This window comes from Enterococcus sp. DIV0240d (assembly GCF_051711245.1).
GTDB classification, from domain to species: domain Bacteria; phylum Bacillota; class Bacilli; order Lactobacillales; family Enterococcaceae; genus Enterococcus_D; species Enterococcus_D casseliflavus.
In genome coordinates this window covers 880,001-995,343 of record NZ_JBIOMG010000001.1, presented here as the reverse complement: position 1 = coordinate 995,343, position 115,343 = coordinate 880,001, and the positions used below count along the sequence as shown (strand labels likewise).

The following is a 115,343-nucleotide window of genomic DNA, read 5'->3' as shown; positions in this document are numbered from 1 at the left end:
AAAGTGTCTAAACTAAACCAAGAAAGGGGTTCTCTCAATGGCTACATTACAGGAAAAACACGTAAAATTCAACTCTAAAATGGTGGTGTCAAACACCGGTGGTAATCTTTCGTCAGATGCCGGTCTCATCTTGGTGAAGGAATTCATGAATTCGCTTGGATTTTATTCGTTCGCGAAGCAATTCCTCCACTTCAATGAGGACCGTATTTATTGGACTCATGACAACATCTCCCTGCTCGAACAGCTGCTCTTCCGGTTGATTGCCGGATATTCCGCAGATTCATCCGCCAATCTCTTGAAGGAAGATCCTATTTTTCGGTTGGTTTTGGATAAGGAAGCCATCGCCTCCCAGGCCTCGCTATCCCGCTTCTGGGATCGGATCAGCGAGGAGAACATTGCACAGTTCCAGGAACTGAACCAAACCATGCTGGACAAGGTCCGCATGGAACGGAACAATACCCAAATGATCATCGATTTAGATTCCACACATTCGGATACGTTCGGGAATCAAGAAAAGACTGAGTACAATGCCCATTACGGCACACAGGGCTATCATCCGTTGGTAGCCTTCGATGGCCTTACGGGAGACTTTCTGAAAGCAGAACTTCGTTCTGGAAATGTGTATACGTCAAAAGGTGTAAAAGATTTTCTGGCAACGATGCTCACACATTACCGTCAAGTCCTTCCCTGCACTGATATTTTGGTCCGGGGAGACAGCGGCTTTGCGACGCCCGAGGTCTATGATACGTGTGAATCCAACGAAAGTTTCTATGTCATCCGCCTGAAATCAAATAAAGTCGTGGAAAAACTAGCGGAAACCTTTGTCCTGGTTGGGGACGACCATCCCTGGGAGGAAAGGGAAGTCCACTACTATTCCGCGTTCTATCAAGCCAATAGCTGGTCCCAAAAACGTCGAATCTGTATCAAATCGACTCGGGAATCGAATCAGCTGGTGTTCAGTCACGAGTACGTGGTCACTAATTTTCACGAGGAACTATCCGCGAAAACTATCTTCCAGATTTACCATAAACGCGGCACCATGGAGAACTTCATCAAGGAAGCAAAAAATGGGTTCTATTTCGACAAGACGGATAGCTCAAGCTTCTTGGAAAATCATGCACGGATAATGGTAAGCCTGTTGGCTTACAACCTGGTCAACTTCATGAAGACCATATGTCTACCTGAAAAGGAAGCGACATTCCAAGTCGACACATTGCGGCTCCGCCTGTTCAAGGTCGCGGGTAAATTAGTCCGCAGTGGCCGTAGATTGCTTTTACGGATGAGCTCCTCCCATGTCTATCAAGACTTGTTTTATCAGTTACTGGACAAAATCCAGCAACTCAGTTGGCAAGTGTAAAATAGCAATCAGCTTTTAAAAAGACATGGAATCACTAAGGGATTCGTGCGCCCAAAAACAGCTCCAGATTCCCTATCTTCGTTAAAAAAACAAAAGGAAATCTGTTTTCGCAAGTACAAACCGGTTGAAAAAAGAAAACTCAACTCAAATCGATGTATAAACGTTATTTTCCCAAAAAAATTAGATCTATGAATTATTCAGGATCATTTTTATTATTGAAAAACGTATTAATTTTGCTTCAAACACTATTTTCATGACACTTAGTATTTACCTAAAGAAACAATATCCGTTTTTATCTCACTGTGTAAATTGATTCATTCTCATGATATTGTAATCTCTTTCATTAATTTAAATTTAGCGTTATAATATAAAAAAAGGAGATTAAACTATGACGAAAATATGTTTCATGCTAACTTCCAATTCTGGTATAGGAACGACTACAATATTTGCTACCCACGCTAAACGTAATATAGATGATTTATTAGCTTATTTTTCTAATTATTATAATGTAACAGCAAATTACCCAGAAGATAAAGATACTGTCGATATACTTGTTATCCCAGATTCCTTTGGCGCATTCATTAATGAACGTAATCTACCTGTTATTAAGGTACCTACAATTTTATTTTTAGAGAGAAACTTTGAGAAAATCAAGGTTTATATTGATAATTATTTTTTGGAAATTTCAAAAAACAAAATTCAGATAGACAAAATATAATTCATTATTTAACAGTAACTCTATTTCATGTCTCAGCATTTTCCATTGTTCACTCAGTTTCTTCATGCGCATGAAAGGTATTTCAAGTACCTGATGGATTAAGAATACCGAGGAAATGGTTTGTTAAATTACGGAACAATGGTGGTACTTAGGCCTTTTTTAAGAAAGAAAAGCGATCTTTTTTGCCCTCCACGTTCCAGCCGCCTCCACCACTTAGGAGGGCAAAAAAATAGACGTGCAAGGCACATCTGTAGAGCAAAAGGTTGATATTTCACTGAAATCTTGCTATACTAATTATGTAAAGAGGAGTTGCGCTAACAACTCCCCTACAGCACCATTTAAGACGGTAGCGACATTAGTTATATATAAAAAGGTTCTATAATATTTAGTGTTGGTGGAAAATCTACGGATTTTCTACTGACACTTTTTTTGTAAAAAAAGATAGAAAAAGAGATAGCCTAACTGGTAGAATTTAGTCGTCTAAAACAAAACCAAACCAAGAAAGGATATCTCCATGGATCATTGTACTAGAAAATTGTTAGGTTTAACAGATGAAAATTTATTCTTCGAAGAAGAATGGTTAGAGACTATAGAAGAAGAAGGGTTTCGCACCAATCTTATCCATGCCAAACTTAGCTATATACCAAGCCATTGCCGTAAATGTGGCATCAAAAATGAAGGACAAATCATCAAGAATGGCTCACACAAAACAAAAGTCCAACTTTTGCCTTATCGAGCAACAAAAACAGAATTACGCTTGGTACGTACACGCTTTTACTGTAAAGAATGTCAGTCGACATTCAATGCTCAGACAAACTTGGTGGATGAAAACTGCTATCTTTCAAAAGAATTAAAGGTTCAAATCGCCTTGGAGCTGGCCAAGAATACAACAAGAAAAGAAATTGCCGATCGCTATTTTGTCTCTGACATAACCGTTCTGCGTGTCCTACACACCTGTTTAAAAACGTATCATCCCCGTTTTGATACATTACCTTCGGTCCTTTGTTTTGATGAGTTCAAATCAATGAAGTCCTGCAGCGGAAAAATGAGTTTTGTCTTTATGAATGGGCAGACCCAACAATTGATCGGTGTATTGGAGAATCGTCGCCTGGCATTTTTAAAACCATATTTCCTTAAATTCACCCGAAAAGCACGAGCGAACGTGAAATACGTCGTGATGGATATGAATGCCTCTTATTTTGAACTTGTAAAGGCGGTCTTCCCAAACGCAAAAATCGTGACCAATCGCTTTCACATAGTCCAACAAATCACTCGTGCGTTAAACCAGTTGCGAATTAAAACAATGAACAGCTTTCAAAAAACGGAACCGACAAAGTATCGACGATTGAAGCGATTCTGGAAATTGCTCCTTAAGCATGCCTATGATCTGGATAGTTCCAATTATCAATATGATCGATCCTTTCGTAGACCAATGACGCAAAAAGCGATCGTCGATGAACTTTTGAGTTATGACGAGCAATTAACAAGGGCTTACGAGACTTGTCAGCTCCTCCTCTATCACTTTAAACACAAGGACAGCCAAAGCTTTTTCGATACGATCAACAGCTTAGATCAACGCCTCCCACAATGGTTTTGTAAGAAGCTGACGTTTTTAAATAAATACAAATTAGGGATTCAATATGCTTTAAAAACTAGGTATAGTAATGGTGCATTAGAAGGAACAAATAACAAGATAAAAGTGATAAAACGAGTAGCCTACGGCTATCGAAATTTCCACAACTTTCGAGCAAGAATTTATCTCATTCAAGGCTTAATCTTCCAAGTAAAACAAAAACCAGTTAAGCGCTCTGCCTAACTGGTTATGACTAAATTTTCAGTTGTATCTTTCTCTACCAACACTAAATGTCGAAGAGCCTATAAAAAATAACCGCTGACTCGCTAAAGTAGACGGTTATTTTTTTTTGTCATTTTTCACTGCTGTTAGGATGCCAAAGATGATCGTTGCGATTAAAGAACCGAAACTAATCATTAGCCCTAATGCTTCAGCTACAGACAAAAGGCTTCTCCTTTCTAAAGAGTGAACACTTACTTTCATAAGCATCACCACCTTCCAAAAGATAGCCACCGTCACAAACTTTACTGTACTAATATTATACCATAACCCACGCTAAAAACCTAGATTTATCGGCTCTTTGTCAATAAGGACTGATGAGTTGTGCAAAATCAAATCTGGGTCAGAATGAACCTCATTCTGGCTCAGATTTTTTGTTATCTCACTTTGATTAATTGATTGATCAAAAAGATTCTAATTCTCATGTTCTCGAATGATTTAAATCCGTAGGATACTCGTTTCATTGTCTTTATGTGGGTATTCTTCGCTTCTATTTTTCCATTGGAATAAGGATAGATCATTGCGTTGGTGATGCCTTCTTCATGGGTAAGAAGGTTTTGAAGCTTTTCCCGAAAGCTGTCATCTAACGTTTCGGGAAGTTCTGCCAATAAGGAGAAAAATAAGTCAGGGTCTTTGTCTCGAAAGGCTTCAACTAATTCATGAAAAAAGGGATACGCCTCCTTTAGGGGCGGAGAAAACTCAAGCAATCGATCAATCATCATTGCTTCAGTAAGAAATGGGTATTTTGGTGCTCGGAAACTTTTCCATGTTTTGTATTCATAATGGTTGATGTTTGCACGATTTTTTAGCAAAAAGCGCCAGTTCTTTTTCAGTTTTTCTGCCTGGCTTTTCTGTCCGGCTTTACGAAGTTCATTCATTTCACGGATACGCAACTCATTGAACGCTTGATTCATGTGTTTGACAATATGAAACCGATCAATCACTACTTTCGCATTTGGCAGAACACGTTTGGTGAGCTGAAAGTAGGCGGCGTTCATGTCTGTCACCAAGAATTCTACTTCTTCCGGATTGGTACAACCTAAGAAATAGCTTGTTAATCGGGGTAATTTACGCGTAGGCAAAACATCTATTAATTTTCCTGTTTCGCCATCTGCGCAAATAAAGCTCATTTTATCTTCTATGGAAGCATGCGAACGAAATTCATCAACCATCAATACTCTTGGGAGAATCTTCTTAGATTGCTTTGGTAAATAGCTTTTAAACTCTTTCAATGTACGAATAACGGTGGTCAAAGATACCTGACAGCTTTTCGCAATAAAAGATAAAGATACTTTTTCAGTCAGTAAAGAAGCAATTTTATATCTAACATGATTTGCGATTGAATGTCTGGGTTGGACAAAATAACTTTGAGCAGTCCAATGGGTGCGACAGTTTTTACAGGTATAGCGCTGCTTTTTTAGGCGCATAATCAAAGGCATATGATTGTATTGTTCAAAACGGACAATCGTTTCCTTCTTCCCATTTTTCACTATAATTGCTTTTCCGTTTCCATCTACCACAGTAGAACCACAACTTCTACAAGCACGAGGAGTAGGCGAGAGAACAGCATCGACGACCAACGTCTTTTTCTTCTGAAGGGTCTCGTAAGAGACCTCTGTAATCATCAAATCTTTCTCTATTATTCTCAGCATTTTTTTGATAGAATCATTCATATAGCATATCGTCCTCTCAGTTGTTTATTTTGTGGTGATTTAATCATACTAGAGAACGATATGTTTTTTAATACCTAAAATGAAAATGGGGCTGAAGAATCAATTCTGATTCATCAGTCCCATAAATTATAGAGCCGATTTATCAAGGTTTTTAGCGTTTTTTTCTCGACATTATTCAAGCAAAAAGCTTGTTCCTTCAGTCGCTCCAGCCACCACCACCGCTCCTTCAGAAACCGTGTTGTTGACACAACCCGAAGTGATCGATAGAAAAAAACACCAGGATCAGGCAGAGATCTCTTGTTCTTTTAAAGCCAAAATAGACAAAGCATTCGCAAACTGTAGTAAGCCTGATTGAGAATCATCGACGATCACATTTTTCTGATAATGGATCCGATCGCTCACATGATTGATTGATAATCCGTAGACAAAACGCATCAAAAAAATCTTTCGTCTCCGATCGGTGATTTCTGGTTTATATGGATGGCTAATGGTCGTCAGACCCAAAGAAAACAAGTGGTGAAAATAAAGAAACTCTTACTATTGACTCCGTCCCCGACGTCTAAACGAAACGCATCGACGATTTCTCCATCTTTAATTTCCTGAAAGTAAAATTTATAATACACACTTTCCATTGGTCGATCTAAACGTTTTATTTCTTCGATCAAAGGTTGTGAAACGATCTCTCCTTCAAAATTACGAATGCTTTCCGACCCCTCGTTAAATTCAACTCGATAGAAATGGTTCAAGGCAGCTTCTTGATCTTTTGTAGCGTTGAGTACCTCTGTAGTGTCACCCGTTAGTTCGTTTAAAATATCAGAAATGACCGACTGTTCTGCTTCCGTTTTTGCGGCATACCGTTGAGAAGATTCGAATGTTCCCGACTCCGTTAATTCAACGGCCAGTTTTCTATATTCAGTGACCATATTTTTTCTTGTGTTTCCTTTTGCATGATTTCGATTTGCGCTTTTGATAAATTCGAATAATCAGCAAGACGTTTGTTGATCTCACCTAGCGATACTCTTTCTTCAGCTGTCAATTTTGATTGAGCGAGTAACGCATTTTTTCGATCCATATAATCCAAATAGCCTTCAAATGATTGAGTCGGATCGTCATTTGTCATGGCCGTTTCAAAATCAGAAAGATCTTTTTCTTGATACACTTTCTTATCTTCTCGATCCATATATATTACATACTCAGAATCAAACGAAAGGACAAAAAAGCTCATTAAGTTGATATAAGAGCCAGCAGATTGTGCCATGTGATCACCTCATTCATTTAAATGCCATCAGATTCAAATGCACGATACAAAAGTGCATTATTCGTGTCGATGTATTGTTGTAAAATATGTTTAAAATCATCCAAACTATCTTTAAGCATATCGAATTCTCTATTTTGAGATAAAAATTTTTTCATATCATCTTCAATAATCATGTTAATTAATTGATTCCTTGAAACTTTTTTTCCTGACCGTTCGGACAATTCTTTTGCTCTTCTAGTAAGATACGTTAATGTCTCATCATGCTCGAATCGAACAACAATTTCTTTCATAGTTTCCTCCTTCAGTAAGTTCTTAATCGGAGCTTAGATCCTTGATTATAGATTGAAAGTTCGGTGAAACAGCTCCAAATAAAGAAAGAGCATAAGGTAGATACCCCCACCTTCTAGTTAGAAGGTGGAAAATAGGCTGTGCCTATTGGGTTTTAAGAGATTTCAAAGTGATATCATTGCGGCTTTTTTAGTGGCACCCAGATACCACTACCGATGGCACCTAGGTGGTACTTTTTGTAAAAAGTGCCACCTAGGTGCCACCATCAACCCTCAATTATTTTGGTAAATATTGGGAAACAATATCATTAAAATCACGTTCTTTTTTGACATCTTCTTGAACAGATTTGACCTTTTTCTTTTCTTCTTTCTTTGATTCGTCCTTCCTGTTTTTAAAGCGATAGTTCTTATTTCGAACAACTTTCTTACTCATTGTGACTGCTTCTTGATAAACATCAGAAGAAAAAAAGTCTTGTATTTTGGTATGATCTTGCTCCAATTTTGCATTGGTCATAATCTCTAATAAAGACAAAGAATCCAATACTTTTTTTTCAAAATTTATTTCTTTTCTCACCCGATTAAGTAATTCAAGCAGCGCATATCGAATCATCGGACTGTCTTTAATATCCTCGTCAACGGGCAAATAGGTTTTTAATTCTTTCAAAGCATCTTCATGTTCCGTGTCTAAAAATACCGGAGTTCGTTTCTTTGACATGTTATCTCACACACCTTTTTTGAGTTCGTCAATTTTCGATTCAATCAACTGAATCGTCTTTTCGATATCAGAAATTTTGGTTTGATTATCTGAAATGTTCCCTTTAAATGATTCAATCGTATTCTCCAAAGTGGTGATTGAATCTTCCGTTTTTGCTAACTGCTCTCCGACTTGATATTCTTTTTCTTCAGTGAAAGAAGCAATTTTTTCTCGTGCATTTTTTATTTCTTCGACAAGAGATTTGTTCTCTTCCTCAATCATTCTCGGATATAATGAATTTTTAGAATTTGATAATTTCATGAATTTATAAAGAAACTAGACTTTTTGAACCGATCCCCAAAAGTTAGATTCTTAGTCTAACTTATAGGAATCATTTTTTTTATGATAAAATTTAGTTGTGATTTTAAGAAAATAAATGGACAAAATTATCGTAACGATAACTCTTAAATAACAATGAAATGAAAGAAAAGACGAGAATCTTCCAGTACTTCGAGAATCTTGTCTTTTCTTGTTGAATATAAAAAACCGAAAATAGATATATTTTAAAGGCTCTTGTCAATAAATCTAATGGTAATAAGTCAAGTTGAAGATTGAAAATATTTTTATTGTGTAACCTGTTTTGAAGCGCACTTAACTAGCTCCGTCTAAAATCAAATTTTTTACAGGGGATTTCAAAGGTTTGCGTCAATAACAGAATGTTATTTACCTATTACTCTCCTTGGCAACGCGTAGAGTCGATGGTTACGTAGTAGCGTATCCACAAGACGCGTAACTTAAGACGATTGCTCGTTTGTGTTTATATTTGGGACCTCTTTACATTTGCTTTGATAAAAAACTTTATATTCAGGAAGATACTTTTTTATAGAGTTGGTAGCTTTAACTAAGTAGTATCCAAAATAGCGATTCCCTTGTTTTGTCAGTGGTGTATTTTATGACTGACAGTTACCAGATTGTTTGACTTTCGAATATAAGCCTGCATATTTTGCCAATTTTGTTTGATTTTCCAATCGTTCAATTTGACCGATTTCAACGATTAATTAAGTGGAGTACACCTTTCCAATACCTGGAACACCGGGCAAATATTGATATTCTCGAATGCCGACAAATAATTGCTTGATTGCTTTTCCAAGTCTTTGATGTTCTTTTCAAGCGCACGAATTTCACGTACAAGAACACTTAGAACGGCATTGATGGATTCTTGTGCAAGTCTACCTAAACGATAACTCATGGTAATTGCACGTTGAATGATTTGGCAATTTTTTCTGGATCTTTAAAGCAACCTTTTCCTTCTTCTTGTAGTAAGTCACAGAACGCCTCTAAGGCTTCTTTAGCTATAGTCGCAGCATCCGCAATATTTCCATAGTTAATGCAATTCCTTTTACGGTATCTTCACCCATGACAACCATTCTAAAAATTTTCGCTAACTCGTCCATTCCAGCTGGAAAAGAATCCCAAAAATCAATATCATAATTACCATTTTAATGATTTGTATTCAAAAATCAGATGAATTGTTTGACGTGGCAATTAATAATAATACTTTAGCAATCAACAAGATGATTGACGGTATGTGGTTAAAGAAGAAAAATAGCTAGGAGATTTTTGAGAGATGACTGGTAAATTTAAAGATGAATTATTAACTGTTGTTGCAGATAATGATTTAAAAAATATTATTCAGTTAAGAAGATACTTTGAAAATCATAGTGATGAATTTACGTTCAAAAATATCACTCGTTTTCATCAAACCATTAATAATAATGTCGATGTTTTTGGTCTATATTTTGAGGGTAATCTTCAAAATTAAATGCACTTAAATATAAAAGCCCCCTGACGAAAGTCGAAGGGGGTTTTTATTTTGGTTTGAGGTTTGCATACCTACCGAAAAGGTAGAGTAGCAAAACGTCAAACAGGTATCAGCTAAATGCCACCATAAGGGTGCGCTGATACTCGGCTCAAAAGAGCCGACAGAGCCGTCTGCAAGACCCCTCGGAGAGCCCACACTTTACCTTGTAAAGTATAGTGGGTTATACTTTACAAGGAAGTAGTCACCGAATTCCAGTTAGAAATTACTTTGTAACTACGTTTTGAGGAGGAGTAAAATGCTTTCCTACGTTCGACATTACCCATTAGCGATAGCTAAATTAATGTGTCTGTGCTCTCCTAAAATCTGCTGATTTATTACTGACTAATACTGGAGGTTTTTTTATGGGACAGACAATCATATCTGCTATTGGTGTTTATATTTCCACCAGTATCGATTATTTAATTATTTTAATTATTTTATTTGCACAGCTATCACAGAATAAACAGAAATGGCATATTTATGCGGGGCAATATCTAGGAACTGGCTTACTTGTAGGGGCGAGTTTAGTTGCTGCTTATGTCGTCAATTTCGTGCCTGAAGCATGGATGGTTGGATTGCTTGGTTTAATCCCTATCTATTTAGGGATTCGCTTTGCAATTGTTGGAGAAGGTGAGGAAGAAGAAGAGGAAGAAATTATTGAAAGATTAGAACAAAGCAAGGCAAATCAACTGTTTTGGACAGTCACATTGCTGACAATTGCGTCTGGCGGAGATAATTTAGGTATCTATATACCTTATTTTGCTTCGTTAGATTGGTCACAGACCCTCGTGGCGTTGCTTGTGTTTGCAATCGGCATAATTATCTTTTGCGAGCTTAGTCGGGTGCTATCTTCTATTCCGTTAATATCCGAGACAATTGAAAAATACGAGCGAATCATTGTGCCCTTAGTATTCATTCCACTTGGACTATACATCATGTATGAAAGTGGCACGATTGAGACTTTTCTGAACTTTATTTTATAGATAAAAAAGCCCCTTAAATGGGGCTTTCAGACTGTAGACAAAGTACTAGTTTTTAGTGCTTTGTCTTTTTTTATCCGTTAAAATAAGAGTATCAATTGGAGGTGTATCCAGATGCTCTCAAAACAAGATATGAGTAAACGCGCACAAATCGGTTTCTTTTCTCTTGAAGACTTGGTCCCACAGGACCATTTATTGCGGCAAATAGATCAATGTATTGATTTCTCCTTTATTTATGAATTGGTTAAAGAGAAATACGATGAAATCCAAGGACGTCCTAGCTTGGATCCTATTCTTCTAATTAAATTACCAATGATTCAATATCTATTTGGTATTAAAAGTATGAGACAAACAATAAAAGAAATAGAAGTGAATATCGCTTATCGCTGGTTTTTAGGTTTGAGTTTAGAAGATCCTGTTCCTCATTTTTCAACATTTGGTAAAAATAGTGTTGCTGACCAATACTATTTGACACAGAACCATTTAACTTAACTTGATGCAAATAATAACTTATCTAAATCAAATATCTCAACATATTTTTGAGTATGCTGTTTAATTAAACCTCTCTCTTCCAATGATGAGAACTTACGACTTATTGTTTCTGGGGTTGTACCCAAGTACGAGGCTAGATCTTTTTTCGACATTGGTAAAGTCACATAAGTATGGTTTTCTTCATCTTCAACGTATTCTGATAGAAAATCAATAATACGAGACTCTACTTGCTCCATACCAACCTGCATCGTTTGCTTTTCTGATACCTGTAAACGTTTCGTAACATCTGATAGTATTCTTCTCATAATTTCTGGGTAAGCGCCTAAATAGTCATCCATATCCTTTTTATGAATTCTACATATGCTCACTTCTGATATTGCTTCAGCATAATTAGAATGGTAACTTTCAGTTTGAAAAATAGCCACTTCTCCCATAAAATCACCAGGATTTAATATGCGTACAGTTTGTTCACGACCAGATTCATTTAAGTTATAAACACGTACACGCCCATTATTTATAATATAAAGTGTGTCATCTTTATCACCATTTCCAAATAACAACGCATTCTTTGCATAATGTACTTCTTGCGCTGATTGCGCAATTAAACTCATTTGTTCTTCATTTAGGTGATTAAAAATCGGAACTAAACGTATACAATCTATATGACTATGGTGGTGATGGTGTGCCATACAGCTTTCCTCCTAATTAATCGTTATCTATATAGTCATCATCTTCTAACGCATCCTTGTTAACAAAGGCTTGAAGTTGCCAAATATTTATATCTAAGTAATCTTTATAACTAATTAGTAAATCTTCTAATGCATCACCTGCTTCTTCTTGTGCTAAACGCATTGCACGAACGGTAAATTCACGATTAGTCCTAAAATCTTCTACTAACTGTATGACCATTTCTTCAGCAGAATAATATTTTTCAGACGGATCTTCAGAAATTATTGTAAATTCCTGAAATTCAGTAGTTGTTGAAGCTGGCTTAAATCCTGAAGCTAGTAAACGTTCTGCAATCTTATCAAACCATGTCTCATTCTCATTGTATAAATTCTCAAAAACACTATGTAATGAATAGAAATTTGTGCCTTTCACATACCAATGATATTGATGTAATTTTACATGTAAGGTATGGATATTAGCAAGTATATGATCTGTGACAGCTACAGCATTAATCTTAGTATGATGAATGTGTTCTTTATATGCTTTTTCAGCAGCTAATTTTTCTTGTCTTTCATTTGCTGTTGTCATTTTATACACCTTCCTTTACTTTTGAACTAATAACTGAATATCCTAGGTTTTCAATAGCTCTTTCAATTGTACTCAAATTGACTTGTTCTTCATCAAAATCTACTTTTACCTTACTTGCATTGAACAGTACTTTTACAGAATCTTTTTCTACACCAGCTGTCTGTTTTAAACCACTTTCAATTTTTTGTAAACACGATGGACAAGTTAATGTTTCTAATTTTAATGTTGCTTTAGTCATATCTATCACTACTTTAAATAAATTATACAGGACATTTCTTTTAAGATAATTGACATAGATCAATTATCTTAATTGATATCTTCTTAATCTCATTGCATTTAAAATAACTACTAAAATACTTGCCTCATGAACTAACATACCTATCGACATAGACATCCATTCACTAAATATTAAACTAACCAATAATATTATCACCACACCAACAGCAATTAGAATATTTTGTCTCATATTCGCATATGTCCCTTTAGCTAAACCTAAAGCATGGGGGAGACGATTAAAATTGGGATTCATTAGAACAATATCTGAACTTTCAATAGCCACATCTGTCCCATTTCCCATAGCAATCCCTACTTCTGCAGTAGCTAGAGAAGGGCTATCGTTCACACCATCACCAATAAAAGCAATAATTTCACCAGTAGACTGTCTTTCTTTTAGAAACGCTTGCTTGTCCTCAGGTAACATATCGCCATGAGCCTCGGTTAATCCTAGCTCCTTTTTAACTAAATTAACTGTGCCTTGATTATCCCCTGATAATACAGTGAGATTTTTAACACCAAGTGATTTTAATTTTTGTAGGTCTTGTTTAACACCTGCTCGAACTTGGTCACGGATTCCCATTAAAATAATTAACTTACGATCAACTGCCGTTAATACAATACTCTTCTTTTTTTTTTCAAGAACTCAAAAAAGCGGAAAATCCCAGATTTAAAAATCTGAGTTTCCGCTTTTGTCATTTCAAGGATGGACTATTGTCTCAGCCTCTTCTAATTTATTCTTAAGATATTTTTACTTTCTCTGCAGGTGCTGATACTTCTTTTTGTTCTTTTCGACCTTTCAACTTATACTTCATTAATCTCATGCCATTGAAAATTACCACCAAGATACTACCTTCATGAACCAACATTCCGATAGACATATTCATCCATTCGCTGAAGAAGACGCTGGTCAACAAGACCAACACTACTCCAATTGAAATCACGATATTTTGTTTCATATTATTTGCGGTGGCTTTTACTAATCCTAATGCGTGAGGCAAGTTGCTGAAGTTCGAGTTCATTAAAACGACATCGGATGTTTCAATCGCTACGTCCGTTCCGCTTCCCATTGCGATTCCAATGTCTGCTAAAGCTAAGGACGGACTATCGTTAACGCCATCTCCAACAAAGGCTACAATTTGACCACGTTGTTGAAGTTTTCCGATATAAGCCGATTTGTCTTCCGGCAACATGTGGCCGTGAGCTTCGGTCAAACCAAGTTCGCCGGCGACCACATCAACGGTTCCTTGGTTATCTCCTGAAAGAACGACTAGATTTTTCACGCCCAAGTCTTTTAATTCCTGCAAATTAGCTTTCACACCCGGACGGACTTGATCGCGAATGCCCATCAGTACTTTTAATTCACCGTCGACCGCTGTCAAAACGAGAGAGTTCCCTTGTTGTTCAAACCGTTTGACATCTTTTTGCACTTTTTTGCTGAGAGTGACATTTTCTTTTTCCATCAAGGCCACATTCCCAACAGCCACTCTATGTCCAGCTACACTTGAAACGATTCCGCCGCCTTTCACGACTTCAGTTCCTTCAACAGGATAAAAATTTGTTTCTCCAATTTGATTTAAGACCGCTTTTGCTAATGGATGATCTGATTCCCGTTCCACACTGGCCAGATAGCCAAGCGTTTCAGCAGAATCTTTTTCATACAGTTCAGTCGCTGCAACGGTTGGGTTTCCGACAGTTAAAGTACCTGTCTTATCAAATACAATTGTATCCACATTGCTGAAGTCTTGAATGACTTCACTCCCTTTTAAAAGAACACCGTTACGAGCACCATTCCCGATACCGGCAACGTTTGAGACAGGCACTCCGATAACTAATGCGCCTGGGCAACCTAGAACCAAGATGGTGATTGCTAACTCAATATTTTGACTGAACGCCCATACAACAATTGCCAGAACCAAGACAGCTGGTGTGTAGTATTTAGAAAAGCGATCAATGAACCGTTCCGCTTCGGATTTAGAATCTTGTGCTTCTTCCACGAGTTCAATAATTTTTCCAAATGTGGTGTCCTCACCAACTCGGTCAGCTCTGATTTGAATCGTTCCGTTTTCTAAAATGGTTCCTGCAAAAACTTCTGCATCAGCTAGCTTGTTGACCGGAACAGCTTCCCCTGTAATGCTAGCTTCATTGATATGCCCTTCGCCCGTAAGGACTGTGCCATCCACTGGAACTTTCGCACCCGTTTTAACGAGCAAGATATCCCCTTCATCTACATCATCCACTTCTACTTCTTCAAATTCGCCATTATCCATTTGTTTCAAGGCGCTTTCGGGTGCCATTTCAGTCAATTCTTTGATAGCAGATCGCGTTTGGTTCAATGTTCGTTGTTCCAAGTAGTGTCCGAATAAGAATAAGAACGTGACAATAGCCGATTCTTCATAATTTTGAATAAAAAGCGCACCAATCGCTGCAATACTGACTAAGACATCAATACTGATGACTTTGACTTTCATTGCTTGAAACGCTTGAATGGCAATTGGCGTAATCCCAAAGACAGAGGCGATGATCAAAGACCACTCTGAAAGTCCTACGTTTTCTAAAACAAAGTGACTGAAGAAACCGAGTGCGATTAACAATCCACTGATGACGGTGATAACATTTTTCTTGCTTAATATATATTGTTGCATGCTTTTTCCCTCCAAATTTAATTTCTCTTTTATTGATAAACACAGTATAAGATAATTGCCTAAGTAATTAATTGACTGACATCAAGTTTTGAAAAAATACGTGTCCCTTCTCACTATTTTTTTGATCTAACAGCCTCAATGACACTTATTCCTCTTTACAGTTATAACGATACCCTCTTTTTATCGAATAAAAATTTACGGCTATCAAGTTTAGAAAGTTCTCTTTTATCGTTTCTAAGCACCTCGAATCGGATTGCAACAAAAAAGCAATCCCGGAAAAATAGCTTTTCTTCCAGAATTGCCTAGTTCATTTAATCTGTTAAGCGGCCTTGACTTTTGCTTTAAGGACCGGATAGCCTACGTTTTCGATAGCTTTTTGAATCTCTTCAATCGAAGTGACAGCTGAATCAAAATTGGTTTTGACTTTGCTGGAGTTGAATAATACTTTAATGCTGTCTTTATCAATACCGTTAACTGATTTCAAGGCACCTTCAATTTTTTGCATACAACTTGGACAAGACAACGTTTCTAATTGCAATATAGCTTTTTCCATAATTCCTATCTCCTTTATGTGTTTTTATTTTATCCGCAGCAGATTAATGAACACTGCCTTTTCCTCTTTACAACTGTAGTATAGCTCACTTTTAGCAAACGAAAATTGACGCATATCAAGTTTTGCACTTCTTTTTATCTTTTTGCTCAATTCACCATCTTAATAGTCTTTTTCTGCCCCTTATTGCCATCAGAATAATAATAAATTGGTGGATAGTCTTGTCTGCGTATAAACCATACTACAATCGCGCCAATAAACAGGGCCAGAGACAAGGCTTGCGAAACGCGGATCCACTCGCCAATCCATAAACTGTCCGTTCGCATACCTTCAATGAAGAACCGACCCACTGAGTACCACAAAACGTAACTCAAAGCGACTTCTCCTTGACGCAAAAGCTGTTTTCGGTTCCGTATAGTGACGATGAGGACAAAGCCCAACAAACTCCACAATGACTCGTATAAAAAAGTCGGATGGTAGTAGGTACCATTGATATTCATTTGTTCAATGATAAATTCAGGTAAATAAAGATTTTCCAAGAATTGACGAGTAACCGGTCCACCATGAGCTTCCTGATTCATAAAATTGCCCCAACGACCAATGGACTGGGCTAACAATACATTGGGCGCTAAAATATCAAGAACGAGTGCCAAAGAAGTACCTTTTTTCTTTGCATACCAATATAGCGTACCCCCTCCTGCAATCAATCCCCCATAAATCGCAATGCCGCCATTCCAAATCGCAAGGATTTGTCCTGGATTTTGCAGATAATAACCAAGTTCAAATAACACATAATAAAGCCGAGCGCCGAGGAGTCCAATCGGAATTGCCCATAAGGCCATATCGATAATGGTATCCTCTTCCAGTCCTTTTTTCTTTGCTTCCTTGGTGCTCAACTGGAGAGCCGCTAATATGCCCGCTGCAATAATGACTCCATACCAATGAATCACAACAGAACCAATCTCCACCGCATGGGGATTCAAAACGCCTAATACGAATTCCATTCTATTTGCTCCATTTCTTCAACTTTTCGCGTCATTCTAGTCATGGTGATGCTGAACAAGATTCCGGCTAAGCTCCATGGAAACCAAACAGTGAATACACTTTTATCTCCCTGGTCACTCGCTTCGTAATACGCCACTTTTCCGTGTCCGATTACGCCGGCTCCTTTTACAACTTCCTCTTCTTTTTCCATAGCTAACCTATCTGCCTCAACAACGTTAGACGTTTTTGCTTCGCCGCCAATCGTGTTCTTGGTGAAAGGGACGACAAAGAATGCACCCGCTGCTGACAACGTGATGGCAACTATCACCCAAAAATAATGCACATTCACCCCTACTTATTTTTACGTTTTGTTCGACAACCCTATCTTAAAGAAAAATAAAACAAAAAAACTTGAGGGTTATCATGTTTGTGCTTTTATTTTTCCAATGAATGAAGGTCGTTCTGTCTTAAAAAAGCCAAAAACGGACAGATGGAAGCAAAAGCACTGAGTTCTGTCCCGTTGTTAATGAAGAGCGACAGAACACCAATGTGTAGAAAAAAGTGTGTCCGATTATTCGCTGTAAAGCAATAAATCATCTAAATCCTGAATCTTGATCCTTTTCCCAGACAGCTGTTGAATCAATCCCTCGTCCTCCAATTCTCCAAATTTGCGACTGATGGTCTCAGGTGTCGTTCCTAAATAGGAAGCAATGTCCTTTTTTTCCATCGGCAGGGTGATGGTGGGAGAGTTGCCCATTTCAGGTTCCACATTTTCTGCCAAAAACAAAACTAAACGGGTAATGACACTCTCCAAGGCTACTTGTGTCGTTTGACGTTCTGAACTTTCTAACCGTTTAGACATTTCCGCCAATAGTTTTAAAGAAATAGCTGGGTATTGTTCCAGAAAATCTTGGACATCTTTTTGCTGAATCATACAGACAACGGTATCTCGGGTTGCTTCGGCATATTCCTCGTGTACTGCATCCGGGTTGAACAAGGTCCATTCTCCGGTGAAATCACCAGGGTTCAAGATCCGCACTAGCTGCTCTTTGCCAGAGTCTGCCAATCGATAAATACGGATTTTCCCACGATTGATAATATATAAAGTATCCTCTTTTTCTTGTGAACGAAACAGAAACTCTCCTTTTTGATACTGTTTCGTGTGGGCTTTTTCAGCAATGTAATTCATCGCGCTATCCTCTAAGTGATTGAATATTGGAACCAAGCGGATACAGGCTGCGTGGTCGCCAATTTCATGATGGGTATGTTTAGTCAATTCATTCTCCCCCTTTATTTATTTTGTTTATATTCGCTGCTTTTATTATATAAGTCTCTTACTACAAAAAAATTGATGCACATCAAGAAAATGGAAAAAGGACTGGAAAGAATTCCAATCCCTAAATCAGCTTCTACTTTTACCTTAATCTTCATCCTCATCAAGAGCGTCATCATCTTCTAATGCTTCTTTACCAATGAACGCTTGCAGCATCCAAATGTTCTTGTCTAAGTCATTTTTAAAAGCAATCAATGTATCTTCTAAAGCATCGTCACCCTCGTCTTGAGCTAAACGAATCGCGCGAATAGTTAGGTCACGAGTGCTTCTGAAGTCCTCGATAATATTTTCAACCATGTCTTCTGCTTTAGCGTATTTATTAACTGCATCTTCCGAAAGCATCGAATATTTTTCAAATTCAACAGTTGTCGAAGCAGGTTTATGCCCAGAAGTAATTAGACGCTCCGCAAGTTTGTCGAACCATTTTTCATTTTCGTTATACAACTCTTCAAATTTTTCATGCAACGTAAAGAAATTGGCTCCTTTTACATACCAGTGATATTGGTGCAGTTTCACATGTAATGTATGCATGTTGCCTAAAAGATGATCCGCAATGGCCGCTGCATTAATTTTCGTATGATGAACATGTTCCTTGTGTTCTTGTTCTTCTTGCAATCTTTCTTGGGGTGTTCTTTCTTGAGTAGCTTTATTTTCAGTCATGATTTATTCCTCCTATAATTTTGGTTTGTTTAAAATAGCTTTCTTTGATTCCTCCTTTTTCTTTACTGAATTTAGTATAGGATAGATTTCCGTTAAAAAAATTGACGCTCATCAAGAAAAGTATTTCTTAATAGACGCCAGGCTTCTCTATTAAATTCAACTGAAATAATCAAAGGAATGAAGTCGTTCCCTCCAAACAAAAATTTCATTAAAGTAGGGCCTAAAAAAAGAATAGCAACTATACTTTGTCAAGAGACCTGACTGCTATTTTTTTGCTTGTTATTCTTCAATTACCAAATGTCTTGCCTTGCAGTATATTTAATGCTCTTTCTCACTAGTGTTGCATGCAACACTAGTGAGAAAGAGTATTAATAAGATTAACCTAGAAGAATAACTTTACTTTATTTATGTCATACCATAAATAAAAATTGAAAAGAATTTTTTATTTATTTTTAGTAGATCGATTAATAGGAGTTTTAGCTTGGGAGCGTCAATAATTTTGTGTAAATGGTTCTTTCCTACTGTAGATTGTTTCTAATTCTCCATCGGTTGACTCAGCATTTGTTCGAGCTCGCCTTCGGCCTGTTGGAAACCTTTATGACTGCGACCTAGGAATTTTTGGTTGTGAGTATCAAAAGACGAGACTAAGAAACGTTCCATCGACTCTTCATTTTGGAACTGTTCCTTGCGGTGGCTGTATTTCTTGATTTGCTTATTAAAGGATTCAATCAATCCAGTTGCTGCACTATATAAAAAATTTCATCATAGTTTCGCCCTAGTCGTTCCAAAGATTCGATGACAAAAATATCCTTCTTCCTTAAAAAATGAAGTTCTTTTTGCAATTATTCTCGTGAGGTCTTCTTTTAACTACATAAAATTGTAACCACTGGTTTTAAGAGTAGTGTATCATCCCAAATCATATAATTAATTGACTGCGATTGTTATAAAACTCACGGTAAGCCATATAACTAGCAATAAACGAAGAAATCGCAGTAACTGAAATCAACATAAACATCACAACAATTTGGTAACGAATCGCTTGAACAGGATCAATTCCCGCAAAAATCAACCCTGACATCATACCTGGTAGGCTGACAAGTCCAACCGTTTTTGTTCGGTCAATAGAAGGAGCCATGCCCGTTTTGACGCTTTCTCTTACAATACTCATGGACGCTTGTTTTTTATTGGCTCCCAATGCCAATTTTTCCAATACCTGTTGGCGTTGGTCCGTAAATTTTGAATTCAAAGACCGATAGGTCACTCCAATCGCAGTCATGGCGTTGCTGGCAATCATGCCTGTAATTGGAACGATTTGGGAAGGGGACCAGTCAATGACTCCTGAAAAAACAAGAATGAGTAAGGACAAGGCTGTTCCTACTCCAATAGCCGTCGTTGAAATTTTAAAAGAGCGGTTGATCCCCTCACTACGTGTATGGGCGTTATAAGAAGCGTTGAACACAATGAACAAAACCATCGCTAAAGTGAGAAAGTTGTTATCCACTCGTAATACGTAGCTCAATACATATCCAATAAGGAATAATTGAACGACAGCGCGAATTCCCGCAATAAAAATGTCGTTTCCTAATCCCAATTTCTCTTTGTAATCAATCAACAAGGCAACTATCAAGAGGACAGAGGATAAAAGCAAAGAAAGATTACTGATTTCCAAATTGTTTGTCATTTCGATTCCTCCATTTTTCCACCTTTGATAGTAATCAGACGAGAAGCTTGGTCGATTTCTTCCTGGTTGTGAGTGACGGCCAACACCGTAGTTTGTTGGTCTTTCATCATGTCTCGGACTAAATCAAGGACAATCGCTCTGTTTTCTTGGTCCAATGAACTGGTAACTTCATCCAGGAGCAACACTTTCGGTTGATACATCAAATTTCGGACCAATGCAACCCGTTGTTTTTCCCCTCCTGATAGTTCCTTGACCTCTTTCGATAAGTAAGTTTCAGGTATTTGAACTCGTTCTAACAATTTTTTTGCACGTTCCCGATCAAATCCTTCTTCTCTTATGCGGGCAGGAAAAGACAAGTTCTCTTGAACTGTCTCATCGAATAGAGAAGCGTTTTGAAAGAAATAAGAGACTTCTTTTCTATACTCCACAGGATCGATTTTTTGCAGATCCGTACCTCGATAATAAATTTTTCCGGAAGTTGGGGAAAGCAGCGTACCAATTAATTTCAAAAGGGTACTTTTTCCACTTCCAGAAGGACCAGAAAAAACAATCACTTCCCCTTTGTTTACTGTAAAAGAGATATCTTGAAGGATTTGGTTTCCGTTTGCCTGAAAACCAACCTTCTCTAATTGAAACAATGAATCACTCATACCACTTCTCTCCTTTATAAAAAAGCCCTGCACCAGTGGACCATCCATACGGGTGCAGGGCTTTTGTTTCATCCTAGTGTACCTCAGTGTTCGTTTGGATCGTTTTTGGCGTCTTCATGAGTAGGGTGAACCGTTCCTTCAAGGTGATCTGGACCAGCATAAATGGTATACAGTCTGAGCGGCTTATCACCGGTGTTTTCGATGTTGTGCCACATGTCCGCCGGAACAAATACGGCGTCATCATCCATCACTTTTTGTTGAACATGTAAGTTATCTTTAGAAGGCCCCATTTTACACACGCCTTCTCCTTCTTCAATACGGATAAATTGGTCAATGCCTTCGTGCACTTCCAAACCGATGTCATCGCCCGGTTGAATGGACATTACGGTGACTTGCAGTTTACTGCCTGTCCAAATGGTCGTCCGGTAATTATCATTTCCTGTGGTGGCGTCTTCAATATTAATGATATACGGCTTCTTCCCATGATCCTTGTAGTCTATTTCCATCTTCCATTCCTCCTAGTCTTTTTACTAAAACAATGATACCTACTTCTTATTTATAATAATTCTAATTAATGGTACCACATCTAAAATTCTATGCAAAAAATTGGCTTTTTGGAGAGCGATTCTAAACAAAGACCATATAACGCGCAATTACAATTGGTACCCCTTAATCCTCAGCACATAAAGGAAAAAATATGGAATCAAAAAATAACCGATATGTACTCTGGTTATGACTTGAATCAGGGAGAATTTCAGAGACGACACATCATACTTTTTTAGTTTGCACTTGTAAACTAACTAGCGTATATTAAGTTTATGCTCACTATCAAGCGTTGTCAATCCTTTAGACTCTTATCAATTTCGAAAGAAAGTAGCAAGGTTATTGATTGTGACTGTAAAAGTGGGGTGTTCCTATAAGCACATTAAACTATCTTCTCTAATTTATCATGCTATTTAAATTCTGTTTTTTCATGAGAATTTTTGTCCAAAACTTGTTAAAATGATTTTAAAAAATACTTACATACACAATCCCCAAAAAACACTAATGTCATTTCAGTCAAAAAAGATACCGCAGAAAATTTCCACCTGAGATTCAATACGATATTACTCTCTTGACAGCCAGCTTAATTCCTTAGTTGAATAGATTATTAAAGTGCACAAAAAAACAATGCGGCGTTTGTTATATTTTCTGGTATAAGCGACGGTGCTATAAACTTTTTTGCAGATTAAAAATCATATGAATTTAACTCCAGTAATAAGAGTTTAAGTGCCAATGCATGTTTGATTTCTTCGTTGCGTTGGTAAATCAAGAACAAAGTCGGGGTTTGGACGCGTCCAACGCTAAACACGCCTCTCATGCCGTTTTTCTGCATATAAAGCGTGTAAAGACGGGTGAGATTGATTCCTACCAGCCAATCAGCGATTTGTCGGGTTTCTGCTTCTTTGTAAGTGGAATAAAACGCCTGTCCGTCCTTCAGATTTTGAAATCCTTTTTTGATTTCGCTAGTTTCAAGCGAGTTGATCCATAAACGTTTAATGGTTTTCCGGCTATTTCCCGAAAGGTTGATAATCAAGCGGGCGATTGCTTCACCTTCTCGGTCGCTGTCGGTCGCAATCACGATTGTTTCCGCTTCATCTAAATGCTTTTTGACGATCTTGTATATATTGATGTAAGAATAGACACTGTTACGATAAAATACTTTGTAAAAATATACCCTACTTCCCCGATACTCATAACCATTCCTTCTCTTCTAGTACATTTGGTGTTCATTTTGATGATGCTCTTCTACTTCGGCTCATGTTTAGCAGCTTATTGATTTTTGCTTTATTGCTTCAGCCAACCTTTATTTACGGCATCATCTATAAGTTTTCTAACATAGTCCCAAACTTCTGGCATAATTTCTTTGATGACCTCGTTTCGTTTTAATTCGCGTTCAACATCAATGTTATTTTCTAACCAGGTATTCCCGTCACAGTAGTATATCTGCAAGACAGGCTGTAACCTATCGATTGCCGCTGCATATTTTGCTTCTACGGTTGCCATCTCCTCAAACTCTTCCCACAAATCCATAAATTCATCATATTGTTCTCTCGGTAATGTAGAAAATAAACTTGTAGCTGCTTCCCGTTCTCGCTGTACTTTATCCAGGTACCCAGCTTCATCATAACAATAGGTATCACCTGCTTCGATTTCTACCATATCATGAATAATTAACATTTTGAGTACTCGCAACAAATCCACTTGCCCTTCGGTTGCGACATGTTCTGCAAGCAATAGTGCACATAATGTCAAATGCCAGGTGTGCTCTGCATCATTTTCCCGTTGGTTTCTATCATAGATCAGTGTCGATTGTCTAAGGATGGCTTTAAGCTTGTCAGCTTCGACAATAAACTGGATCCTCTTTTCTATTGCATTCATCTGTGACCTCCAATTATTTGTTGAATGAATTTATATCAAAGGTACAGCTTTTTTCCACAATGCCTCCAAAGTTGCATAAAAAAACTGCAGCCTTTTCTTTTGGTAAAACAATTACTCCTGCACAAACCTTAATGAAAGGCTCCTTTCAAACTTCCTATAACACTTTTTCCTCACGAATGATCTTTGTTGTTACTTCAACTACTCCACGGAAAAATGCAATGAATGGGGCGTAGGCGCGATCAATGTCAGCCCACATCTTTCTTTAAAATAGGTTTTGCTATCTTGTTTCGCCACTTGCAAAATTTCTGCCTCAGCAAAAGGGACCACATTGTCACTCCCCCGCAATTCACTGCATTCCAAAATAATCAAAATCTCTGCTTCTAATGTATTGATTCTCGCATACTGTTCAAAAAAGTTTTCGTGATTGATTTCTTGGATCGCTCGTTTGATTTCGAAGCAATTGGCAAGAATCTTTTCTTTGAGTTCTGGAAACTCTTCCTTGAAAAAAAGCCGCTCCGTTTCTTCCATGTAGAAGTTTAAATATTCTTCCATTGAATGGATCTTAAATGCTGACTCCATCTTTAGTCCTCCTGTTCTATTGATTGGTGAATCTTATGTAAAATCCTGTTTATGTGTTTATCGTTGGAACGAATACGTCGATGCGTACTCTATGGAAATATTGAAAGGAAATCGACCTTTAGGCTGAAATCACTAGCATTACGTTAAATAGAGGATTCGAACACTCTTTCTTACCTTCGCTTTTTCGTAAAACGTTTCTGTTGACCGAGATCTTTATGCCTGCATTATTACATGTTTTTTAGGAAAGGAGACGCCAATCATTTGTTTGTTAGAAGCAAATAAAGTCCTGTTAGATACCTTCGGGTTGGATCGTATCAATTTTAGTTTCATAAAAGTAAACAAGCCCAATAGCCGATTGAGCGATTGACAAACTACATAGGAAATCTGAGAAACGCTGTGCAAAACTTTTCGCTTCCTACTAAAAAAAGGGAGGATTCTCTGGTTTTGAGAATCCTCCTTTTTTTCATACTGTGAAATCCACAGTTTTACGTATGTTTTTGACTAAACTCATTCTGGAACTTTTCAACTGCTTCAATCAGTTCAAGCCAGCGATCCCCCGTTGGAAAACTATTCCATTTAAAAAATTGGACGTTGGGATTTTGGTCAATAAAAGCTTGCCGATTGACGGGATAATCTGTCACGACAAAATCGGGATTTTCGGAAACAAATGAAAGTGTGTACCCAAACCAGCGCTTCAATCGTTCCTTTTGTCTGATTTCTTGGATTTTTCCGAATTTTGATTCGTGAAAAATACGAACCGTAGAACGATCAATTTTCGCTACCAGAGAAAGAAGCATACTATATTGAAAAAGCAAGCGATTGTTCGCTTCATACATGGTTGAAAAAATTGGTGATTGTTGCGCTAACGATTCGTACATCTCCTGAACAAACGGAAAAATCTTAGAAAAGACACGGCGATAATCTTTGTCCGTGGTGCTTTTTCCAAAGGCATCGATCTTATTTTTCGATGCAAAAAGAAGCGAAACCGAATGAATATTCAAGGCATTGACCAACAGATAATCAATATTGCTTTCAGAAACGAGAAAAACTTTCTGAGCGTTTTCCGCAAATAGCCTTGCTGCAGCGATTGCTCGTGGAGAAAAATGATCCCCAATTGTTAACTGACTAGGAATCTCTTCAGGTAAGTACGTCATCATGACAGAAAACATATAATACAAGAAGAGAAATTCTGTTTCTGGAAGCCCATTTAGAATCAAATTGTTTCTTAGCAATGGCTTGATCAGCTCTTCTTTAAATTCTTCAAAGGAAATCGTCAGATGCCTCATCTCCCTCATCTCTTGAGGAATCTCTTTTACAGGAAAGCCTCTTTTAAAACGATAAATACTTAACGCCAACAATTGAACAAATTTCTCCTGATCAATCCCGCGATAAAAACTGGGATAACTTGTCAACTTTTTCTTCAATGTACTGACACTTTGTTTCGTCAATCCACTATAACGCACGTTCGTTGCATCATAGATCTGCCAATACATGATGTGGAAAAAATGCCGAATGCGGTATTCTTCGCCCACAAAAAGCGGTTTTCTTTTTAGGTTCAATCGAATGTGATAATTTTCAAGAATCGTTTCTACTTCCTTTAGTTTTCTTTGAACCGTGCGATTGCTGACATAATGTTGTTGGGCGGTTTCTTCCAGCGACACATACTTATCACTAAAGAGTCTGTCTAAAATTTGAAATGGCATGCTTTCTTCTAGCATGACCGAATAAAGCTTAGACAAAAGAAAATTCGGCGCAAAATAAAGCGTCATCTCTCTACCTTCATGCAACGCAATCTCAAAATAAGGATACGCCGTTTGCAAATCGAGTGCTCGCTCAAAAACTAAGACGATTCGTCGTTTTGATAAGTTTGTCTTTTCAGCAAGAACATTTAGTTTTTCACGCTCCACAGCCTGCTCAAAAAAATGCGCAAACAATTCATAAACATCTTGGTCTAATTTAGTTAAAAGAAATTTATACATAATAATACCTCTTAACTTTATTTTTAAGGTAATTATACTCCTTTCACGATCTATTTTCATTCAGTGTGTATTCATTGACTACTTATTTCATTTTATAAGAAGCTGTCTCTGAAACTATCACCTTCTGAATCATTTAGGATAAGCAAAATCATGGCTACAACTACTTAGAACTACGAGTTACTACGTCTGGAGAACATTGCTCTTTCTAACAGCTAGTTTAAGACGACAAAACAGTCCAAAGCGCTATTTATCAAAAAATTATTTTATAATAATAAAAGTAAAAAACCGTATATTTTGCTACGATAATAAGAGAGTCGGTTTTTAGGAGTATTTACAATCGAAGAGTTAGGTAGCCTTTGAGCATTTCAACAATTCCAAAAGCTTTTACTTTCTATCAATTACGCTTATATAAAGTTGAAAATTAGTACAGTTATTTTTAAAGTATCTTCGCCATAATCAAGCTAACTTCTTACATTAATTAAAAAGAATGGGGGGACAGGTGTTCATGCTTCGCTGAATGAACTGAAATCAATGAAAATATCAAAAAAAATAGTATGGTCAAGTGTTGCTAGTATTCTCGTTCCAATTTTAATAAGTCTCGCTGTCTTTGTCTCCCCTAGTAATAAACCTGGGATCGTTGTCTCAAATGACTTTGGAAAGATCACAGTTCCGTTGCGAATAAGTAGAATCTATTTAACTCAAACAAACACTGTCTTCTATCAGCCTGAAATACGCTCAGCCAAAACAGTTCTGGAGGAGGCGAATTTATTAGGAGAAAGCACACTTTCGATAAAAATCGGTGAGGAAGAAAAAGAAATTGTTTCTTATATTGATGCCAATGTTAAGAACTTCTCTCTAGAACTAAACGTGGAAGACTATGACAAAACAACAGGAAAATTAGTCTTGACTATTGCCTATCGTGATGGCTTGAATGATGAATTCAAGAACGTAACATTCGAAAGATAACTGATAAAAACCTATATTCTCGCTCATATTTAAATAGGGTTAAACAAAGAGTATCCAGAAAACAATCAATTCTGGATACTCTTTCCTCTCTATTGAAAAGCTTTTAATTTTCAGTTTTTCTTTTTCGTCTCAAAATTACTACGAAAGAAAACAGAACAGTGATGACTCCCAAAAAGCCCATGATTCGTTGACCTGTAAGTTGTTCTCCTGTTGCAGGCAACTTATTTTTTGATTTGGTTTGTGTGTTTGTTTGCTTGCTGTTATTTCCTGAGCTATTCCCGTTCTCTTCGTCCGGCGTCTTGTTTTCTGATTCTGGTGTATCTTTTCCTGAATCTTCTCCCGGTTCATTCTCTTTATCAGCACTGTAAACATAAATAACTTCTTGGACGGCATCACTGAAGGTACCTTTTGCATTTTTAGGCGTCTTTGAAACCCGCCAGCCAGATATTTCTTTGGCGTTGCTTTCATAAGACAAGCCAACTTTTCCATTAAGGATCGTTGGTTCAGCTAATTGATTTCCTTCCATGTCTTCATATCTTACGATAACCAGTGCTGCATCACTACGTTCATAAACATAGGTAACTTCTTGCGCATTTTCACTATAAGTCCCATTAGCGTTAGTTGGCATTTGGGAAACGTACCAGCCTGGGATGGCTTTAGCTTTACTTGTATAAGGTAAACCTATTTTGCCACTCAATACCATCGGTGCAGATAGTTGATTCCCTTCTGTATCTTCATACTTGACCGTCACTGGCGCTGCATCACTACGTTCATAGACATAAATGACTTCTTGTGCCGTTTCGCTAAATGTACCTGTAGCATTGCTTGGCGTTTGAGCTACAAACCAGCCTGGGATCGCTTTGGCTTCACTTTCATATGGCAACCCTATTTTGCCATTCATTACGGTTGGTGCTGCCAATTCATTGCCTTCTGTATCTTCATACTTCACAGTAACTGGCGCTGCATCACTACGCTCATAGACATAAACGACTTCTTGTACCGTTTCGCTGTAAGTCCCGTTAGCGTTAGTTGGTGTTTGAGAAACGTACCAGCCATTGATTGCTTTAGCTTCACTTGTATATGGCAGACATATTTTGCCACTTAATACCGTCGGTGCAGATAGTTGATTCCCTTCTGTATCTTCATACTTGACAGTAACTGGCGCTGCATCGCTACGTTCATAGACATAAACGACTTCTTGCGCGACATCACTGAAGGTCCCTATCCTATCCCCTTGGATCTCTTTCAGTGTATAGCCTGAGATATCCTTTTCTTCCGTAGTAAAGGGGTCGCCTACATACCCTGATAAAGTGACATTTGGTGCAAGCGTCTGTCCGTTTTCGTCAAGATACTTGACCGTAACATCTTCTGCAGTATTCACATACTTCACAGGTACTTGATAATTCACTAAATATTGAATGGTACCTGTACTAGCAGCTCTCTCGGTGGATAAACGATTAGGAACCAGAGAAGTGATTGACAAATAGTCAACATTGGCGGGAATATTTTTAAATTGAATCCCTTCTTCAGTCAGTTCAAACCCATCATTTTCATATAAGGGAAAGATATAGCCATTTTTATCTATCCCCCGAATCGAATAAGAATACTTTTTGTTGGACAAAGAAGAGAGCAACGCATTTCCTTGGGTATCAACCATCATACGGTCTTTATAAAGAACATCAGATTGGCCATCTTTTACTAGCATTGGCTCTAATAGTATTTTCTCCTGAGTCATAATAGATAGTTGGGAATTTTGATGGTGTTCTGGAGATAGCTCTAACTTAGAAAAATCCGTCATGCTACTTGCATAGACCGTCAGATAATCTGTTACCCATCCACTAAGATATTGACCAACCCCAATTAATTCTTGGGCTGTCAAATAGGCATCATAATTTCCTATGTGGATATTTGAAAAAGATCCTTTTGGAAGAACGTGTGCTAGTACATTAGGACGGGTAAACAATGTTGCATTTTCCGCCATAGTGATTTGGGGAACATTCGTAGCAATAATAGACGTCGTGTATAACGCTTGCAAGTTGCTAGCGTATTCTAAACCAGTAAAATCGACTACTGTGTCTTTGACTAAAGAAGAAAAATCTAACTGTTTTAGATTCACCATATCTTCTTGAGTGATCGTATCAACTGTTTTGTTTAGCCCTTTCGCTACCTCATTTTGCAAATTCTTATCCGGCATCCAAGCGTCTAATGAAACGCTTCGATTAGAGAATGCCTCTTTCATTTCCGCTGATGATTCAGTTGCCGAGCTAGCTGTGTCTTTACTTGAATCAGGGAGGTTTTTTTCTGTACTTTCCGTCGAGCCACTTTTCTCATCATCATTAACCACTTCTTGCGATTCTGAGTTACTTGTGGTGTCACCGTTGATTTCTTCTTTTATACGAGAAGAATCGACTGTTTCAGTAGTCTCCTCCACTTTTTCTAATGTTCCTAATGTCGTGATTTCTTTGTTTGATGGAATGGTTTCCTGTTCCTCAGCCATAACTTGTGCCAAAGGTGCCAACACAGGCTGACTTAACAAGATCGCCAATGACAAATAGCCCCAAAATTTCCTTTTCATAACATTCTCCTTTTATATTCGTTTAAATACGATACGCTTTCCTATCTTTCACCTATCGACAAACTTCCCCTTCTGATGATGGTGACGACTTGTTAATTACAATCTTTAGACACAGGATACCCCTGTTCATTTTGATAGTATTACATGGTTCATCATTCTGAACACGTCAACATTTGTATCAGAAATGACCAAACTTGTCAGGTTTTAACAAACAGGTTATTCAAGCAAACAGATCGCTCACTTCACCTGCTCCTTCATGCTCCAAGCTTGGCCTCAGTTAGCGTTATAATCACTGATTTAAATTGTTTTTTTTAATTTACACACAAAAAAAGAGACACATAACATGCATCTCTTTGGGCGGCCCATTGTAAGTTCAGCCTATTATTGATTTTTTACTAGTTATCCCGATACTCGATCGTCAATCCTTTTAAAAAGTTGCGGGCATATTTGTCTAAACATGGTTTGTAATTGCGATGGCCTTCTTTTCGTAAAATGGCGCCTAATTCACCTTTTGAAACTTTAACTCCCGCTTGCTCGAAAATGTCCAGCATTTCATCTGTTGTTAGGGAAAGGGCGATTTTTATTTTCTTCAGCATCAAATTATTTACATTGCCATTGTTCAACTCTAGGACAGGTTCTGCAGCATCTGGCTTTGTTCCTCGTTGCGAGCGAATCAAACCATTTAAGAAACGCTCAAAGGCTTCATTGGTACACTCAATCTCGTAGGTCTCAGGATCTTTTTTCTTCAATAATTGTCTTACTTCTTCTTTTGTGAAAGAAGCGCCGCCAAGTTCAAAAATTTTCACCATGTCGGTATCCTTGATATCCAAAGCATAGCGTAAACGCGTCAAGCGATCATTGTGATTCATTCTATACACCATCCATTTCTTAGGTTGATTATAACAAATAAACCTAGACGAGTAATCCCGTTTTCGCTTTTTTACTCTAAGAACCCATTTGTTTTCGTTCAAATGTATATCGCTTCTCTCATTCTACTTCCTCCGCTATACTTGATTTAGGGAGTAAATTTATTCTAACAAAACAATAAACGAAAAAAAGCATCTGTTCCGATGATGTTTTGGATTGCTTTATTGTTTTTATTTTGTACACAAAAAGGAGAGGAAAGAAATGAAGAAATACGGGAAATTTTTGGTAATGATTGGGGTATCGACGGTGATTATGTTTTGTATGATGTATTTCAATGTCTACGCCCTCGATCATATCTTTTTCAGCCAAACCCGCCTATTTATGGCACTAATGATGGGCGCGATGATGGCGATCATCATGCTGTTATTTATGTGGAAGATGTATGACAACAAGAAAATGAATATCGGAATTTTAGTTGTCAGTGTTGTACTCTTTTTTGGTTCACTGTTTATGGTCAGAAGCCAAACCGCCGTGGGAGATACGGCCTGGATGAAAGCCATGATTCCCCATCATTCGATTGCGATTCTAACCAGTAAAAATGCCGATTTGTCTGATCCAAGAGTAAAAGAACTTGCAGAAAAAATCATTGACGCACAGGAAAAAGAAATCAAAGAAATGAAAGAATTGATCGAAGAGTTGGAAAACAAATAGCCAGTTTGTGTGCTCACTCAAAGTACCAGCAGATCAACTTTATCGCCACGGTTGCGAAGCCCTTCAAACAATGGCTGAAGGGCTTCTTTTTTTATCGTCAGTTGCTTTCTTTCTACTGAAAACCCCTGACCGTTATTGCATCCGTTCTTGTTTGACTTTCTTATCCACAACATGACGCTTGGCAAGCTCTTGGCGAATAGCCGCTAAATCAATCCCCATTTCTGCCATTAAAACCAATGTATGATACGCCAAATCAGCAATCTCATAAACGGTTTCTTGGCGGTCTTCCTTCATCGCCCCAATCACGACCTCGGTTGCTTCCTCGCCGATTTTTTTTAAGATTTTCTCACTGCCTTTTTCAAACAAGTAGCTGGTATAGCTGCCTTCTTGCGGCGTATCTTTACGACCTTTTATCAGCTCATACAACGCATCGATGGTCGGAGAGGATTCTGTACCATAAAGCACCTCTGTAAAGCAGCTTTCTGTGCCTGTATGGCAAGCAGGTCCGTCTTTTTTTACTTTGGCGACTAAAGCATCTTGATCGCAATCTGCGGTCAATGATACTAAATGCTGGTAATTGCCGCTGGTTTCTCCTTTGCGCCACAATTCTTGGCGACTGCGGGAATAAAAGGTCATCAATCGGTCTTTCAAGGTCAAGGTCAAACTTTCTTGGTTCATATAAGCCAAGGTCAAAACTTCATTCGTTTCCACATCCTGCACGATCACTGGAACCAATCCTTGTTCATCAAATCGTACTTGCACCATGTTATCCACTCCTTCTATTGCCTATCAAAACGCCAACGCTATACGATTCGTACGGGAATATCGACGGCCTGTAATTGTTTTTTCAGTTCTGGGATTTTTACCTCGCCATAGTGAAAAATCGAGGCCGCCAACCCTGCTTCAATATTTGGCAATTGAAACAGCTCGATAAAATCGGCACTTTTGCCAGCACCACCCGATGCGACGATCGGTAATTTGGTGATTTCGCTGACAGCTTTCAGCAAGTCTAAATCAAACCCCTGCTTCACGCCATCGGTATCCATGCTGTTGATGACTAGTTCACCAGCACCTAACTGCTCAGCTTGGCGAATCCACGCCAATGCTTCTAAGCCTGTATCTTCCCGTCCGCCTTTGGCAAACACATGCCAGTTCTCACCGACACGGCGAACATCAACGGATAAAACAACGCACTGGCTGCCATAGCGTTTCGCGCCTTCTGCAATCAACTCTGGTCTGCGAAGTGCCCCCGAATTGACGCTGACTTTGTCGGCGCCACAGTTTAAGACTCGTTCAAAATCTGCTACTTGATTGATGCCACCGCCCACCGTCAAAGGAATAAACACTTCTGACGCCACGCGCTGCAAAATGTCCGTGAATAAGCCGCGTTCTTCTGCAGAAGCAGTAATGTCATAAAAAACCAGCTCATCGGCGCCTTGTTCATTGTAAAAGCGCGCCAAAGTCACTGGATCATTGACATCTTTTAAGCCAGCAAAATTGACCCCTTTCACGACTCGCCCATCTCGCACATCAAGGCAAGGAATGATTCGTTTGGCGATCATGCTTCTGCCTCCCCTGCTGCTAAGACATCCGCCAATTGGAGACTGCCGTTATATAAGGATTTCCCAACGATCACGCCAGAGATGCCCAACTGTTTTAATCCTTTAATATCTGCCAATGAAGCCACGCCGCCAGAAGCCACGATGTCGCAATCCAATTGATTGAGTTTTTCGTATAGCGGCAGATTGATGCCTTCTCCTGTACCGTCACGTGAGATTTCGGTAAAGATGATCGTTTGCGCGCCCCATTCCACCAATTGTTGGCAAAAAGTAAACGCGTCTGTTGCCGTTTTCTCGAGCCAGCCTTCCACGGCCACTTTTTCTTCCTTGGCATCGACCCCAATCGCGATCTTATTGCCGTATTTCTTAAGCATCGCTTTTGTGAATGCTGGGTCTTTCTGGGCAATCGTGCCGAGGATCACCCGATGAACGCCTGCTGCCAAACAATGCTGGATCGTTTCTTCCTCACGAATCCCGCCGCCAACTTCGACAAACAGATTGGTTTGCTGGACGATTTTTTTTGCGACATCAAAGTAATGGAGTTTGCCAGCTTTGGCACCATCTAAGTCGACGAGGTGCAGATAGTTGGCACCTTCTTCTTCAAATGAACGAGCAAATGCCACTGGATCATCCCCAAACACTTCTTTTTGCTCATAGTCTCCTTGGTACAAACGGACCACTTTTTGATCTAACAGATCAATTGCTGGAAAAATTTTCATAGCGGCACCTCCGTAAATGCTTTTAAAATCTTCAACCCGACAGCCCCACTTTTTTCTGGGTGGAACTGAGTACCGAAGACATTGTCTTTTTGCACGATACCGGGAATTGCTAGACCATAGTCACTGTCTGCTATGACATACTCTTGGCAATCAGTAGCAAAATAACTGTGGACATAGTAGACAAAGTCTTGTTCCCCTAGCCCGCTGACTAGAGGACTTTCCTTTCTGACAGTCAGCCGATTCCAACCAATCTGCGGCACTTTCAGATTCAGTTTGGCTTCTTCAAAGGCGCTTTGCATGGAAACGATCCGTCCTGGAATCAAACCGAGCCCCGCATGTGTGCCAAACTCCTCACTACTATCAAACAACAGCTGCATCCCTAAACAAATGCCTAAAAAGGGTTTGCCAGCTGCTGCCAATTCTTGGATCGGTTCGATCAGCGACAACTCTGCCAACTTTTGGCGGGCATCGCCAAAAGCGCCTACGCCAGGTAAAAGAATGCGGTCGGCAGCTTTTAATTCTGCTAGTGAACGCGTGATTTGGCAGTCAACACCCAAATAATCCAGCGAACGAGACAAGCTGAACAAATTGCCGACCCCATAGTCGATGATTGCTAACATAATACGCCCCTTTCCTTATCTCATCCATCTGTGTGGAAGATACGTAATCATTTTTCCCTCATGAATCACTGGATCGTCCCTTTGGTTGAAGGGATCTCATCTGGGGCTGCTTGATTGATCGCTACTGCTTCACCTAAGGCACGCCCAAAGCCTTTAAAACAAGTTTCCACAATGTGGTGGCTGTTTTTCCCAGCGATTTGATGGAGATGGATCGTAGCACCTAATTCACGGGCAAAAGCAATGAAAAATTCTTCAACCAATTCTGTATCAAACTGCTGCCCGATTTTTTCGCTCGGTATCGCCAACTCTACGACTGCCATGCCACGACCGCTAATATCGATCGCTGTCATGACTAAGGCTTCGTCCATCGGCAGCAGCATACTGCCATAGCGTTTGATGCCTCGTCGCTCCCCAAGACTTTCTGAAAACGCTCGGCCAATGGCGATGGCTACGTCTTCTGTTGTGTGATGGGCATCTACTTCTGTATCACCATCACAGACCAACGTCAAATCAAAGCGACCGTGGCGGACAAATAATTCCAGCATGTGGTCTAAAAACCCCACACCAGTCTTGATTGATTGCTGACCAGTACCATCGATCGTCAACTGCAGGTGGATCTTGGTTTCAGTCGTATTGCGGGTAACTTCTGCTTTTCTCATTCCTTCACCTCTTCTATGATCGTTGTTAACACCGTCATCAATCGTTCCATCTGGGCCCTCGTTCCTACCGTGATCCGTAAATACTCTTTGATGCGGGGCTGATTAAACCAGCGGACGAAGATTTTCTGCTCTTTCAGTGCCTGATACAACTCTTCACCAGCAATCGCAGGGTGCCTTGCAAACAAAAAATTTCCTTGGCTGTCGGTCTGCTCAAAGCCGAGTTTCGCTAGGGCTTGCTTGCTCCACTCACGCACGTGGATCGTTGCTTGGATCTTCTCATCGACATACGCTTGTTCTTGCAAAACGGCTGCACCAGCGGCTTGGGTCAAACTATTGACATTGTAAGGATTCAAGCTAAATTTCAACCGATTCAAGTCTTGGATCAGTCCTTCATTGGCAACCGCAAAGCCTAGGCGTGCCCCTGCCAGCTGCCGAGATTTCGAAAACGTCCCCACGACCAAGAGATTTGGGTATTGATCGATCAAAGAAACCATTGAAGAGCCGCCAAAATCGATATAGGCCTCATCGACAATCACTAAGCGATCGGGATGCCGTTTTAGAAAGGCACAAATTTCGCTTTGTTCTTGATAAACCCCAGTCGGCGCATTGGGATTGGCAAAAATAACGGTCCCTTTGAGCGAATCGTAGTCCGTTAACGCAATCGAGAAATCTTCTTGCAGCGGAACAACGGTGGCAGCGACTTGGTACAAGGCACCATACACTTGATAAAACCCATAGGTCACATCGGGAAAGGCGATGCCGTTTTCCGTGAAGCCTTGAAAGAGATAGGACAAGACTTCGTCACTGCCATTACCGAGAAACAGCTGGGCTGGTTTAACGCCAAGATAGGCAGCCAGAGGGGTTGTCACCTCTTCAGCAGCAATATCCGAGTAACGATTCAGCTTGTGGGCGGCATCGGCAACCGCCGCTTGAACACTTGGCGCTGGCGGATAAGGACTTTCATTGGTGTTCAGTTTAATAACGGCTTGCTCGTCTACTTGTTCCCCTGGTGTATAAGGAGTCAGCTTGTGATACTTTTGATGTAAAAAGGTCATTTTTCTCCCTCTCTTCGTACATTGATCGAACGGGCATGGCCGATCAAGTCTTCGGTTTCTGCGAACAACGCTACGGCTGGACCAGCCGCCTTCATGGCTGCTTCTGGGTAATACAAGTAGCTGCTTTTCTTAATAAAATCATCCACTGATAACGGCGAGTAAAAACGGGCGGTCCCTTCTGTTGGTAGGGTATGATTTGGTCCAGCAAAATAATCTCCCAGCACTTCTGGTGTATGATGTCCTAAAAAAACACTACCCGCATTTTCTACTTGTCCCAACAAAGCAAAAGGATCTGCCACTGCTAATTCAAGGTGTTCTGGGGCGATTTGATTGGCAATGGTAAGTGCTTCAGTCAAATCATTGACCAGAATCAGCTTTCCGCTAGATTCAAGCGCTGCAGCAGCAATGTCTTTGCGGGGCAGTTGCTTCAGTTGCAAGTCAAGCTCTACTTGGACTTGTTCAATCAAGGCTGCTTCTGTTGTGACTAAGATGGCTTGCGCTAAGATATCATGCTCGGCTTGTGCCAAAAGATCCGCTGCCAGCCAGCGCGGATTTGCGCTGGCATCGGCGATGATCAGCACATCGCTGGGCCCTGCGATCATATCGATATCAACTTCGCCGTACACCATTTTTTTCGCTGTGGCGACATAAATATTTCCTGGTCCCACGATTTTGTCGACTTTGGGAATCGTTTCTGTCCCATAAGCCAATGCCGCTACGCCATGGGCACCACCGACTTTGTAGATTTCATCCACTCCAGCAACGGAAGCTGCCGCTAAGATAGCAGCTGGAACTTTTCCTTGGCTGTCCGTCGGTGTGATCATAACGATTTTTTTGACCCCGGCGATTTTTGCGGGCAGGACATCCATCAAAACCGTACTAGGATAAGCTGCTGTTCCGCCAGGAACGTAGACCCCGACTTTTGCTAGTGGCAAGACCCGCTGTCCCATCACAACGCCATTTTCCTTCGTCAAGACAAAGCCTTGCTGGACTTGCTTTTGATGAAATGCCAAAATGTTTTCCTTCGCCTGTTCCATCACCTCAAGCAGCTCAGGGGAGACGGCTTGGACAGCCGTTTCAACCTCCTCAAGACTGACGGTTAAGGAAGACAAGGTCACTTGATCGATTTCTTCAATTAATTGAAACAACGCCTGATCTCCTTGCTGCTGAACACGGGCAATGATTTGGGCGACAATGGTTGAAACATCCTTCGTTTCCGACTGTTTCCTTGCCACAATCGTTTCGATCGTATCTTTTTGGGTCGAAAAAATTCTCATAATTGCTCCCTCACCTTCTCAATCACTGTTTGAATGCGTTCTTGCTTGAAACGCCACGTGGCGTGGTTGATCACTAAACGCGCTGAAGACGGCGCGATGTCTTGGATCACTTCTAAATCATTTTCTTTTAGTGTCGTCCCCGTTTCGACGATGTCAACGATCACATCGGATAGACCTAACAAAGGAGCCAATTCAATGGATCCATGCAGTTGGATCAATTCCACCGAGCGACCTAACCCTTGATAAAACTGACGGGTGATCTGCGGATATTTTGTGGAGACCCGCAGCGGGAGGGAGAAATCTTCCTCGAAATCCGTACGCGCCGCTACTGCCAAACGGCAGACCCCCATATGCAAATCAAGAAATTCGATGACTTCTGCCTTGCTTTCCATTAAAATATCTTTGCCTACGACACCGATATCCGCCACTCCGTGCTCCACATAGATCGCCACATCGCTAGGCTTGACTAAGAAAAAGCGCAGCTTGTTTTCTTCATCACAAAAAATTAGTTGGCGATTGTCTTTGAAGACGCCTTGCGCAGCGACTCCAGCTTTCGTGAATAAATCGTAGACGGCATCCCCCATGCGGCCTTTAGGTAGCGCAATGTTCAAATAGCCTGAACTTTCGTTGTCAGTCGGCACCTTTTGCCCTACATGGTTGAGCTTCATACCAAACCCGATCGCCCCTTGCTCTTTGCCTTGCCGACTCATCAAGCGATCATAACGGCCGCCATATAAAATCGTCTCTCTTGCTTCTTCGATGAATCCTTGAAACAGCAAGCCACTGTAATAATCGGCATCATTTAAAATTGAAAAATCCAGCCTTATCCGAATGGAAGCTGACAGTTGTTCTTTTTGCAATGCTTGATACAGTTGTTTTAGTTCTGCTAAACCAGCTTGTGCTTGGGGATACTCTGCCAGCAGCTCTTTGGCCTTTTGATACTTGGTTTCAAAATCACCTGACAAACGTACCAGTTTCGCCAATTTTTCAGCTTCTGTTGCTGACAAGCCAGCTTTTTCAGTCAGTGCATCCATGCCATGGGAACTCTTGTCCCGCAGGCAGTGCAGTACCTTTTGTCGATCCGCTTCGGGGAAGCGTTGGCAGATGCCATCCAAAATCCCCATATGAGACAGATCCAAGGTCCCTTTTCCCACCTGAGCCAAACTTTCCCAAGCCAGTTTTACAACCTCCAGTTGATCTTCCCATGTGATTTGGTCAATGAGCTCCAAACCGATTTGATCGATCTTTTGGTATTCCCCTGCTTGACGATCCTGTCGATAGACATCCTCCACATAATACACTCTGCGCGCTTCTCCAGAAGGTGTATTTTTGGCAATCGACAAGGTGACATCGGGTTTTAGCGCCATCGTCCTGCCATCCGTGCCTGTAAACGTGATGATGGAAGAACCACGCAAGAACTGATCATTTTGCTGATAGTTGCGATACTCTTCAAAATTGTTCGAGTGATAAGGTGAAAAATGATGCTGCGTATACAATTTTCTTAATTTCAGTTCGACTTGTTCGGCTGGTTTTAATACATTCCATAACTCTTCCACACTTATCACTCCTATTTCATGCCACCGATTCGGCTTTCTCACTGTTAAAGGCTCGCTTTATCATCGATTCACCATCAGTTTTTCTAATAATACTAATGGTTTTGCCATAAATAAGCAATGGTATTTTTCGAAATATTCTGGAATTTTTAGTCGATTTCAAGAGAACATAGCGATGTCGTTTCTTTGTTGACGATTATTCCATCGAATCTGGAAGTCAGTTTTCCTTTCTTAATGAAGTAACTTAGTACTTGTGCATCCTCCATCACTTAGTTGCTCAACCATAAAAAAGTCCGAAATATACGACCATCTTGTTTCAGAAACTCGTTATCGATTACTCTATCTTTTGTACCCTACAAAGAATTGGCGCAAATGAAGCGATGATATGAAAATCACCCAAAACGTTCATTGTTGTACTTATCGCTTATATTACGGCACAAAAAGCACACAGCAGAAGAATCAGAGAAAACAGCTAAATAGTACATGCTCTATAGCTTAATAAGGAGAGAAAAGTAAATGAACAAACTTATAGGAAAACAAATCTCATGGAACCACGCTTTACTAGGAACAGTCCTCGCAGGTATCGGTTTGGTCGGTCTTTTGTATGCCCCTGCCATCGTCAGCATCTTCTCATTGTCGATTGCCAGCTATTGGGCATTACGGCTAGTTTACGGTAAAGAAGCAGTCAAGCAGCTCTTTGGGAAACCCATCGCGCCAGTGAAGACGATCAGCAAGTATTTTCTTTTAAACATCCTGATCAGCTTCCTCGTTTCTCTCGTTTTGCAATACGGACTAAAGTGGGATCTTCATGGAAATCCAGTGAACGAAGGCTTTCAATGGTTGACTCTGCTCGTTATTCCAATCATGTTACTTGGAGAAGAACTCTTTTCCATCTTCTTTTTAGCGATTTTTTCTAGTAAATGTACCTTGCCAGTTGCCAGCATCCTTTCCGCGATCATCTTTGGCTTGGTTCATTACAGCACTTATGATAACGGCAATGTTTTCCATACCTTGGTCCATATTCTTTTCATTCAAGGGGTGGCGCGCTTGCTATTTAACCAAGCTGCCATCAAGAGCAACTCGATCCTGACTAGTTGGGGCACACATGTCTTGTTCGACCTGTTTGCTATTTTAGTGGCTTATCTGACTGCTTGAGAAAAACGAAAAAGACTGATTCAATTGAAATCAGTCTTTTTTGATACAACAACTAGTTACCTGAGTATCCCTCCCTGAAAAGAAGCATTGATCGCTTTTGTGCCTTTCACGAGGTTGGGTGTTTGTTTTATTCGCTGTGTTTCATAAGAAAATGTCCTTACTTTTTAAAGGGATCCTCTTTTACTTTCTCACAAATTTCTGCTTCACTGTACACCTTCATCAGCCGCTTGACTTCGCCTTCGATATTAAAACGCAAGGCTTCTGTCGCCTTCAGGTTTTTCAATGCTTGTTCAAGATAACAAAGAAAAGTCGTTTCCTTCATTTTAACTCAGCCTCCTTGTCAATCGTTGGTTTTACAGGTCACTTTAACAACGTCGCGCAACTCCTGATCAATCTCTCTAGAAAGCAGAAGGATTGTGCAGACGTTTGCTTCTTAGTGGTTACACCAGACCGTGCTTTTGGAGTGCTTGCGCAATCCCGCCGTCTTCTGGTCGAGCCGTCACCTCGTCAGCTACTGCCAATAGCTGTTCACAGGCATTGCCCATCGCAATTCCCGTCGCAACAGCTTCAAACATTTCGACATCATTATGGCCGTCACCAAACGCCAAGGTATCTTTGTTATCGATCCCTAGATGGTTCAAGAGAAAATCGATGGCTGTTTTCTTGTGGATATTCTTGATGCCGATCTCGCCACTGTCCTTGCCAAAAACAGGTACCGTACTGCGAATCATTTGGAATTGTTCGTGGTATTGGTCATGGACCTGTTCATAAGGAATGGAATGATTGATGAAGGAAACTTTGTTCACGTCATCGTAATCGATTTTCGCTTCGTCCTCGATCAATAAATCAAGGAACCACTGAATAGTTTGAACACGTTGTTTTCCTGCTTCACTTTCAACAGGCTCACCTGCTAAGACGATCTCAATCAACCGATTTCGTAAATTGGTACTTGCAAATAATCCTTGATTCGATTCCAAGTAATACTCGATTTGGTTTGCTTTTAAGAAATCGATCAGTCTTAATAAGGCTTCCTTTTCAAAAACTTTGTGCAAAATCACCTCATCGTGCACCTCGCAATAACCGCCTCCAGCACCAATCATTCCACTTAAAGGCAGTGCCAGTACATCTTCTGTGATTTCGGCTTTTGAACGACCCGTACACAAGAAAAACTCATGCCCCTTCTTATGTGCCGCTGTGATCGCTTGGCGAGCACTTTCTGGTACGTTTCCCGCATCATCGCACAATGTTCCATCTACATCTAAAAAGATAATTTTCTTCGTCATTTCATTCCCTCTTTCCTAACCCAATCAATAAAGCGCTCACATGAACATATTTGCTGAATCCAAGATGTCACCATCAGCCGCTTGCTATTAGTATAACAAATCACAAGATAACCTCGCTAGACTATTTTACTGACTCATACATAAACACGCTCTCGTTTTTTCTCGATGCCCTTTATCCTTGATGATCGTCAAATGGCTTTCATTTGATCACTTTTAAGGTGACTTATCCTTTGCGTAGCTTACTCTTCACTTAAATAAATCAATCCCCATTTAGGTAGTTGGTTAGTTGCATGACCCGTAAGCTCGCGATAATAGTACCGTTTGTCATGCTTGATCATACTGATAATTTCCTCTTCCTTCATCCCCAGCTCTTGACATAGGTCAGTTTTGGTATTGGTCACAAGTTCCAGTAGAATTTGGATCTGTGCGTCCACAGCCAGAAGCGCTCGAAAGGTATCAAATAAGTTCTTTGTTCGATCATAGTAAATGTCTTCGAAGTCAACACAAAGTTCCTGATAATAAGTAAAAAGTTTCGGATAGGCTGTCAGTACCCCAGCGCTTAACAATACTTCCTTTGAATAAGACAGATAATCCTTCGGGTCATTTATTTTTTCTGATAACACAGAATCACTCCTTTCCATCCATGGCTTTTCTTCAATGATAGCATTGATCCCTCGTTTGATCGTAATGATTTCCTTCTTCGTTAATCGCCCCTACATCCCTTCACATAAAACAAAGGCTTTATCTTCTAGTATTTCAAATCACATGAAATCCTTGGGTGGCATCCCGTTCTGCGCTCACCTCCAATGCATGATCTAAGGAAATCAGTTACTCTCATTATAGTTTTTTGTTGCTCCAAGCTTATAATTCCTTTTTGCTCTAGCAGAGGAATAAGAGAGAAAAATCCAGCGTACCCGCATTGCTTTATCTAAGAAGAAAGATCAAAAGGAATTTATTTGCAGTGATTTTCCGATGATTACGCGATCAACCAAAAGAACGAATGGAAATGAATACCTTTATTCAATGCTGTGGCGCCTTCATTCTCACGACAGCACAAAAAACCAATGATCGCTGGTTTCGATCATTGGTCAAAGTTCTCAAATTGCATGTTGTAAAAGGACGATCTGTCCTTTCTTTTTGGATCATGCCAAGATATAAGCGAGGCTAAAACGTCCTCTTACACTGTGAGCACAAAAAAGGATCATGCATATAGAAAATCTAAAATCTCACGTGGCGCATCTACCAAAGCATCTGGGTTTTCTTCAGAAAGCTTTTTCGGATCGTGGCTGCCCCACGTAACGGCGATCGTTTTGACACCCGCGGCTTTTCCCATTTGGATATCAAAAATAGCATCTCCTATCATGATCGTCTTTGTCGGGTCAAATTGATAGTGTGACACGACTTTGTTGATTCCTTCGGGATGAGGTTTGTAGTGGGTCACCGCATCAGAGCCGATGATTTCTTCAAAGAACGCCACAAGGTCCTGAGCAGCTAAGTTTCGTTTGACGACCGCTGTCTTCTTACTTGAAACGACGAAACAAGGTACCTTTCGTTTATTTAAGATTTCTAAGACATGGGGAATTTCTGGAAATACTTTCAAGGTACTTTCTTCATAGGTTTGGTAATAGGCTCGGAAAATCCGAATCAATTCCGCTGCGGTTTCTTGATCTAATGGCTGTTCAGACATTTTAAAAAATGATTCTTCGATCGGTATTCCCATATAATGTTCAATGACTACTTCACTGGGTACTTTGAGTCCCATCTCTTTAAAAGCTGCTTTTGTCGCCTTCACACTACATTCTTTTGAATCCAATAAAGTTCCATCCAAATCAAATAGCACACATTCAACCTGCTTCACGATATTTCCTCCTCCAAAAGGTATTCCATCAATTTTCTACAAATGCTTTTTTCATTTACGCAGTATTTCTTTCCATTACTGATTATCTCTATTTTATCACTAAAAAAAAGCATCATCATATTTTTCCATAACCTTCTTCATTTATTGCTAATATACTTATATAAAAAAACGACTCGCTTTGAAAACAGAGTCGTTTCTACAAGATAGGCAAATTTACCTGAAGGCCTATTTGTCAGGCATAAAAGTTAAACCCATTTTCAGCTTTTTTACTGCAAGATATATCCTTTGCCCCAAGCGGTACGGACGCGTTTTTCAGTATAGTCGTATTCATCTAATTTCTCATTGATTCGTTTCGCCAAAATCGATAGCTGCGATTTTCGGGAATTCGTGCCGCCGTTGCCCCAAATTTTCCAGCAAAGGTCCTCTCGGTTGATAAATTGCTCTTCTGCTAGATTATTGAAAAAGATCTGTTCTTGCAGACTAAGAAATTTAGGGAACGATTCCTTCGTTACTGATGCCTTTTCTAACTTGCGAGTATTTGGTGGCAAAGCCGCCAAAAATTCTCTCAACTCGACAAATGACCGATTAAGATAGGTCGCATTTTCCGCTTTTTCCAGTATCATTTCTTGTTCGTCATTCCCTGGCAAGATTCGAACGATCCGCTGTTGATAATAAGGAGCCAATGTCTGATTGAGCAATAAAAATTCTGGATCAGCAATTGTTTCACTGACAAATAAACAGTCAAATAACTTGGCACTTTCTATCAACCATTCCTCCTCTTCGGTACTTCTGCCCACGAACACTTCATGGCTCAAAATCTGCAGCTCCCGCTGCAAATCAATCTCATATGATATGTTTTTCGTCAATATGATAATTCTCATGACACACCCTACTTTCCTTTCTTATTTATTCAGAAATGAGTTGGAAATGATTTCTGAATACTTTATGTTGACATTATTACTTATTTTTATCAGCTTGAGGTGTCATTTTTTGTTCATAAATGGTGATCTGGTGTCATGTTTTAAAAAATAGATTGACTTTCATTTCATGGTTCATACTCTTCGATAGCCAATAAAAAAGCAACCTGTTAGCCAGATTGCTTTCTTGTCCTCACTACTCCCACTTCAAATCCAACAGCTCCAGCATTTCATGGTAGGCGGTTTCGATCCGCTGGCGCTTTTCTTCAGGGACATTTTTGGCATATTGCCCATCTGGCAGATAATCTGCGGCAAGGTAAACTTGAAAATCAAAGGCCTGCAAGACGCCGTATTCTGGATCATAATAGGTACGATCAGGGATCGGTTCTTTGGAGACCCAAGTCGGATGCAAGGCAATCTTGCTTAAATAGGTCCGCTGCCCTTCTTTGGAGATTTCAACTTCTGGGATGACGCCTCGTTCGGTCCAATAGTTGTTATTGACGGTTTCATAACGTTGATTCGACAATAAGTTTCCCATTGAATAAATGATAAATTTCTTTTCCCCGTCCTTTTCGATGATTTCGGTTGGTTCTGCTACATGCGGATGGCCACCGAAGATAATATCAGCACCAAAATCGATCATCTTCCGATAAACAGTTTGTTGTTCTTCCGTTGGTTCTAAAGAATACTCGACACCAGACTGAGGCATCACGATGGTGATATCCGCCAAGCTTTCCGCTTCTTTGATCTCTGCTTCCACTTTATCTAACGACAAGTCTTTCAAATAGGTGTCATACTCTGCTTGAGTTAAGCTTTCTTCAAGGCCATTGAAGCCATAGGCATAGGCCAAGAGAGCAACTTTAATCCCGTTGACTTCTTTGACCAGGATTCCGCTATTGTCGACCGTGACACCAATCGTTGCCAAGCCTTGGTCGTGAAAAGCAGCCGCCGTTGTTTTGATTCCTTCGATCCCTGTATCTAAAATATGGTTATGGGCAAGATCGATCACATCAAAGCCCGCGTCTTTGATACTGGCAACAGCATCGATAGGGGCGTTGAATAAGGGAAAACCGCCAAGCGGTTTATTAGGATTGATGGTTCCTTCAAAATCACCTAAAGCAAGGTCCGCCGATGCAATCAGCGGTTTGACTTGCTCAAAATCATTGTCAAAATCATAACGCTTCCCATCGTAAGCGCTTAAATAAACAGGTGTATGATAAAGCATATCGCCACTAGCTGTCACTGTGATGGTTTTTACTGCTGGCTTTGTTTCGGTAGAACTACTCGTTTCTTGCATTGGCTTTGTTGCCTTTGTCGTTTCTGCTGTATGACGCTGTTCGGGGATGCTTGTCACTTGAATCACTAGATAAATCACTCCAAGTATGATTGCCAGCAACGCTGTACTTAACCCCACAATGATCCGCTGGTGTTTCTGACGCTCCCGTCTTCGTTGTTGTCTCATGCCCTCACCCTTTCACTCTGCTTTATCAAAAACCTATCTTCGTTTACGTTCTAACGAGATTCCCTGCTCCCTTTCCTGCGAACCTCACTAAATAATATCTTTTTATTAAATAATTATACTATATTTGAGATTCCTTTAATAGGTCGTTTTGTAAAGAATAAAAAAACAGCCCGATCGTGATCGAACTGTTTCTCCACTTCTATGGTAGCTGATTCCCGAATGCATCTTTCTTGTAGAACTGGACTAACCTCAAACGGCATAAATTAGTATCATTAGAGAATTCTTCCGCTGTTAACAGTTCTGAGTAACATCGCTTGCGTTCGGATGAACAGCAGCAAATGATGAAGGCAAATGACTCCCCTTCGCACGCTTCTCTCAATAAAGACCAAAGAGTATCTGTTTTATCCTATAAGACTTACAGTATTTTCGAAAAAATTTATACAACAGCAGTACGTAAAATCTCTGCAAACCATTGATAAACTGTTTCCGGACATTCATGTTTTTCTAATTCTCGAAAAAAATCTTTGGATTCAATAAGGGTAATAAACTGAGTCATCGCATTTAGATGCTGCTTGCTGTCTAATGCAGAAAGGGTAAAGATATACTTTACAGGAATCGTTCCCAAGACATATACTTCAGATTCTAACGTTGTCAATCCCATGCCAAGTTTTTTTGCACCTGCTTCAGGAACCGTATGCGGTAAGGCAACTTGATCGAATATCACCATATAAGCGCCTTCTGATCTGGTTTGTTGAATGATCGAATCGATGTAATTTCTAGTGATGATCTTTCTTTCAATCAATGGATTGGCTGCGAGATAAAAGGCCTCTTCCCATGTTCTGGCTTTTTTGTTTAATTGTATCAATTCTGGACGCATCATATCCAACAGCATTGCAGGTTCTTTTGACTTTTTCTCTTTTTGAGACATGATAGATGCCGTTGGCGAGCAGGTCTCTTGTACAAATTTCTCTAAATGATGCCGCAGAGCTGACTCACTAGTAACTGTTGAATATTGTTGAATAACCTGCATCAAGCCGTCGATCGTCACAGTATTGGGCTTGATGCTTGTACTGGTTTCGAATTTGACATCTAAAAACAACTGGGTTCGTTCCTCGTAAGACATGATCGGGTTTACTACAAAAATCGGCTTTTTTAACGGATAAAGTTGAAAGTTGGGTTTTGTCGTAAAAATGATATCGTATGACTGATCAAATGAATGCAGTTCGCTTGTTTCAATCGGTCCCAATAAGATAAAAGAGGGAAAGATTTCCTTTAATTCATTGTAAATGATTGCTGAGCTTCCAATACCATTTGGGCAGACAACGACCCCCACTTTTTGTTGCACCATATATTCTTCAGAATTTCTGATCAAAAGCGCAAAGTGCATGGTTAAAAAGGCTACTTCTTCATCTGGAAGCTTTGAATCAAAGCTATCACTGATTGGTCTCAAGGTTTCTTTTACGATCTGATAAAGGTCATTATATTTTTCAAAAATTTTATCCTGCATAGGGTTGATGATCGGTAATCGAAACAGCATTCGGAAATAGGTCGGTCGAAAATGACTATATAATTGCTTGATGACAGAGTGTTTATCCTTGAAACGAATACCTGAAAGCAATTCAAATCGCTCGACAATTCTTTCTACCAAGTCAATGATGACCAAATTTCCTTGAAGCCATTCCTTTTCATTCCCTAATGCCATTCCCAGTACCCACCCACAGAGATAGTTCTTTTCTATACTATTCATCACCCCTGCGTTTTCTAAAACTTCTTCAGCAAAGCGGTACTCCTTCATTTTTACTAACTCATGATCATTAGAAAAAGGTTTTAGATCAAATTCATTCAAGCCCATTCTTGGGTATAAAAAAATAAGGATATAGTTCAATTCAATCAACCTATTTTCAACTAACTCTATCGCATGTTTTTCTAAAAGAAGAGAAAGATAGGTGTCCTGCTCATCCGCCAATTGTATTCGTTCGTTATGAATAAAGTAACGGTAGATAAAATCATCGTCCTTGCTAGTTACATCTTCCAAAATCATTCGAAATAAAGCGTAACGAATCATCAGTTCATCACCTGCTAAGTGATACCCCTCTTTTCTCGAGTAACTGATTGAAATATCGTACCCCTGCAATTCCGCTTGTAATTTGCGCAGATCACTCATAAAGGTTGTTTTGCCGATTTTTAACGCATCTAAAAAATGGTTGACCGACAGATAGTCTTTCTCGTAGTAAAAGAGCGTCAAAAAGATATATTTTCCTCGTTCTTTTGAACTCATCTCATAATACTTAAACATACGCTCACGTAAAAATGACTCCAACAAATATTCCTTGCTTTTTTCAGGCAGTCGGATCACACTTTCCTTATTCACGCTAAGTGGTAGTTTTTGGGCAGATAGAAACTGGTTGATTTTATCAATGGTATACTCTATTTGAGTGCGGTTCATAGAATAATTCCGCTGAAGATAATCGTAACTGATGGTCGGTTTTTCAATCAGAGCCATCATCATCTTTCTCGTCCTATAGTCAATTTTCACCATCAATGTTCCCCCATTTCTGCAGCCTACTGTTCTACTTTCAATGTAAATCCTTCCGCTTGTACATATTTTTGAAGCACTTGATCCACCTGCTGCTTTTCTTCTTTCGTAAGATCTAGAACAGGCAGTTTCGGTAACCCAACATCCTGTCCGATTGCCCGCAAACAGTATTTCAGCCCAGACGGAATCGTTGAGCATTTGCAGGCTTCTCTAAAATCATCAATACTTGCTTGTGCTTGCCGTGCTTGTTCTATGTTTCCAGCTACAAATTGTTCATAGATCGACACATCTGTTTTCGTCACAACATTTGCGGTTGAAGCCACAGAACCATCTGCTCCTAACTGTAATGCTTCTAAAATCTTAGAGTCGCTTCCCATCAGCAAAGAGAAATCCTCTCGATGATTTAATTCAAGATAGCCCTTAAAGTTTTCTAGATCACCGCTCGAATCTTTTATCCCAATGATCGAATCAATTTTGAGTAATTCCGAGAAAACATGACGATTGATGAAATTTCTAGTATTTGGCGGAATATTGTACAAAATGATTGGCAGTGTCGTTTGCTCAGCAATCACACGATAATGATGAATCAGCTCTTCATCGGTATATTTCAAAAGATATGGTGTAATAATGGAAGCAGCATCAACGCCGATTTTTGCAAACTCATTTACTAACTCAATCACTTTATTCGTTGCAATATCTCCGGCACCTGCAAATACTGGTACTCTGCCCGATACTTCATCGACAACGATTTTTGCAAACTGGATTTTCTCTTCTTTGCTTAAGGTATGAAATTCGCCATTGGTTCCTAAAATAAACAACCCGTGGACACCACCAGCAATCAAATGTCTTACAAGCTTTCTAGTGCCCTCTTCATTGATACCGTTCTCATTTAATGGTGTGACCATTGCTGGTATAATTCCTCTGATTTTCATTGTGTAAGCTCCTTTTTTGTCGTTGCTCCTAAGCTTCCCCCTGGATGCCATTTAAGGTAATCTTCTAAATTGATTTCTTTTGCTTCTTGCAGCAACACCGACAGAACCTGCAGCTGGATCATTTGGGCGATCACAGAGGAACGTGGCGGTTTATTCAATGAGTCCCCTTCTTGGGAAACATAAGAAGACAATGTGACTTCAGCACAGGAAGCTAGGGAAGAATCTTCATTTCCTGTTACCGCTAAAATTACGGCGCCATTGGCTTTTAAGGCAGCAAGTGCATATTCTAATTCTTTGGTGTTCCCACTATTACTTATCGCAATCACTACATCGCCAGCCACGACTTGTCCTGCCGATCCGTGCACAGTTTCGGTTGTGTCTAAAAAATAGGCTGGCGTACCGACAGAGGAGAAAAGTGAAGCTGCATAGCCTGCTACATAGGAACATTTTCCCACGCCTGTTACATGAACGCGCTTATGATTTTTTTCTGCATGGAGAATAAGTTCTTTGGCCTTCACCATCTGTTGATAGACTTCTTCTTCTTCAAGCCGATAAAATTGAGCATCGCTTTGGGCTTTTAAATTCGTACTATATGCAAACAAAACGTTTTTTTCATTCAATACAGATTTTCCTTCCTTATAGCAAGGAGAAATTGTATCCATCCTTCTCCTTGCTAATCATACTGTTTAACTAAATAGTTTTAAGATTTTGTCTAGTAAAATTCCGATAATATTGTAGTCGATTTGAGGAAATCCAGCGTCTGTGATGCCTAATTCAGAAAAAGCTGGGAAAAGCACCAAAGGCAATGCAGTCAGCAAAATACCGCCTAAGAAGGATGCGATGATCGCCCCTTTCAACCCGCCTCTTATTGAACCAAAGACACCCATGGTTCCACCCGAGAAAAAAGCAATCCCAGCGGCTGGCAAAAGCACAACGGGAGAACCCATAGCAGCCATGGCAAACGTCGCTGTTAACCCACCTATAAACGAGGTAATAAAACCGACAGGAACCATGGTTGGCGCATATTGGAAAAACACAGGAACATCTACTGCCGGCATTGATCCTGGGATATATTTTTCTGAGATCGCCACGAAGGCAGCCGTTAATTCAGCAATAAATTGACGCACACCATAAATCAGTACAGACATCCCCGCAGCAAATTGCAACCCTTGAATCAACGGATACAAGAACCATAAGTCGTTGCCAGCCATTTCTTGAACGACATCCATATGACCACTTAAAACTGCTGCGATCGTTGCAATGTAGAAAAGAATAATCATGAAAAATGCAACAGAGAAGACAAAATCTCGGAATACGGAGAAGAAATCAGGGAGCTCGCGATTGGCTGCTTTCTCTTTCTTTGCTTGCCAATTTTTCCCTCCAATGACACTGCCGATGACACCTGAGAACCAGTAAAAAATCAAGTTAAAGTGACCTAGTGCAACCCCTGCATTACCTGTCAGCTCATCTGTATATTTCTGAGCCAATTTGGGCAGCCCTGCTCCTGCAAAACCTAGCACCAAAGAACCAAAGATAACTGTTACCCAAGTGGGCATACCATTCGAAATAAAAATCAACCCAATGACAGCAGCAAAGAAAAGATAATGCTGACCGGTTAAGAAAATTGATTTTAAAGGCGTCAATTTCGCAATAACTAATCCGAATATGAACCCTGAGCCCATAATCATTGATATTTCAAAACCATATACATCCATGGCTAACGCTGTAGCAGGCTCTACTGCCAGAACCGTCCCTTGAACACCAAATGCGGTCTGAAACAACGTGGCAAAATTTGCAGCAATCGTTCCTACATGACCACCACCAATATTAAAAATCATAAACCCAATGCCCACTTTGAGGACACCGCTCAGGGTCTCCTTCGCAGGCTTTCTTTGTGCAAGTAACCCAATCAAAGCCAAAATCATTAGCAACACAGCAGTATTTCTGAATTGGTTCATTACTAAAATTGCCATTCAATTTATTCCTCGCTCCATCAATTTATTTTGTTTGCATCGTTTCAAGAAATGTTTCTAGTTTTCCTTGGATCTCTTCTTTACTCATAATATTTTGAATGCCTATGACTTCATAAGGTTTGTTTTGAAAATCAGGTTCCGCTGCGATATCTGCCATACTCATAAAGGCATCGCCCGTAAAACCAATGAGGACGTCTAGGTTTCCATGAATCGTTTCAATGGGATAGCCGTTTTCTTCAATCACTGATTTTACCTTTATGTGAAGCAGCGTTGAACTCCCCATCCCCGCACGGCATGCAACCGCTATCAAATATTTCTTGCCATTACTTGTCTTAGGTTTTGCATCTGCTTGGATCGATGCATCATTTTTCTTTTTTTGAAAGAATCCCATCTTAACTCCTCGTTTCTTCTAATAGTTTTATAAATGCTTCTGGTGTCTGCACATTTGCTAAACGATCAATGATATTGTCCCTTGCTAAAACTTCTGCTAACTCACCCATCAGTTCCAAATGACTGGTCGGGTCTATCGCTGCCAAACAGAAAATGACTTTCACTGGATCATTGGGCGAACCAAATGAGATGGGGGTATTTAATGTCATCGCACTTAGTCCTAAACGACAAACCCCATCTTCTGATCGGGCATGGGCCAAAGCAAACCCAGGCATAAGCACGATATACGGCCCGGCATCTAAGACAGATTGAACCATCGCTTCGACATACTGTTTTGTAACGCTGCCATTCTTCAATAACGGCTGGGCAGCTTTTTTGATTGCTTCTTGCCAACTGGTACTGTCTTGCTGAAGTAAAATGTTTTCTTTTGTTAATAATGTAGTTTGCAAACGACGATTTCCTTTCTAAAAAAAATTTCTTTAGGTTTTAGTAAAGAATTTCTCGAGATCATTCCTATACACACACTATAAGTGAAAAGTTCTGGCCTGAATAGACGATTTGAGACCACATATTTGTACGCGCTTCCAGATTAAGTGAACTGCTCTTTTCAAAAAGACCAGATATACTGGCTATTTTTTTTATTAGCCTCCAGTTTTTCTCGATATCCTTCTTGAGCAGTTCACAAAACTTATTCTCTCAAGGAAAAAGTGAACCAAAAATGGACAGATCTTTTGCTTGCACCCACAATAAAAAAAGAAGCTCTTAAATAAACTAAGAACTTCTTAAAGCAAACAATCTATTCATGGCTAAGATCTACCGTTTCAATTGTATTTCTACCTGTAGGTATTTTCACACAAATTTTTACTTACAACTGCTATTTTCTACTTTGCTTCCTCATGCTTCACAGGACAACTGATATGACAATCAGAACAATGATCCTTTTTCACCATGCGGTACACCACACGGGTGCCATAGCCAAAAATCAGGCCGCTTAGAATTATTGTAGCAATCATTTTTCGCCTCCTACGACTTGGATCAAGGGTGCACTCCCGCGGAATGGTTTCTTCAACAGAGCAAATACCAATAGCCCAGCAATGAGGATTGCCGCGAAAACACCCAGCGTGAGGTGTCCGCCTTCAAAGACGACGTGCCCGAATTGGTAGACCAACAAGCTGGCGCAGTATGCCAAGCCGCATTGATAGCCAATGGCTAACCACGTCCACTTGCTGGCCCCCATTTCACGGTGGATCGCACCGATAGCAGCAAAACAAGGGGCACATAGTAAATTAAAGACGAGAAAAGAGTATGCCGCCACAGCAGTGTAATCGCCGCGCAACACTTGCCAAATCTCCGTCCCGCTTTCTGACAACTCCCCAGTTTGTCCGTAGAGGATCCCAAAGGTGCCGATCACATTTTCTTTGGCGACCAGGCCAGTGATCGTCGCCACGGCGCCTCGCCAGGTTCCCCAGCCTAGGGGAGCAAAAAGCGGCGCCAAAAGTCGTCCGAAAAAGGCCAAAATGCTTTGGTCTTCTGTGACCCGCTGCAAGGCAAAGCTGTAGCTGGAGGTAAACCAGACAAAGATACAAGCCACAAAAATTATCGTACCGGCTTTTTTCACAAAAGCAATGGCTCGATCACAGGCACTTTTCAAAATCGTTGTGAGCTGCGGCAAGTGATACGCTGGCAGTTCCATAATAAATGGTGCCAGATCACCTGCAAATAAAGGCGTTTTTTTCAAGACGATCCCTGAAAAAATCACAGCACCCATGCCGACAAAATAGGCCGATGGGGCGACCCAACTATACTGAGGGAAAAAGGCTCCTGAAATCAATGCGATGATCGGCAATTTGGCAGAACATGGCATGAAGGTCGTGACCATCACCGTCAACCGACGATCCTTTTCATTTTCAATCGTTCGGCTTGCCATCACGCCGGGCACCCCGCAACCGGTAGCGATCAACATGGGGATAAACGACTTGCCAGATAGACCAAACTTGCGAAACAGGCGGTCCATGACAAATGCCACCCGTGCCATGTATCCGCAGTCCTCCAAGATAGCCAAACAAAAAAAGAGCACGAAGATCTGCGGCAAAAAGCCTAAGACCGCACCGACCCCTGCCACGATGCCGTCTAAAATCAGTTCTTGCAGCCACTGGGCGACTTGCAGCTGTTCTAGCCAGTGCGCTGCTGTTTCGGGAATCCAGCTGCCAAATAATACATCATTGACCCAATCAGTACCAATCGTACCAATCGTCTGAATCGATAAATAGTAGATTCCCCACATAATGAAGGCAAAAATCGGTAGTGCCAATACGCGATGGGTCAACACACGGTCGATTTTGTCGCTGAAGGCTAAGTGCTGATCTGTTTCCTTGATGACTGCCAGCGCCAACAATTCTTCAATGAAGCCATAGCGCTCATTGACGAGAATGGCGTCACTGCTGTCTTTAAAGATCAGCTCTAAAATCGAAATCGTCTCCTGAAGGACTGCCTGCTGGGAATCAGTCAGTTTACACATCGTCTGAATCGCTTCATCTTTTTCAAAGAGTTTTATGGCAAACCAGCGTTTTTGCTGCTGAGGGATCGTCTCTGGCAAAATCGCCATGATCTCGGTCAAGCCAGCTTCTAGACGAGCATCGTAGCGGGGAGGAAGCGGTTGTGTATTGGCTACATGCTTCGCTGCCTCGATCATTTTGGTTAAGCCGCGTTGCTTCAAAGCACTGATCCCTACTACGGGAACCCCTAGACCGTAAGCCAGCTTTTCGAAATTGATCTGCAAGCCTTTTTTCTTTAATAGGTCGATCATGTTGATGGCTGCCACAGTCGGGACATTCATTTCTAATAATTGCAATGTTAGATACAGGTTGCGCTCCAGGTTGGTTCCATCGATAATATTGATCACCGCGTCCAATGATGCTTCCATCAAATAATTGCGAGAAATCAGTTCTTCTGGTGTGTACGGCGACAAGGAATAGATCCCTGGTAGATCTTGGATCAATACTTGTCGGTCTTTTCGCAGTCGCCCCGCTTTTCGTTCCACGGTAACGCCTGGCCAATTCCCCACTGTTTGTTTGGCACCGGTCAATTGATTAAAGGTACTCGTTTTCCCGCTATTGGGATTTCCTGCTAATGCAAAGTGATAGGTCATTACGCTTCGACTCCTTTTTCGACAAAAACCAACGCTGCTTCTTGCTTTCTCAAAGACAATTCATAGCCGCGGAGCCGAATCTCCATCGGATCACCCAAAGGAGCCAGCTTCACCACTTCCAAATGGACGTTTTTCGTAAGTCCCATATCCATCAATCGACGGCGCACCGCACCTTTGGCGGCGATCTGATTGACCTTCCCGCTTTCACCGACTTGCAGCTGATCCAAAGAGGTAATGATGGTTTGCTGCTGGGTTTCTGTGACATCGATTTGTTCCATGACCCGTTCATCTAAAGCGATCCGCGTCCCTTGGTGTAAAATGATGCCGCCTTTGCGATCTTTTTGTACCACAACGATTTCAACGCCCGTGCGAATACCAAGATCATTTAAATGAGCCGTGATTTCTTTGGTGGTTGCCAACGAGTCGATTTTGTATGTTCCAGAAGCCCGAGTTTGCGCCATTTTCATTGCTTCTTACTCCTTTTGTGAAGTGTTGTTATAATTAACCTACTTTAATTGAGAATGATTATCATTATAATAGAGCCATTTCCATAAGAAGTCAATCTGTTTCGGCCCTCACTTTGAATCTTCCTTCACAATACGGATTTTTTTTACTCATTTTGATTGCATATCCCCTGTATTAATTACGCAAAAACCTTGTAATTCTAAGTATTTTCCGCTTTTTTCCCTTGCATAAAAAACACAGAAACACTATAAATTGTGTATGCCGAATTCACAAGCACAAGATATAGTGTTTTTTCGTTGACTTTCTCCGAGACTTATTTATACTAGGTTTATAACTATTACAACTCGGAGGAAACAATTATGAATATCAAACTATTTTCTAAAAACAACTGCATGCAATGTAAAATGGCGAAACGCTTTTTAAGTGAAAATCAGATTGCATTTGAAGAAATCAATATTGATAATGAGCCTGAAGCATTAGAATTTTTGAAAGAACAAGGATTCCAAAGTGTGCCAGTCATTACCTCTGATGCGCAAACGATCATCGGTTTCCGTCCAGATCAACTACGTCAATTAGCGAGCTAAGATTTTTCTCAATGTGATGCTTTTGAGGGATTTGTCAGTCGTCCAGACCGCAAGTCCTTTTTTATACGAACAAAACAAGAAAAGAGGTTAGCCATTTATGAGCTTGAAAGAAATCAAAGATGTCAGTTATTTCAAATTGAATAATGAGATCAACCGTCCAGTAGATGGTCAAATTCCATTAAATAAAGACAAAGAAGCCTTAGCGGCATTCTTTAAAGAAAACGTTGAACCAAATACCTTAACCTTTGCGACTGCAATGGACAAAATCAATTATTTGATTGAAAATGATTATTTAGAAGAAGAATTTATCAAAAAGTATCGCCCTGCCTTTATTGAGCAATTGTATCAATTCTTAGATGAGCAACACTTTACTTTCAAATCATTTATGGCTGCTTACAAATTTTATTCACAATACGCATTAAAAACGAATGATGGTACCGCGTATCTAGAACGTTACGAAGATCGGGTCGCTTTCAACGCCCTTTACTTTGCGGATGGCAATGAAGAGTTAGCAATGAGCTTGGCGGATGAAATGATCTACCAACGTTACCAACCAGCAACCCCTTCTTTCTTGAATGCAGGACGCAAACGTCGCGGTGAGTTGGTTTCTTGTTTCTTGATCCAAATCACTGATGACATGAACGCGATCGGTCGTGGGATCAACTCCGCGCTGCAACTTTCACGAATCGGTGGCGGTGTCGGGATCACGTTATCAAACTTGCGGGAAGCCGGCGCGCCTATCAAAGGCTACGAAGGGGCAGCAAGTGGTGTGATGCCTGTAATGAAATTGTTTGAAGATAGCTTCAGCTACTCAAACCAATTGGGTCAACGGCAAGGGGCTGGCGTGGTCTACTTGAACGTCTTCCACCCAGACATCATCAGCTTTTTATCAGCGAAAAAAGAAAATGCGGATGAAAAAATCCGTGTCAAAACCTTATCATTAGGCGTGATCGTACCTGACAAATTCTACGAATTGACGCGTAAAAATGAAGAGATGTATCTCTTTAGTCCCTACAGTGTCGAAAAAGAATATGGCGTGCCCTTCTCTTATGTCGATATCACCAAGGAATACGACAACTTAGTCATGAACCCACGGATTCGCAAAACCAAAATCAGAGCCCGTGATCTAGAAAACGAAATTTCTAAATTGCAGCAAGAATCTGGTTATCCTTATATCATCAATATCGATACAGCAAACCGCAGCAACCCAATCGATGGCAAGATCATCATGAGTAATCTTTGTTCCGAGATCCTTCAAGTCCAAGCACCATCTGAGATCAACGGCAAACAAGAATACGAAGTTTTAGGAACAGATATCAGCTGTAACTTAGGTTCCACCAATATCGTGAAATTGATGGACAGCCCTGACTTTGGGAAATCTGTTCGAGCAATGACTCGTGCCTTGACCTTTGTTACTGATGCGTCTGACATTGACGTAGTACCATCGATCCAAAATGGGAATGCCTTGAACCACACGATCGGTTTAGGCGCAATGGGCTTGCATACCTATTTTGCAAAAAATCAAATGGAATATGGTTCACCAGAATCCCTTGAATTTACTGATCTTTATTTCATGTTGTTGAACTATTGGACATTGGTTGAAAGCAATGCCATCGCCAAAGAAAAAGGCGAAGTTTTCCATAACTTTGAAAAATCAGCGTATGCAGACGGCAGCTACTTCACCGATTATATCCAAGGTGACTACCAACCAAAATCGGAAAAAGTCAAAGCATTGTTCGAAGGCGTCTTTTTACCAACTGGTGAAGATTGGGCAGCCTTGGCACAAACCGTCAAAGAAACCGGCTTGTATCACCAAAACCGCCTAGCCGTTGCACCAAATGGTTCGATCTCTTATATCAATGATACGAGTGCCAGCATCCACCCAATCACTCGGATGATCGAAGAACGCCAAGAAAAGAAAATCGGCAAGATCTACTATCCAGCACCTTACTTGAGCAATGAGACGATCGGCTACTACAAATCAGCCTACGATATGGATATGCGCAAAGTGATCGATGTTTACGCAACTGCTCAAAAACACGTCGATCAAGGTATGAGTATGACCTTGTTTATGCGTTCAGATATTCCAGAAGGTCTTTACGAATGGAAAGAAACGACAAAACAAACCACCCGTGATTTGAACATTTTGCGTCACTACGCTTTCCACAAAGGCATCAAATCGATCTACTATGTACGGACCTTTACAGATGATGCAGAAGAGATCGGCAGCAACCAATGTGAAAGCTGCGTCATCTAATCCAACTTTTGCCTGAAAACGAACCAACCGCCTGCCCCTGCTCTTTCTTGACAGCGGGTCGGCTGTTGTCTTGATACGATTATTGGAGGAACCGACTATGGGTAAGACTTACTATGAAGCAATCAACTGGAATGAGATCGAAGATATCATCGATAAATCCACTTGGGAAAAATTAACAGAACAATTCTGGTTAGACACGCGGATCCCTTTATCAAATGACCTTGATGACTGGCGGACGCTATCACCATTAGAAAAAACAACGGTGGGCTACGTCTTTGGCGGCTTGACTTTATTAGATACCGTTCAATCAGAAAGCGGTATGGATCAACTGCGTAAAGATGTCCGCACCCCACATGAAGAAGCGGTCTTGAACAACATCCAATTTATGGAATCTGTCCATGCAAAAAGCTATTCATCGATTTTCAGCACCCTGAATACAAAAGCGGAGATCGCTGATATTTTTGAATGGACCAACACCAATCCATATTTGCAAAAGAAAGCCGAACGAATCAATGAGATCTACAAAAATGGCACACCGCTAGAGAAAAAAATCGCCAGTGTATTTCTAGAGACCTTCTTATTCTATTCAGGTTTCTATACACCCCTTTACTACTTAGGCAATAACAAACTAGCGAACGTAGCGGAGATCATCAAATTGATCATTCGTGACGAATCCGTTCACGGCACGTATATCGGCTACAAATTCCAATTAGGTTTCAACGAATTACCAGAAGACGAACAGCAAAAGCTAAAAGACTGGATGTACGACTTGTTGTATGAGTTGTATGAAAATGAAGAGCGTTATACCGAAGAATTATACGATGAGATCGGCTGGACCGAAGAAGTCAAAACCTTCTTGCGTTACAATGCCAATAAGGCTTTGATGAATCTAGGTCAAGACCCGCTTTTCCCAGATACCGCCAACGATGTCAATCCAATCGTCATGAACGGTATTTCAACTGGTACCAGCAACCACGACTTCTTCTCACAAGTTGGGAACGGGTATCTGCTTGGTTCCGTAGAAGCGATGAAAGACGATGACTACTTCATCGGACTTGATTGATCTGCTGACAAATAAACACCTTGTTTCTCGCCAATTGAGGGTGAAAAACAAGGTGTTTTTTAGTGAGCCAGCTGGTCTTTGATAAAGGTCAACGTTTCTGTCAAACAGGCCTGTGCTTGGGGCAAGCTATAATCAAATTGGTATTCGTGGGTCACCGTTTCCGAATCCCCTTTGTAAAAGCGACTCGTCACGGGAATATCAAGAGCTTGCAGCCGGTTGGCAAAGGCAATGCCTTGGTCTTCAAAGGAATAGGCATTGCCATCCGTGATATACGTTGGTGGAAAATCAGCCGTCAATTTATCCACCAGCGAGATCTCCTGCAGTTGGGGACTATCTTGCCATTCTTTTTTGCCTAATAACGACCAAGCAACCGTTTTGACAAAGAATTTCATAAAGCGATCATCTGAAGAAGTCCCGGCGATCTGCTTCAAATCAAGCGGTCCGCAATAGGAAATAAACCCTTTCAGGGCCGATGCAGGAATGTCTTGATCAAAGGACATTTCCTTCGCATACGCTGGATTGGTTTGCAGCGCCACATATTGCCCAGCGATTTGGGCCCCTGCAGAATCCCCGCCGAAGAAGAGTTGATCGAAATCCAGCATGGGGTATGCTTGGGCATCTGCTTTGATCGAGTCTACCGCTTGGGCTACTTGTTTGACCTGTCCAGGATAATGCAGACTTGGTGCCCATTCATAATTGATCGAAATCACAGCGGCTTTGGTTTCATCGGCGACATAGGTCGCAAACTCTTTGACCCCTTCTTTGTCTCCGCCGACATAGCCGCCCCCATGGACCCAAAAAATGACTGGAACAGGGCCTTGTGCCTCTTTGGGATAATATAGATCAAAGGTACTGCGTTGATAATCCGATTGATACGTCAAGTCCTGTTTGACCGTCACATTCGGCAAACTTTTTTGATAAGCTGCCTCATCCTTGATGGTCACTTCTTGGTTAAACAGATGACCGATCAAAAAAGCCCCCGGTCGTGGGGAGAGTTGAAAAGCCAGAAAAACGGCAGCTAAGAGTCCGATCAGGACCATCGCCACCCACATGAAAAAGCGCAGAATTTTTTTCACGCAAAAGCTCCTTCCTTCTTTCTGTTTCAGCTTTTTCATTTAACCATGTTTTTTTAGCAAATTCAATGACAATTGCTAAAGATTAAAAAAGGATGATACCAATAGGCATCATCCTTAAAATAACATCGTTTATAATGGCAACATCATAAACAAACCAGCAGCGATCGCTGCCCCGATCATTGGACCGATGATTGGTACTAACGCATAGCCCCAATCGGAAGTCCCTTTGTTTTTGATTGGCAAGATTTGGTGAGCAATCCGTGGTCCTAAGTCCCGTGCCGGATTGATGGCATAGCCTGTTGGTCCACCAAGCGACAGCCCGATCGCTAAGATCAAGATCCCAACGACGATGGGATTTAATCCATCCGTAAAGGTATTGGCACCAAAAGCCAATAAGCCAAAGACTAAGACAAAGGTACCAATCACTTCAGTGATGGTATTCGATACTAAATTACGAACTGCAGGCCCTGTTGCAAAGGTACCTAAAATCGCGCCTTGGTCTTTTGTTTCATCCCATAATGGCAAGTAGTTAAGCCAAACGAGGATCGCCCCTACGATCGCACCAGCAATTTGTGCCAGCATAAACGGTACAGCCAAGCTCCAAGAAAAATTCCCCGTCATCGCCATGCCTAATGTAACGGCTGGATTCAAGTGAGCAGGTCCCATGTACCCTGAAACGTAAACGGCAATCGTTACCGCTGTCGCCCAGCCCATTGCGATCACGATCCAGCCAGAGGCTTCTGCTTTACTCTTTTTCAGATTGACAGCCGCACACACACCATCCCCTAACAAAACCAAAATAGCCGTTCCTAGAAATTCACTAAAGATCTGGGTTGTTTCATTCATCTTTTTTTCCTCCTTTTAAGGCTGTTAAATCTGATTCTGCGATCACTTGGTTCAATTCTGCTACATGGGCTGCTTTTTCTTCCTCGCTCCAGCCAAAGAAGTCGATCATAGCTGCAACGACACCGGCTTTGACTTCATCTAAGGTGTCTCGCATAAATAGGATATGGTTGGTCCGACGCAATAGATAATCGACAGGCGTCAGAACCATTTCTTCATGCAAGGAATAGTTCAAGGCCGTACTTTCTTTTTCATCTAAGCCCTCAAACTTCGTCTTGTAGTTCAACACTTGGGGAAGATTCGACCCATAAAGATGAGCCAAATACGTCGCAGCGGCTTCATCGAATCCAGCGGCTTGCGCTTGGTCAGCCAGCTTCGCTAAGTCTTCCTCTACATTGGCTGCATCAAGCTCACCACCAGAAACTGGGTACGTGGTTGAATCCACCAACTCGAAGGATGCACCGCTTTCTTGGAGCAATTCATTGATCCGTTTGACTGCTCCTTCCGCCATCAAGCGATAATCGGTGATTTTTCCCCCTGCCAACGTCAATAGTCCGTCTTTTGAGCGTTCCAAACTGCTGCCGCGAGAAACTTGCGATGGATCCACTTTGCTGGCTTCTACTCGTTCTTGTGCTTGTTTTACGGCTTTTTCTACGACTGGTCGCTGCCGCTCATCTTCAAGATACTCTTTGACGCTTTCAACGATCTGCTCAAAGCTTTCATCCGATAGTTTGCCTTTACCGCCGCCATTGTAATCAGACCCGCCATTATTCACAATCAACGGACGCAATCCTGCCCAGCTCGCTTCGATATCATCAAGGGTGATCTGAGCGTGAGGGAAGCGTTCATTCACGATGGTCAGTAGATAATCAACATCTTCTTGCGTGACCGTTGGATGGGCGAAATCGCCTGTATAATCCGTATCGGTTGTGCCAAAATAGGTCTTATTTTCTCTTGGTACCACGAAAACCATCCGACCATCATTTTTCCCAGTATCAAAATAGGTTGGTTGCGGCACTTTTAGTTTTTCCCGATCGACCACTAAATGGACACCTTTCGTCGGACGCATTTGTGACGGCAACTCATCATTCTTGTCTAATTGACGAACGATGTCTGACCAAGGGCCTGTCGTGTTGATCACGACTTTGGCGTGAACCTCAAAGCGCTCGTTTGTCAGTTGATCCTCCACTTCTACCCCATTGATGATGCCTTGCTCATCATGTAAGATGCCGACGACTTTGGCTTTACTGATCATTGCTGCCCCATCGGCTTGTGCTCGTTTGATGTTTTCGATCACCAAGCGGGCATCGTTGTTGCGAAAATCAAGATAGACACCGCCACCGACTAAGTTTTCCGCCTGCAGCTGAGGTTCGCGTTCTAAGACCTCTTCTTTCGTCAGCAGATAATTTTCGTATTTACTGCCTGTCACATTCGCTAAGCGATCATAAAGATCCATCGCCACTTTGACAGAAAACAAGGAGAAGGTTGCCCCTGGTTCATCATAGATTGGCAAAAGCATTGGATCTGGTTTCGGGATATGCGGAGCAATTTGCTGCACGATCGCGCGCTCCCGCACGGTGTCAGCGACCACTTCCACGTCAAAGGTTTTCAAATAGCGAATACCACCATGAACGAGTTTGGTGGACCGCGAAGACGTTCCTTCGGCAAAATCCTGCATTTCCAAAAGAACCGTCTTCATCCCAGCGGCTGCGGTTTGAACAGCAACCCCCGCGCCAGTGATCCCACCACCGATGATCAATACATCATAGGTGGTCTTTGCCGCTTCTTGAATGGTTTGCTTCCGATCTTTATGTGAAAAGGTCATGGCTTACTCGCCTTCTTTCTTCGCTTTGAATTTGAAGGTCTGAGTAGCTGCCACCGCTTGTTTCCAGCCTTCGTACAAATTGTCTCTTTCTTCTGCTGGCATTTCTGGTGTAAACATTTGCCCTTCTTCTGCCATTGATTTCAATTCATCCAAGTCTTTCCAGAAGCCAACCGCTAGCCCTGCCAAGTAAGCTGCACCTAATGCGGTTGTTTCCAAATTCGCAGCTCGTTGCACGTCAATGTCTAAAATGTCCGCTTGGAACTGCATCAATAGATCGTTTTTGGCTGCACCGCCATCGACTTTCAGCAATGGGATATCGATGCCAGAATCTTTTTTCATCGTGTCGATGACATCTTTTGATTGATACGCAACAGCTTGCAATGTTGCCCGAACAAAATCTTCCTTCGTCGTCCCACGAGTCAAGCCAAAGACGGCTCCTCTTGCATCTGAATCCCAATAAGGTGCACCCAATCCAGTAAAGGCAGGCACCACATACACTTCATTATCGCCTTTTGCTTTGGCAGCTATTTCTTCTGATTGCGGAGAAGACTCGATCATTCGTAGACCGTCCCGCAGCCATTGGATCGCTGATCCAGCAACGAAGATACTTCCTTCTAAGGCATAATAGACTTTGCCGTTGATGCCATACCCGATGGTCGTCAGTAGGTCATTGTCAGACAATTGTGGTTCTTCACCCGTATTCATGACGATAAATGCCCCAGTGCCGTAAGTATTTTTGATCATGCCTTTTTCAAAGGCCATTTGTCCAAAGAGGGCGGCTTGTTGGTCCCCAGCCATTCCAGCGATTGGTACTTCACTGCCGTAAAAATGGTAGCTGCGGGTGTGACCATAGACTTCTGAGTTGCTTTTGACTTCTGGCAACATCGAGCTTGGAATGTTCAAAAGATCCAAGATTTCTTGATCCCACTCTAATTTATGAATGTTGTAAAGCATCGTCCGACTAGCATTGGAGTAATCGGTGACATGGACTTGCCCATCTGTCAGTTTCCACACAAGCCATGAATCGATCGTTCCGAAAAGTAGCTCGCCATTATCCGCCTTTTCTTGTGCCCCTTCGATATTGTCTAAAAGCCAGCGCACCTTGGTCGCTGAGAAATACGCATCAATGACTAACCCAGTTTTTTCATGGATCATCTCTGTATGGCCATCTGCTTTTAATTGGTCAGCGATCGGTGAAGATTGGCGGGATTGCCAAACGATTGCATTTGCGATCGGCTGGCCTGTCGTTTTGTCCCAAACCACTGTCGTTTCACGCTGGTTGGTGATCCCGATGCCGGCGATTGCTTCTGGTCGGATACCTGATTCAATAAATGCCCCTGCGATGACTGATTGGACAGAGTTCCAAATTTCGTTGGCGTTGTGTTCTACCCAACCCGATTTTGGAAAGTATTGCGGAAACTCTTTTTGTGAACTGCCGATTTTTTTCCCATTACGATCAAAAATAATTGCTCTTGAACTAGTGGTTCCTTGGTCGATCGCCATTACATAATTTTTTTCTGCCATTTGATTCGCTCCCTTTAGTTTTTTATACGCTTTTCTTGTTAGCGCTTTCTGACTTGCTTTTATTTTAGCTGAACTTTCGCAATGTGGTTCGTCAATTTTTTTTCAAATTTCTAAGAAATTGACGAAATCCACTATTGAAAGCGTTCGCGGATCATTTTTTTGATCGTTTCCCGATCATAAGCGGTACCTAGTTCACTGATTCGATAAGTCGGTGTTTTCGTCTCGATAGCATAATTTGCCAAGATCAAATCATATTCTTGTTCCGGGCGATAGCGTTCTACGACTACGCCATTCAAATTTTTGAGATACAGCAGCCACATGTAGTAGAGGGCTTCTTTAAACAGTTCATCCATTTTCAAAGCGATCCCGACGCGAAACTCCCGATTGATTTGATAATCGATGATCGTGATCACGCTCAAGTATTTGACCATCGTCATCATCAACAAACTATTTTTATCAGATGGCTTGATATCAAGCTCTGCTAAAGCCTTATCCAATAGTTCGTGACTGATTTGCTGAATGTTACGACTGGATAGCTGCGCTTCTAACTGCCAAATATTTTCTCGATCAAAAACCTCCACATCCCCTTTGAAAAAATACACGCGGCTGTGGATCTGCAGCAGGTGACCATAACAAGTGGCTTCGATTTCACGGGGAACAAACGATGGGCGGTAGAGATGCAAAATATGTTCCAAAATCAAGGTATCCGTCAAGGCAGTTGGCGTAAACCGAGAACGCTGCAGCATATACACTTGCAGATCGTGTTCGGATAACACCGAGAACGACAGTAAAAAGACAAAGTGCAGCATCGCCTCCTCTTCTCTGACTTCTAATGCATAATGGCCAAACCCACGAAATACCAACTCCCGTAATTGCTGAAACAAAGGATCTTTCGTGTAGGGTACCATTTTCTCCCGTAAGACATGAAAGGATTGAGTAGCAATTTTCAGTCGCGCCTTCATGATCCTCAGCCATAGGGACAAACGCTGTTGGGCTTCTTTCGTGAAGGTCATGTTCAGACCTCGTGTGATCAGACCGACGTATTTTTCATCGATCGGCAGCGGCTGACTGTCGAAAGAATGGACATACCAAAAGAGTTCAAAATAGAAATAACGAATTTGCGTTTCTTCCCCAATCAGCTTTCCTTGCCAGATCTCTAACTCGAATTCTGCTAGCAAGCCATTTAGCTCTTTGATTTTGCGAAACAAGGATGACTCGCTGACCGCTAATTTTTGTGCCAGCTGGACAGTGGTCACCTCTTGATGCTGCAAAAGATGCTCGAGGATTTGAAATTTCAATGCTGACCGATAAAACGCCCATTCGATTTGATTGAGGGAAAAAGTGGGACTCATTTCAAAGACCAGGACACCTTTTCGATAATACAACCGACACTGCTCTTGGTAGTGAGCCAGCTCATCTTGCAACTCCTCCACATATTTTTCCAAGGAAGGCTTACTGATGCCAAGATAGCTCGCCAGCTCGTGCAGCTCCATTTTTCCGCCCACCAGTAAAAGCTTTTTGAGCAGCTGCAATTGCTTTGCTTCTTTTTTTTCTAATAACTGATCAAGTCTCATCGGCATCACTTCCCGACCAAAGAAAAGTTTCGTCGATTACATTAGTGAATCGTGGATGGAAGAAAAAGTCTTTTTGGGTCAACTCCTCCATCGTTGCCTGCTGCTCGATCGCAAACGCTAGTAAATTGATTTTTTCCAAAATATTGGCTTTTGATAAAAGCTGCGCACCAACGATTCGGCCGCTGGCTTGTTCGATCATCACTTTTCCATGAACCTGTGTTGGATCAAACAAGGAACTGGCGGCAGTAAACGCATGACAGACGATCGGAGATTCGAAGAAAAACCGATCCGACTCGGTCAAGCCGGTGCTTGCTAAGTACCATTCAAACAGTTGCGTACCGACTGTCCGCAATCCACCACGAAACGGGGTGGTTTTGCTTGCCAGATTGCGAGCTGCTGCGATTCCTGAGCGAACAGCATTGTTGACTAAGGGCATATAGACCGTGTCTTTCGTAATAGCATTCGGAATTTGGATCAAATCGCCGACCGCAAAAATATCCGTGGCAGAGGTTTCCAAGTAGGCATCTGTCCAGATGGTTTGATCACTGTGTAATTCAAAGACCGCAAATGCCTCTGGCAAGCGAGGATGAACGTTGACTGTCGTCAATACCAGATCACTTTCATAGCCTTGATCGGCGGTTTCGATCCGAAAGCCTGTTTCCGTTTTAACGACTGCCAAAGTTGGCTTGGACCAATGCAGCTGCAAGTTGGGGATTTTTTCGATCTCCGTTAAAAAGGGCTGCAAAAAATCGTGATCAAAGTACTTGAATAAAGGATATGACATTGATTCGATCACACTGACTTTTTTTCCGATCGCAGTCAAGGTATTCGCCGCTTCCATCCCTGCTTGACCAGCACCTACGATGGTAATCGACTCTGCTTGGGGCAATTGCTGCAAGAAATGCTTGGCTGCCTCATATTCCTTGTAGGTCAGTAGTGCTTCTTCTGGTTGTGGCAAAACAGTGGAATCTTGACTGGAGCCTGCTGCCAAGACGAGTCGATCATAACTTAGTTCTCGCTTATCCGTTCGAATCCAATGATCCGAAGGAAAAATCTCCAGAAGCGTTTCTTCTAAGACAACGTCGATCGTTTCTGCCTCCAGCTGCTCCTTCGTACAAAAGAATGCTTCTTCCAGCGATGCGATCCTGCCTTCGATCAGCAATAACAAACCGCTTGGAACAAACCCAAGATGGGCTTTTTTTTCTATCAATAAAATCTCTGCGTCAGGGTATAATCGGCGTGCTTCACGGGCGCAGCTGACACCACCAAAGGACCCGCCTACGATAATGATTTTCATTGGATCACCTCTCTCCCTTAGCTTAAATGAAACGCTCTCATTTGACGAGTAAAAAGCTATCAGGCTGACTATTTTTTTGTTAACTGCGGTAAAATAAATGAGACCTATGCTACACTATACGCAAAGGAGTGTTCAAATGGTTTTCTTTTATCAATTCATGCTGGGATTGTTTGCCAGTACATTCGTTGCAGCGGCAGCATTCGTCTTTCAGTGGCTGACTGTTTCTGGCGCACTGGCTGCGATTCTTTGCGGCACACTGGTCATTGGCTTTGGTCCGTGGTACAGCATCTTTTTGATTGGCTTTTTCTTTGCCAGCTCTGGCATCATTGGTCTTTTAAAGAAAATGCGCAGTCAGCCAGAGTTAGCTGTGCTTGCCAAAGGTGCTCGCCGTGATGCAAAACAAGTCTTTGCGAGCATCACACCAAGCATCTTTGCTCTACTGCTTGCCTTTTGGACGAAAGAACCGCTATTCCTTTGGGGATTTGTGGCGGGAATCGCTAGCTGTACGGCTGACACTTGGGGCTCAGAAATCGGCGTGCTGAGTCCAAGTCCACCGCGTCACTTACTAACGGGAAAAAAATTACCACCGGGACTTTCCGGCGGTGTCAGTTGGTTGGGAACTGCCGCTTCCCTAGCAGGGAGTCTCGCCATCACTGGTTTATTCGCAGCAGCCTTATGGTTGAACGGCAAGCCGTTCTCCTTTGATCTCTGGTTGACCTTGACTGCTTTAGGCTTTGGCGGTAGTCTCTTGGACAGCTTACTGGGCGCAACGATTCAGGTGCGCTATCAATGCCCTGTCTGTCACCAATACACCGAAAAAAAAGTCCACCACGACGTTGCCACCAAGCAAGTCGGCGGTCTTTCCTTTGTAACGAATGAAGGGGTCAATTTGCTGAGTTCAATAGTGATCGTTATTTTGACTGTATGTTTCTTTTACTTAAAAATGTCTACCGCATCATAAAAAAAGCAGCAAAGCACGTCACTAATGTGAGGTGTCTTGCTGCTTTTTGACTCAATACCGATTAAGCAATATCCACTAAGCGGATCTTCGTGACATTTTTGTAGACAGACAATTCTTCGATCACTTCAGAAAAGCCTAGCCCTCGGGGGAGATCAATCGTATAAATGTTGGTATAAATGCGATAGTCTTCCATGAATTTGACATCAAAATTGACATCTTCGATCACGATATTTTTCTCTTGGAAGTACTCCGTCAAAAACTCTTTGGTCTCGGTGCGATGGATGTACTGGATCTCTAATTTCTTTGCTGTTGGTACGCGGACGATCCGCTTAACGATCGTCAATGCAAAGAAGATCCCGATAAAACTGCTTAATGCGATGGTGTAAAAGCCCATCCCGATGGCAATTCCTAAACCTGCGATCGCCCATAAGGAAGCAGCCGTCGTCAACCCCGTCACCGAGCGCTTCGTCACAATGATCGTTCCAGCGCCTAGAAAACCGACCCCGCTGACGACTTGGGCGATCAATCGTGCTTCGTCTGAACGAATCACGCCTGCTAAATCTGGATGATCCAGCGCATCTCGCATGGCACCTGTGGCGATCTCCACTTGGATCAAGGCAATGACACAAGCTCCCATGCAAACCAAGATATGGGTTCTAAGACCAGCTGGTCGGCTTTTGTATTGCCGCTCGTACCCAATCGCTCCTCCCATGATCATTGCCAGCAGCAATCTCAGCGCTACTTCAGGAATGGATAAATGCATATCAACCATTTGCATCCCTCTTTTCTTCGTATTCTCTCTTTTAACTATAGCATCTCTGATGAAAAAAAGAAAAAAACAGCGCCGAATCAGCCAAATAAAAAAGCCCCCTCAGAAAATAAGCAAGTTAGCTACAAACCATTGCTCGCAGCTGCGCTGGCGCTACTGCACAAGCGCAGGGGGAAGCTGCGAGGATGGCTCATTTTTCCTTCTGACTTATTTCTGAAAAGGGCTGATTTTGTTTTACAGCTTGCTGGCAGCAGCCTCATCGATGATCACGATCACGTCATCATGCTTTTGTAAAACAGAAGCTGGTAATTCGTTGGTTACGGGTCCTTCAATCATTTTTTGGATCGCATCCGCTTTGACTTCGCCAAATGCCATCAAAATGATTTTTTTGCTTTGCATAATCGAACCGATTCCCATTGAAATTGCCGTCGTTGGGACGTCTTCGACTTTATCAAAGTAGCGTTTGTTGGCATTGATGGTCGATTCAGTCAAATCAACGACTGAGGTCGTTCCTTCAAAAGATGCACCAGGTTCGTTGAAGCCGATATGTCCGTTTTGACCGATACCCAAGATTTGGATATCAACTGGGTGATCCGCAATCACGCTATCGTAGCGTTCGCATTCTGCTTCTAAGTCTTCCGCTTTGCCGTTTGGTACGAAGGTTTCTTTGAATGGTTTTTTATTGAATAAATGAGCATTCATGAAGTAGCGATAGCTTTGTTCGTCTTCGCCGCCTAGTCCTACGTATTCATCTAAGTTGACTGAAGTCATTTCTGAAAAATCAACTTCACTGGCAGTCATTTCTGCATAAAGGGTCTCTGGCGTGCTTCCTGTTGCTAAGCCTAGGACCTTGGCGCCATTTGCCATACCTTCTTGTATCAATTCAAAAGCTTTCTTTCCGCCTTGAGCAGCATCTTTAACGCGAATAATTTCCATGATCAGCGCTCCGTTTCTATTTGGTATAGTCCAATAATACCACAGGTTGTGTTTGATTACAATAATTAGTCTAGACCAGATGACGATTTTTTCTCGCCGATCAAAAAAAAGACGAGCTCTAAAATGCGCTCGTCTCTCTCGTATTCTACTTGCTTACCAATTCGTATAAACATCAATACCGCTATGACCAACACCTGTGTCATAGACTTTATAGGCACCTAAAGATGATTGACCAGTCGATCCTTTCGGTTGATTATCACTGGCAACAACGATGTACCCATCGGCATCACGGATGGTTCCGTCTGATGCTACATGGCGACCAGGGATATTCAATCCGCCTCCTGGCAAGACTTTTTGTGAGTAGTACGATTCTCTCACACCATTGAAGTAGTTGATCCCATCCACTGGATTCAAGACTCCAGAACCAGCACCAGGAATGCTTGAACGGGTTTGACTCACGTTAGCAGTCGCTGTAGATTCACTTTTTTCTGTGCTTTCTTTCGTACTTGTTTCTTTGTTTTCTACAGATTGGCCATCGTTAGAAACCAACAATGTTTCGCCATCAAAAATCATATTTGGATTTTCGATCGAATCATTTAAAGCTAAAAGGTCTTCGACCGTTGTTTGATAAGTAGCAGCGATCCCAGATAGAGTGTCTCCTGGTTCGACAACATGGGTTTGTTCTGCTGCTGAAACAACTGTTCCGCCAACGAATAAACCAAATCCTGCAACAACTGTAAATGCAAATTTTTTCAAATGAAAAAACCTCTCTTTTGATTATTTGTCCCGCTATCGGGCACAAGTAAGAGAATAACATTACAATATTGCAGGAAGGTTTCAGAAATATTTTTCATTATCACAATTGTTAAACAGAAAGTTACAGGATTTTTATTCAAAAATGCTAAACTTACAATATTGTTATCCCTTTCGATGAGTGCTTTTAGTGGCCACATGCTATAGTGATGCTAGTAATGGAAAGGAATGACACCCATGAAAAAACTACTAGTAACGCTTGGCGTTTTGATTATTGTCGTAGCCGGCTATTTCGGCTACACGTACTATGCAACAACGTATCGAGGCATCACGGCTTATGCTATCACGCCCAACAAAGTCCCTGAAAAGACACAGACCTACAGCGATTCTGGTGAAAAAATCGATGGCTCTTTTACCTACAAATACACCTTTGAATTCGTAAAGAAAAATGGTGAAAAAGAACTCATGACCTATGACCAGACGGGCGAAAATGTAAAACCATTGGCTCCAAATACTTTAGTCAAAGCAGAAATCAGTAAGACCCGCATCATTTCTGGTCCCAATGAAATCCCTCAATCAGAAGTCCCCGCAAAAATACTGTCTGAGCTGGAAACCTTTGACGAATAAGGACTTCTTACAAAAAACTTTCTACTTTTTAAGGTTCATTTTACTTTGACGGTCTATGCTAGCTTTATACCAAAACTATTTTTCTTCCTCTTACCAGTCCTCGCCCGACTGGTATTTTTTTGATTTTTCCCAATGGTCAGGAATTACGCTTCTTATAGACAAAACCGCTCTAGCTTCGCAATGTGTTTTTTCTCAAACTTTGATCAAGCAGCTATTGACGATCGGAAATAAATAAAACCAGAGTCAATAGGATAAACGCTAGTTTCATCATAAAAAAACCGCTAGATTGTTTATCTCTAGCGGCTTTTTTTGCGATTTTAATAGAGTTCCAAGTATTGTTCTCTTTCCCACTCGGAGACTGTTTGGCGGAAGGCTGCCCATTCTAATCGTTTTGCTTCGACAAAGTTGGCATAGATGTGTTTGCCTAAGGCATCGATCATCACTTGGTCTTTACGCAATGCTTTGATGGCATTGTGGATCGTTGATGGCAGATCTTCGATTTGTGCTTCTGCACGTTCTGTTTCGTTCATGATATAGATGTTGCGGTCGACAGCTGGTGGTGGTGTCAACTCACGTCTAACGCCATCAAGTCCTGCTTGTAATAAAACAGCCATTGCTAAGTATGGGTTAGCGGATGGGTCAACCGAACGCAATTCCAAACGCGTTGACAAGCCTCTTGATTCTGGCACCCGAATCAATGGTGAACGGTTGCGTCCTGACCATGCCACGTATACAGGCGCTTCATAACCTGGCACTAAGCGTTTGTAAGAGTTGACGGTTGGGTTGCAGACAGCCGTGTAAGCACGGGCGTGTTCGATCAAACCGCCTAAGAAGTGATACGCTGTTTGGCTTAATTGCATTGGTCCTTCTTCATCAAAGAAGACATTTTCATCACCTTTGAACAAGGACATGTTGCAGTGCATGCCTGAACCGTTGATGCCGAATAATGGTTTTGGCATAAAGGTCGCATGCAAGCCGTGTTTACGAGCAATGGTTTTCACGACAAGTTTGAAGGTTTGAATGTTGTCACATGCTTCCACTGCATCCGCATATTTAAAGTCGATCTCGTGTTGCCCTGGTGCCACCTCATGGTGAGACGCTTCAACTTCAAAGCCAAGGCTTTCTAATTCTAATACGATATCGCGACGGCAGTTTTCCCCTAGATCGGTTGGGGCAAAATCGAAGTAGCCGCCTTTGTCGTTTAATTCAGTTGTGATTTCGCCTGCTTCATCTAATTTGAATAGGAAAAATTCGGGTTCTGGTCCAAGATTGAAAGAAGTAAAACCAAGGGATTGCATGTCAGCTAATGCCCGTTTTAAGTTGCCGCGAGGGTCGCCTGCAAATGGGGTGCCATCTGGATTGTAGATATCACAGATCAAACGAGCCACTTTGCCATGTTCACTTTCCCAAGGGAAGATCATCCAGGTGGACAAATCAGGATACAGATACATGTCACTTTCTTCAATACGGACAAATCCTTCAATAGAAGAACCGTCAAACATCATTTTGTTTTCCAGTACTTTATCTAATTGACTTACAGGTACTTCAACGTTCTTGTTCGTTCCTAAAATATCAGTAAACATCAAGCGTAAAAAGCGCACGTTCTCATCCTTTACGATTTGTTTGATGTCTTCGGCAGTTCTTTCAAATTTTGGCATAGTATCCCTTCCTTTTTCCCAATTCTTATTTTATATCACAGCAATGATCTACAAGTGCTCTACATTCGTGGACCTTTTTGCTGGTATGGCTGTTGTTGATTCAATCCACCTTGAGCCAAGAGTTCATCATAAAAAATTCGACGTACATCTTCATCGGTCAGCGGCGGTTTGTTCTTCGCTTCTTTTTCTTTGGCAACTTTCATTTCATAAACTCGTTTGATTCCCGCCATGTTCAGTCCATCGGAAAGATAGTCTTTGATCTCTAGCAAGGTATCAATATCATTCAGCGAATACATTCGTCGATTGCCATCGCTGCGTTCCGGGTGGATCAATTCTTGTTCTTCGTAATAACGAATTTGACGGGCGGTGAGATCGGTCAATTTCATGACTGTTCCGATAGGAAAGACTGACATTGAGCGCCGCAATTCTTTTTCCCGCATAACTTGGCTCCCCTCCGTTTCAATGATGCTGCGTAACTTTATGGAAACTATACCAATTCTTTTTTTGCGTGTCAACCCCTCATGTTAGAAAAAGTGACATGAATGCAAATTTTTTTGATTTTTCCACTGAGCCCTTGATTTGATCGCATGTTCAAGCAGTCCTTTTTCTGGAAGAAATGGTGCCTTAGCCAAAAATGTTCGGGTTTTGCACTTGAAGGAAGTCAAACCACTTATACTTCCATAATTTTGTCACCACAAAAAAAACGGTGCATCGGCTGCACCGCTTCTGTTTATTCTTGTTCTTGCGCCATTCTGCGTAGTGGATAGGTATCCTCCAGCGCAAATCCTTTGATATGATAGGTCTGTGTTGCTTCATCGAAGGCATTGCTCAACACTAGCGACTCCCGTTTTAACCGATTCAGCGCATTGCCTTCATCGGCTTGCAACACCAGATGATAAGGCTGCATGATCTGCATCAATTCCATTTTGATCGCCTGAGTCAAGCGCTCTTTGCCTTTGGTACTCTTTGCTGAGATCAAGACATTGGGAAATAGTGTTGGGACAAACTGATCGGCGTCGATGCGATCCGCCTTATTGTAGACCGTCAACATCGGTAATTGGGTCAAAGAAAGTTCCTCCATTAATTTTAAGACCGTCTCCTCTTGCTGGACCCGTTCTTCGGAACTGGCATCGACGACATGCAGCAAGAAGTCCATGTTTTGACTTTCCTCCAGTGTGGAATGAAACGCATCGATCAATTGGGTCGGCAATTCTTGGATAAAACCAACCGTATCGGTAATGGTGACTTCGAATCCTTCTGGCATCCGCCAGCGTTTCGTCAAAGGATCGAGTGTCGCAAACAACTGGTCTTGCTCATACGTATCCGCACTGGTCAAAATGTTTAAAATAGTTGATTTTCCAGCATTGGTATAACCAATCAAGCCCATTTGAAAGACTTGGCTGTCTTTGCGCTTTTGGCGTGTTCGGTCTCGATGGGCTGCCACTTCCTTCAATTCCCGTTTGATAATGGTGATGCGGTTGCGGATGTGTCGACGATCGGTCTCCAGCTTGGTTTCCCCTGGCCCTCTCGTTCCGATTCCGCCCCCTAGCCGAGACATGTTCTTACCTTGCCCTATCAAGCGTGGAAGCAAATAATCCAGCTGCGCCAGTTCTACTTGCAGCTTTCCTTCTTTGGAACGGGCACGCATCGCAAAAATATCAAGGATCAGCTGGACGCGATCAATCACTGGCACTTCTAGCGCATCACCGATCAACTGGCTTTGCCTTGGTGTCAATTCATGATTGAAAATCACTAGATCTGCTTCATGTGCTTCTGCCAACTGCTGCAATTCCGCAACTTTCCCCTTGCCGATCACGGTTTGTCGATCGACTTGCTGCCGTTTTTGCACCAGTGAAAAAACAACTTCACCATTGGCGGTTTTTGTTAAGCTTTTCAATTCTTTCATTGACGAATCAAAATGAAGATAGTTTTTCTCCGTTTCTACTCCGACAAGAATCACACGTTCTTGGCTCATCTTTTCTCCTCCAACCATTGGTCGATTTCTGTTTCAAGGGTACGTTGTTCTTCAGGTTGCCTCACTAAATCAATCCATCGGGGCTGTGCTCGGTTATTGAACCACGTCAGCTGCCGCTTGGCGTAGCGGCGTGAGTTTTGCTTGATTTGCTCAATGGTCTCCTCCAATGTGGCCTGCCCATGAAAATAGGGCAAAAATTCCTTGTAGCCGATCCCTTTGGCGGCTTGCGTTTCTGGATACTGCAAAACAGCTTTTGCTTCTTCGATCAAGCCTTGATCCATCATCAAGTCCACCCGCTGATTGATTCGCTGGTATAACACTTCTCGCTCAGTGGTTAACCCGATCATGAAGAAATCGTACAAAGCTTGTGGTGTCTCTTTTGGTGCAGCGATACTTTCGCCAGTCGTTTCAAAAACCTCCAACGCACGAATCACTTTCCGCTCATTGTTGTAGTGGATCTTCGCTGCTGCCAAGGGATCGACCGCCTGCAGCTTTTGCCATAAAGCTTCTTTGCCGATGGCTGCTGCTTCTTGTTCGTAATGCTGACGAATCGTTGGGTCGCCTTCTTCTGCCCCTAAACGAAAGTCATACAAAAGCGCTTGGATGTATAACCCTGTTCCCCCTACAACGATCGGCAGCTTTCCTTGCTGCTGGATCGTCTCGATGGCTTCACGCCCCATTTGCTGGAAATCAGCGGCAGAGTATGCTTCCGTCATCCCACGAATATCGATCAAATGATGAGGAACCCCTGCCATTTCTTCCTTCGTCACTTTGGCGGTACCGATATCTAACTGACGGTAAATTTGCATGGAATCCCCGCTGATGATCTCCCCTTGGTATTTTTGGGCTAACTGGATACTCAAGGCGGTTTTGCCAACTGCGGTCGGTCCCACGATTACTAAGACTTTTTTCATCCTTTTGTTTCCTCGCGAACCTGTTGCACAATTGCCCGAGCTTTTTCTGGAAAATCGGTGATGATCCCCGTCAACCCCAGAGCCAAGCAGGTGCGAATCGCCGCTTCTTCGTTGACAGTCCACGGACGGATCGCGATCGGAAAATCAGTTAAGACCGTTGCTGTCTCTTGGACCCAGCGATAGGCAGGATGAATTCCTTCGATATACGGTCGGCTGAGCGCCAACGGTGGTTTGTCTTCCCCGCGTCCCATAATAAAATCAAGGGTCGCATCCGGTTCGATCGCATGCATCCGATCCAAGGTCTCGATATTGAAGGAACAATACCAATGAGTAAAGGGCCATTCTTGACTATTCATTAAGTCGGATACTTTGGCTTCGATTCCTTCATACTCATAATGATCGGTTTTTAATTCGATCGTCAAAATGCCACGATAATTCTTCGCTGCAAGCAAATCCAACACTTCTTTTAGCGTGGGGATTTTGGCGGCTTGAAATTCCTCAGAAAACCAGCTGCCAGCATTGAGGTCTTTTAGTTCAGCAACCGTCAGGTCACAGATCCGACCTTTGCCGTTGGTCGTTCGATCAACCGTTTCATCATGCATGACGATCAAGCCGCCATCTTTTGATAGATGTACATCTAACTCAATGATATCAGCTTTGACCCGCACCGCTTCCGCAAATGCTGGTAGCGTGTTTTCAGGTCGGTTGCCGCTACTCCCGCGGTGGGCAACGATTTGTACCATCATTCTTTCACTCCATTCTCACTTTTTATTTTACCATGGAATCTCCTAGAACCAAAAAGCCTCTGTTTGTTTCGATCCTCTTAATGAATAATAACGCTTTGTTTCGGTCAAAGAAAAACACCCTTACTATGATCGCAGTAAGAGTGTGTGTGATCAGTTAAAAAAGCGCAACCGTCGATACTCTGGTTTGGTTGCCTTAACCAAGGAAAACGGCTGACCAGTAGAATCAAATCGTTTTTGAAAAATAGGTCAACGGTTCGCTCGTCATGTTTTTCATTTGGGTTTTACGCTCATTGACCATTTCAACCAATTGATCAAGGAAATTTTCCATAATGATCCGACCGCCTTTATAGGTATACCCACCGATTTTAACAGTTTCCTCTGGGGATAAAATCACCCGACGTGTTCCGATTTTTTTGAAAAATTCTTCCAAGAAAAAATTCGGTAGATAAAAACTGTTTTGCGCCGCAAAAGATTGTAGATAGGCAAAATCATCGATGGTGATATAACAGTCGTCAAAGGCATCAAAGCTGACATACTCATCCATCAGCATGACCCGTTTTTGTAGAATCTCACTGATTTTTTGATTCAATAAAACCAACGTTTCGATTTCTTTGACTTTATGCTCCAACAAACGGCGTTGTTTTTCTTTTTGTTCCTCATACCGAATGCGTAAATTAAAAATGATGGTTACTAACAATGCGCCCACTAAGACGCCGATCAAACCTGCTATTGCTACTGCCATTCTTCGATCCTTCCTCATTCCTTTTTTCATATTGTATCATATTTGAAAGTTTCGCAAAAAAGATAACGAACTTTTTATTTGACCTTTCTTGACCTAATCGGTATACTATCTCTTAGATATTGCGAAAACTTTATGCTAAACTATATCTATAACGATTTTTAGGAGGACTATCACTATGAATTTAATTCCTACAGTCATTGAACAATCATCTCGCGGTGAAAGAGCGTATGACATCTATTCTCGTCTATTAAAAGACCGGATCATTATGTTGAGTGGTCAAGTAACCGATGACTTAGCAAACTCGATCATTGCTCAGCTTTTATTCTTGGACGCGCAAGATTCTGAAAAAGACATCTACTTGTACATCAACTCGCCTGGCGGAAGCGTTACTGCTGGTCTAGCGATCTTTGATACGATGAACTTTATCAAAGCCGATGTTCAAACCATCGTTATGGGGATGGCTGCTTCTATGGGTTCATTCTTATTGACCGCTGGTGAAAAAGGCAAACGCTTTGCGTTACCAAATGCAGAAATCATGATCCACCAACCATTAGGTGGCGCCCAAGGTCAAGCAACTGAAATCGAAATTGCTGCCCGCCACATTTTGGCAACCCGCGAACGTCTGAACAAAATCTTGTCAGAACGTACTGGTCAACCAATCGAAGTGATTGAACGCGACACCGATCGCGACAACTTTATGACCGCACAAGAAGCCAAAGATTACGGCCTAATCGACGAGATCATGGAATCAAACAAATTGAAATAAGCTTGCATAAAAAAAGGTGTACGAAGCAATTCGTACACCTTTTTGCGTCTTTTGGTTCGGCGTCAGACTTCACCATATTCGCCCTGTTGGTAAGCATACCCATTTTCCACGTAATGCGTGATGTTTGCCTGATTTTTGGCGATTTCTTCCTCTGTCAACGGGCGGATCACTCGTGCAGGACGACCAAACGCCAACACATTGGGCGGAATGACGGTTCCTTCCGTTACTAACGAACCAGCACCTAACAAACTATTTTCACCGATCACTGCATGATTCAAAACAATCGAGCTCATGCCGATCAGCGCCCCTTTTTTGATGGTACAGCCATGAAGCATACACTGATGCCCAACAGTCACATCGTCTTCCACGATCGTCGGGGCATCGTGATCAACGTGAATGATCGTTCCATCTTGAATATTGGTACGCGCGCCGATTTCGATGCGATTGGCATCGCCTCGAATCACTGCTTGAAACCAGACCGTACTCTCTTTTCCTAGAGTCACGTTTCCTACGATCGTCGCATTTTTCGCCACAAAACAAGGTGTTCCTTGCAACGAGGCTGGCGAAACTGTTTTGTGGGTTTCATTCCCTGATTGTTCTTTGTCCATCAACTTCTCCTTCCAATCCATAAACGGATCTGCGCTTTCTTTTTTCACTATAGCACCACCCTTGCGACAATGCAAAAAGAGCGCCAGTCAGACTGGACGCTCTTTTGGGTTTACTCGGCTTCTTCTGAAAATTGACTTTGGTACAGTTGGCTATAAAAGCCGCCAGCTGCCAACAAGGTCTCGTGATTGCCTTTTTCAATGATCGACCCTTGATCCATCACTAAGATCAGATCTGCTTCACGAATCGTTGACAAACGATGGGCGATCACAAAGCTGGTACGACCTTCCATCACTTTATCCATTGCTTTTTGAATCAGCGCTTCTAAGCGGGTATCCACCGAACTGGTGGCTTCATCGAGAATCAAGATCTTCGGATCAGAGATGACTGCCCGAGCGATGGTCAACAATTGTTTTTGCCCCAAGGAGACATTGTCCCCTTCAGAATTGATGATCATTTCGTAGCCGTCTGGCATCGTGCGAATGAAGTGATCGACGTTGGCGGTTTTCGCTGCATCAACGACTTCATAATCGGTGGCATCTAATTTCCCAAAGCGAATGTTGTCGCCGATCGTGCCTTCGTACAACCATGCATCTTGTAAGACCATCCCAAATAGTGACCGAACATCGTGACGTTCCATTTTCTTCGTGTCGATGCCGTCGATCTTGATGGCCCCTTCATTGACATCATAAAAACGCATCAACAAATTGATCAAAGTGGTTTTCCCAGCACCTGTTGGTCCCACGATCGCCACGGTTTGTCCAGCTTTGACTTCAAAGTTCAAGTCTTTGATCAACGGTTTTTTCGGATCATAGGCAAAGCCGACATGTTCAAAGGTCACGTCGCCTCTGATTTGTTCTGGCAATTGGATATCCGTTTGATTGACTGGCTCTTCTTCCTCATCTAGGATTTCAAAGACCCGTTTTGCTGCTGCTGAGGCACTTTGCAAGACGGAAGACAGCTGGGTAATGTTCCCCATTGGCTGACTGACTTGCCAAATGTATTGAATGAACGCTTGCAGCTGACCAACAACGATCACGCCGCTGATCACATAAAAGCTCCCCATGACTGCCATTGCGATATAGGTAAAGTAAGCGGTCATTTGCACCAGCGGCATCATCAATCCTGACACAAAGGCAGAACGAAAGCCGTAATAGCGCAACTGGTGGTTAACGTTTTTAAACCCTTCAAGTGTTTGCTTTTCCCGTCCATACACTTTCAACACACTGAATCCAGTCATGTTTTCTTGTACGTAGCCGTTCAGATCCCCTAACGCATTTTGCATGCCTTGGAAGTCTTTTTGCGACTTTTTGACGATCGTGCGAGAAATCAATAAGGAGGCTGGGATCATGATCAATGAAACCAACGCCATGTAGGTATTGATGTAAAACATCATGGAAACCGCCATAACGATTCCTAAGAAGGCATTGACGATCCCGATCAAGGCTTGCTGCATTGCACCGCTGACGGCATCCACGTCATTGGTCACCCGTGACAGGATATTCCCTTGTTGGTTGCGGTCGAAGTAAGAAACGGGCAAACGATTGATTTTTTCTTCAATGTCTTGCCGCAAATCTCGCATCGCAGATTGGACAACGTTGGTGATCAGCAGCCCTGACATCAATTGTGAGAAACAGTAACCGACACCAACGACTGCGATCCAGATCAAGCAAAGGATCACGTAATCAAAATTAACGCCTTCGCCAGTGGCGATGTTGCGGCTGATCTCTGTCGTCGGTAATCCAGAAACATACGGCATTGCCGCATTGAAGCCGACGGTTGCAACAGTAAACAGCAAGACTAGGATAAATTGTACTTTGTACGGTTTGATGTAAGCACCTAACCGTTTTAAAGAAGAGATTGCTTTCATTGTGCCAACTCCTCCTCTGATAATTGTGACGCCGCAATGTCGTAGTATACTGGACAAGTTTGCAGCAGTTCTTTGTGGGTGCCGATGCCAACCACATCGCCTTCGTTCAAGACGACGATCTTATCGGCATTCATGATCGTTCCTACTCGTTGAGCAACGATCAAAACGGTCGATTCTGTGGTTTCTTTTTTCAAGCGTGCCCGCAATTTTGCATCCGTTTGGTAATCCAATGCAGAAAAACTATCATCAAAAATATAGATCTCTGGTTGGCGGATCACCGCACGGGCAATCGCTAGGCGTTGCTTTTGTCCGCCAGAGAAGTTGGTTCCGCCTTCTGCCAAGTGAGCATCAAAGCCATCTGGTGTGCGAGAAATGAAATCTGCCGCTTGCGCAATCTCGGCTGCTCGTTCCAGCTCTGCTTGCGTGGCATCTTCTTTCCCATAGCGTAGGTTTTCTGCGATCGTCCCTGTAAATAGCAACGCTTTTTGAGGGATAAACCCGATCTTGTTGCGCAACGTCGTTAAGCTGTAATCCCGAACGTCAACACCATCCACCAAAACTTGGCCTTCACTGACGTCGTAAAAACGTGGGATCAATTGGATCAAGGTTGATTTTCCACTTCCAGTACTACCGATAAACGCCACGGTTTCCCCTGGTGAAGCGGTAAAGCTAACATTACGGATCACTGGACTTTGAGCATGTCCTGGATAAGCAAAGGTAACATTTTTGAATTCCAAGAAGCCTTTCGTCTTAGTTTCTGTCACTGGCTGTTCTGGCTCTTTGATTTCAGAAGTCGCATCTAACGCTTCTTGGATTCGGCGCGCAGAAACGGCCGCTCGTGGATACATCGTAAAGACAGTCGCAAACAGCATGAAAGAAAACAGCGCATGGAAGATGTATTCGATAAATGCAATCAAGTCACCGACCTGCAGTTGCCCTTGATCGATTTGAATACTTCCCGTCCAAATAATCAAGATCATCACGATATTGAATAAGAAGAAAAAGCCCGGTTGTGCCGTTGCCATCAAGCGAAACAAGCTGCGAGAACTAGAAGCATAGGCTTGGTTGACTTTGCCAAAGCGTTTTTCTTCAAATTTTTCATTGACGAAGGCACGGATCACTCGTAAACCAGAGAGATTTTCCCGCAAGATGCCATTGATTTTATCTAGATTGGCTTGTTGTTTAGTGGATAAGGGTTCCGAGATTTTGGCAATGGCGATGACGGCCATCAGCAATATCGGCAATGCCCCCAAAACATACAACCCTAGTTGTGTACTTGTCCGCATGACCATGTACAAGCTGACCACAAACATCATGGGTGTCATCAAACCTGTCCGTAAGATGCTTTGCATAAACAGCATGATTTGATACGCATCATTGGTCACACGGGTGATCAATGATGAAACCCCGATTTTTTCATATTCGGTATGTGAATAGCCTTGGACTTTTTCAAAAAGATCGTCACGAATATCTGCCACAATGTTAGTGGTGATACGTGACGTGAAATAGCCTAACAAAATGTTCATCGTGATCCCCACAATGGTGATCGCGATCATCGCCGCACCCATTTTCCATATGTAGTCGCGATCACCAGCGGCGATCCCTTTGTCGATCATTCTTGCCAATAACGTCGGCAAACCTAATTCAATCAAAATAAAACCAAAAACACAGATGAAATTAAAAACCAGCAGTTTCTTGTTTCTCATCGTGTAGTGCCACATTAATTTCAAAAAATCCCCTCCTTTTTTACTTCATTACTTCTACTATAGCATAGGAATATTCTTATTGTAATGCACTTTCAACGAAAAAAAGCAAACTTCAGCGATAGTCCTTTCATTTTCTTTCAGTAAGCCTTTTCAAAATGACGTGTTTCTATACTTATTCGTTTTTCTGTGATAAACTAGGGATACTTGTAGTGGAACGACTTACAAACCCGGTGAATTTTTTATGACGACATTTGGAAAGCAAAGACGAGGCTTTCTCTTTTTTCTCACAACGATTGTCTGAAAAAAGCATGCAGCGGCTCTCGAAGCCTTCTTTTCAGGTCACTTTATTCGGACCTCGATTTTGTGATGCAGCGAATTCATCAACCAAATAGACTACTGCGAAAAGCAGATAAAGGAGAAAAGATATGATTTACAAAATTTATTACCAAGAAACAAAAGACCGCAACCCAAAGAGAGAACAAACCCACTCTTTGTACATTGAAGCAGACGATGCAGTGATCGCACGCCGTCTGGTTGAACAAAATACCCCATACAACATCGAGTTCGTTCAAGAACTAGATGAAAAACATTTAGCTTACGAAAAAGAAAACGCTGATTTCAAATTAGCGGAGTTTTAAGATGAAAGTTTCGCTGAAAAATAATGAGACTGGCGTATTCGGCGTCGGTGGACTTGGCGAAATCGGAAAAAACTGTTATGGGGTTCAATTCCAAGATGAGATCATCTTAATTGACGCGGGAATCAAATTCCCCGAAGATGAACTGCTTGGGATCGACTATGTCATTTCCGATTATAGCTACATCGTTCAAAATTTACCGAAAGTCAAAGGCTTGATCGTCACTCATGGTCACGAAGACCATATTGGCGGAATCCCTTACTTGTTGCGGGAAGCCAATATCCCGATCTATGCGGGACCCTTGGCACTTGCTTTGATCACCAACAAATTAGATGAGCATGGCTTATTGCGGGATGCGGAATTACACGAAATCAATGAAGATACGGTGATTCGTTTCCGTAAAACATCCATCAGCTTCTTCCGAACGACCCACAGTATCCCTGATGCTTTAGGTGTCGTTGTCAAAACGCCTTCTGGCAATATCGTCGCAACTGGCGATTTCAAGTTTGACTTTACGCCTGTGGGCGAACCAGCAAACTTGCACAAAATGGCAAAAATTGGTGAAGAAGGCGTCCTTTGCCTCCTTTCCGATAGTACCAATGCAGAAATTCCGACCTTTACCAAATCAGAAAAAACGATCGGCAGCTCGATCCAAAAGATTTTTGAAAAAATCGATGGTCGGATCATTTTTGCCAGCTTTGCCTCCAACATTTTCCGTCTCCAACAAGCTGCAGATGCGGCGGTTGCGACTGGACGTAAAATCGCCGTTTTTGGACGCAGTATGGAAAATGCGATCGTCAACGGACAGCGCCTTGGCTATATCAAGGTGCCAGATGGAACCTTTGTGGAATCTCATGAGATCAACCGTTTGCCTGCAAACGAAACCATGATCCTTTGTACGGGTTCTCAAGGAGAGCCGATGGCTGCTTTGAGTCGGATTGCCAACGGGACTCACCGTCAAATCCAAATTCACCCAGATGATACCGTGATTTTCTCAAGCTCACCGATCCCAGGAAATACCACGAGTGTCAATCAGCTGATCAACTTGTTGTTGGAAGCTGGCGCAAACGTGATCCATGGCAAATTGAACAACATCCATACTTCTGGTCACGGTGGCCAAGAAGAACAAAAACTGATGTTGCGTCTAATGAAGCCAAAATTCTTTATGCCTGTCCACGGGGAATTTCGGATGCTGAACATCCACACCCAGTTGGCACAAGATGTCGGTGTACCAAAAGAAAATTGTTTCATTATGGAAAATGGTGACATGTTGGCCTTAACAGCGGATACCGCTCGCTTGGCTGGTCATTTCAATGCCAATGATGTTTATGTTGACGGCAGCGGTATCGGTGATATCGGAAATGTCGTCTTACGAGATCGTCGTATTCTTTCAGAGGAAGGCCTCGTCTTAGCAGTCGCGACAGTCGATGTAGCGAAGAAAGAAGTCCTTGCTGGACCAGATATCCTTTCTCGTGGGTTTGTTTATATGCGGGAATCTGGCGAGATGATCAACGAAGCACAGCTGATCCTCTTCCGTGCATTGCGGGAAGTCTTGAACCAACCAGACCCAACAGAACACAAATTAAGAGAAGCGATGTCTTCGGCGTTACAGCCATTCCTATTTGAAAAAACCGAGCGTCATCCAATGATCCTTTCGATGATCATGACGCCGGACGATTTATAATCTTACATGCAAGGGCAGTTCTCAGGTTACTGAGAACTGCCTTTTCCTTTCCGTTATAAAAAGAAAAAAAAAGACCATCGAATCGATGGTCTTTTGGGGTTTTTGATTTCAAAGTGCTCTTACTGGCAGTTTGTTTGAAAGCTTACGCTTTGTTTACGTTAACTGCTTGAGGTCCACGATCAGAATCTTCCACGTCGAAAGTTACTGCTTGACCTTCTTCTAAAGTTTTGAATCCTTCACCTTGGATCGCTGAAAAGTGTACAAATACGTCTGTACCGTCTTCGCGAGAGATAAAACCAAACCCTTTTTCAGCATTGAACCATTTTACTGTACCTTGTTCCATTAAAAAAAACCTCCTCGTGCATAAGCACTTAATTGTGTGTAACATTGCCTTTGTGCGATAGAGGCCTAACGTGCGTTTCAACATCTATTCAGCAAACAAAATTACAATAATATTTTACACTTGCCCGTATTTTTTTGCAAGACAGACGATTAGACAATTCACCTTTATTTTTAATAATGTTCGCAAACTCGGCTTATTTTCACACGTCTTCCTGTTGCCACAGCCCCTCTTCTCGCAAACTGACATAGGCATTGTCGCCAATGATCAAATGATCCAATATGTCGATCCCCATCAAGTCTCCGCACTTGATCAAGCGGCGTGTAAACAGCAGATCTGCCTCTGAGGCTTGGGGACTGCCGCTGGGATGGTTGTGGACGACGATCACTCGGGCGGCACTGTAGCGTACCGCCCAATGAAAAATCTCCCGTGGGTGAGCGATCGACTGATTCAACGATCCGATGAAGATCGTTTTTTTCTGAATGATCTCATTTTTCGTATTCAAATATAGCCCTAGTAAATGCTCTTGACGACAATCCTTCAACTCTTGGATCAACTGATGGGCGATCGCCATACTAGAGTTGACCTTACCGTACTTTGGTTGAGCGGAGCGCTGGATTCGCACACCTAATTCAACCATCGCTTTGATCTCGATGGCTTTGATTTGTCCGACGCCGCGAATTTCTTGTAATTCATCGATCGTCGCTTGCTTTAGTTCATACAATTCTTGAAAACGATTCAAGACACTGGCCGCTAATTCGAGGACATTCAGAGGACGTGAGCCAGTTCGCAGCAAAATGGCCAATAATTCTTGATTCGAAAGGGCATCCACTCCATATTCTACTAAACGCTCTCGGGGAAACGAGCTTTGGGGAATCACTGTTTCATTGATCATAAAAAAACTCCTTTGCGTCGGTCTAATAAAAGATACGCAAAGGAGAGAGTATTTCATGAATCAGGTGCGCAAAAAATCACAGTTAGATTGAAAAGGCGGTTTCTAGAAAATCTGGGACATCCTCTAGTGATGGTAAGACTTTCAAGACTTTTTCTTCAATGATGGTCGTCGGTGCGATCAAATCGGGAATCATAATGACTGAGATCCCTGCCCCATGAGCAGCATGAATACCGTTAGCCGAATCTTCAAGGATCACCAATTCTTCTTTTGGTACCGCCAATAATGCGTGGGCTTTTTCAAAAATCTCAGGATCTGGTTTTGCCCGTGTGACATCATCAAAGCAGACTATCTCAGGAAATTCCGCCGTTAAGCCTGCTGCTTCCAGCAAGGTATCGATCACTTTGCGCTGGTTGCTAGACGCCAACACTCGGGGAATCTTTTTCTCATCAAGATAATGCAATAACTCGTAGATGCCCGGCTTCAATTCAGCCTCGCCCCGTTGGAACATTTCCAGCGTTTGCTGAAAAGCCGCTTGGATAAAGTCTTCGATCATTTGATGGCCAAAGGCTTCGTCGAATCGCTCATGGTAAGCTGCCCAGACTTCTTCATCCGAGACCCCCACATAAGCTAAATACAACTCTTTTGTATAGGGAATCCCCATTTGATCCGCCACGATTTGAGTTGCTTGGTAATAGAGCAGCTCCGTGTCAAAAATCAAACCGTCCATATCGAAAATCACACCACGTAACTTAGCCATTTCTTCCTCCTATTGCCAACAACAATTCACGAACTTCTGAAACAAAATACAACGATCCTGTCACCAGCAGCAAATCTTCATTGGTCATTTTTTCTAATAATTCTGCCAAGCCAAACTGCCATAAAGAGACGGTTGAGATTCGTTTTTCATCGAGTTCCTGATAGCCGTCTGCTAAATGCAATGCTTTTGGGAAATCAAAGGTCGTTAAATAAATCTCGGCTTGCGGAATTGCCAGCAATTGCTGAAGCATCTCATTGACGTTTTTGGTTTCTAAGGCTGAGAACAGCACATGGATGCGATAGTCGCTGAACTCTTCTTTCATCGTATCCACCAAGCGAGCCATGGCATGCACGTTATGGGCGCCATCGATGATCACCAGTGGTTCACTGCTGATTCGTTCCATTCGGGCGGGCCAATAGGCCTTTCTTAGCCCATTACGAATTTCTTTAGCTGAAAATGGCAGCTGCCGCAGGTCGCAATACAGACTGTACAATTGGATCGCAACACCGGCATTTTCTGGTTGATGGCGGCCTAACATCGGTGTTTTCAAGCCTTTGATTTTGCCATGCTCATTTTCAAAATCAAACAATTCGCCCCACTCTTCATCAGGATGACGATAGGTCACACGGTACTCTTCCCCTGCATGATACGCAGGTGCCTGTGCTTCTGCAGCTTTCAAATCGATCATCGAAAGCGCGCTTTCAACGATATTGCCAGTCACAAGGGGAATTTGTGGCTTGATGATCCCCGCCTTATGGGCAGCGATTTTTTCAATGGTATCGCCTAAGACATCCATATGATCCATGCCGATCGTCGTGATCGCTGTCAACATCGGGGAAATAACGTTGGTACTATCTAAAAGTCCCCCTAGGCCAACTTCCATTATCGCAACATCGACGTTTTTTTCTTCAAAATAGCCTAATGCCATGGCAGTAATGATCTCAAACTGAGTGATGCCCGTCAAGGTTTCATCACGATCGATTTCAGCAACCAGCGGCTGGATTTTTTCCACCCAAGCGACCAAATCCTCATCTGATATAAATTGTCCATTGATTTCGATCCGTTCATTGAACGCTTCAATGTGCGGGGAAGTAAAAGTCCCCACTTGCTGCCCAGCTTCTTCTAAAAGACTGCGCAAATAGCTGACGGTTGATCCTTTGCCATTCGTGCCGGCGATATGGATCATGGTTATGTTTTTTTCAGGATTGCCCATTCGTTTTAATAATGCTTCGACACGCATCAATCCGGGTCTTTGCCCAAATGCCAAACGCGAATGGATCCACGCTGTTGCTTCTTCGCTTGTCATCTCCTTCACCTCGCTCTTATTTTATCAAAAATCACACAGCTTTCCCAATTTCTTTCCTTTAAACGAGAAATTTGTTTGACGGTTTCTATCGATTACGCAAAAACAAGCATCTACAAGAGATGCTTGTTTGCAGACAGTCGACGCTTCCTATTGAATCGTGCGCAATTGCTCGATCCGTTCTTGGACTGCTTTTTGTTTTTCAAGATAATCGGCTTCTTTGCTGCGTTCTTGTGCTACGACTTCCTCTGGTGCATTGGCAACGAAGCGTTCATTTGCCAATTTGCCTTGTACCCGTTGAACTTCTTGGGTGAACTTCGCTAGTTCTTTCTCCAAACGCGCGATTTCTTCTTCAATGTTGATCAACCCAGCTAGCGGCAAGTAGATCGTCGCGCCTGATAGGATGGCTGACATCGCCAATTCAGGGGCTTGTAAGCTGTTAGAGATTTCTAGTTCTTCTGGATTACAGAAGCGTTCGATATAGTTTTTGTTGGCGATCAAGAATTCTTCGATCTCAGGCTCATTTGCTTGGATCAGCAAAGTGATTGGTTTCGAAAGTGGTGTGTTTACTTCTGCACGGATGTTTCGAACCGAACGAATCAATTCTTTCAACACTTCCATCCCTTGCGCCGCTTTTTCATCGGTCCATTCTGGTGCCACTTGTGGATACTCAGCAACAACTAATGATTCCCCTGTATGCGGCAGTTTGCTCCAGATTTCTTCTGTAACAAATGGCATGATTGGGTGCAACAAGCGTAAAATTTGATCAAGAACATGGACTAAGATGCTCTTATTGACTTGTTTCGCTGCTTCATTGTCACCGTATAAGGTTTCTTTCGACATTTCAATGTACCAGTCACAGAAGTCATCCCAGATAAAGTTGTATAATTGACGACCCGCTTCCCCAAATTCGAAGCGTTCAAAAAGGTCAGTGACTTTTTCAATCGTTTCATTCAAGCGCGTCAAGATCCAACGATCCGCCACTGATTTTTCACCAGAAAAATCAATGTCTTCAGCAGTCATTTCGCTGACATTCATCAAGACGAAACGGGAAGCATTCCAAATTTTATTGATGAAGTTCCAAGCGGCATCCATTTTCTCATAGCTGAAACGCACGTCTTGCCCCGGTGCAGAGCCATTTGATAAGAACCAACGCAATGCATCGGCACCATATTGTTCAATGACTTCCATCGGATCGATCCCGTTTCCAAGAGACTTACTCATTTTGCGACCTTGTTCATCACGGATTAATCCGTGGATCAAGACATTTTCAAATGGTCGTTTGCCAGTAAATTCCAAGCTTTGGAAGATCATACGGCTTACCCAAAATGCGATAATGTCATAGCCAGTCACTAATGTATTGGTTGGGAAGTAGCGTTGGAAATCTTCATTGGTCTCATCTGGCCACCCCATTGTTGAAAACGGCCATAAAGCAGAACTAAACCAGGTATCCAATACGTCTGGATCTTGCTGCCAATTTTCGGCATCCGCTGGCGCTTCAAGTCCTACATACATTTCTCCCGTTTCTTTGTGGTACCAAGCTGGGATTTGATGGCCCCACCACAACTGACGAGAGATCACCCAGTCATGGACATTTTCCATCCAACGTAAGAATGTTTGGTTGAAACGTGGCGGATAAAAGTCCACCGCATCGTCGGTTTCTTGGTTGTCGATGGCTTGTTTTGCTAATGGCTCCATTTTTACGAACCATTGTGTCGACAAACGAGGTTCGACTACTACGCCTGTCCGTTCTGAGTGCCCTACACTATGGACCATTTTTTCGATTTTGATCAGACGACCTAACGCCTCTAAGTCTTTCACGATTTGCTTACGAGCAGCAAAACGATCCATGCCTGCATAAGTACCTGCTAAGTCGTTCATTGTTCCGTCATCATTCATGACATTGACCCGTGGTAGGTCATGGCGGTTACCGACCTCAAAGTCATTCGGGTCATGGGCAGGAGTGATTTTTACGACCCCAGTTCCAAATTCTTGGTCCACGTACTCATCTGCGATGATTGGGATCTCTTTATTGACCAAAGGCAAAATCACTTTTTTACCGATCAATGCTTGATAACGTTCATCTTCTGGATGAACCGCGACTGCTGTATCCCCCAGCATCGTTTCTGGACGAGTCGTTGCGATCTCCACCACACCGCTGCCATCTGCTAATTCGTAAGACATATGGTAAAAAGCACCTTCGATGTCTTTGTGGATCACTTCAATATCAGATAATGCCGTGCGGGCTTGCGGATCCCAGTTGATGATGTACTCGCCACGATAGATCAAGCCTTTTTCATATAGCGTCACGAAAACTTTACGGACCGCTTCGGATAATCCATCATCTAATGTGAACCGTTCACGGCTATAGTCTAGAGATAAACCTAGTTTCGCCCATTGTTCCCGAATGTGACCGGCATATTCTTCTTTCCAATCCCATACTTGTTCAACGAATTTTTCCCGACCAAGGTCGTAGCGAGAAATCCCTTGTTCCCGCAGCTTTTCTTCTACTTTGGCTTGGGTAGCGATCCCGGCATGGTCCATACCTGGTAGCCATAAGGTGTCATACCCTTGCATCCGTTTTTGACGAATGATGATGTCTTGTAACGTGGTATCCCAGGCATGACCTAAGTGCAATTTTCCTGTTACATTTGGTGGTGGAATCACGATAGAATAAGGTTTTGCTTCTTTGTTGCCGCTTGGTTTAAAACGGTCATGTTCTAACCAATCTTGGTAGCGCCCCGCTTCTACTTCTTGGGGATTGTACTTGGTGGATAGATTTTCAGTTTCTGTCATTGTTGGTCCTCCTAAAGTTACGTTTTTTAGACGTAATGGTTGGTGTGGTTTTTTTGTGCCTGTTGCTGGGTAAAGCGTGACAATGTTTGAATCGTTCAGGATTAGTGCCGTGGTAATTATCAGCTGTTTGTTGACGCCACGCTTGTTATTCGTAAAAAAAACGTTGCTTACAGAGGTCAAGGCACACTTCCGTGATCCGCTATTGTGTCTTAGGACTTTTGGCAAACGATCTGGCTCGCTTCGTGAACCAATTTTGATGACTTCGAGTACTGTTCATCATCTATTCTGTCTTGCTCCGCAAGCCACTCAATGTGATTCCTAGTTTGGTTACTACGCTCCCTATGGTCGCCTAGTACTGTTCATCATCTGCTCTGTCCCACTTTGTGGGCCACTCATTGTGATTCCTAGTATGGTTACTACGCTCCCTATGGTCGCCTAGTACTGTTCATCATCTGCTCTGTCCCACTTTGTGGGCCACTCGCAGTGATTCACAGCAAAAAGCGCCTTAATGCCGAGGCATTAGGGCGCTGATACGCGGTACCACCTAAATTGCAGATTGCTCTGCCACTTTGACGTGAGGTAACGTTCACGACGCGCTTGATCTTACTGTGCGGCTTTGTCTGCAAGAAACAAACCGTGGTTCGGATCAAAGACCTTCAAGCTACCTTTTCAGTGTCTGGGGAAGTCTTGCACCGACCGACTTCTCTCTGACCGCCAGGGTCACTGATACTCCTCTTGAACATTGTCTTGCTATCATAGATTCTTGTTTCATCTTGCTACATTCTACAATGAACTTTTTTGAAAGTCAATCAGAGGTTTGCTTTCGCAGCATCAATGGCTGCTTGATAATCCGGTTCGTGGGAGATCTCAGGCACGATCTCAACGTGTTGGATCACGCCTTCACGGTCTAAAACGAAAATTGCTCGGGCAAAATGACCGAAGTCTGGGATCATGATTTGATAGGCCTCACCGAAGGTATTCGCCGGATCATGAAGCATGATCATGTCGACGCCTTCTTGGCCGCACCATTGCGCTTGTTCTTCTTTTGTATTGTTAGAAATCGTGACAAAATGGATGTCATCCAATTGACTTGCTTCTTGGTTGAAACGCTTGGTCTGCAATGCACAGACGCGTGTCACGATATCGGGAACCACGCTGATGATCGTTGGTTTTCCTAAAAAATCAGTCAGTGTGTATTCCTTGTCCTCTAAACTTTTCAAGCGAAAATCAGCTGCTTTATCCCCTACGTTTGGTTGGTTGCCAGGCATCTCATAAACCGTTTCTTTGCGTGTAACTTGCATAACATCTCTCCTATAGCATTTTCTCCCAGTATAAGAAAGATTGTCAAAAAACGAAAAGGATTTGCTCAGACTTTCGATTTTTGCGAGTAGGTCGTATCAAAAAAGATCAATGTTTGTAATTCTGTCGTCAAATCAATGTATTGGATATTGACGTCTTTTGGCACGATGACGGGATCAGGGGCAAAATTTAAAATCGCTGTGATCCCAGCATCCACGATCGCATCGATCGCCATTTGCGAATAACGACTAGGAACGGTCGAAATCGCTACGGTGATCCCTTTTTCTGCTACGACTTCCGCCAATTGATCCATTCCATAGACATAACGCCCACTAATGGTCTGACCAATCATTTCTGGATCATTGTCAAAAACCGCGACCACGGAAAGATTTTCATTTCTGCGAAAATTGTTGTTGGCTAACGCTTTTCCTAAATTTCCATAACCAATCAAGGCGATTTTTTTCTCTTCATTGGTTTCTAAGATATAGCTCAATACCTCAATCAGATAAGGAACATCATAGCCATAGCCACTTCTGCCCAATTCTCCTAGATGAGAAAAATCTCGGCGGATCGTGGCTGAAGGAACTTGCGTGATTTCTGCAAACTCTTTTGATTTGATTCGCTGAATACCAGAGGCATCCAGTAATTTTAAGTGTCGTAAATAAGCTGGCAAACGTTTTGCCGTCGCTTTCGGAAGTTTTTTATCTCTTAATGCTTCCATCCTGTCCACCCTCCTTGTTAAATGATTCACATATTGAGTGTAGCATGTTCCATTTTCAATAGCAAGAAAATATTCACAAACTCTCTCACTCGATGAAAAACGACCACAAATGTTCAAAAACAGTTGTGGTCGTAGCATTAAAATCGGGGTTTTATTATAAAAATTCAGCGAATTCCGTTGCTGCTTTCTCTTGATTTGCCGTGATTGCTTCCAGTTTCAACCCAGCCATCGCACGTTCCATCATCCCTTCGATATCGAGACGTTCTTCATACTGGTGGACCTTATCCAGTCTTGGGCGCGTCTTTGGTTGAGGAGGTGCAAAGATTGTGCAGCAATCCTCAAACGGCTGAACTGATAATTCAAAGGTATCAATGGCTTCGGCAACTTCAATGATTTCCAATTTGTCCATCGTTGCCACTGGGCGCACGATCGGCGTATTGGTTACTTCATTGATGGCGACCATGCTATGCAAAGTTTGTGAAGCCACTTGTCCTAATGATTCACCATTTAAGATGATCAAGCCATGACGAGCTTCCCGAATCGCATCCGTCAAACGCAGCATCATCCGACGGGTGATGGTCATCCAATAGCCTTGTGGCACACGATTTTTGATTTCTTCTTGAATTTCTGTAAACGGAACTTCGATAAACTGGATGCTTCCCACATAAGGCGCAAGCTTCTTCGTTAAATCTTTGGCTTTTTGCAACGCTTGTTCACTCGTATAAGGAGGACTTGCGAAATGGACCGCTTCGATCTCAACGCCGCGTTTCATGGCAAAGTAGCCTGCAACTGGCGAATCGATACCGCCAGAAAGCATCAACATTCCCTTTCCACTGGTGCCCACTGGCAGCCCAGCGGCTCCTTGGATCGTTTCATAAGACAAATAAGCGCCATCGATCCGTATTTCTACACGCAAATTGATGTCTGGTTTTTTCATTTGGACTTTGATATCAGGAAAACGGTCGATCACCGCATTCCCTAAGGTCAAATTCAACTGGTTGCTATCTTGCACAAACGAATGATCACTGCGCTTGGCTGTGATTTTGAAGGTCTCAATACCCGTATAGATCTCTGCCATGACGTCTTGAACGGCTTTCTTTAATACTTCGATATCTTTTTCGACCCGAATGCTGGGGGAAAAGTTTTGAATCCCAAAGACTTTTTGCAGCTTAGGAATGATCTCTTGGCTGTTTTCACCGTTCAATAGCAAGTGCATGCGATCTCGCTCGGCATGAACTTTGACATGGGGATAATCTGCTAAGGTACGTTTGACGTTTGAAGCTAATTGCATAATAAAACTACGACGATTTTTGCCCTTTGTTGACAGTTCGCCATAACGAACCATGATTTCTGAATAATTCACGAGAAAACTCCTTTGATTTGGATTGATTTTATAGTGGTCTGTCGTGCTTAATTGATTTTCGAAAATTTTTGGTACAACTGGTGGAAGACGATCAGAAACTGCTCGACTTCTGCCATTGTATTGCTCTCATCTAAACTGATACGAACAGCCGATGTTGCTAACTGTTCTGGAACGTGCATCGCATGAAGCGTACTGCTGGCCATCTTTTTACGGGAGGAACAAGCGCTCGTCGTCGAAAGATAGATCTGCTTTTCTTCAAAGGCATGGACTAAGACTTCTCCTCGGATCCCTTTTAATGAAAAACAAAGTATATGCGGCGCAAACCCTTCTGTGCCAGAAAAAAGCGTGACTTTCTCGTACCCAGCCAGTGCTTCTTGCAAATAGCCTTTTAATAATTGAACATGGTTCGGCTTTTCAGCCTTTTGTTCTGTCGCTAAACGTAGGGCTTTTGCCATAGCAACGATTGCTGGTACATTTTCGGTACCGCTGCGCTGGTTTTGCTCTTGCCCACCGCCGGTCATCAATGGCGCCAGCTTACGGCCTTGTTTCCAATAGATAAAGCCTGCGCCACGAGGTCCATGAAATTTATGCGCAGAGAACACGGCAAAATCGACCCGCTCATTGAACCATTGTTCTTGCGGCACCTTTGTGATGGCTTGGACGGCATCCACATGGAAATGGATCGTTGGATGGTCAGCTAGCACAGCTGCGATCTCATGGATCGGTTGGATCGATCCTACCTCATTATTGACCGCCATCACCGAAACCAAAATCGTTTCTTTGCGAATCATGTTTGCTAATTCAGACACGTTGACAAAGCCTTGGGCATCGACAGGCACAACACTGACCTCAAACCCTAACTCGGCTAATTGAGCCGCTGTTTCACTGACGGCAGGGTGTTCAATACTGGAAATAATCAGGTGATTCCCATAGGCTTTTTTCGCTAAAGCAGTCCCTTTGATGACCCAGTTGTCTCCTTCAGTCCCCCCACTGGTAAATGCGATCTCTTTGGAAGAAACGTTTAACAGATCGGCGATCTGTTGACGAGATTGCTGCAGCAGGCGATTGGCTTGGTTTCCTAAATCATGCAGGCTTGAGGGATTGCCGATGATTCGCTGACTGACTTGGACATATGTATTTAAAGCTTGTGGATAAATAGCGGTTGTTGCACTGTTGTCAAAATAGATCAATGATAGGACCCTTTCTCTAAAAAAATTCTTTCCCATTATAACTGCTCTTGGGCTGAGTTTCAAGGTGACTCGCTGGCTTTGGCTTTTTTTAAAGGAAACTTTTCCTTCCTTCGTAAGCGGTACTCATGCAGCGAGCCATTCTTTCCATGAAAAAAGCCAGTCAGTTTTTCACTGCTGGCTTTCGTATTATACTAAGTCGCGGTTATTGAAGTAGAAGTTTTCGATCCGTTTGAAGGCACCTGGTTCTACTCGTTCCAACGCTGTGCCGATTTCATCTAGCGCATCTTGGTAGCGATATTCTTTACTAAACAAGTAAAGTGATTTGTCGATCGCTGCCTTGATATCTGGATGAGAATGACGATAGCGGTTGGCATATTGCATCATTTGTTCAGTCAATGCCGCAGCATCCACTAAGTCTTTTGTTTGTTCATCTAAAAGATCAAGATCTTCTTCACAGACAGAAACCAATTTATTGATTTCTTGCATGTTGATGCGAATCTTGTTCAATTCTTTGCCTAATTCTTCGACACGATCCGTTGCCACGAAGAAGAATTCTAAATACTCGCCTGGCAAACCAGGTAAGCGTTGTTTCTCAACAAACCGTTTCAAGTTGCGTAGACGGAATTCGAAGCTTTCCACTTTTTCTTGTGCAACTTTTTCGCCACGACGTAATTCCGCAAGAGAATCATCGATTTCAACTTGCTGGCTTTCCACATCATCCAAAATCTTGTAGGCATCTTTGTAGAAGCTTTGCACTTCTGAATAAGGAATCTCATGTTTTTCCAATTTCGGTAAGTACTCGTTGTTGCGGCGAGCCAATTCGTCCACTTCGGTTTGGAAGCCGCGGACGCGACCCAATTCATTATGATTCAAAGTATAGCTTTGTGCCGTATGATCCAACTCGATCAACAACTGACGGTTGTTCTTCGTTGCATGGTCAATGTAGTCTTCGATGATCTGACGATTTTTCATGACATATTTCTTGGCATTGATCTCACGTTCCATCACCGTATACAAGGCATCAATATCACTTGCAGTATCACGGCTTGCCACTTCAACGGAAGCGACTTCTGTTTTCGCTAGATCGTTCATGGAGTTTTCAACCCGTTTTTTCACACGATTGATTTCTTCTTGGAAGTTTGCTTCTGGGAACACATATTTTTGTTCTAATAATTTTTTATAACCTTCTTGGATTTCTTTCAACTGATCAGGGAAGGTACGATTTAATTCTTCGTACGCCGCTGGGATCCGTTTCATTAAGTCTTCCACTTCATAGGTGTGTTTTTCCGCTTGGTCTAACACTTCCCGTGCTTCCACAGGATCGCCTGAAGTATTTAAGGTAACAAATTGGGTGAACTCAATTTCAATGTTTTTGATTTGTTTTTGCAGCTCATTGTAGGCAGGACCGAATTCTTCGCCTTGATCCCGCAGCTTCTTCTTCAAGTCTTCGTAAACATCCAGCGCTTTTTGAACTTCCAGTGAATTTCGTTCTTCACTTTCTCGTAATTCTTTCAAGCCTGCGCGAATCTCTTCCACTTGGCGTTCCATCTCGTCCATGGTCGCTTCGGCTTGGACGATCGCCCCTTTTGCTTTAAAAAAGCGGATGCGTTCGTTCAGCTCTTCCACTTCAAAGATTTGACTTTCAAGTTCAGCAAAAGATTTTGTGGAGATATCTGTCCATTGTTGGTTCCACTCACGGAAGGTGTTTTGACTTTGACCAACCAAGTGCATTCTTTTTACTTCATCGACTTCTTCGATCACCGGCAAGTCAAACAGATTTTCTTTGCGTTTTTCCAAGTCATTCAGCTTTTCTTGGTTTTTCTTCCGCATGAAAAAGCCAATTGCATACAAGACCGCTGCGATGATGATGATGGCAATGACAATTCCAAAGATGATATTAGTTCCCATTTTGTGGTTCCTCCAATTTTCAAATATACATGTTTCGTCTAAAACCTGCTGATCAGCAGATTGATTGATAAGTTCGTTGAGTATAAAAAGGACAGATAGTCCCTTTATAAAAAAGCATCTACGCTAGATTATAGCATAAAGAAAAAAATCAAGCATTAGATTGAGGCAAAAAAGATCGACTTTTTTCGCATCGAATAAAATAAATCACGGCTTTTCCAGCGATAATGAAAACAAATCGTGAAATTTACATCAACAAGTGACTTTTTTTCTGATTTTTCCGATTTTTTTCAAGAAACCGCTTGATTTCTCCCTATTGAAACTGTACTCTAGTAAAAAGCTTGAACAGGAGTAATGTCAAATGAAAGTAGCGAAATTCGGAGGCAGTTCCCTTGCCTCAGCCGAACAAGTCGAAAAAGTTGTTGCGATAATTGAAAGTGATCCTAAAAGACGGTTTGTTGTTGTTTCAGCGCCTGGTAAGCGTTCCAGCGACGATCAGAAAGTCACCGATCTGTTACTAGCTGTCTGTACCCGTCTGTGTGCCCAAGGAGAGATCACTGATTTAATAGAAGAAATCTATGCCCGCTATACAGCGATCGCCGCCCCCTTTGGTATCGAACAAGTCCATTTAGATCGCATCTGGCAATCATTGGCGGCTTTTCAAACACTGCCTACCCAAGACAATCCGCATCTTTATGATACAGTCTTGGCAAGCGGCGAAGACAACAACGCCAAATTGATCGCAGGGATTTTACAAAGCCGTGGGTTAGCTGCTCGCTACATGAATCCGCAAGAACTTGGGCTGCTGGTGACGGATGAACCTCAAAACGCCCGTATCTTGAACAAGTCGTACGCCAAGATCGCACAATGGCGCGACAGTCCTGAAATCTTAGTGATTCCTGGCTTCTTTGGTTACACAGAAGCGGGCGAGATCTGTACCTTCTCTCGAGGAGGATCAGATATTTCTGGTGCCATCGTGGCGGCTGGTCTGCAAGTAGAATTGTACGAAAACTTTACCGATGTCGATGGGATTTTTTCTGCTCATCCAGGCTATGTTCATCATCCAGAGTCCATCAAAGAAGTGACCTACCGAGAAATGCGAGAGCTGTCTTATGCAGGCTTTACTGTGTTGCACGATGAGGCGTTGATGCCTTCATACCATGCGAAAATTCCCGTGGTGATCAAAAACACCAATAATCCAAGTCATCCCGGTACCTTGATCACCAACCAGAGAGACAATTTGGATCAGCCCGTGATCGGCGTTGCCAGTGACGAAGGCTTTTGTATGATCTATATCCGCAAATACTTGATGAACCGCGAAGTTGGGTTCACGTTACGGGTCTTAGAGATTTTCCGTGAATTTGATTTAAATTATGAACACATGCCTTCAGGAATCGATGATATCTCGATCATTATGCGCTCCAACCAGTTGAATCCAGTATTGGAAGAAGAATTGCTGCGCAAGATCGCCTACGAGATCGATCCCGATGAACTGCGAATGACCCACGATCTATCCATGGTCGTTGTCGTTGGTGAAGGAATGCGTCAACGAGTCGGGATCACTGCCGACAGTACCGCTGCCCTTGCGCGGAAAAATATCAACTTAGAGATGATCAACCAAGGGTCCTCTGAGGTCAGCATCATGTTCGGTATCCACAAAGAACAAGAAAAAGCCGCTGTCAGAACCCTTTACTACACTTTCTTTGATTAAACCAAACGTGCCAGTTGCACCACTCCTTTTGCTGATAAGCAATCGGAACGGGCAACTGGCACGTTTGGTTTTTATTCTGACGATTCTTGGGCTTGCGCTTGTTTTTGTGCCAATTGGCGGTTGATTTCTGCCTTGATTCGCGGTTCAGGAGCATACCGTTCTTCCCAATCGCTCGGCTTCATGACTTTGTGGGTCTCAGGATCATAATGGGGCTGCCCATCTGGGAAAAGTTTTCCCATGTTGGCGTCATGAACGATAGCCAAGATCGGCGCTGGATCGACCCCTAACAGTGAAAACGAGCCATAGGTAAAATACAGCAGATCACAAAGCGCATCGACTTGTTCTACTAGTGAATCACTGACAGGCTGTTGTTTGGCAGCCAGCTTGGCTTGGGCTTGATCGATCGCTTGATGCAAATGCTCCAGACCTGATTGGAAGGTCTCTTCGTCATTGTTGCTGGCAGCATAAAGGAACTCAACTAATTCTTCAATTTTAAAACCAGCACGAAACTGGGCTTTTTCCGCTGAAAAAGCTTGTGGATATGGCGGTCGCGTTGGATCAAAGGTTTTATGAAACTCTTCCGTCATTTCAAATGGACTCATTTTGCTCGCTTCTTTCTGCTTTTTCTCATGGTTCTGTTTCATGGTTCTGCGCCGTCTTCTACGTTGCTTCATAGATTGGCTACTTGCTTATTTTTTTATTCATTCTCTGCCTTGGGCATCCTCATCAATGATGCCAAAATGGATCAAGGCTTTCTTGATGCCGTCATGATCGTTGGTATCCGTCACAAAGTCAGCACTGGCTTTAGTGATGGGCTGGGCATTGCCCATCGCAACCCCGATCCCCACGCCTTCTAACATTTCCACATCATTAAAATGATCCCCAAATGCCATCGCTTCTTCCATCGCGATCCCTTCATAGGCCAAAAACTCTTTGATGCCTTTGATTTTCGAACCGTTTTTCGGCACGATGTCAACAGAATAGGCATTGGATCGCTTAAAATCACATTGCGGCAGCTTGGACCGTAATTTTTCGCGCTCTGACTCAGGGCTCAGCATAATGCACTGATAGATGGGCTCTCGTAAAATATCCAACGATTCATAGCGCTTGGCGTTGCGATTGGGACTAAAGCGCTGCAAGACTTTCTTTAAAAAACCGACGGGAAATTTTTTCGGTACATAGCGTAAGTAGCGCTGCATGACGGGTGATTGGCTTAAGCGGATCGTTAAGCTACCAGCCACTTGCGTTTCTCCGCCAAACATGACTTGGCGGTAATTTTCATCTGCGTATTCTACGATCGCTTCCAGCGTTTGTTTTGGAAAAGGTTTAGCATAAATCAAGTTTTCCTTCGTGTAGACATATTGGCCGTTATAGGTGATAAACATGTCTAACGACAAGTAATCGATCACCTTCTCTAAATCAACCGGACCACGTCCGGTGGCAATGCCGCAGAGGACGCCATTGGCTTGGGCTTGTTTGATGGCTTCACGGGTACTGGCAAGCGCCTTGCCGTTGCTGGCAATCAGCGTGCCATCAATATCAAAAAAGATTGCTTTTATCATATGACTCCTCAAAATAATTTCAACTGATTAGGATTTAATGCTTCGTAATCGATCTGCAGCGCATCGATCAATGCGCGAGCATTGTCAGCGGCATCACGACCGGCATTATTATTGAAGACCACTGCGACTTCTTTGGCATTGGCTTCGATGGCTTGGACTGCGTGTTTTAACTCCGTTAGTTCGGCTTGGTCATAACGATACAAGGTCCGCAGATTTTTGGCATCTGGTCCTGTCGCTGTCCAGCCGCTGTCGTTGCGTCCATGAAAACGGCACAAGACAAACGCGGGATTGGTCACGGTTGGATCAAGGGGAATGGTGGTCGATAGCTTTTTCGGCTGATCAACAACTACTAAGGAAAACTGCTTTCGCTTCATATAATCGATCATGCCCGGATACAGTTTCGGCTGATACCAGCTGCTGTCTCTCAGCTCGATCGCCACTGGGTAGCCCGCAAACCATTCTCGCACTTGGTCTAAATAGGCGACATTTTCTTTCGTACATTTAAAGCTGTTGGGAAACTGTGCCAATAGGCAAAAGAGTTTGCCTGCTTCTACCATTGGTGCGATCGCTTCTTTATAAAGCTGCAGCGCTTCGGTCATGGTCAACTGATCTGGCAAATCTCCTTGGGTGGTCACACTTTGATGGACTTTCAGCACAAAGCGGAAATTTTCGGGAATCTGGGTCAACCAGTTGCGCACGTCTTTTTCTTTTGGCAAAAAATGATAGGTGGTATCCAGCTCAACTAACGGAAAATAACGGGCATACTCAAATAATTTCGAGTTTTTTCTTTGCACGAGACTGCCATGTTCACTAAATGTGGTACAACCAATTCGAATCATTTTTTCCCATCGCTCCTTGTTTTCTTATTTTAATAGTATACAATAGTTTTGAGTTAAGAGTAAATAAATCATTGCAGGTGATGAAAAAATGAAACGAATTCTCGTGTTGCACACTGGCGGCACCATCGCCATGAAAGAAGATACCCTGACAGGCGGCGTCAGCCCTGATGTCAGCAATCCGCTGATGGATGCACCGATCCACATTGACGACGATGTTGAATTGATCGTCGAAGACATTTTTAATATTCCCAGTCCTCATATGACCCCAAAAGAAATGCTGCAGCTGAAAGAACGTATCCAGCTGGCGCATTTAAGCGGTGTCGATGGGGTCGTGATCACTCACGGAACCGATACGCTGGAAGAAACAGCCTTCTTTTTAGATACCACGATCGGCGGTCAGTTACCGATCGTGGTGACTGGCGCCATGCGCTCAAGTAATGAAATCGGCAGTGACGGGCTTTATAACTTTGAAAGTGCGATTCGGGTGGCGAAATCACCTGATGCCTTAGGAAAAGGCGTCTTAGTCGTGATGAACGATGAAATCCATTCCGCACGTTATGTTACGAAGACCCACACCACCAATATTGCGACATTCCGCACCCCGACATTAGGTCCGATCGGCTTAGTCACAAAGCACCGTATCTTGTTCATGCAAGAGCTGTTAAATAACCGTCATTTGGATGTTGATCGTGTCGATGGTCTGTTTCCGATCGTCAAAGCCTATGCGGGAATGACTGGGGAATTGTTCGATGCTTTAGCCGACTCGCTGATCGATGGACTAGTGATCGAAGCTTTAGGCGCTGGCAATCTGCCGCCGCAGACCATAGAGCCTTTGAAAAAACTGATTGCTAGAAACATTCCAGTCGTCTTAGTTTCTCGCTGCTTCAACGGAGTTGCCGAGCCGGTCTATGACTACTTAGGCGGCGGGATCGAATTGCAAGCTCTTGGGGTGATTTTCTGCAATAGCATCAATAGCCAAAAAGCCCGCATCAAATTGCTGATAGCGAAAAACCGTGGGTTGACCATGGATGAACTGCCTGATTTCATGGAGAATTAACCAAACAAAAACCCTTTTGCCGTTCCGCTAATGGAGGCAAAAGGGTTGTTTTATTTTTCTCGCCAAGTAAAGATGGCTTCGCAGTAAGTATCCTCACCGATCTTGATCTCGTGGATCGTTTGCAGCGGCACAGCCTCGCCGGCTTCATCGACTGTCTTCTCATTGATTTGAAAATGGCTTTCGATCAAATGGCCGTAAGCCACTTCCCGATCAAAACGGATCGTCACTTGTGTCACTTCATGTTTTGTTAAAAACTCATAGCCTAAGACGTCCATCAGCCAATTGAAATACATGGCATTGTTGACATGCTGATTGCTATCAATATCGTAGAAACGCACCCGATACGGCAAAAATTGTCCTTGCGTGATAGGGGTGATCTTCGGATAGCGTTTGATTCGCTTGATTTTTTCACTGCCAAAAGGCGCCACGATCTCATCTGATACACTGCTGACTTTGCGCGTCTCAGGGTCCATCAACGCAAAAACCGCCTCGATTTTGACCAGTTCCGTTCCATCTTCTGCCAATAACCAAAAGTAACGGTAGCAGAAAAATTTATTGTATTCTCTCGCCTGGGTCGCCACTTGGATCTGCTCCCCTACGCGCGGCAAACGAGTCACCGTTATGTGATAGCTGGTGATGATCCAGGTCAAGCCATAACTAGTGATGACTTCTGGTCCGCGGTTTAACGCCGCACTTTGTTCTTCTGATGTCTTGATGGCGATGCCTAGCATGGCCGGAAACGTCATCGTTTGGTTGACATCACATTCATAATACGCCACTTCATGCGTGGTTTGATACTTTGCTGCCATAGTTCTAATTGCCTCCTAAAAACGACTCAATATTTCATCGACAGTTGGTCCATAGCTTTCGCCAAATTGATTCAAATGGACCAATAAATAATACAATTGATACACTGGCAGTCGCTCTTGCCAATCCTCATCTAATGGATAGACTTCTTGATAGCCTTCCAAAAATTCCTGACGAAAACCACCGAAGAGCTGGGACATCGCAATATCCATTTCTCGATCCCCATAAGTGACTGCTGGATCAAGAAACACTGGTTCTCCTTGTTGATCAAACAGCACATTCCCCCGCCAAAAATCACCGTGTAATAAAGCAGGTGTGACGCTGCGATCACGCCAATTCTCATGCAAAAATTCTTTCAAACGCAGATAAGCGGCTTCCCGTTTGGCATGCCAGCGATTACCCAGCTTCGCTAATTCGACTTGCACATCCAAACGGCAGACTGTATAAAAATCAAGCCAATCGGTGGTTTTCGGATTGACTTGCGGCAAAAAGCCGATGTAATTGTCTTCGTAAAACCCAAAAGACTCCTGCGTCTGCTGATGAAGCCGAGCTAAGCTTTGACCTAAGCGTCGCTGCTGTCCTTCCCCACCATCGATCCATTCCATCAATAAAAATGCCCTCTCTTCAGTCTGACCGAGATGTTCGATTTTTGGCACCCGCACGAAAGGGGCTAATTCAGCTAAGCCGTTGATCTCTGCTTGAAAGAACACCGATGAAACATGAGGATGGGTCTTTAAAAAATAGCGATTTTCTGCTGTAGTGAAACGATACGTTTGATTGACATCCCCACCACTGATGGGCGTCAGCGAGCCGGTCATCCCGATTGCTGCGAACAATGCTTCCTCCATACGGATCTCCCTTTCTTTACTCAGTCAGTTGGGCATTCAAATACGCTTGCTCTTCTTTCGTCAGCCCTGGTCCCTGCAGGAGATACTGATCGACCGAACCGAAGTGCTGATCGATCGCAGCCAAGCTTTCATCAAGAAAACTCTCTTTGGCACTCATCAAAACCGTAATCGCCGTTAACAGCTCTTGCGGCAAATGCTGGGTCATTGGGGCAAATTTTTCTTTTAGCATTGGGGCTAAATAGCGATTGGTCGCTAAATAATCTTCTTTGATCGTCGCTGGTGCCACAGCCAACACATGCAGCAATAAAAAGGCGCCAAAGCCTGTGCGATCTTTGCCGGCGGTACAGTGGAACAAGGTTGCTCCTTCGCCTTCCGCATTGTCGATCACATGATCAAAGAACTGCCGATATTGTTGGCGGGCATAGTCGCTTTCAACAAAGTGACGGTAGACTTTTTTCATCTGCTCTTCGGCATCTTCCCCATCTTCAAGCGCTGCTTCAAGCTTTCTGGCGACAAGGAAACCATCGTTTCGTCTTCTTTGAAAATAGGTAAAAAAAGCTGCTTTGCTGTGGCGATCGGTCGATCAGGTTGTGCATTGGCTTCAGCGATGGAGCGAAAATCAATGACCTGATTGACCCCATAGTTTGCCAGTACTGCTTGATCTGAAGCAGTCAATTCATTGATCGCCGCACTGCGGATCAATTTTTTTCGTTTGATCGTCGTGCCGTTTGTCGTTTGATAGCCGCCAAGTTCTCTGACGTTTGCTGCTCGTTCTAGTTGAATCAATTGTGTCATTGCTTATCCCTCCCGCGATGTTCTAGTTAAAAGTATAGCAGAAACTTCGCTATTAAGGGCACTGAAACCTAGATTTTTCTATGAGCTGAGCTTTAACGGACAAAAAAAGAAAGACCACACGCAGTCTTTCTTTGCTTTCGCTTGTTACAAAACGTTTCTATTCGGCTTCGATCACGGCGGCGGAATCATCTAAGATCGAACGATCCAGTTCGTTGATACGACTACTGGTCACCATTCCTGCAACCATACTGTCGCTGACATTAACGAGTGTCCGTGCCATATCGATCAATGGTTCAACAGAAATAACTAAGCCTACGATGGCGATCGGCAAGTTCATTGAGCCTAAGACGATCAATGAAGCAAAGGTTGCGCCACCGCCGACACCAGCAACACCGAATGAGCTGATCGTAACTACTGCAACTAGCAGCAGGATAAACTGCCAATCAAAGACATTGATCCCAACCGTTGGTGCAACGATCGTTGCCAACATCGCTGGATATACACCCGCACAGCCGTTTTGACCAATCGATAACCCAAAGCTGCCTGCAAAGTTAGCCGTGGCTTCATCAACACCTAACGCTTTGGTTTGGGTTTCGATGTTCAATGGCAAGGCTCCCGCACTTGAACGAGAAGTAAAGGCAAAGCTCAAGACTGGAAAAGCCTTTTTGAAATACGTTACTGGATTGACCCGAACAGCGATCAGCAATAATGAATGAACAAGTAAGACCAAAATCAAAGCCGCATAAGAGGCGATGATAAATTTGCCTAAGTTCAAGATGGCTTCAAAATCACTTGAAGCTAATACGTTTGTCATCAATGCCAAAACGCCATAAGGTGTTAGGCGCAAAACTAACGTGACGATACGCATCACGATTTTATATAAGCTGTCCATCAAATTCGCAAAAGTTTCCGCTTCTTTCGGTGATTTACGTTTGACACCAAGAAAGGCGATCCCCACAAAGGCTGAGAAAATCACGACCCCGATCGTACTTGTCGAACGAGTACCCGCAAAGTCGGCGAAGACATTGCTTGGGATGAAGGAAACGATTTGTTGTGGGATCGATAGGTCTTGGACTTGTGTCGAACGTTCCGCTAATTCTGCGATCCGCGCTGTTTCCGTTGCCCCTTCGGTAAAGCTGGCACCGTCAAGACCAAAGACCATGACCATCACGATCCCGATCAAGGCAGCGATCGCCGTTGTCCCTAGCAAAGTCGCAAGAACCGTAAAACTGATCTTCTTGATTTTTTCGCTTTCTTTCATCTTGGTGAAAGCACCAACGATCGAAACGAAGATCAAGGGCATGATCAGCATTTGCAAGAGAGCTACATAGCCGCTACCGACCATCGTGATCCAGTCAAGAGCTTGCGTGACAACTTCAGAGCCTGTCCCAAAAATCAGCTGCAGCACGCCACCAAAAACGATCCCGACGAACAACGCCGCAAAGACCCGCGTAGAAAACTTCACGTGACGCTTTTGCAATAAGTAGAACCCATAAATAAGGGCAGCAAAAAGTAGAACAACAATAATAGTTAACAGATTTGTCATTTGAATCCTCCTTTTGTTCAATAAACATGACAAAGTCTGTCAGAGGAAGTAAAGGTTCCCAGTGACCATTCTTCAACAGTTCACTCTAATGAGACGTGTGGCATCATTAGTGACTATTCCATTTTAAAGAAGTTTGCTTCATCTTACAATAAATAAGTTCCCACTTTTCTGGGATGGTACCGCTTTTTTGTCAGAAAATAAAAAAAGAACCGATGCCGCAACCCCACACTGTTAGGATTTCTACTTTCCTAACGGTTGGATTGCGGCAACTGGTTCGTTATTTTTCATTTCGTCTTTTTGAAAAATTTCAGAGAATCTTCAGGCAATCATTAGAAATTGCTGTCTTACGCTAAAGCACCCATTGGGTCCCAAGGTGCTAAGACTGTTGGTTCTGCTTCAAAGGCAGCCAATTGTTCTGCTGTCAGGAACTCTTTGCGAACCACGATTTGATAGGTGTATTCATCCATCCACGCATCGCTCATAACGAAGAAGCCATTCGTTCCGACTTTTTCACCCCAGCTGTTTTCGACTTTCCATTTGGTTGATTCGCCGTCGATCAAGTCAACGCCAGTCAAGACCATCGCGTGGGTCATTAAGCTTTCGCCAAAATCTAAGCGTTCTGCTTTGGTCATCGTAAAGTCGATGTCAAATAGGTCGTTGATATCATACGCATCTAATGCCATGATCCCAGTATCTCTGGTAGAAGATTGACCGACATCACAACCGAACCACACGGACTCCCCTTGTTCCAATTGAGCGATCGCTAATTTTTTGAAGGTCGGCATATCGACGTTCAAGTATTTGACTTCTTTGCCGCCAACCACGTTGCCTAGCATTTCTACGGTATACGATTGATTGTAAGGCTTGTCGGCAGTTGGTGCGTTGATGATGCTGACATAATCATCAAGGTCCACCCCGACATATTTTTCATAAAAGCTTTGTGGTGTTAAGTTGCGATCAATGTGATAGTTTTTGTCTTCATCACGGTATTCAAAATCAAAGGTTTCTGGCGGTGTGCCTAAAGAAGTCGCTAAGAAACGATAAATGTCTTCCAACATCGCTTCTTTGGCTGTTTGGATGTCTTCAGCTGTTTTGCCTTCAGCCACTAGCTGACGCAAAGCAACCGCATCTTTACGCAGTTTTTTGTTCAAGTAATTGTTTAGGTCACGAGAATTGGAAGAGTTGCTGCTTTCTGGCATGACCGTTTTTGGTACGACACCATATTTTTGGAAAATCGAAACGATCATGTCCCATTGCCCACCATCTTGTTGTGGGGTTTGCAATAAGAAAGCAACTTTGCGACTTGTTAAAGGCTCGTTAGCAGTTGCTAAAATATTTTCATAGAAATAGTTGGCTTTTTCGTATTTGTCCCAAAAGAAGGTATGGTTTTGCGACAATTCAAATTCTTTTAAATTGAAATCATTCAGCATCTTATGACGGAATGTATTCAATGCGGCAAACATCCAGCAGCGGCCTGATTGTTTTTGGTTTGAGACTTTCCCGGTTGTCACATCAACTGAAAAAACTGGCACATTGTTGACTTTTGCTGACACGTTTTCAGCAGAAGCGGTGATCCCATTTTTCACAACACTCCGTTGCAGTGCCGTTTGTTTATTATTGTCTTGATACGCTTGCGCAAAGGCAGCGGTGGTCTTTTTTGAAATTTCTGACATATTTCTTCATCCTTTCACTTTCCGTTCCTTCCATTTTACGCCTCTGCCTCTCAAATAACAACCGCTCCTAGAAAAATGAAAGGATCATCTTTCTAAGAGCGGTTGCTCGTATCAAGGATTTAAAGAGTTAGCATCAAAAGCAAAAAGCCAAGTAAAACAAAGGATAGTCCTCGTTCAAATCGTGCATAAAGGAAGCGGATCGGACGACTAGCTAGCAAGATCGTCAGTAAAACACTGGCTAACACCAACGTCACAAAGCCTAATACCGACAGGTTCAAGTCGGTGATCGCTAATGCCCGCAAGCTCTTGATGAAGATCCCCTGTAAAAGATAGACCAGCAGGGTGTTTTTGCCCCACTTCGTAAAAAAGAGGTGCTCTCTAGGCACGAGGCTCAGAAAGCCGATGATCCCCATCAGCCCGATCACGAAAAAGACCGCACGCAAGGGACCGCCGAACAACGGATAGCTCAAGTAATCGTCATAAGGCTTGGAACCAAAAACCATGTACTTGTTCATCCCATGAAAAAACGCGATAAAGGTGTAGATGATCGGTAAGAAAAGCAAACTGATAGTCCGAATCTTTGGTTTCAATAAAAAGCGCATCTCATTTTTGGGAAAATAAAACCCGATGATGAAAAACGGCAAAAAGACAAAGGTCCGCTGCAAGGTCAACACTTGATTTAAAAATGGCACGTAGCCAGCGAAGATACTCAAGCCGATACTCAGCAAGATCGCCTGCTTTTTGGACATTTTTTGAAAGACCAGCAAGGAGAGCTGCCAAAAGAACATGCTAAGCAAAAACCAAAGTGCCCATTGCGGATTCAACAGTTGGATTTTTAACGACTCCCGTAGACCGATCAACCAGTAATAGACGGTGTAAAACACCTGAAAAAAGACATAAGGCAGCAAGAACTTTTTCATCAGCTCACGAAGCTTGTGTCCCTTCGTCAGCGGTTTGGCAAAGTACCCAGCCAGAAAAACAAAAGCTGGCATATGGAAAGTGAAGATAAAATAATATAGGTCATGATAAAACTTCTGATCGCCGATAAAAGGCTGTAGTAAGTGACTGAAGACGACCAAGATCATCAGTAAAAATTTTGCATTATCAAAGTAAGCCGTTCTTTGCGATTGGCTCATAAAAAGTTCCTCCTCTAAGTTGTATCTGTCAAAGGATACCTGATCCATGAAACAGAACTGTAACAAGCTATTTACTTTTTCCTAACGATTCTTGTTCATTTGATTACTAGTTGCCATTTTGTATGTTTTGTATTAATATATATAATACAAAGGAGCTGTTTTCGATGATATTTGATATTCAAACCCAAAGCAACCAACCGATCTACCAGCAGTTGCGGGAACAGATCATTGTCGGTATCGCAAAAGGCGATTTATCCGCTGGCGAATTGCTACCATCCGTCCGTCAATTAGCCGAAGAGATCGGCATTAATACCATGACGATCTCAAAAGCCTACAATTCCCTCAAAGAAGAAGGCTTGTTAGTCACGGATCGCCGCAAAGGAACCGCCGTTGCCGCGCCACCACCGTTTACTTCTGGACAAGAAGCGGAGTATCGTCAAAACTTGCAACTGCAGCTAGCAACCGCTCTCTTACACGGCAAAAGCAAGCAAACGCTTTTAATGGATTTTCAACAACTGCTGGACCAATTTCCTGAAAGGAATGAATGCAAATGACCTATCTTTTTTTCATTATTGCTCTTGTCCTCTGCGGGACGACCGCCTTTGGTTTACGCTTGATCAGTAAACCCCACAAAAATGTTTTACTCGAAAATACCCTTGCCCCTGAGCATCTGGATGATCCTAGCGTCCACAGCTTGATCACAGAATTTCGCAAGCGTATCTTACAAATCGTTGGTACATTTAGTGTAGCAAGTCTCCTTTTTTTGTTCAATTTATCTGACTCCATCATCCTTACCCTGTTCTGGCTTTATATGGCCGCTTTGCTGGGGACAGCTTACCTGGTGCAAGTGCATTACATCGGGAAAATGCGGCAATTGATCCTTACCAATGGATGGGAACTACCCATCGATCCGATTCGGATCGATACAAAACTCGTTCAAGCCAAAAATAAACGGATGCTGCCGTGGTATAGCCTCGTTCCTGCGGGGATTTTGTTGATGATCAGTTTGTACCAAGCATGGCATTTGCCTGATCTTTCTACAGGATACTTGATGGGCGGCGTCTCCTTAGCAATTTTTGCGCTGTTCGTCTATCTCTGGGTGATCATCAGCCGCTTACCCGTTCGCGGGATCAGCGGCAATTCAACTATCGATCAACACATCAATGATTTAACAAAGCGCTATTGGTCCTTAATGATCGCCGTGACTTGCACCATTACGCTGCTCTTGTTGACTGTCCCGCTGGCGTCCATGTCCGCTACCGGAGCATTAAGTACTATCCTCTTAGTGCTCTTTATTGTTTTGGTGGTTTTCTTGATCGTCTTTACCTTCTTCTTATTGCTTGATCTGCGTAAAAAACAAGATCAGCTCTTAGAACCAGCAGCACAACCGCGCTATTATGGCGAAGATGCTTACTGGCGATATGGTTTTTACATCAATCCTAATGATGCGCGTCTGTTCGTTCCTGACCGTGTTGGGATGAATATCGGCATCAATTTAGGCAAACGCAGCGGACAAATCGTCGCAGGCATCACCGCTGTCTTCTTACTTGTGTTAATGATCGGGACCATCATTCCGATGTATCGCTTAGATTTTACTGCTGATGCGATCACTGGTGAAGTGCAAGGACAAGAAGTCACCTTCGATGCACCAATGACCGGGAAAACTACGGTCTCTTTGGCAGATATAGAGACAGTGGAATTGATCGAAACATTGCCGTCTCCTCGTGTTCGTACCATGGGTGTAGGAACCGCCAGTTACCAAATCGGTCAGTTTACCGTTGCCGGCGAACCTGCCAGAATGTTTGTCGACACGAAGGTGACGCCCATTTTAAAAGTCACTACTAACGATGGCCCAACAGTTTTTTACACAAATAAAAAAGCCGCCGAAACGACGGATTTATACGAGGAACTATTACAGAAGATTTCCTCAGCGGAGTGAGTGTTCTGGAGAAAAAACTGGGGAACCCATTATCCCCAGGCTATCCACAACCAACAAAAGAACGGACTCTTTCCAACAAAAAAACGACCTTCCGAAACGAAGGTCGTTTTTGATACTCCGGCAGTAGGACTCGAACCTACGACATCATGATTAACAGTCATGCGCTACTACCAACTGAGCTATGCCGGAAGAATCTATCTGTACTATACCAAATAGTCAGATAATTTAGCAAGAGCAAAAATCAATTTTTTGATCCTTTTTTTCAAGAAAATCCCCTTTTTGAAACTTCCCTTCCCGCAAAGCGTTTTTCTCAAGAAATATCCGAAAATCTCATTGACAAAGTAGCGCCTTTACGGTATTCTATATCTTGTGTTAAATAACACGCCGCTTTAGCTCAGTTGGTAGAGCGCATCCATGGTAAGGATGAGGTCGACGGTTCAAGCCCGTCAAGTGGCTTTGGTAGGACAACGTTTGTCGGACGTTGTCTTTTTTTTGGGCTCTTTGTCAATAAGGACTGATGAGTTGTGTAAAATCAAATCTGGGTCAGAATGAACCACATTCTGGCTCAGATTTTTTTGTTATCTTACATTGATTAATTGATTGATCAAAAAGATTCTAATTCTCATGTTCTCGAATGATTTAAATCCGTAGGATACTCGTTTCATTGTCTTTATGTGGGTATTCTTCGCTTCTATTTTTCCATTGGAATAAGGATAGATCATTGCGTTGGTGATGCCTTCTTCATGGGTAAGAAGGTTTTGAAGCTTTTCTCGAAAGCCGTCATCTAACGTTTCGGGAAGTTCTGCCAATAAGGAGAAAAATAAGTCAGGGTCTTTGTCTCGAAAGGCTTCAACTAATTCATGAAAAAAGCGATACGCCTCCTTTAGGGGCGCAGAAAACTCAAGCAATCGATCAATCATCATTGCTTCAGTAAGAAATGGGTATTTTGGCGCTCGGAAACTTTTCCATGTTTTGTATTCATAATGGTTGATGTTTGCACGATTTTTTAGCAAAAAGCGCCAGTTCTTTTTCAGTTTTTCTGCTTGGCTTTTCTGTCCTGCTTTACGAAGTTCATTCATTTCACGGATACGCAACTCATTGAACGCTTGATTCATGTGTTTGACAATATGAAACCGATCAATCACTACTTTCGCATTTGGCAGAACACGTTTGGTGAGCTGGAAGTAGGCGGCGTTCATGTCTGTCACCAAGAATTCTACTTCTTCCGGATTGGTACAACCTGAGAAATAGCTTGTTAATCGGGGTAATTTACGCGTAGGCAAAACATCTATTAATTTTCCTGTTTCGCCATCTGCGCAAATAAAGCTCATTTTATCTTCTATGGAAGCATGCGAACGAAATTCATCAACCATCAATACTCTTGGGAGAATCTTCTTAGATTGTTTTGGCAAATAGCTTTTAAACTCTTTCAATGTACGAATAACGGTGGTCAAAGATACCTGACAGCTTTTCGCAATAAAAGATAAAGATACTTTTTCAGTCAGTAAAGAAGCAATTTTATATCTCACATGATTTGCGATTGAATGTCTGGGTTGGACAAAATAACTTTGAGCCGTCCAATGGGTTCGGCAGTTTTTACAGGTATAGCGCTGCTTTTTTAGGCGCATAACCAAAGGCATATGATTGTATTGTTCAAAACGGACAATCATTTCCTTCTTCCCATTTTTCACTATAATTGCTTTCCCGTTTCCATCTACCACAGTAGAACCACAACTTCTACAAGCACGAGGAGTAGGCGAGAGAACAGCATCGACGACCAACGTCTTTTTCTTCTGAAGGGTCTCGTAAGAGACCTCTGTAATCATCAAATCTTTCTCTATTATTCTCAGCATTTTTTTGATAGAATCATTCATATAGCATATCGTCCTCTCAGTTGTTTATTTTGTGGTGATTTAATCATACTAGAGAACGATATGTTTTTTAATACCTAAAATGAAAATGGGGCTGAAGAATCAATTCTGATTCATCAGTCCCATAAATTGTAGAGCCTTTTTTTGTGCATCTAATTCCCAAAGTATAGCGATAATTTCTGAACTTAATCATTCGTACGCCCCTAATTTCCTGCGATATACAAAAGAAATAAGATCGTAAAACCCAATAGTAGGACCGATACAACTGCTTTCACTATCCTCGCTGTATCTTTAAATTTAAACAAGAGCGTATATAGATTAATAAAGTAAATGATCGACAGGGCTGCTTCTTGCGAATATTCTTTCACTTGGATCAAGCCTAGCCATATAATCAGCAAAAGAATCGAAAAAACAACCAAATCGTTTTCTGCAACACGCTTCATTTCATTCTCCTTTTTTATTGTTTAAAATTGATATAACAAGATTTATTCCAACATCCTCTCAATGTCCCTCATTATTTGAACAAGAATCTGAAATACAAGGTTTAATTCCGCAAGTCAAACTTGAACAATTACCACGGGGTGAAGCTTCAATTCAATTTAACCAATTCATTTCAAATGCCTTCTTTCTATTTAATTATGAAAAGTATAATAGTAGGCAGAAAAATAATTACTATAAAAATAACAAACATGATCATTAAAATTTTAAAAATCTTTTACATCATTTATTTCTCCTTTCCAACAATATTCGATTGTATTCTGCTGCATTCTGTAAAGTCGATAAATTATCAGCCCCTCTCTCCAATACTTTTCCTACAGCCTTTGCTTATTAAAAGTGTAACAAACTATTTCTTCTAATAGTCAATTTTTATCAATTTAAATAAATATTTTTTATAAAACAAACAAAACGAATTTTCCAATCGGTGCTCACAGCTCAATTTTAGACACATCTTTTTTACCACAAAAAATCCGCTCTCCTAAAGCTAAGAGAGCGGGTTTTTCAACTAACTGAATTTTTTTGAAAGGAGATGCATGATGCTGGCTTAAAAAATAACATATTCTTTCCGTTTAATTTAAATTTTTACTTCACGACCAACACCGTACATTTCGAATGATTGACGACATAATCGGTGGTTGAGCCTACGACAGCTCGGGTCAATGTACCTTTACCAGTTGCACCGATAATGATCAAATCAATCGGGTACAATTCTGTTGCTGCATGAATGATAAAGCGTTTTGGATCGCCGACTTCAACGATCACCTCAACATCTTCTACCCCATGCTGATTGGCATCATAGATTTTTTTCAACATGTCCGTTTCCACACGCAATTTTTCTTGGTCAAAAATTTTTGCAAAAGCATAGGCACTTGTGGATAACTCAGCATTGTTGATAACAGAGAGGACATACAATTTGGCTTTGTTCATACGACAAATCGCGAGTGCTTCTTGGAACGCTTTTTCTGACTGATCCGACCCATCCAAGGCAACAAGTACATTTTGACAATTACGTAACATCCAAATCGCCTCCTTTTCTTTATTTTACCACAAAAAATGGAAGCGTTACAAAAAAGGACAAGGTCTACTCTTAAGAGACCTAAAACTTCCTTTAAGATTTGTGAAGTTCCTTACTTGTCTCCGTGATTATGCAGTAAAATAAAGAGAAGAATGATTCGAGGTGAAAGAAATGCGCTCTTTTTTCCAGGCTGCGGTCACTGTGCTCTTGTACTTAGGGCTTTTCTTGCTGATAATCGGTATTATCGCCTTTTTCTTGCTAAAACTTTAAGCTTGGTTTGTTGAAAAGCAAGTTGCTGTCACATCCCTAAGAGGAGTGATACACTTGGTTTATCAACAATTATCGAAACGAAACAGCTTGCTGCTCACTCGTTTCAAAAAGGAGATCATGCAAAATGGACTTACATATTACCCCTACTGCCGCTGCTCGCTTTCCAGAAGGACACGACTTATATATTTTGACGAGTAATGACGGATCGAACCAATTTTCTTCAGCAGCTGGATGCTGTATGATCGGCGAACGTTTTTTGATCACACCGATCGACGAACCGTTAGACCCATACAATGAGTTAGTCTCAAGCAATCAGTTTACTTTCTTTACATCAACCTATGATCAAATGTTCTTGACTGGTCATCTGATTCTAGATGTTCACCCAACTTCAGGAACTTTGATTTTGAAAAACGAAAGCGGCTATTTGGATACCAATCTTTTATTGGAATCCTCTCCACAGTTGAAACAAACGAATGCGTAACTAAAGAGCTGACAAACGCCTTGTAAGGTGCTTGTCAGCTCTTTTTCTCTATAATGAATCTGGAATCAACGCTAAGAGTTCTTGTGTCTCAGCGGCTAAAGCGATCGCACCAGCATCAAGCAATTCTTCTTTTGACCCAAACCCATATAAAACGCCGATTGCCGGTAACTGGTTTTCTTTTGCCCCTAAAATATCATGCTCACGGTCGCCGATCATGATGGTTTGCTGCGCTTTTTGCTCCTTTTCGATCTCAGTTAACGCGTAGCGGATAACGGCCGCTTTTTCCCCACGTTTATTCTCAAGATCCGCCCCATAGATTCCTTTGAAATAGCCATCATACTTGAGATGGGTCAGGATCTCTTTTGCAAAAACTTCTGGTTTCGACGTAGCGATATACAAATCGTGATCCTGCGCCAGCTCCTGCAATGTTTCTTCGATCAACGGATATGGTTGGACTTGAAACATGCCCGC

Annotated in this window: 110 protein-coding genes, 2 tRNA genes, 6 pseudogenes and 1 other annotated feature (1 of these 119 cut by a window edge); of the genes and pseudogenes, 24 read left to right on the top strand and 94 right to left on the bottom strand. The window is 42.2% G+C overall.

Going from position 1 to position 115,343, the window contains the following annotated elements; translation table 11 throughout:
• Positions 1–37 precede the first annotated feature (37 nt).
• From IGJ25_RS04735 to IGJ25_RS04725, 3 genes are all read left to right on the top strand, one after another.
• Positions 38–1,357 carry an IS1380 family transposase gene (locus IGJ25_RS04735; protein ID WP_225000692.1) on the top strand — a complete coding sequence of 440 codons (1,320 nt, stop codon included), beginning with the start codon at positions 38–40 and terminating at the stop codon, positions 1,355–1,357.
• Between the two features lie 388 nt (positions 1,358–1,745).
• On the top strand, positions 1,746–2,075 hold the full coding sequence (locus IGJ25_RS04730; protein WP_010748124.1) for a hypothetical protein: 330 nt from the start codon (positions 1,746–1,748) through the stop codon (positions 2,073–2,075).
• A 514-nt stretch (positions 2,076–2,589) separates the two neighbouring features.
• The gene (locus IGJ25_RS04725; RefSeq protein WP_081117369.1) at positions 2,590–3,891 is read left to right on the top strand and encodes an ISL3 family transposase; all 1,302 of its coding nucleotides are present in this window, start codon (positions 2,590–2,592) and stop codon (positions 3,889–3,891) included.
• Positions 3,892–3,987: 96 nt separating this feature from the next.
• On the opposite strand, the gene IGJ25_RS04720 is transcribed toward IGJ25_RS04725, so the two are convergent.
• From IGJ25_RS04720 to IGJ25_RS04680, 9 genes and pseudogenes are all read right to left on the bottom strand, one after another.
• The gene (locus IGJ25_RS04720; RefSeq protein WP_080542687.1) at positions 3,988–4,131 is read right to left on the bottom strand and encodes a putative holin-like toxin; all 144 of its coding nucleotides are present in this window, start codon (positions 4,129–4,131) and stop codon (positions 3,988–3,990) included.
• 173 nt (positions 4,132–4,304) lie between these two features.
• Entirely contained in the window at positions 4,305–5,600 is a 1,296-nt protein-coding gene (locus IGJ25_RS04715) for an ISL3-like element ISEfa11 family transposase (RefSeq protein WP_262118966.1), read from the bottom strand.
• 282 nt (positions 5,601–5,882) lie between these two features.
• On the bottom strand, positions 5,883–6,035 hold the full coding sequence (locus IGJ25_RS04710; RefSeq protein ID WP_225001125.1) for a hypothetical protein: 153 nt from the start codon (positions 6,033–6,035) through the stop codon (positions 5,883–5,885).
• 59 nt (positions 6,036–6,094) lie between these two features.
• On the bottom strand, positions 6,095–6,523 hold the full coding sequence (locus tag IGJ25_RS04705; RefSeq protein WP_225001126.1) for a hypothetical protein: 429 nt from the start codon (positions 6,521–6,523) through the stop codon (positions 6,095–6,097).
• Complete coding sequence (locus tag IGJ25_RS04700; protein ID WP_225001127.1) at positions 6,487–6,858, bottom strand: hypothetical protein; 372 nt, start codon at positions 6,856–6,858, stop codon at positions 6,487–6,489. Before IGJ25_RS04700 ends, IGJ25_RS04705 begins: the two co-directional genes overlap by 37 nt.
• Before the next feature lie 17 nt (positions 6,859–6,875).
• Positions 6,876–7,148 carry a hypothetical protein gene (locus tag IGJ25_RS04695; protein ID WP_081117364.1) on the bottom strand — a complete coding sequence of 91 codons (273 nt, stop codon included), beginning with the start codon at positions 7,146–7,148 and terminating at the stop codon, positions 6,876–6,878.
• Between the two features lie 274 nt (positions 7,149–7,422).
• Positions 7,423–7,860 (bottom strand): hypothetical protein, encoded by a 438-nt coding sequence (locus tag IGJ25_RS04690; RefSeq protein ID WP_208773695.1) that lies wholly within the window; start codon positions 7,858–7,860, stop codon positions 7,423–7,425.
• A gap of 6 nt (positions 7,861–7,866) precedes the next feature.
• On the bottom strand, positions 7,867–8,160 hold the full coding sequence (locus IGJ25_RS04685; protein WP_225001128.1) for a hypothetical protein: 294 nt from the start codon (positions 8,158–8,160) through the stop codon (positions 7,867–7,869).
• 398 nt (positions 8,161–8,558) lie between these two features.
• Positions 8,559–9,195, bottom strand: a pseudogene (locus IGJ25_RS04680) (transposase); the annotation flags it as partial.
• Between the two features lie 271 nt (positions 9,196–9,466).
• On the opposite strand from IGJ25_RS04680, the gene IGJ25_RS04675 reads away from it, so the two are divergent.
• The 3 genes and pseudogenes from IGJ25_RS04675 to IGJ25_RS04665 all read left to right on the top strand — a co-directional run.
• Positions 9,467–9,661, top strand: a complete 195-nt coding sequence (locus tag IGJ25_RS04675; protein WP_005225228.1) for a hypothetical protein — start codon at positions 9,467–9,469, stop codon at positions 9,659–9,661.
• A gap of 401 nt (positions 9,662–10,062) precedes the next feature.
• Positions 10,063–10,683 carry a CadD family cadmium resistance transporter gene (locus tag IGJ25_RS04670; protein ID WP_005237707.1) on the top strand — a complete coding sequence of 207 codons (621 nt, stop codon included), beginning with the start codon at positions 10,063–10,065 and terminating at the stop codon, positions 10,681–10,683.
• A gap of 111 nt (positions 10,684–10,794) precedes the next feature.
• A pseudogene (locus tag IGJ25_RS04665) lies at positions 10,795–11,127 on the top strand (transposase); the annotation flags it as partial.
• 41 nt (positions 11,128–11,168) lie between these two features.
• Here the strand turns inward: IGJ25_RS04665 and IGJ25_RS04660 are convergent.
• The 18 genes and pseudogenes from IGJ25_RS04660 to IGJ25_RS04575 all read right to left on the bottom strand — a co-directional run bounded on the left by IGJ25_RS04660 (position 11,169) and on the right by IGJ25_RS04575 (position 26,184).
• A complete protein-coding gene (locus tag IGJ25_RS04660) occupies positions 11,169–11,861 on the bottom strand; it encodes a Crp/Fnr family transcriptional regulator (RefSeq protein ID WP_005225225.1) in 693 nt (230 codons plus the stop codon).
• A gap of 16 nt (positions 11,862–11,877) precedes the next feature.
• Positions 11,878–12,429, bottom strand: a complete 552-nt coding sequence (locus tag IGJ25_RS04655; RefSeq protein WP_438779127.1) for a Dps family protein — start codon at positions 12,427–12,429, stop codon at positions 11,878–11,880.
• Between the two features lies 1 nt (position 12,430).
• Complete coding sequence (locus IGJ25_RS04650) at positions 12,431–12,667, bottom strand: heavy-metal-associated domain-containing protein (protein ID WP_005225223.1); 237 nt, start codon at positions 12,665–12,667, stop codon at positions 12,431–12,433.
• 63 nt (positions 12,668–12,730) lie between these two features.
• Positions 12,731–13,342, bottom strand: a pseudogene (locus IGJ25_RS04645) (HAD-IC family P-type ATPase); the annotation flags it as partial.
• Between the two features lie 100 nt (positions 13,343–13,442).
• The gene (locus IGJ25_RS04640; RefSeq protein WP_005225221.1) at positions 13,443–15,347 is read right to left on the bottom strand and encodes a heavy metal translocating P-type ATPase; all 1,905 of its coding nucleotides are present in this window, start codon (positions 15,345–15,347) and stop codon (positions 13,443–13,445) included.
• A 319-nt stretch (positions 15,348–15,666) separates the two neighbouring features.
• The gene (locus IGJ25_RS04635; RefSeq protein WP_003125439.1) at positions 15,667–15,900 is read right to left on the bottom strand and encodes a heavy-metal-associated domain-containing protein; all 234 of its coding nucleotides are present in this window, start codon (positions 15,898–15,900) and stop codon (positions 15,667–15,669) included.
• 146 nt (positions 15,901–16,046) lie between these two features.
• Positions 16,047–16,901 (bottom strand): prolipoprotein diacylglyceryl transferase, encoded by an 855-nt coding sequence (gene lgt, locus IGJ25_RS04630; RefSeq protein ID WP_081132255.1) that lies wholly within the window; start codon positions 16,899–16,901, stop codon positions 16,047–16,049.
• Positions 16,886–17,224 (bottom strand): hypothetical protein, encoded by a 339-nt coding sequence (locus IGJ25_RS04625; RefSeq protein ID WP_081116777.1) that lies wholly within the window; start codon positions 17,222–17,224, stop codon positions 16,886–16,888. The genes lgt and IGJ25_RS04625 overlap by 16 nt, the downstream gene beginning before the upstream one ends.
• A 228-nt stretch (positions 17,225–17,452) precedes the next feature.
• Positions 17,453–18,157 carry a Crp/Fnr family transcriptional regulator gene (locus tag IGJ25_RS04620; RefSeq protein WP_003125436.1) on the bottom strand — a complete coding sequence of 235 codons (705 nt, stop codon included), beginning with the start codon at positions 18,155–18,157 and terminating at the stop codon, positions 17,453–17,455.
• Between the two features lie 144 nt (positions 18,158–18,301).
• Complete coding sequence (locus IGJ25_RS04615; RefSeq protein WP_002292150.1) at positions 18,302–18,874, bottom strand: Dps family protein; 573 nt, start codon at positions 18,872–18,874, stop codon at positions 18,302–18,304.
• A gap of 534 nt (positions 18,875–19,408) precedes the next feature.
• Positions 19,409–19,615, bottom strand: a pseudogene (locus tag IGJ25_RS04610) (IS256 family transposase); the annotation flags it as partial.
• A gap of 175 nt (positions 19,616–19,790) precedes the next feature.
• The gene (locus IGJ25_RS04605; protein ID WP_002318452.1) at positions 19,791–20,555 is read right to left on the bottom strand and encodes an ABC transporter permease; all 765 of its coding nucleotides are present in this window, start codon (positions 20,553–20,555) and stop codon (positions 19,791–19,793) included.
• Entirely contained in the window at positions 20,552–21,205 is a 654-nt protein-coding gene (locus IGJ25_RS04600) for an ABC transporter ATP-binding protein (RefSeq protein WP_002307505.1), read from the bottom strand. Before IGJ25_RS04600 ends, IGJ25_RS04605 begins: the two co-directional genes overlap by 4 nt.
• Before the next feature lie 83 nt (positions 21,206–21,288).
• Positions 21,289–21,711: a cupin domain-containing protein gene (locus IGJ25_RS04595; protein WP_002307506.1), complete on the bottom strand. Its 423-nt coding sequence runs from the start codon at positions 21,709–21,711 to the stop codon at positions 21,289–21,291.
• Between the two features lie 773 nt (positions 21,712–22,484).
• Positions 22,485–22,826 (bottom strand): annotated as a pseudogene (locus IGJ25_RS04590) (DNA topoisomerase); the annotation flags it as partial.
• 206 nt (positions 22,827–23,032) lie between these two features.
• Positions 23,033–23,626 (bottom strand): HD domain-containing protein, encoded by a 594-nt coding sequence (locus tag IGJ25_RS04585; RefSeq protein WP_060792975.1) that lies wholly within the window; start codon positions 23,624–23,626, stop codon positions 23,033–23,035.
• A gap of 198 nt (positions 23,627–23,824) precedes the next feature.
• A complete protein-coding gene (locus IGJ25_RS04580; RefSeq protein WP_005225213.1) occupies positions 23,825–24,205 on the bottom strand; it encodes a DUF7006 family protein in 381 nt (126 codons plus the stop codon).
• A gap of 485 nt (positions 24,206–24,690) precedes the next feature.
• A complete protein-coding gene (locus IGJ25_RS04575; RefSeq protein WP_438779126.1) occupies positions 24,691–26,184 on the bottom strand; it encodes a helix-turn-helix domain-containing protein in 1,494 nt (497 codons plus the stop codon).
• A 531-nt stretch (positions 26,185–26,715) separates the two neighbouring features.
• On the opposite strand from IGJ25_RS04575, the gene IGJ25_RS04570 reads away from it, so the two are divergent.
• Complete coding sequence (locus IGJ25_RS04570; protein WP_005225210.1) at positions 26,716–27,150, top strand: hypothetical protein; 435 nt, start codon at positions 26,716–26,718, stop codon at positions 27,148–27,150.
• A 103-nt stretch (positions 27,151–27,253) separates the two neighbouring features.
• Here the strand turns inward: IGJ25_RS04570 and IGJ25_RS04565 are convergent, their stop codons facing one another.
• Both IGJ25_RS04565 and IGJ25_RS04560 read right to left on the bottom strand, forming a co-directional pair.
• Positions 27,254–29,725 carry a MucBP domain-containing protein gene (locus IGJ25_RS04565; RefSeq protein ID WP_438779125.1) on the bottom strand — a complete coding sequence of 824 codons (2,472 nt, stop codon included), beginning with the start codon at positions 29,723–29,725 and terminating at the stop codon, positions 27,254–27,256.
• Between the two features lie 395 nt (positions 29,726–30,120).
• Complete coding sequence (locus IGJ25_RS04560; protein ID WP_010747557.1) at positions 30,121–30,594, bottom strand: DUF1456 family protein; 474 nt, start codon at positions 30,592–30,594, stop codon at positions 30,121–30,123.
• Between the two features lie 259 nt (positions 30,595–30,853).
• Here IGJ25_RS04560 and IGJ25_RS04555 point away from each other — a divergent pair, with 259 nt between their 5' ends.
• Positions 30,854–31,303 (top strand): DUF305 domain-containing protein, encoded by a 450-nt coding sequence (locus IGJ25_RS04555; protein ID WP_005225207.1) that lies wholly within the window; start codon positions 30,854–30,856, stop codon positions 31,301–31,303.
• A gap of 132 nt (positions 31,304–31,435) precedes the next feature.
• Here the strand turns inward: IGJ25_RS04555 and hisIE are convergent, their stop codons facing one another.
• From hisIE to hisG, 8 genes are all read right to left on the bottom strand, one after another.
• The gene (gene hisIE, locus IGJ25_RS04550; RefSeq protein WP_010747556.1) at positions 31,436–32,068 is read right to left on the bottom strand and encodes a bifunctional phosphoribosyl-AMP cyclohydrolase/phosphoribosyl-ATP diphosphatase HisIE; all 633 of its coding nucleotides are present in this window, start codon (positions 32,066–32,068) and stop codon (positions 31,436–31,438) included.
• A 38-nt stretch (positions 32,069–32,106) separates the two neighbouring features.
• The gene (hisF, locus tag IGJ25_RS04545) at positions 32,107–32,865 is read right to left on the bottom strand and encodes an imidazole glycerol phosphate synthase subunit HisF (RefSeq protein WP_005225205.1); all 759 of its coding nucleotides are present in this window, start codon (positions 32,863–32,865) and stop codon (positions 32,107–32,109) included.
• Entirely contained in the window at positions 32,862–33,581 is a 720-nt protein-coding gene (gene hisA / locus IGJ25_RS04540) for a 1-(5-phosphoribosyl)-5-[(5-phosphoribosylamino)methylideneamino]imidazole-4-carboxamide isomerase (protein WP_015509107.1), read from the bottom strand. The genes hisF and hisA overlap by 4 nt, the downstream gene beginning before the upstream one ends.
• Positions 33,578–34,201: an imidazole glycerol phosphate synthase subunit HisH gene (hisH, locus tag IGJ25_RS04535; protein ID WP_060792980.1), complete on the bottom strand. Its 624-nt coding sequence runs from the start codon at positions 34,199–34,201 to the stop codon at positions 33,578–33,580. The genes hisA and hisH overlap by 4 nt, the downstream gene beginning before the upstream one ends.
• A 65-nt stretch (positions 34,202–34,266) precedes the next feature.
• Positions 34,267–34,860 carry an imidazoleglycerol-phosphate dehydratase HisB gene (hisB, locus tag IGJ25_RS04530; protein WP_142967586.1) on the bottom strand — a complete coding sequence of 198 codons (594 nt, stop codon included), beginning with the start codon at positions 34,858–34,860 and terminating at the stop codon, positions 34,267–34,269.
• Entirely contained in the window at positions 34,857–35,915 is a 1,059-nt protein-coding gene (hisC, locus tag IGJ25_RS04525; protein ID WP_225001132.1) for a histidinol-phosphate transaminase, read from the bottom strand. The genes hisB and hisC overlap by 4 nt, the downstream gene beginning before the upstream one ends.
• Positions 35,912–37,192: a histidinol dehydrogenase gene (hisD, locus tag IGJ25_RS04520; protein WP_081091763.1), complete on the bottom strand. Its 1,281-nt coding sequence runs from the start codon at positions 37,190–37,192 to the stop codon at positions 35,912–35,914. Before hisD ends, hisC begins: the two co-directional genes overlap by 4 nt.
• Positions 37,189–38,748 carry an ATP phosphoribosyltransferase gene (gene hisG / locus IGJ25_RS04515; RefSeq protein WP_438779124.1) on the bottom strand — a complete coding sequence of 520 codons (1,560 nt, stop codon included), beginning with the start codon at positions 38,746–38,748 and terminating at the stop codon, positions 37,189–37,191. Before hisG ends, hisD begins: the two co-directional genes overlap by 4 nt.
• Before the next feature lie 513 nt (positions 38,749–39,261).
• Here hisG and IGJ25_RS04510 point away from each other — a divergent pair.
• The gene (locus tag IGJ25_RS04510; protein WP_015509102.1) at positions 39,262–39,900 is read left to right on the top strand and encodes a CPBP family glutamic-type intramembrane protease; all 639 of its coding nucleotides are present in this window, start codon (positions 39,262–39,264) and stop codon (positions 39,898–39,900) included.
• Between the two features lie 157 nt (positions 39,901–40,057).
• On the opposite strand, the gene IGJ25_RS04505 is transcribed toward IGJ25_RS04510, so the two are convergent.
• From IGJ25_RS04505 to IGJ25_RS04435, 15 genes are all read right to left on the bottom strand, one after another.
• Positions 40,058–40,222, bottom strand: coding sequence for a hypothetical protein (locus tag IGJ25_RS04505; protein WP_016610470.1), 165 nt, complete (start codon positions 40,220–40,222; stop codon positions 40,058–40,060).
• A 118-nt stretch (positions 40,223–40,340) separates the two neighbouring features.
• Complete coding sequence (locus IGJ25_RS04500) at positions 40,341–41,183, bottom strand: Cof-type HAD-IIB family hydrolase (RefSeq protein ID WP_015509100.1); 843 nt, start codon at positions 41,181–41,183, stop codon at positions 40,341–40,343.
• A 239-nt stretch (positions 41,184–41,422) separates the two neighbouring features.
• Complete coding sequence (locus IGJ25_RS04495) at positions 41,423–41,806, bottom strand: DUF7006 family protein (RefSeq protein WP_010747547.1); 384 nt, start codon at positions 41,804–41,806, stop codon at positions 41,423–41,425.
• A 578-nt stretch (positions 41,807–42,384) separates the two neighbouring features.
• Positions 42,385–43,041 (bottom strand): HAD family hydrolase, encoded by a 657-nt coding sequence (locus IGJ25_RS04490; RefSeq protein ID WP_081116780.1) that lies wholly within the window; start codon positions 43,039–43,041, stop codon positions 42,385–42,387.
• Positions 43,042–43,307: 266 nt separating this feature from the next.
• Positions 43,308–43,922, bottom strand: a complete 615-nt coding sequence (locus IGJ25_RS04485; RefSeq protein ID WP_005225192.1) for a hypothetical protein — start codon at positions 43,920–43,922, stop codon at positions 43,308–43,310.
• A gap of 232 nt (positions 43,923–44,154) precedes the next feature.
• On the bottom strand, positions 44,155–45,420 hold the full coding sequence (locus IGJ25_RS04480; RefSeq protein WP_060793031.1) for a CapA family protein: 1,266 nt from the start codon (positions 45,418–45,420) through the stop codon (positions 44,155–44,157).
• Positions 45,421–45,856: 436 nt separating this feature from the next.
• Positions 45,857–47,959 (bottom strand): BglG family transcription antiterminator, encoded by a 2,103-nt coding sequence (locus IGJ25_RS04475; protein WP_081116781.1) that lies wholly within the window; start codon positions 47,957–47,959, stop codon positions 45,857–45,859.
• A 23-nt stretch (positions 47,960–47,982) separates the two neighbouring features.
• Entirely contained in the window at positions 47,983–48,888 is a 906-nt protein-coding gene (gene dapA, locus IGJ25_RS04470; protein ID WP_060793030.1) for a 4-hydroxy-tetrahydrodipicolinate synthase, read from the bottom strand.
• Positions 48,885–49,550 carry an SIS domain-containing protein gene (locus IGJ25_RS04465; protein ID WP_060793029.1) on the bottom strand — a complete coding sequence of 222 codons (666 nt, stop codon included), beginning with the start codon at positions 49,548–49,550 and terminating at the stop codon, positions 48,885–48,887. Before IGJ25_RS04465 ends, dapA begins: the two co-directional genes overlap by 4 nt.
• A 24-nt stretch (positions 49,551–49,574) precedes the next feature.
• A complete protein-coding gene (locus tag IGJ25_RS04460) occupies positions 49,575–50,861 on the bottom strand; it encodes a PTS ascorbate transporter subunit IIC (protein ID WP_081116782.1) in 1,287 nt (428 codons plus the stop codon).
• A gap of 25 nt (positions 50,862–50,886) precedes the next feature.
• Positions 50,887–51,252, bottom strand: coding sequence for a PTS sugar transporter subunit IIB (locus tag IGJ25_RS04455; protein WP_016610456.1), 366 nt, complete (start codon positions 51,250–51,252; stop codon positions 50,887–50,889).
• Between the two features lies 1 nt (position 51,253).
• Positions 51,254–51,700, bottom strand: coding sequence for a PTS sugar transporter subunit IIA (locus tag IGJ25_RS04450; protein WP_016610455.1), 447 nt, complete (start codon positions 51,698–51,700; stop codon positions 51,254–51,256).
• A 432-nt stretch (positions 51,701–52,132) separates the two neighbouring features.
• Positions 52,133–52,264 carry a FeoB-associated Cys-rich membrane protein gene (locus IGJ25_RS04445; RefSeq protein WP_115224854.1) on the bottom strand — a complete coding sequence of 44 codons (132 nt, stop codon included), beginning with the start codon at positions 52,262–52,264 and terminating at the stop codon, positions 52,133–52,135.
• Positions 52,261–54,399, bottom strand: coding sequence for a ferrous iron transport protein B (gene feoB / locus IGJ25_RS04440; RefSeq protein WP_438779123.1), 2,139 nt, complete (start codon positions 54,397–54,399; stop codon positions 52,261–52,263). The genes IGJ25_RS04445 and feoB overlap by 4 nt, the downstream gene beginning before the upstream one ends.
• Entirely contained in the window at positions 54,399–54,866 is a 468-nt protein-coding gene (locus IGJ25_RS04435) for a FeoA family protein (RefSeq protein WP_060793026.1), read from the bottom strand. The genes feoB and IGJ25_RS04435 overlap by 1 nt, the downstream gene beginning before the upstream one ends.
• A 357-nt stretch (positions 54,867–55,223) precedes the next feature.
• Here IGJ25_RS04435 and nrdH point away from each other — a divergent pair, with 357 nt between their 5' ends.
• The 3 genes from nrdH (at position 55,224) to nrdF (ending at position 58,768) form a co-directional block, all read left to right on the top strand.
• The gene (gene nrdH, locus IGJ25_RS04430; RefSeq protein WP_005225182.1) at positions 55,224–55,448 is read left to right on the top strand and encodes a glutaredoxin-like protein NrdH; all 225 of its coding nucleotides are present in this window, start codon (positions 55,224–55,226) and stop codon (positions 55,446–55,448) included.
• A gap of 97 nt (positions 55,449–55,545) precedes the next feature.
• Positions 55,546–57,705, top strand: coding sequence for a class 1b ribonucleoside-diphosphate reductase subunit alpha (gene nrdE / locus IGJ25_RS04425; protein WP_081116783.1), 2,160 nt, complete (start codon positions 55,546–55,548; stop codon positions 57,703–57,705).
• Positions 57,706–57,802: 97 nt separating this feature from the next.
• Positions 57,803–58,768, top strand: a complete 966-nt coding sequence (gene nrdF, locus IGJ25_RS04420) for a class 1b ribonucleoside-diphosphate reductase subunit beta (RefSeq protein ID WP_005225180.1) — start codon at positions 57,803–57,805, stop codon at positions 58,766–58,768.
• A gap of 59 nt (positions 58,769–58,827) precedes the next feature.
• Here nrdF and IGJ25_RS04415 read toward each other — a convergent pair whose 3' ends face one another.
• The 6 genes from IGJ25_RS04415 to IGJ25_RS04390 all read right to left on the bottom strand — a co-directional run bounded on the left by IGJ25_RS04415 (position 58,828) and on the right by IGJ25_RS04390 (position 66,907).
• Positions 58,828–59,883: an alpha/beta hydrolase gene (locus IGJ25_RS04415; RefSeq protein WP_194185653.1), complete on the bottom strand. Its 1,056-nt coding sequence runs from the start codon at positions 59,881–59,883 to the stop codon at positions 58,828–58,830.
• 90 nt (positions 59,884–59,973) lie between these two features.
• Positions 59,974–60,690 (bottom strand): MIP/aquaporin family protein, encoded by a 717-nt coding sequence (locus tag IGJ25_RS04410; RefSeq protein ID WP_005225178.1) that lies wholly within the window; start codon positions 60,688–60,690, stop codon positions 59,974–59,976.
• Positions 60,683–62,512, bottom strand: coding sequence for a type 1 glycerol-3-phosphate oxidase (gene glpO, locus IGJ25_RS04405; RefSeq protein ID WP_081116785.1), 1,830 nt, complete (start codon positions 62,510–62,512; stop codon positions 60,683–60,685). Before glpO ends, IGJ25_RS04410 begins: the two co-directional genes overlap by 8 nt.
• 3 nt (positions 62,513–62,515) lie before the next feature.
• Positions 62,516–64,036: a glycerol kinase GlpK gene (glpK, locus tag IGJ25_RS04400; RefSeq protein ID WP_005225176.1), complete on the bottom strand. Its 1,521-nt coding sequence runs from the start codon at positions 64,034–64,036 to the stop codon at positions 62,516–62,518.
• A gap of 131 nt (positions 64,037–64,167) precedes the next feature.
• Entirely contained in the window at positions 64,168–65,610 is a 1,443-nt protein-coding gene (locus IGJ25_RS04395) for a helix-turn-helix domain-containing protein (RefSeq protein ID WP_081116786.1), read from the bottom strand.
• Positions 65,600–66,907 (bottom strand): FAD-dependent oxidoreductase, encoded by a 1,308-nt coding sequence (locus IGJ25_RS04390; protein ID WP_438779122.1) that lies wholly within the window; start codon positions 66,905–66,907, stop codon positions 65,600–65,602. Before IGJ25_RS04390 ends, IGJ25_RS04395 begins: the two co-directional genes overlap by 11 nt.
• A 136-nt stretch (positions 66,908–67,043) precedes the next feature.
• Between IGJ25_RS04390 and IGJ25_RS04385 the strand changes: the two genes are divergently transcribed.
• On the top strand, positions 67,044–67,868 hold the full coding sequence (locus tag IGJ25_RS04385) for a DUF92 domain-containing protein (protein ID WP_081116788.1): 825 nt from the start codon (positions 67,044–67,046) through the stop codon (positions 67,866–67,868).
• Positions 67,869–67,929: 61 nt separating this feature from the next.
• On the opposite strand, the gene IGJ25_RS04380 is transcribed toward IGJ25_RS04385, so the two are convergent.
• Positions 67,930–68,640, bottom strand: coding sequence for an MgtC/SapB family protein (locus tag IGJ25_RS04380; RefSeq protein ID WP_034858162.1), 711 nt, complete (start codon positions 68,638–68,640; stop codon positions 67,930–67,932).
• On the opposite strand from IGJ25_RS04380, the gene IGJ25_RS04375 reads away from it, so the two are divergent.
• Positions 68,626–68,931, top strand: coding sequence for a hypothetical protein (locus IGJ25_RS04375; protein WP_225001135.1), 306 nt, complete (start codon positions 68,626–68,628; stop codon positions 68,929–68,931). The two genes, IGJ25_RS04380 and IGJ25_RS04375, sit on opposite strands and share 15 nt — an antisense overlap.
• On the opposite strand, the gene nagB is transcribed toward IGJ25_RS04375, so the two are convergent.
• Together nagB and IGJ25_RS04365 are read right to left on the bottom strand one after the other, a co-directional pair.
• Positions 68,872–69,573 (bottom strand): glucosamine-6-phosphate deaminase, encoded by a 702-nt coding sequence (gene nagB, locus IGJ25_RS04370; protein WP_081116789.1) that lies wholly within the window; start codon positions 69,571–69,573, stop codon positions 68,872–68,874. The genes IGJ25_RS04375 and nagB overlap by 60 nt on opposite strands.
• 153 nt (positions 69,574–69,726) lie before the next feature.
• On the bottom strand, positions 69,727–70,329 hold the full coding sequence (locus IGJ25_RS04365; RefSeq protein WP_016611944.1) for a LysM peptidoglycan-binding domain-containing protein: 603 nt from the start codon (positions 70,327–70,329) through the stop codon (positions 69,727–69,729).
• A gap of 234 nt (positions 70,330–70,563) precedes the next feature.
• Between IGJ25_RS04365 and IGJ25_RS04360 the strand changes: the two genes are divergently transcribed.
• A complete protein-coding gene (locus IGJ25_RS04360; RefSeq protein ID WP_081116790.1) occupies positions 70,564–70,953 on the top strand; it encodes a YxeA family protein in 390 nt (129 codons plus the stop codon).
• Between the two features lie 317 nt (positions 70,954–71,270).
• Here the strand turns inward: IGJ25_RS04360 and glnA are convergent, their stop codons facing one another.
• The 6 genes from glnA to IGJ25_RS04330 all read right to left on the bottom strand — a co-directional run bounded on the left by glnA (position 71,271) and on the right by IGJ25_RS04330 (position 76,988).
• The gene (gene glnA, locus IGJ25_RS04355) at positions 71,271–72,611 is read right to left on the bottom strand and encodes a type I glutamate--ammonia ligase (RefSeq protein WP_005225167.1); all 1,341 of its coding nucleotides are present in this window, start codon (positions 72,609–72,611) and stop codon (positions 71,271–71,273) included.
• Between the two features lie 59 nt (positions 72,612–72,670).
• Positions 72,671–73,051 (bottom strand): MerR family transcriptional regulator, encoded by a 381-nt coding sequence (locus tag IGJ25_RS04350; protein WP_005225166.1) that lies wholly within the window; start codon positions 73,049–73,051, stop codon positions 72,671–72,673.
• A gap of 290 nt (positions 73,052–73,341) precedes the next feature.
• Positions 73,342–74,586: a GTPase HflX gene (gene hflX, locus IGJ25_RS04345; RefSeq protein ID WP_005225165.1), complete on the bottom strand. Its 1,245-nt coding sequence runs from the start codon at positions 74,584–74,586 to the stop codon at positions 73,342–73,344.
• Positions 74,583–75,500 carry a tRNA (adenosine(37)-N6)-dimethylallyltransferase MiaA gene (miaA, locus tag IGJ25_RS04340; protein ID WP_208788393.1) on the bottom strand — a complete coding sequence of 306 codons (918 nt, stop codon included), beginning with the start codon at positions 75,498–75,500 and terminating at the stop codon, positions 74,583–74,585. Before miaA ends, hflX begins: the two co-directional genes overlap by 4 nt.
• Positions 75,497–76,246 carry a glycerophosphodiester phosphodiesterase gene (locus tag IGJ25_RS04335; RefSeq protein WP_081116792.1) on the bottom strand — a complete coding sequence of 250 codons (750 nt, stop codon included), beginning with the start codon at positions 76,244–76,246 and terminating at the stop codon, positions 75,497–75,499. Before IGJ25_RS04335 ends, miaA begins: the two co-directional genes overlap by 4 nt.
• Positions 76,247–76,469: 223 nt before the next feature.
• Positions 76,470–76,988 carry a hypothetical protein gene (locus tag IGJ25_RS04330; protein ID WP_005231097.1) on the bottom strand — a complete coding sequence of 173 codons (519 nt, stop codon included), beginning with the start codon at positions 76,986–76,988 and terminating at the stop codon, positions 76,470–76,472.
• Between the two features lie 175 nt (positions 76,989–77,163).
• On the opposite strand from IGJ25_RS04330, the gene clpP reads away from it, so the two are divergent.
• Positions 77,164–77,754 (top strand): ATP-dependent Clp endopeptidase proteolytic subunit ClpP, encoded by a 591-nt coding sequence (clpP, locus tag IGJ25_RS04325; protein ID WP_005225161.1) that lies wholly within the window; start codon positions 77,164–77,166, stop codon positions 77,752–77,754.
• Positions 77,755–77,816: 62 nt separating this feature from the next.
• Here clpP and IGJ25_RS04320 read toward each other — a convergent pair whose 3' ends face one another.
• From IGJ25_RS04320 to IGJ25_RS04310, 3 genes are all read right to left on the bottom strand, one after another.
• Entirely contained in the window at positions 77,817–78,410 is a 594-nt protein-coding gene (locus IGJ25_RS04320) for a gamma carbonic anhydrase family protein (protein ID WP_005231095.1), read from the bottom strand.
• A gap of 62 nt (positions 78,411–78,472) precedes the next feature.
• Positions 78,473–80,230 carry an ABC transporter ATP-binding protein gene (locus tag IGJ25_RS04315; protein ID WP_081116793.1) on the bottom strand — a complete coding sequence of 586 codons (1,758 nt, stop codon included), beginning with the start codon at positions 80,228–80,230 and terminating at the stop codon, positions 78,473–78,475.
• Positions 80,227–81,960, bottom strand: coding sequence for an ABC transporter ATP-binding protein (locus IGJ25_RS04310; RefSeq protein WP_010747462.1), 1,734 nt, complete (start codon positions 81,958–81,960; stop codon positions 80,227–80,229). The genes IGJ25_RS04315 and IGJ25_RS04310 overlap by 4 nt, the downstream gene beginning before the upstream one ends.
• Before the next feature lie 401 nt (positions 81,961–82,361).
• Here IGJ25_RS04310 and IGJ25_RS04305 point away from each other — a divergent pair, with 401 nt between their 5' ends.
• Positions 82,362–82,574 (top strand): DNA-directed RNA polymerase subunit epsilon, encoded by a 213-nt coding sequence (locus IGJ25_RS04305; RefSeq protein ID WP_005225157.1) that lies wholly within the window; start codon positions 82,362–82,364, stop codon positions 82,572–82,574.
• Position 82,575: 1 nt separating this feature from the next.
• Entirely contained in the window at positions 82,576–84,255 is a 1,680-nt protein-coding gene (gene rnjA / locus IGJ25_RS04300) for a ribonuclease J1 (protein ID WP_438779121.1), read from the top strand.
• A gap of 142 nt (positions 84,256–84,397) precedes the next feature.
• Here rnjA and IGJ25_RS04295 read toward each other — a convergent pair whose 3' ends face one another.
• The 10 genes from IGJ25_RS04295 to ezrA form a co-directional block, all read right to left on the bottom strand.
• Positions 84,398–84,598: a cold-shock protein gene (locus tag IGJ25_RS04295; protein ID WP_005225155.1), complete on the bottom strand. Its 201-nt coding sequence runs from the start codon at positions 84,596–84,598 to the stop codon at positions 84,398–84,400.
• A 199-nt stretch (positions 84,599–84,797) separates the two neighbouring features.
• On the bottom strand, positions 84,798–85,490 hold the full coding sequence (gene radC / locus IGJ25_RS04290) for a RadC family protein (protein ID WP_005225154.1): 693 nt from the start codon (positions 85,488–85,490) through the stop codon (positions 84,798–84,800).
• An 82-nt stretch (positions 85,491–85,572) separates the two neighbouring features.
• Entirely contained in the window at positions 85,573–86,247 is a 675-nt protein-coding gene (locus IGJ25_RS04285) for an HAD family hydrolase (RefSeq protein WP_081116795.1), read from the bottom strand.
• Positions 86,240–87,553, bottom strand: coding sequence for a bifunctional folylpolyglutamate synthase/dihydrofolate synthase (locus IGJ25_RS04280; protein WP_081116796.1), 1,314 nt, complete (start codon positions 87,551–87,553; stop codon positions 86,240–86,242). The genes IGJ25_RS04285 and IGJ25_RS04280 overlap by 8 nt, the downstream gene beginning before the upstream one ends.
• A gap of 147 nt (positions 87,554–87,700) precedes the next feature.
• Positions 87,701–90,346 carry a valine--tRNA ligase gene (locus IGJ25_RS04275; protein WP_074934637.1) on the bottom strand — a complete coding sequence of 882 codons (2,646 nt, stop codon included), beginning with the start codon at positions 90,344–90,346 and terminating at the stop codon, positions 87,701–87,703.
• Between the two features lie 517 nt (positions 90,347–90,863).
• Positions 90,864–91,098, bottom strand: a binding site (T-box leader).
• Positions 91,099–91,155: 57 nt separating this feature from the next.
• Positions 91,156–91,647 (bottom strand): thiol peroxidase, encoded by a 492-nt coding sequence (gene tpx / locus IGJ25_RS04270; RefSeq protein ID WP_081116797.1) that lies wholly within the window; start codon positions 91,645–91,647, stop codon positions 91,156–91,158.
• Between the two features lie 65 nt (positions 91,648–91,712).
• The gene (locus tag IGJ25_RS04265; RefSeq protein ID WP_005225148.1) at positions 91,713–92,366 is read right to left on the bottom strand and encodes a redox-sensing transcriptional repressor Rex; all 654 of its coding nucleotides are present in this window, start codon (positions 92,364–92,366) and stop codon (positions 91,713–91,715) included.
• A gap of 154 nt (positions 92,367–92,520) precedes the next feature.
• Entirely contained in the window at positions 92,521–93,729 is a 1,209-nt protein-coding gene (thiI, locus tag IGJ25_RS04260; protein ID WP_081116798.1) for a tRNA uracil 4-sulfurtransferase ThiI, read from the bottom strand.
• Between the two features lie 47 nt (positions 93,730–93,776).
• The gene (locus tag IGJ25_RS04255) at positions 93,777–94,919 is read right to left on the bottom strand and encodes a cysteine desulfurase family protein (protein ID WP_026008148.1); all 1,143 of its coding nucleotides are present in this window, start codon (positions 94,917–94,919) and stop codon (positions 93,777–93,779) included.
• A gap of 186 nt (positions 94,920–95,105) precedes the next feature.
• Positions 95,106–96,827: a septation ring formation regulator EzrA gene (gene ezrA, locus IGJ25_RS04250; protein ID WP_005225145.1), complete on the bottom strand. Its 1,722-nt coding sequence runs from the start codon at positions 96,825–96,827 to the stop codon at positions 95,106–95,108.
• A 358-nt stretch (positions 96,828–97,185) separates the two neighbouring features.
• Here ezrA and IGJ25_RS04245 point away from each other — a divergent pair, with 358 nt between their 5' ends.
• A complete protein-coding gene (locus tag IGJ25_RS04245) occupies positions 97,186–98,535 on the top strand; it encodes an aspartate kinase (RefSeq protein WP_081116799.1) in 1,350 nt (449 codons plus the stop codon).
• A 71-nt stretch (positions 98,536–98,606) separates the two neighbouring features.
• Here the strand turns inward: IGJ25_RS04245 and IGJ25_RS04240 are convergent, their stop codons facing one another.
• The 3 genes from IGJ25_RS04240 to IGJ25_RS04230 form a co-directional block, all read right to left on the bottom strand.
• Positions 98,607–99,137 (bottom strand): HAD family hydrolase, encoded by a 531-nt coding sequence (locus IGJ25_RS04240; protein ID WP_081116806.1) that lies wholly within the window; start codon positions 99,135–99,137, stop codon positions 98,607–98,609.
• 99 nt (positions 99,138–99,236) lie between these two features.
• On the bottom strand, positions 99,237–100,097 hold the full coding sequence (locus tag IGJ25_RS04235; RefSeq protein ID WP_081116800.1) for a Cof-type HAD-IIB family hydrolase: 861 nt from the start codon (positions 100,095–100,097) through the stop codon (positions 99,237–99,239).
• Between the two features lie 8 nt (positions 100,098–100,105).
• Positions 100,106–100,936, bottom strand: coding sequence for a DUF72 domain-containing protein (locus IGJ25_RS04230; RefSeq protein ID WP_016610430.1), 831 nt, complete (start codon positions 100,934–100,936; stop codon positions 100,106–100,108).
• 88 nt (positions 100,937–101,024) lie between these two features.
• Between IGJ25_RS04230 and IGJ25_RS04225 the strand changes: the two genes are divergently transcribed.
• Positions 101,025–101,993 carry an asparaginase gene (locus tag IGJ25_RS04225; protein ID WP_005225140.1) on the top strand — a complete coding sequence of 323 codons (969 nt, stop codon included), beginning with the start codon at positions 101,025–101,027 and terminating at the stop codon, positions 101,991–101,993.
• Between the two features lie 50 nt (positions 101,994–102,043).
• Here IGJ25_RS04225 and IGJ25_RS04220 read toward each other — a convergent pair whose 3' ends face one another.
• The 6 genes and pseudogenes from IGJ25_RS04220 to IGJ25_RS04195 form a co-directional block, all read right to left on the bottom strand.
• Positions 102,044–102,802 carry an acyl-ACP thioesterase domain-containing protein gene (locus tag IGJ25_RS04220; protein WP_081116801.1) on the bottom strand — a complete coding sequence of 253 codons (759 nt, stop codon included), beginning with the start codon at positions 102,800–102,802 and terminating at the stop codon, positions 102,044–102,046.
• Between the two features lie 15 nt (positions 102,803–102,817).
• On the bottom strand, positions 102,818–103,648 hold the full coding sequence (locus tag IGJ25_RS04215) for a fructosamine kinase family protein (RefSeq protein WP_081116802.1): 831 nt from the start codon (positions 103,646–103,648) through the stop codon (positions 102,818–102,820).
• A gap of 16 nt (positions 103,649–103,664) precedes the next feature.
• Positions 103,665–104,443: pseudogene (locus IGJ25_RS04210) on the bottom strand (tyrosine-protein phosphatase).
• Positions 104,444–104,600: 157 nt separating this feature from the next.
• The gene (locus IGJ25_RS04205) at positions 104,601–105,989 is read right to left on the bottom strand and encodes an L-cystine transporter (RefSeq protein ID WP_438779120.1); all 1,389 of its coding nucleotides are present in this window, start codon (positions 105,987–105,989) and stop codon (positions 104,601–104,603) included.
• A gap of 344 nt (positions 105,990–106,333) precedes the next feature.
• Entirely contained in the window at positions 106,334–107,662 is a 1,329-nt protein-coding gene (locus tag IGJ25_RS04200) for an aminopeptidase C (RefSeq protein WP_005225135.1), read from the bottom strand.
• 119 nt (positions 107,663–107,781) lie between these two features.
• The gene (locus IGJ25_RS04195; protein ID WP_081116803.1) at positions 107,782–108,798 is read right to left on the bottom strand and encodes an acyltransferase family protein; all 1,017 of its coding nucleotides are present in this window, start codon (positions 108,796–108,798) and stop codon (positions 107,782–107,784) included.
• Positions 108,799–108,962: 164 nt separating this feature from the next.
• On the opposite strand from IGJ25_RS04195, the gene IGJ25_RS04190 reads away from it, so the two are divergent.
• Positions 108,963–109,352 (top strand): GntR family transcriptional regulator, encoded by a 390-nt coding sequence (locus tag IGJ25_RS04190; protein ID WP_081116804.1) that lies wholly within the window; start codon positions 108,963–108,965, stop codon positions 109,350–109,352.
• Positions 109,349–110,737 (top strand): hypothetical protein, encoded by a 1,389-nt coding sequence (locus tag IGJ25_RS04185; RefSeq protein WP_225001137.1) that lies wholly within the window; start codon positions 109,349–109,351, stop codon positions 110,735–110,737. The genes IGJ25_RS04190 and IGJ25_RS04185 overlap by 4 nt, the downstream gene beginning before the upstream one ends.
• 115 nt (positions 110,738–110,852) lie before the next feature.
• On the opposite strand, the gene IGJ25_RS04180 is transcribed toward IGJ25_RS04185, so the two are convergent.
• Positions 110,853–110,926 (bottom strand) — tRNA-Asn (locus tag IGJ25_RS04180).
• Between the two features lie 194 nt (positions 110,927–111,120).
• On the opposite strand from IGJ25_RS04180, the gene IGJ25_RS04175 reads away from it, so the two are divergent.
• Positions 111,121–111,193, top strand: a tRNA-Thr gene (locus IGJ25_RS04175).
• A 122-nt stretch (positions 111,194–111,315) separates the two neighbouring features.
• Here IGJ25_RS04175 and IGJ25_RS04170 read toward each other — a convergent pair.
• The 3 genes from IGJ25_RS04170 to IGJ25_RS04160 form a co-directional block, all read right to left on the bottom strand.
• Positions 111,316–112,611 (bottom strand): ISL3-like element ISEfa11 family transposase, encoded by a 1,296-nt coding sequence (locus IGJ25_RS04170; protein WP_438779119.1) that lies wholly within the window; start codon positions 112,609–112,611, stop codon positions 111,316–111,318.
• A gap of 200 nt (positions 112,612–112,811) precedes the next feature.
• Positions 112,812–113,051: a hypothetical protein gene (locus tag IGJ25_RS04165; RefSeq protein WP_081117386.1), complete on the bottom strand. Its 240-nt coding sequence runs from the start codon at positions 113,049–113,051 to the stop codon at positions 112,812–112,814.
• Between the two features lie 637 nt (positions 113,052–113,688).
• On the bottom strand, positions 113,689–114,123 hold the full coding sequence (locus tag IGJ25_RS04160) for a universal stress protein (RefSeq protein ID WP_005225130.1): 435 nt from the start codon (positions 114,121–114,123) through the stop codon (positions 113,689–113,691).
• A gap of 392 nt (positions 114,124–114,515) precedes the next feature.
• Here IGJ25_RS04160 and IGJ25_RS04155 point away from each other — a divergent pair, with 392 nt between their 5' ends.
• Positions 114,516–114,872 carry an iron-sulfur cluster biosynthesis family protein gene (locus IGJ25_RS04155; protein WP_015509034.1) on the top strand — a complete coding sequence of 119 codons (357 nt, stop codon included), beginning with the start codon at positions 114,516–114,518 and terminating at the stop codon, positions 114,870–114,872.
• Between the two features lie 48 nt (positions 114,873–114,920).
• Here IGJ25_RS04155 and IGJ25_RS04150 read toward each other — a convergent pair whose 3' ends face one another.
• Positions 114,921–115,343 carry the 3' portion of an HAD hydrolase-like protein gene (locus tag IGJ25_RS04150; protein ID WP_005225128.1) on the bottom strand. It continues 228 nt past the right edge of the window, so the window shows 423 of its 651 coding nt (coding positions 229–651); its start codon lies beyond the right edge, outside the window; it ends in the stop codon at positions 114,921–114,923.

What these genes read in the sequence shown, in the direction of transcription:
- IGJ25_RS04735 (WP_225000692.1), top strand. Translation starts at nt 38, where the DNA reads ATGGCTACATTACAGGAAAAACACGTAAAATTCAACTCTAAAATGGTG.
- IGJ25_RS04730 (WP_010748124.1), top strand. Translation starts at nt 1,746, where the DNA reads ATGACGAAAATATGTTTCATGCTAACTTCCAATTCTGGTATAGGAACG.
- IGJ25_RS04725 (WP_081117369.1), top strand. Translation starts at nt 2,590, where the DNA reads ATGGATCATTGTACTAGAAAATTGTTAGGTTTAACAGATGAAAATTTA.
- IGJ25_RS04720 (WP_080542687.1), bottom strand. Translation starts at nt 4,131, where the DNA reads ATGAAAGTAAGTGTTCACTCTTTAGAAAGGAGAAGCCTTTTGTCTGTA.
- IGJ25_RS04715 (WP_262118966.1), bottom strand. Translation starts at nt 5,600, where the DNA reads ATGAATGATTCTATCAAAAAAATGCTGAGAATAATAGAGAAAGATTTG.
- IGJ25_RS04710 (WP_225001125.1), bottom strand. Translation starts at nt 6,035, where the DNA reads ATGCGTTTTGTCTACGGATTATCAATCAATCATGTGAGCGATCGGATC.
- IGJ25_RS04705 (WP_225001126.1), bottom strand. Translation starts at nt 6,523, where the DNA reads ATGGTCACTGAATATAGAAAACTGGCCGTTGAATTAACGGAGTCGGGA.
- IGJ25_RS04700 (WP_225001127.1), bottom strand. Translation starts at nt 6,858, where the DNA reads ATGGCACAATCTGCTGGCTCTTATATCAACTTAATGAGCTTTTTTGTC.
- IGJ25_RS04695 (WP_081117364.1), bottom strand. Translation starts at nt 7,148, where the DNA reads ATGAAAGAAATTGTTGTTCGATTCGAGCATGATGAGACATTAACGTAT.
- IGJ25_RS04690 (WP_208773695.1), bottom strand. Translation starts at nt 7,860, where the DNA reads ATGTCAAAGAAACGAACTCCGGTATTTTTAGACACGGAACATGAAGAT.
- IGJ25_RS04685 (WP_225001128.1), bottom strand. Translation starts at nt 8,160, where the DNA reads ATGAAATTATCAAATTCTAAAAATTCATTATATCCGAGAATGATTGAG.
- IGJ25_RS04675 (WP_005225228.1), top strand. Translation starts at nt 9,467, where the DNA reads ATGACTGGTAAATTTAAAGATGAATTATTAACTGTTGTTGCAGATAAT.
- IGJ25_RS04670 (WP_005237707.1), top strand. Translation starts at nt 10,063, where the DNA reads ATGGGACAGACAATCATATCTGCTATTGGTGTTTATATTTCCACCAGT.
- IGJ25_RS04660 (WP_005225225.1), bottom strand. Translation starts at nt 11,861, where the DNA reads ATGGCACACCATCACCACCATAGTCATATAGATTGTATACGTTTAGTT.
- IGJ25_RS04655 (WP_438779127.1), bottom strand. Translation starts at nt 12,429, where the DNA reads ATGACAACAGCAAATGAAAGACAAGAAAAATTAGCTGCTGAAAAAGCA.
- IGJ25_RS04650 (WP_005225223.1), bottom strand. Translation starts at nt 12,667, where the DNA reads ATGACTAAAGCAACATTAAAATTAGAAACATTAACTTGTCCATCGTGT.
- IGJ25_RS04640 (WP_005225221.1), bottom strand. Translation starts at nt 15,347, where the DNA reads ATGCAACAATATATATTAAGCAAGAAAAATGTTATCACCGTCATCAGT.
- IGJ25_RS04635 (WP_003125439.1), bottom strand. Translation starts at nt 15,900, where the DNA reads ATGGAAAAAGCTATATTGCAATTAGAAACGTTGTCTTGTCCAAGTTGT.
- lgt (WP_081132255.1), bottom strand. Translation starts at nt 16,901, where the DNA reads ATGGAATTCGTATTAGGCGTTTTGAATCCCCATGCGGTGGAGATTGGT.
- IGJ25_RS04615 (WP_002292150.1), bottom strand. Translation starts at nt 18,874, where the DNA reads ATGACTGAAAATAAAGCTACTCAAGAAAGAACACCCCAAGAAAGATTG.
- IGJ25_RS04605 (WP_002318452.1), bottom strand. Translation starts at nt 20,555, where the DNA reads ATGACAAACAATTTGGAAATCAGTAATCTTTCTTTGCTTTTATCCTCT.
- IGJ25_RS04600 (WP_002307505.1), bottom strand. Translation starts at nt 21,205, where the DNA reads ATGAGTGATTCATTGTTTCAATTAGAGAAGGTTGGTTTTCAGGCAAAC.
- IGJ25_RS04595 (WP_002307506.1), bottom strand. Translation starts at nt 21,711, where the DNA reads ATGGAAATAGACTACAAGGATCATGGGAAGAAGCCGTATATCATTAAT.
- IGJ25_RS04585 (WP_060792975.1), bottom strand. Translation starts at nt 23,626, where the DNA reads ATGAATGCAATAGAAAAGAGGATCCAGTTTATTGTCGAAGCTGACAAG.
- IGJ25_RS04580 (WP_005225213.1), bottom strand. Translation starts at nt 24,205, where the DNA reads ATGGAGTCAGCATTTAAGATCCATTCAATGGAAGAATATTTAAACTTC.
- IGJ25_RS04575 (WP_438779126.1), bottom strand. Translation starts at nt 26,184, where the DNA reads ATGTATAAATTTCTTTTAACTAAATTAGACCAAGATGTTTATGAATTG.
- IGJ25_RS04570 (WP_005225210.1), top strand. Translation starts at nt 26,716, where the DNA reads ATGAAAATATCAAAAAAAATAGTATGGTCAAGTGTTGCTAGTATTCTC.
- IGJ25_RS04565 (WP_438779125.1), bottom strand. Translation starts at nt 29,725, where the DNA reads ATGAAAAGGAAATTTTGGGGCTATTTGTCATTGGCGATCTTGTTAAGT.
- IGJ25_RS04560 (WP_010747557.1), bottom strand. Translation starts at nt 30,594, where the DNA reads ATGAATCACAATGATCGCTTGACGCGTTTACGCTATGCTTTGGATATC.
- IGJ25_RS04555 (WP_005225207.1), top strand. Translation starts at nt 30,854, where the DNA reads ATGAAGAAATACGGGAAATTTTTGGTAATGATTGGGGTATCGACGGTG.
- hisIE (WP_010747556.1), bottom strand. Translation starts at nt 32,068, where the DNA reads ATGGTGCAAGTACGATTTGATGAACAAGGATTGGTTCCAGTGATCGTG.
- hisF (WP_005225205.1), bottom strand. Translation starts at nt 32,865, where the DNA reads ATGATCGCCAAACGAATCATTCCTTGCCTTGATGTGCGAGATGGGCGA.
- hisA (WP_015509107.1), bottom strand. Translation starts at nt 33,581, where the DNA reads ATGAAAATTTTTCCAGCAATTGATCTGTTAGATCAAAAAGTGGTCCGT.
- hisH (WP_060792980.1), bottom strand. Translation starts at nt 34,201, where the DNA reads ATGTTAGCAATCATCGACTATGGGGTCGGCAATTTGTTCAGCTTGTCT.
- hisB (WP_142967586.1), bottom strand. Translation starts at nt 34,860, where the DNA reads ATGAGAAAAGCAGAAGTTACCCGCAATACGACTGAAACCAAGATCCAC.
- hisC (WP_225001132.1), bottom strand. Translation starts at nt 35,915, where the DNA reads ATGACCTTTTTACATCAAAAGTATCACAAGCTGACTCCTTATACACCA.
- hisD (WP_081091763.1), bottom strand. Translation starts at nt 37,192, where the DNA reads ATGAGAATTTTTTCGACCCAAAAAGATACGATCGAAACGATTGTGGCA.
- IGJ25_RS04510 (WP_015509102.1), top strand. Translation starts at nt 39,262, where the DNA reads ATGAACAAACTTATAGGAAAACAAATCTCATGGAACCACGCTTTACTA.
- IGJ25_RS04505 (WP_016610470.1), bottom strand. Translation starts at nt 40,222, where the DNA reads ATGAAGGAAACGACTTTTCTTTGTTATCTTGAACAAGCATTGAAAAAC.
- IGJ25_RS04500 (WP_015509100.1), bottom strand. Translation starts at nt 41,183, where the DNA reads ATGACGAAGAAAATTATCTTTTTAGATGTAGATGGAACATTGTGCGAT.
- IGJ25_RS04485 (WP_005225192.1), bottom strand. Translation starts at nt 43,922, where the DNA reads ATGAGAATTATCATATTGACGAAAAACATATCATATGAGATTGATTTG.
- IGJ25_RS04480 (WP_060793031.1), bottom strand. Translation starts at nt 45,420, where the DNA reads ATGAGACAACAACGAAGACGGGAGCGTCAGAAACACCAGCGGATCATT.
- IGJ25_RS04475 (WP_081116781.1), bottom strand. Translation starts at nt 47,959, where the DNA reads ATGGTGAAAATTGACTATAGGACGAGAAAGATGATGATGGCTCTGATT.
- dapA (WP_060793030.1), bottom strand. Translation starts at nt 48,888, where the DNA reads ATGAAAATCAGAGGAATTATACCAGCAATGGTCACACCATTAAATGAG.
- IGJ25_RS04465 (WP_060793029.1), bottom strand. Translation starts at nt 49,550, where the DNA reads ATGGATACAATTTCTCCTTGCTATAAGGAAGGAAAATCTGTATTGAAT.
- IGJ25_RS04460 (WP_081116782.1), bottom strand. Translation starts at nt 50,861, where the DNA reads ATGGCAATTTTAGTAATGAACCAATTCAGAAATACTGCTGTGTTGCTA.
- IGJ25_RS04455 (WP_016610456.1), bottom strand. Translation starts at nt 51,252, where the DNA reads ATGGGATTCTTTCAAAAAAAGAAAAATGATGCATCGATCCAAGCAGAT.
- IGJ25_RS04445 (WP_115224854.1), bottom strand. Translation starts at nt 52,264, where the DNA reads ATGATTGCTACAATAATTCTAAGCGGCCTGATTTTTGGCTATGGCACC.
- feoB (WP_438779123.1), bottom strand. Translation starts at nt 54,399, where the DNA reads ATGACCTATCACTTTGCATTAGCAGGAAATCCCAATAGCGGGAAAACG.
- IGJ25_RS04435 (WP_060793026.1), bottom strand. Translation starts at nt 54,866, where the DNA reads ATGAAAATGGCGCAAACTCGGGCTTCTGGAACATACAAAATCGACTCG.
- nrdH (WP_005225182.1), top strand. Translation starts at nt 55,224, where the DNA reads ATGAATATCAAACTATTTTCTAAAAACAACTGCATGCAATGTAAAATG.
- nrdE (WP_081116783.1), top strand. Translation starts at nt 55,546, where the DNA reads ATGAGCTTGAAAGAAATCAAAGATGTCAGTTATTTCAAATTGAATAAT.
- nrdF (WP_005225180.1), top strand. Translation starts at nt 57,803, where the DNA reads ATGGGTAAGACTTACTATGAAGCAATCAACTGGAATGAGATCGAAGAT.
- IGJ25_RS04415 (WP_194185653.1), bottom strand. Translation starts at nt 59,883, where the DNA reads ATGAAAAAGCTGAAACAGAAAGAAGGAAGGAGCTTTTGCGTGAAAAAA.
- IGJ25_RS04410 (WP_005225178.1), bottom strand. Translation starts at nt 60,690, where the DNA reads ATGAATGAAACAACCCAGATCTTTAGTGAATTTCTAGGAACGGCTATT.
- glpO (WP_081116785.1), bottom strand. Translation starts at nt 62,512, where the DNA reads ATGACCTTTTCACATAAAGATCGGAAGCAAACCATTCAAGAAGCGGCA.
- glpK (WP_005225176.1), bottom strand. Translation starts at nt 64,036, where the DNA reads ATGGCAGAAAAAAATTATGTAATGGCGATCGACCAAGGAACCACTAGT.
- IGJ25_RS04395 (WP_081116786.1), bottom strand. Translation starts at nt 65,610, where the DNA reads ATGAGACTTGATCAGTTATTAGAAAAAAAAGAAGCAAAGCAATTGCAG.
- IGJ25_RS04390 (WP_438779122.1), bottom strand. Translation starts at nt 66,907, where the DNA reads ATGAAAATCATTATCGTAGGCGGGTCCTTTGGTGGTGTCAGCTGCGCC.
- IGJ25_RS04385 (WP_081116788.1), top strand. Translation starts at nt 67,044, where the DNA reads ATGGTTTTCTTTTATCAATTCATGCTGGGATTGTTTGCCAGTACATTC.
- IGJ25_RS04375 (WP_225001135.1), top strand. Translation starts at nt 68,626, where the DNA reads ATGCATATCAACCATTTGCATCCCTCTTTTCTTCGTATTCTCTCTTTT.
- IGJ25_RS04380 (WP_034858162.1), bottom strand. Translation starts at nt 68,640, where the DNA reads ATGGTTGATATGCATTTATCCATTCCTGAAGTAGCGCTGAGATTGCTG.
- nagB (WP_081116789.1), bottom strand. Translation starts at nt 69,573, where the DNA reads ATGGAAATTATTCGCGTTAAAGATGCTGCTCAAGGCGGAAAGAAAGCT.
- IGJ25_RS04360 (WP_081116790.1), top strand. Translation starts at nt 70,564, where the DNA reads ATGAAAAAACTACTAGTAACGCTTGGCGTTTTGATTATTGTCGTAGCC.
- glnA (WP_005225167.1), bottom strand. Translation starts at nt 72,611, where the DNA reads ATGCCAAAATTTGAAAGAACTGCCGAAGACATCAAACAAATCGTAAAG.
- IGJ25_RS04350 (WP_005225166.1), bottom strand. Translation starts at nt 73,051, where the DNA reads ATGCGGGAAAAAGAATTGCGGCGCTCAATGTCAGTCTTTCCTATCGGA.
- hflX (WP_005225165.1), bottom strand. Translation starts at nt 74,586, where the DNA reads ATGAGCCAAGAACGTGTGATTCTTGTCGGAGTAGAAACGGAGAAAAAC.
- miaA (WP_208788393.1), bottom strand. Translation starts at nt 75,500, where the DNA reads ATGAAAAAAGTCTTAGTAATCGTGGGACCGACCGCAGTTGGCAAAACC.
- IGJ25_RS04335 (WP_081116792.1), bottom strand. Translation starts at nt 76,246, where the DNA reads ATGATGGTACAAATCGTTGCCCACCGCGGGAGTAGCGGCAACCGACCT.
- IGJ25_RS04330 (WP_005231097.1), bottom strand. Translation starts at nt 76,988, where the DNA reads ATGGCAGTAGCAATAGCAGGTTTGATCGGCGTCTTAGTGGGCGCATTG.
- clpP (WP_005225161.1), top strand. Translation starts at nt 77,164, where the DNA reads ATGAATTTAATTCCTACAGTCATTGAACAATCATCTCGCGGTGAAAGA.
- IGJ25_RS04315 (WP_081116793.1), bottom strand. Translation starts at nt 80,230, where the DNA reads ATGAAAGCAATCTCTTCTTTAAAACGGTTAGGTGCTTACATCAAACCG.
- IGJ25_RS04305 (WP_005225157.1), top strand. Translation starts at nt 82,362, where the DNA reads ATGATTTACAAAATTTATTACCAAGAAACAAAAGACCGCAACCCAAAG.
- rnjA (WP_438779121.1), top strand. Translation starts at nt 82,576, where the DNA reads ATGAAAGTTTCGCTGAAAAATAATGAGACTGGCGTATTCGGCGTCGGT.
- IGJ25_RS04295 (WP_005225155.1), bottom strand. Translation starts at nt 84,598, where the DNA reads ATGGAACAAGGTACAGTAAAATGGTTCAATGCTGAAAAAGGGTTTGGT.
- radC (WP_005225154.1), bottom strand. Translation starts at nt 85,490, where the DNA reads ATGATCAATGAAACAGTGATTCCCCAAAGCTCGTTTCCCCGAGAGCGT.
- IGJ25_RS04285 (WP_081116795.1), bottom strand. Translation starts at nt 86,247, where the DNA reads ATGGCTAAGTTACGTGGTGTGATTTTCGATATGGACGGTTTGATTTTT.
- IGJ25_RS04280 (WP_081116796.1), bottom strand. Translation starts at nt 87,553, where the DNA reads ATGACAAGCGAAGAAGCAACAGCGTGGATCCATTCGCGTTTGGCATTT.
- IGJ25_RS04275 (WP_074934637.1), bottom strand. Translation starts at nt 90,346, where the DNA reads ATGACAGAAACTGAAAATCTATCCACCAAGTACAATCCCCAAGAAGTA.
- tpx (WP_081116797.1), bottom strand. Translation starts at nt 91,647, where the DNA reads ATGCAAGTTACACGCAAAGAAACGGTTTATGAGATGCCTGGCAACCAA.
- IGJ25_RS04265 (WP_005225148.1), bottom strand. Translation starts at nt 92,366, where the DNA reads ATGGAAGCATTAAGAGATAAAAAACTTCCGAAAGCGACGGCAAAACGT.
- ezrA (WP_005225145.1), bottom strand. Translation starts at nt 96,827, where the DNA reads ATGGGAACTAATATCATCTTTGGAATTGTCATTGCCATCATCATCATC.
- IGJ25_RS04245 (WP_081116799.1), top strand. Translation starts at nt 97,186, where the DNA reads ATGAAAGTAGCGAAATTCGGAGGCAGTTCCCTTGCCTCAGCCGAACAA.
- IGJ25_RS04240 (WP_081116806.1), bottom strand. Translation starts at nt 99,137, where the DNA reads ATGAGTCCATTTGAAATGACGGAAGAGTTTCATAAAACCTTTGATCCA.
- IGJ25_RS04235 (WP_081116800.1), bottom strand. Translation starts at nt 100,097, where the DNA reads ATGATAAAAGCAATCTTTTTTGATATTGATGGCACGCTGATTGCCAGC.
- IGJ25_RS04230 (WP_016610430.1), bottom strand. Translation starts at nt 100,936, where the DNA reads ATGATTCGAATTGGTTGTACCACATTTAGTGAACATGGCAGTCTCGTG.
- IGJ25_RS04225 (WP_005225140.1), top strand. Translation starts at nt 101,025, where the DNA reads ATGAAACGAATTCTCGTGTTGCACACTGGCGGCACCATCGCCATGAAA.
- IGJ25_RS04220 (WP_081116801.1), bottom strand. Translation starts at nt 102,802, where the DNA reads ATGGCAGCAAAGTATCAAACCACGCATGAAGTGGCGTATTATGAATGT.
- IGJ25_RS04215 (WP_081116802.1), bottom strand. Translation starts at nt 103,648, where the DNA reads ATGGAGGAAGCATTGTTCGCAGCAATCGGGATGACCGGCTCGCTGACG.
- IGJ25_RS04205 (WP_438779120.1), bottom strand. Translation starts at nt 105,989, where the DNA reads ATGACAAATCTGTTAACTATTATTGTTGTTCTACTTTTTGCTGCCCTT.
- IGJ25_RS04200 (WP_005225135.1), bottom strand. Translation starts at nt 107,662, where the DNA reads ATGTCAGAAATTTCAAAAAAGACCACCGCTGCCTTTGCGCAAGCGTAT.
- IGJ25_RS04195 (WP_081116803.1), bottom strand. Translation starts at nt 108,798, where the DNA reads ATGAGCCAATCGCAAAGAACGGCTTACTTTGATAATGCAAAATTTTTA.
- IGJ25_RS04190 (WP_081116804.1), top strand. Translation starts at nt 108,963, where the DNA reads ATGATATTTGATATTCAAACCCAAAGCAACCAACCGATCTACCAGCAG.
- IGJ25_RS04185 (WP_225001137.1), top strand. Translation starts at nt 109,349, where the DNA reads ATGACCTATCTTTTTTTCATTATTGCTCTTGTCCTCTGCGGGACGACC.
- IGJ25_RS04170 (WP_438779119.1), bottom strand. Translation starts at nt 112,611, where the DNA reads ATGAATGATTCTATCAAAAAAATGCTGAGAATAATAGAGAAAGATTTG.
- IGJ25_RS04165 (WP_081117386.1), bottom strand. Translation starts at nt 113,051, where the DNA reads ATGAAGCGTGTTGCAGAAAACGATTTGGTTGTTTTTTCGATTCTTTTG.
- IGJ25_RS04160 (WP_005225130.1), bottom strand. Translation starts at nt 114,123, where the DNA reads ATGTTACGTAATTGTCAAAATGTACTTGTTGCCTTGGATGGGTCGGAT.
- IGJ25_RS04155 (WP_015509034.1), top strand. Translation starts at nt 114,516, where the DNA reads ATGGACTTACATATTACCCCTACTGCCGCTGCTCGCTTTCCAGAAGGA.